Annotated in this window: 103 protein-coding genes (2 of these 103 only partly in view); 68 read left to right on the top strand and 35 right to left on the bottom strand. The window is 61.6% G+C overall.

Annotation, left to right across the window (positions count from 1 at the left end; genetic code table 11):
* Positions 1 to 698, bottom strand: the start of a protein-coding gene (locus HX866_RS01685) for a diguanylate cyclase domain-containing protein (protein WP_177137841.1). Its footprint begins 970 nt before the window's first position; only the first 698 of its 1,668 coding nucleotides appear in the window; it begins with the start codon at positions 696 to 698; its stop codon lies beyond the left edge, outside the window.
* A gap of 259 nt (positions 699 to 957) precedes the next feature.
* On the opposite strand from HX866_RS01685, the gene HX866_RS01690 reads away from it, so the two are divergent.
* The 8 genes from HX866_RS01690 to HX866_RS01725 all read left to right on the top strand — a co-directional run bounded on the left by HX866_RS01690 (position 958) and on the right by HX866_RS01725 (position 10,193).
* Complete coding sequence (locus HX866_RS01690; protein WP_177093025.1) at positions 958 to 2,580, top strand: methyl-accepting chemotaxis protein; 1,623 nt, start codon at positions 958 to 960, stop codon at positions 2,578 to 2,580.
* Positions 2,580 to 3,098: a chemotaxis protein CheW gene (locus HX866_RS01695; protein WP_177137843.1), complete on the top strand. Its 519-nt coding sequence runs from the start codon at positions 2,580 to 2,582 to the stop codon at positions 3,096 to 3,098. The genes HX866_RS01690 and HX866_RS01695 overlap by 1 nt, the downstream gene beginning before the upstream one ends.
* Positions 3,095 to 4,375, top strand: coding sequence for a CheR family methyltransferase (locus HX866_RS01700; protein WP_177137844.1), 1,281 nt, complete (start codon positions 3,095 to 3,097; stop codon positions 4,373 to 4,375). Before HX866_RS01695 ends, HX866_RS01700 begins: the two co-directional genes overlap by 4 nt.
* Positions 4,372 to 5,058, top strand: coding sequence for a chemotaxis protein CheW (locus HX866_RS01705; protein ID WP_177093022.1), 687 nt, complete (start codon positions 4,372 to 4,374; stop codon positions 5,056 to 5,058). The genes HX866_RS01700 and HX866_RS01705 overlap by 4 nt, the downstream gene beginning before the upstream one ends.
* Complete coding sequence (locus tag HX866_RS01710; RefSeq protein WP_177093021.1) at positions 5,055 to 7,364, top strand: hybrid sensor histidine kinase/response regulator; 2,310 nt, start codon at positions 5,055 to 5,057, stop codon at positions 7,362 to 7,364. The genes HX866_RS01705 and HX866_RS01710 overlap by 4 nt, the downstream gene beginning before the upstream one ends.
* The gene (locus tag HX866_RS01715) at positions 7,361 to 8,371 is read left to right on the top strand and encodes a chemotaxis response regulator protein-glutamate methylesterase (RefSeq protein ID WP_177093020.1); all 1,011 of its coding nucleotides are present in this window, start codon (positions 7,361 to 7,363) and stop codon (positions 8,369 to 8,371) included. The genes HX866_RS01710 and HX866_RS01715 overlap by 4 nt, the downstream gene beginning before the upstream one ends.
* 51 nt (positions 8,372 to 8,422) lie before the next feature.
* Positions 8,423 to 9,427, top strand: coding sequence for a response regulator (locus tag HX866_RS01720; RefSeq protein WP_177137845.1), 1,005 nt, complete (start codon positions 8,423 to 8,425; stop codon positions 9,425 to 9,427).
* Between the two features lie 481 nt (positions 9,428 to 9,908).
* The gene (locus tag HX866_RS01725) at positions 9,909 to 10,193 is read left to right on the top strand and encodes a hypothetical protein (RefSeq protein WP_177093018.1); all 285 of its coding nucleotides are present in this window, start codon (positions 9,909 to 9,911) and stop codon (positions 10,191 to 10,193) included.
* Between the two features lie 176 nt (positions 10,194 to 10,369).
* On the opposite strand, the gene HX866_RS01730 is transcribed toward HX866_RS01725, so the two are convergent.
* The 5 genes from HX866_RS01730 to HX866_RS01750 form a co-directional block, all read right to left on the bottom strand.
* Complete coding sequence (locus tag HX866_RS01730; RefSeq protein WP_177137846.1) at positions 10,370 to 11,182, bottom strand: hypothetical protein; 813 nt, start codon at positions 11,180 to 11,182, stop codon at positions 10,370 to 10,372.
* A gap of 74 nt (positions 11,183 to 11,256) precedes the next feature.
* Positions 11,257 to 12,258 (bottom strand): DUF2515 family protein, encoded by a 1,002-nt coding sequence (locus HX866_RS01735; protein ID WP_177137847.1) that lies wholly within the window; start codon positions 12,256 to 12,258, stop codon positions 11,257 to 11,259.
* Positions 12,255 to 14,462 carry a type VI secretion system Vgr family protein gene (locus HX866_RS01740; RefSeq protein ID WP_177137848.1) on the bottom strand — a complete coding sequence of 736 codons (2,208 nt, stop codon included), beginning with the start codon at positions 14,460 to 14,462 and terminating at the stop codon, positions 12,255 to 12,257. Before HX866_RS01740 ends, HX866_RS01735 begins: the two co-directional genes overlap by 4 nt.
* A 193-nt stretch (positions 14,463 to 14,655) precedes the next feature.
* Positions 14,656 to 15,069, bottom strand: coding sequence for an alkyl hydroperoxide reductase (locus HX866_RS01745; protein WP_177093013.1), 414 nt, complete (start codon positions 15,067 to 15,069; stop codon positions 14,656 to 14,658).
* A complete protein-coding gene (locus HX866_RS01750; RefSeq protein ID WP_177093012.1) occupies positions 15,066 to 15,632 on the bottom strand; it encodes a DUF4166 domain-containing protein in 567 nt (188 codons plus the stop codon). The genes HX866_RS01745 and HX866_RS01750 overlap by 4 nt, the downstream gene beginning before the upstream one ends.
* 338 nt (positions 15,633 to 15,970) lie before the next feature.
* On the opposite strand from HX866_RS01750, the gene prfB reads away from it, so the two are divergent.
* From prfB to HX866_RS01780, 6 genes are all read left to right on the top strand, one after another.
* Positions 15,971 to 17,066 (top strand): peptide chain release factor 2 gene (gene prfB / locus HX866_RS01755; RefSeq protein WP_100942385.1). Its coding sequence is split into 2 segments (ribosomal slippage): positions 15,971 to 16,042 and positions 16,044 to 17,066, totalling 1,095 coding nucleotides; the frame shifts between segments, so codons are not numbered across the junction.
* A gap of 96 nt (positions 17,067 to 17,162) precedes the next feature.
* On the top strand, positions 17,163 to 18,665 hold the full coding sequence (gene lysS / locus HX866_RS01760; RefSeq protein ID WP_177093011.1) for a lysine--tRNA ligase: 1,503 nt from the start codon (positions 17,163 to 17,165) through the stop codon (positions 18,663 to 18,665).
* A gap of 105 nt (positions 18,666 to 18,770) precedes the next feature.
* Entirely contained in the window at positions 18,771 to 19,475 is a 705-nt protein-coding gene (locus tag HX866_RS01765) for a TetR/AcrR family transcriptional regulator (protein WP_177093010.1), read from the top strand.
* 10 nt (positions 19,476 to 19,485) lie between these two features.
* A complete protein-coding gene (locus tag HX866_RS01770) occupies positions 19,486 to 20,799 on the top strand; it encodes a flavohemoglobin expression-modulating QEGLA motif protein (protein ID WP_177126152.1) in 1,314 nt (437 codons plus the stop codon).
* Positions 20,800 to 20,961: 162 nt separating this feature from the next.
* Positions 20,962 to 21,876, top strand: coding sequence for an alpha/beta hydrolase (locus tag HX866_RS01775; protein ID WP_177093008.1), 915 nt, complete (start codon positions 20,962 to 20,964; stop codon positions 21,874 to 21,876).
* Positions 21,873 to 22,199: a hypothetical protein gene (locus tag HX866_RS01780; protein ID WP_121137093.1), complete on the top strand. Its 327-nt coding sequence runs from the start codon at positions 21,873 to 21,875 to the stop codon at positions 22,197 to 22,199. The genes HX866_RS01775 and HX866_RS01780 overlap by 4 nt, the downstream gene beginning before the upstream one ends.
* Before the next feature lie 65 nt (positions 22,200 to 22,264).
* Here HX866_RS01780 and HX866_RS01785 read toward each other — a convergent pair whose 3' ends face one another.
* The 3 genes from HX866_RS01785 to HX866_RS01795 all read right to left on the bottom strand — a co-directional run bounded on the left by HX866_RS01785 (position 22,265) and on the right by HX866_RS01795 (position 24,467).
* Complete coding sequence (locus HX866_RS01785) at positions 22,265 to 23,056, bottom strand: OmpA family protein (RefSeq protein ID WP_177093007.1); 792 nt, start codon at positions 23,054 to 23,056, stop codon at positions 22,265 to 22,267.
* 61 nt (positions 23,057 to 23,117) lie between these two features.
* Positions 23,118 to 23,540 (bottom strand): DUF4398 domain-containing protein, encoded by a 423-nt coding sequence (locus HX866_RS01790; protein ID WP_177093006.1) that lies wholly within the window; start codon positions 23,538 to 23,540, stop codon positions 23,118 to 23,120.
* A gap of 585 nt (positions 23,541 to 24,125) precedes the next feature.
* A complete protein-coding gene (locus tag HX866_RS01795) occupies positions 24,126 to 24,467 on the bottom strand; it encodes a pilin assembly protein (RefSeq protein ID WP_177137849.1) in 342 nt (113 codons plus the stop codon).
* Between the two features lie 223 nt (positions 24,468 to 24,690).
* Here HX866_RS01795 and ppc point away from each other — a divergent pair, with 223 nt between their 5' ends.
* From ppc to HX866_RS01825, 6 genes are all read left to right on the top strand, one after another.
* Complete coding sequence (gene ppc / locus HX866_RS01800) at positions 24,691 to 27,321, top strand: phosphoenolpyruvate carboxylase (protein ID WP_177137850.1); 2,631 nt, start codon at positions 24,691 to 24,693, stop codon at positions 27,319 to 27,321.
* A gap of 286 nt (positions 27,322 to 27,607) precedes the next feature.
* On the top strand, positions 27,608 to 28,255 hold the full coding sequence (adk, locus tag HX866_RS01805) for an adenylate kinase (protein WP_177093003.1): 648 nt from the start codon (positions 27,608 to 27,610) through the stop codon (positions 28,253 to 28,255).
* Between the two features lie 93 nt (positions 28,256 to 28,348).
* Positions 28,349 to 29,023 (top strand): tRNA (adenosine(37)-N6)-threonylcarbamoyltransferase complex dimerization subunit type 1 TsaB, encoded by a 675-nt coding sequence (gene tsaB / locus HX866_RS01810; protein ID WP_177137851.1) that lies wholly within the window; start codon positions 28,349 to 28,351, stop codon positions 29,021 to 29,023.
* 274 nt (positions 29,024 to 29,297) lie between these two features.
* A complete protein-coding gene (locus HX866_RS01815) occupies positions 29,298 to 29,603 on the top strand; it encodes a hypothetical protein (protein WP_177093001.1) in 306 nt (101 codons plus the stop codon).
* A 13-nt stretch (positions 29,604 to 29,616) separates the two neighbouring features.
* Positions 29,617 to 30,486: a DUF72 domain-containing protein gene (locus HX866_RS01820; protein WP_177137853.1), complete on the top strand. Its 870-nt coding sequence runs from the start codon at positions 29,617 to 29,619 to the stop codon at positions 30,484 to 30,486.
* A 33-nt stretch (positions 30,487 to 30,519) separates the two neighbouring features.
* Positions 30,520 to 31,347 (top strand): isocitrate lyase/PEP mutase family protein, encoded by an 828-nt coding sequence (locus tag HX866_RS01825; protein ID WP_177137854.1) that lies wholly within the window; start codon positions 30,520 to 30,522, stop codon positions 31,345 to 31,347.
* 29 nt (positions 31,348 to 31,376) lie between these two features.
* Here HX866_RS01825 and HX866_RS01830 read toward each other — a convergent pair whose 3' ends face one another.
* The gene (locus HX866_RS01830) at positions 31,377 to 31,988 is read right to left on the bottom strand and encodes an energy transducer TonB (RefSeq protein WP_177092998.1); all 612 of its coding nucleotides are present in this window, start codon (positions 31,986 to 31,988) and stop codon (positions 31,377 to 31,379) included.
* Between the two features lie 92 nt (positions 31,989 to 32,080).
* On the opposite strand from HX866_RS01830, the gene HX866_RS01835 reads away from it, so the two are divergent.
* Positions 32,081 to 32,863: a class I SAM-dependent methyltransferase gene (locus HX866_RS01835; RefSeq protein WP_177092997.1), complete on the top strand. Its 783-nt coding sequence runs from the start codon at positions 32,081 to 32,083 to the stop codon at positions 32,861 to 32,863.
* A gap of 24 nt (positions 32,864 to 32,887) precedes the next feature.
* On the opposite strand, the gene HX866_RS01840 is transcribed toward HX866_RS01835, so the two are convergent.
* Positions 32,888 to 33,523, bottom strand: coding sequence for a TetR/AcrR family transcriptional regulator (locus HX866_RS01840; RefSeq protein WP_177092996.1), 636 nt, complete (start codon positions 33,521 to 33,523; stop codon positions 32,888 to 32,890).
* A 93-nt stretch (positions 33,524 to 33,616) separates the two neighbouring features.
* Between HX866_RS01840 and HX866_RS01845 the strand changes: the two genes are divergently transcribed.
* The 3 genes from HX866_RS01845 (at position 33,617) to HX866_RS01855 (ending at position 39,269) form a co-directional block, all read left to right on the top strand.
* Positions 33,617 to 34,717 carry an efflux RND transporter periplasmic adaptor subunit gene (locus HX866_RS01845; protein ID WP_177137856.1) on the top strand — a complete coding sequence of 367 codons (1,101 nt, stop codon included), beginning with the start codon at positions 33,617 to 33,619 and terminating at the stop codon, positions 34,715 to 34,717.
* Positions 34,718 to 34,723: 6 nt separating this feature from the next.
* Positions 34,724 to 37,789, top strand: coding sequence for an efflux RND transporter permease subunit (locus tag HX866_RS01850; protein ID WP_177137858.1), 3,066 nt, complete (start codon positions 34,724 to 34,726; stop codon positions 37,787 to 37,789).
* Positions 37,790 to 37,904: 115 nt separating this feature from the next.
* Entirely contained in the window at positions 37,905 to 39,269 is a 1,365-nt protein-coding gene (locus tag HX866_RS01855) for a Fic family protein (protein ID WP_177092993.1), read from the top strand.
* Positions 39,270 to 39,335: 66 nt separating this feature from the next.
* On the opposite strand, the gene HX866_RS01860 is transcribed toward HX866_RS01855, so the two are convergent.
* From HX866_RS01860 to plsB, 3 genes are all read right to left on the bottom strand, one after another.
* Complete coding sequence (locus HX866_RS01860) at positions 39,336 to 40,025, bottom strand: DUF4197 domain-containing protein (RefSeq protein ID WP_177092992.1); 690 nt, start codon at positions 40,023 to 40,025, stop codon at positions 39,336 to 39,338.
* A 120-nt stretch (positions 40,026 to 40,145) separates the two neighbouring features.
* Positions 40,146 to 40,766, bottom strand: a complete 621-nt coding sequence (locus HX866_RS01865) for a hypothetical protein (RefSeq protein ID WP_177092991.1) — start codon at positions 40,764 to 40,766, stop codon at positions 40,146 to 40,148.
* 126 nt (positions 40,767 to 40,892) lie between these two features.
* The gene (gene plsB / locus HX866_RS01870) at positions 40,893 to 43,400 is read right to left on the bottom strand and encodes a glycerol-3-phosphate 1-O-acyltransferase PlsB (RefSeq protein WP_177092990.1); all 2,508 of its coding nucleotides are present in this window, start codon (positions 43,398 to 43,400) and stop codon (positions 40,893 to 40,895) included.
* A 245-nt stretch (positions 43,401 to 43,645) separates the two neighbouring features.
* On the opposite strand from plsB, the gene HX866_RS01875 reads away from it, so the two are divergent.
* Positions 43,646 to 43,855 (top strand): cold shock domain-containing protein, encoded by a 210-nt coding sequence (locus HX866_RS01875; RefSeq protein WP_177092989.1) that lies wholly within the window; start codon positions 43,646 to 43,648, stop codon positions 43,853 to 43,855.
* 219 nt (positions 43,856 to 44,074) lie between these two features.
* On the opposite strand, the gene HX866_RS01880 is transcribed toward HX866_RS01875, so the two are convergent.
* The 4 genes from HX866_RS01880 to HX866_RS01895 all read right to left on the bottom strand — a co-directional run bounded on the left by HX866_RS01880 (position 44,075) and on the right by HX866_RS01895 (position 49,275).
* Entirely contained in the window at positions 44,075 to 44,452 is a 378-nt protein-coding gene (locus HX866_RS01880) for a hypothetical protein (protein WP_177137860.1), read from the bottom strand.
* 85 nt (positions 44,453 to 44,537) lie between these two features.
* A complete protein-coding gene (locus tag HX866_RS01885) occupies positions 44,538 to 45,347 on the bottom strand; it encodes a putative RNA methyltransferase (RefSeq protein ID WP_177137862.1) in 810 nt (269 codons plus the stop codon).
* Positions 45,347 to 46,498, bottom strand: a complete 1,152-nt coding sequence (gene dapE, locus HX866_RS01890) for a succinyl-diaminopimelate desuccinylase (RefSeq protein WP_177092986.1) — start codon at positions 46,496 to 46,498, stop codon at positions 45,347 to 45,349. The genes HX866_RS01885 and dapE overlap by 1 nt, the downstream gene beginning before the upstream one ends.
* Before the next feature lie 185 nt (positions 46,499 to 46,683).
* Positions 46,684 to 49,275, bottom strand: a complete 2,592-nt coding sequence (locus tag HX866_RS01895) for a glycosyltransferase (protein WP_177092985.1) — start codon at positions 49,273 to 49,275, stop codon at positions 46,684 to 46,686.
* 258 nt (positions 49,276 to 49,533) lie between these two features.
* Here HX866_RS01895 and tcdA point away from each other — a divergent pair, with 258 nt between their 5' ends.
* Positions 49,534 to 50,352 carry a tRNA cyclic N6-threonylcarbamoyladenosine(37) synthase TcdA gene (gene tcdA, locus HX866_RS01900; protein ID WP_177099589.1) on the top strand — a complete coding sequence of 273 codons (819 nt, stop codon included), beginning with the start codon at positions 49,534 to 49,536 and terminating at the stop codon, positions 50,350 to 50,352.
* A 214-nt stretch (positions 50,353 to 50,566) separates the two neighbouring features.
* On the opposite strand, the gene HX866_RS01905 is transcribed toward tcdA, so the two are convergent.
* The 4 genes from HX866_RS01905 to HX866_RS01920 form a co-directional block, all read right to left on the bottom strand.
* Positions 50,567 to 50,974, bottom strand: coding sequence for a SufE family protein (locus HX866_RS01905; RefSeq protein WP_177137864.1), 408 nt, complete (start codon positions 50,972 to 50,974; stop codon positions 50,567 to 50,569).
* A complete protein-coding gene (locus tag HX866_RS01910) occupies positions 50,971 to 52,176 on the bottom strand; it encodes an aminotransferase class V-fold PLP-dependent enzyme (RefSeq protein WP_177137866.1) in 1,206 nt (401 codons plus the stop codon). Before HX866_RS01910 ends, HX866_RS01905 begins: the two co-directional genes overlap by 4 nt.
* A 151-nt stretch (positions 52,177 to 52,327) precedes the next feature.
* Positions 52,328 to 53,362: a 2,3,4,5-tetrahydropyridine-2,6-dicarboxylate N-succinyltransferase gene (gene dapD, locus HX866_RS01915; protein WP_177099593.1), complete on the bottom strand. Its 1,035-nt coding sequence runs from the start codon at positions 53,360 to 53,362 to the stop codon at positions 52,328 to 52,330.
* Between the two features lie 45 nt (positions 53,363 to 53,407).
* Positions 53,408 to 53,716 (bottom strand): arsenate reductase, encoded by a 309-nt coding sequence (locus HX866_RS01920; protein ID WP_371316667.1) that lies wholly within the window; start codon positions 53,714 to 53,716, stop codon positions 53,408 to 53,410.
* A gap of 268 nt (positions 53,717 to 53,984) precedes the next feature.
* Between HX866_RS01920 and HX866_RS01925 the strand changes: the two genes are divergently transcribed.
* Entirely contained in the window at positions 53,985 to 55,634 is a 1,650-nt protein-coding gene (locus HX866_RS01925; RefSeq protein WP_177137868.1) for a Na+/H+ antiporter, read from the top strand.
* 258 nt (positions 55,635 to 55,892) lie between these two features.
* Here HX866_RS01925 and dapC read toward each other — a convergent pair whose 3' ends face one another.
* The 3 genes from dapC to map form a co-directional block, all read right to left on the bottom strand.
* Positions 55,893 to 57,092 (bottom strand): succinyldiaminopimelate transaminase, encoded by a 1,200-nt coding sequence (gene dapC / locus HX866_RS01930; protein ID WP_177092978.1) that lies wholly within the window; start codon positions 57,090 to 57,092, stop codon positions 55,893 to 55,895.
* Positions 57,093 to 57,122: 30 nt separating this feature from the next.
* Positions 57,123 to 59,825, bottom strand: a complete 2,703-nt coding sequence (locus tag HX866_RS01935; RefSeq protein WP_177092977.1) for a [protein-PII] uridylyltransferase — start codon at positions 59,823 to 59,825, stop codon at positions 57,123 to 57,125.
* 69 nt (positions 59,826 to 59,894) lie between these two features.
* A complete protein-coding gene (gene map, locus HX866_RS01940) occupies positions 59,895 to 60,677 on the bottom strand; it encodes a type I methionyl aminopeptidase (protein WP_177092976.1) in 783 nt (260 codons plus the stop codon).
* Between the two features lie 394 nt (positions 60,678 to 61,071).
* On the opposite strand from map, the gene rpsB reads away from it, so the two are divergent.
* From rpsB to ispD, 23 genes are all read left to right on the top strand, one after another.
* A complete protein-coding gene (rpsB, locus tag HX866_RS01945; RefSeq protein WP_177137870.1) occupies positions 61,072 to 61,815 on the top strand; it encodes a 30S ribosomal protein S2 in 744 nt (247 codons plus the stop codon).
* Positions 61,816 to 62,004: 189 nt separating this feature from the next.
* Positions 62,005 to 62,868 carry a translation elongation factor Ts gene (gene tsf, locus HX866_RS01950; RefSeq protein WP_177093364.1) on the top strand — a complete coding sequence of 288 codons (864 nt, stop codon included), beginning with the start codon at positions 62,005 to 62,007 and terminating at the stop codon, positions 62,866 to 62,868.
* A gap of 202 nt (positions 62,869 to 63,070) precedes the next feature.
* Positions 63,071 to 63,814 carry a UMP kinase gene (gene pyrH, locus HX866_RS01955; protein WP_003172271.1) on the top strand — a complete coding sequence of 248 codons (744 nt, stop codon included), beginning with the start codon at positions 63,071 to 63,073 and terminating at the stop codon, positions 63,812 to 63,814.
* Complete coding sequence (gene frr, locus HX866_RS01960; RefSeq protein ID WP_100938582.1) at positions 63,811 to 64,368, top strand: ribosome recycling factor; 558 nt, start codon at positions 63,811 to 63,813, stop codon at positions 64,366 to 64,368. Before pyrH ends, frr begins: the two co-directional genes overlap by 4 nt.
* 16 nt (positions 64,369 to 64,384) lie before the next feature.
* A complete protein-coding gene (gene uppS, locus HX866_RS01965) occupies positions 64,385 to 65,140 on the top strand; it encodes a polyprenyl diphosphate synthase (protein ID WP_177092974.1) in 756 nt (251 codons plus the stop codon).
* The gene (locus HX866_RS01970) at positions 65,140 to 65,952 is read left to right on the top strand and encodes a phosphatidate cytidylyltransferase (protein WP_177092973.1); all 813 of its coding nucleotides are present in this window, start codon (positions 65,140 to 65,142) and stop codon (positions 65,950 to 65,952) included. Before uppS ends, HX866_RS01970 begins: the two co-directional genes overlap by 1 nt.
* On the top strand, positions 65,949 to 67,139 hold the full coding sequence (ispC, locus tag HX866_RS01975; protein WP_177137871.1) for a 1-deoxy-D-xylulose-5-phosphate reductoisomerase: 1,191 nt from the start codon (positions 65,949 to 65,951) through the stop codon (positions 67,137 to 67,139). The genes HX866_RS01970 and ispC overlap by 4 nt, the downstream gene beginning before the upstream one ends.
* Before the next feature lie 64 nt (positions 67,140 to 67,203).
* Positions 67,204 to 68,556 carry a sigma E protease regulator RseP gene (gene rseP, locus HX866_RS01980; RefSeq protein ID WP_177092971.1) on the top strand — a complete coding sequence of 451 codons (1,353 nt, stop codon included), beginning with the start codon at positions 67,204 to 67,206 and terminating at the stop codon, positions 68,554 to 68,556.
* Positions 68,557 to 68,631: 75 nt separating this feature from the next.
* On the top strand, positions 68,632 to 71,019 hold the full coding sequence (bamA, locus tag HX866_RS01985) for an outer membrane protein assembly factor BamA (RefSeq protein ID WP_177092970.1): 2,388 nt from the start codon (positions 68,632 to 68,634) through the stop codon (positions 71,017 to 71,019).
* A 45-nt stretch (positions 71,020 to 71,064) separates the two neighbouring features.
* Positions 71,065 to 71,568 (top strand): OmpH family outer membrane protein, encoded by a 504-nt coding sequence (locus HX866_RS01990; protein WP_121137160.1) that lies wholly within the window; start codon positions 71,065 to 71,067, stop codon positions 71,566 to 71,568.
* Between the two features lie 3 nt (positions 71,569 to 71,571).
* Positions 71,572 to 72,627 carry a UDP-3-O-(3-hydroxymyristoyl)glucosamine N-acyltransferase gene (gene lpxD, locus HX866_RS01995; protein WP_177124090.1) on the top strand — a complete coding sequence of 352 codons (1,056 nt, stop codon included), beginning with the start codon at positions 71,572 to 71,574 and terminating at the stop codon, positions 72,625 to 72,627.
* Positions 72,628 to 72,740: 113 nt separating this feature from the next.
* Complete coding sequence (fabZ, locus tag HX866_RS02000) at positions 72,741 to 73,181, top strand: 3-hydroxyacyl-ACP dehydratase FabZ (RefSeq protein WP_121137164.1); 441 nt, start codon at positions 72,741 to 72,743, stop codon at positions 73,179 to 73,181.
* Positions 73,178 to 73,954: an acyl-ACP--UDP-N-acetylglucosamine O-acyltransferase gene (lpxA, locus tag HX866_RS02005; protein ID WP_121137166.1), complete on the top strand. Its 777-nt coding sequence runs from the start codon at positions 73,178 to 73,180 to the stop codon at positions 73,952 to 73,954. Before fabZ ends, lpxA begins: the two co-directional genes overlap by 4 nt.
* A 2-nt stretch (positions 73,955 to 73,956) precedes the next feature.
* Positions 73,957 to 75,087, top strand: a complete 1,131-nt coding sequence (lpxB, locus tag HX866_RS02010) for a lipid-A-disaccharide synthase (RefSeq protein ID WP_177137873.1) — start codon at positions 73,957 to 73,959, stop codon at positions 75,085 to 75,087.
* 11 nt (positions 75,088 to 75,098) lie between these two features.
* Positions 75,099 to 75,725: a ribonuclease HII gene (gene rnhB, locus HX866_RS02015; RefSeq protein WP_177138069.1), complete on the top strand. Its 627-nt coding sequence runs from the start codon at positions 75,099 to 75,101 to the stop codon at positions 75,723 to 75,725.
* Positions 75,726 to 75,837: 112 nt separating this feature from the next.
* On the top strand, positions 75,838 to 79,359 hold the full coding sequence (gene dnaE / locus HX866_RS02020; protein ID WP_177092967.1) for a DNA polymerase III subunit alpha: 3,522 nt from the start codon (positions 75,838 to 75,840) through the stop codon (positions 79,357 to 79,359).
* Positions 79,360 to 79,508: 149 nt separating this feature from the next.
* Positions 79,509 to 80,456, top strand: a complete 948-nt coding sequence (locus HX866_RS02025; protein WP_177092966.1) for an acetyl-CoA carboxylase carboxyltransferase subunit alpha — start codon at positions 79,509 to 79,511, stop codon at positions 80,454 to 80,456.
* 42 nt (positions 80,457 to 80,498) lie between these two features.
* Positions 80,499 to 81,827: a tRNA lysidine(34) synthetase TilS gene (gene tilS, locus HX866_RS02030; RefSeq protein ID WP_177092965.1), complete on the top strand. Its 1,329-nt coding sequence runs from the start codon at positions 80,499 to 80,501 to the stop codon at positions 81,825 to 81,827.
* Between the two features lie 274 nt (positions 81,828 to 82,101).
* Entirely contained in the window at positions 82,102 to 83,733 is a 1,632-nt protein-coding gene (locus HX866_RS02035; RefSeq protein WP_177092964.1) for a CTP synthase, read from the top strand.
* 18 nt (positions 83,734 to 83,751) lie between these two features.
* The gene (gene kdsA / locus HX866_RS02040; protein ID WP_177124087.1) at positions 83,752 to 84,597 is read left to right on the top strand and encodes a 3-deoxy-8-phosphooctulonate synthase; all 846 of its coding nucleotides are present in this window, start codon (positions 83,752 to 83,754) and stop codon (positions 84,595 to 84,597) included.
* Positions 84,598 to 84,795: 198 nt separating this feature from the next.
* Positions 84,796 to 86,085 (top strand): phosphopyruvate hydratase, encoded by a 1,290-nt coding sequence (gene eno, locus HX866_RS02045; RefSeq protein ID WP_177092963.1) that lies wholly within the window; start codon positions 84,796 to 84,798, stop codon positions 86,083 to 86,085.
* Positions 86,086 to 86,255: 170 nt separating this feature from the next.
* Entirely contained in the window at positions 86,256 to 86,534 is a 279-nt protein-coding gene (gene ftsB, locus HX866_RS02050; protein ID WP_017906255.1) for a cell division protein FtsB, read from the top strand.
* On the top strand, positions 86,531 to 87,241 hold the full coding sequence (gene ispD, locus HX866_RS02055; RefSeq protein ID WP_177092962.1) for a 2-C-methyl-D-erythritol 4-phosphate cytidylyltransferase: 711 nt from the start codon (positions 86,531 to 86,533) through the stop codon (positions 87,239 to 87,241). Before ftsB ends, ispD begins: the two co-directional genes overlap by 4 nt.
* 9 nt (positions 87,242 to 87,250) lie before the next feature.
* Here ispD and HX866_RS02060 read toward each other — a convergent pair whose 3' ends face one another.
* Entirely contained in the window at positions 87,251 to 88,147 is an 897-nt protein-coding gene (locus HX866_RS02060; protein WP_177092961.1) for a LysR substrate-binding domain-containing protein, read from the bottom strand.
* A 107-nt stretch (positions 88,148 to 88,254) separates the two neighbouring features.
* On the opposite strand from HX866_RS02060, the gene HX866_RS02065 reads away from it, so the two are divergent.
* From HX866_RS02065 to rpoS, 8 genes are all read left to right on the top strand, one after another.
* Positions 88,255 to 89,367 (top strand): S-(hydroxymethyl)glutathione dehydrogenase/class III alcohol dehydrogenase, encoded by a 1,113-nt coding sequence (locus HX866_RS02065; protein WP_177099613.1) that lies wholly within the window; start codon positions 88,255 to 88,257, stop codon positions 89,365 to 89,367.
* Between the two features lie 93 nt (positions 89,368 to 89,460).
* The gene (gene fghA / locus HX866_RS02070) at positions 89,461 to 90,306 is read left to right on the top strand and encodes an S-formylglutathione hydrolase (RefSeq protein ID WP_177092959.1); all 846 of its coding nucleotides are present in this window, start codon (positions 89,461 to 89,463) and stop codon (positions 90,304 to 90,306) included.
* A gap of 54 nt (positions 90,307 to 90,360) precedes the next feature.
* The gene (gene ispF, locus HX866_RS02075) at positions 90,361 to 90,834 is read left to right on the top strand and encodes a 2-C-methyl-D-erythritol 2,4-cyclodiphosphate synthase (protein ID WP_177099617.1); all 474 of its coding nucleotides are present in this window, start codon (positions 90,361 to 90,363) and stop codon (positions 90,832 to 90,834) included.
* On the top strand, positions 90,831 to 91,889 hold the full coding sequence (gene truD / locus HX866_RS02080; RefSeq protein WP_177137875.1) for a tRNA pseudouridine(13) synthase TruD: 1,059 nt from the start codon (positions 90,831 to 90,833) through the stop codon (positions 91,887 to 91,889). The genes ispF and truD overlap by 4 nt, the downstream gene beginning before the upstream one ends.
* On the top strand, positions 91,877 to 92,626 hold the full coding sequence (gene surE, locus HX866_RS02085; RefSeq protein ID WP_177137877.1) for a 5'/3'-nucleotidase SurE: 750 nt from the start codon (positions 91,877 to 91,879) through the stop codon (positions 92,624 to 92,626). The genes truD and surE overlap by 13 nt, the downstream gene beginning before the upstream one ends.
* Positions 92,627 to 92,667: 41 nt before the next feature.
* Positions 92,668 to 93,303: a protein-L-isoaspartate(D-aspartate) O-methyltransferase gene (locus HX866_RS02090; protein WP_177093362.1), complete on the top strand. Its 636-nt coding sequence runs from the start codon at positions 92,668 to 92,670 to the stop codon at positions 93,301 to 93,303.
* A 198-nt stretch (positions 93,304 to 93,501) separates the two neighbouring features.
* Complete coding sequence (locus HX866_RS02095; RefSeq protein ID WP_177124083.1) at positions 93,502 to 94,392, top strand: peptidoglycan DD-metalloendopeptidase family protein; 891 nt, start codon at positions 93,502 to 93,504, stop codon at positions 94,390 to 94,392.
* 186 nt (positions 94,393 to 94,578) lie between these two features.
* A complete protein-coding gene (rpoS, locus tag HX866_RS02100; protein ID WP_371315522.1) occupies positions 94,579 to 95,505 on the top strand; it encodes an RNA polymerase sigma factor RpoS in 927 nt (308 codons plus the stop codon).
* A gap of 65 nt (positions 95,506 to 95,570) precedes the next feature.
* Here the strand turns inward: rpoS and HX866_RS02105 are convergent, their stop codons facing one another.
* Together HX866_RS02105 and HX866_RS02110 are read right to left on the bottom strand one after the other, a co-directional pair.
* The gene (locus tag HX866_RS02105; protein WP_177092954.1) at positions 95,571 to 95,777 is read right to left on the bottom strand and encodes an SEC-C metal-binding domain-containing protein; all 207 of its coding nucleotides are present in this window, start codon (positions 95,775 to 95,777) and stop codon (positions 95,571 to 95,573) included.
* 7 nt (positions 95,778 to 95,784) lie between these two features.
* Positions 95,785 to 96,267 (bottom strand): LEA type 2 family protein, encoded by a 483-nt coding sequence (locus HX866_RS02110; RefSeq protein ID WP_177092953.1) that lies wholly within the window; start codon positions 96,265 to 96,267, stop codon positions 95,785 to 95,787.
* 133 nt (positions 96,268 to 96,400) lie between these two features.
* Here HX866_RS02110 and HX866_RS02115 point away from each other — a divergent pair, with 133 nt between their 5' ends.
* On the top strand, positions 96,401 to 96,904 hold the full coding sequence (locus HX866_RS02115; protein WP_177099623.1) for a hypothetical protein: 504 nt from the start codon (positions 96,401 to 96,403) through the stop codon (positions 96,902 to 96,904).
* Here HX866_RS02115 and HX866_RS02120 read toward each other — a convergent pair.
* Positions 96,897 to 97,373: a YchJ family protein gene (locus tag HX866_RS02120; RefSeq protein WP_177092951.1), complete on the bottom strand. Its 477-nt coding sequence runs from the start codon at positions 97,371 to 97,373 to the stop codon at positions 96,897 to 96,899. The genes HX866_RS02115 and HX866_RS02120 overlap by 8 nt on opposite strands.
* A gap of 5 nt (positions 97,374 to 97,378) precedes the next feature.
* The gene (locus HX866_RS02125) at positions 97,379 to 97,876 is read right to left on the bottom strand and encodes a DUF6231 family protein (protein WP_177099625.1); all 498 of its coding nucleotides are present in this window, start codon (positions 97,874 to 97,876) and stop codon (positions 97,379 to 97,381) included.
* A 109-nt stretch (positions 97,877 to 97,985) separates the two neighbouring features.
* Here HX866_RS02125 and HX866_RS02130 point away from each other — a divergent pair, with 109 nt between their 5' ends.
* Both HX866_RS02130 and HX866_RS02135 read left to right on the top strand, forming a co-directional pair.
* A complete protein-coding gene (locus HX866_RS02130) occupies positions 97,986 to 98,264 on the top strand; it encodes a DUF1145 domain-containing protein (RefSeq protein WP_177092945.1) in 279 nt (92 codons plus the stop codon).
* A complete protein-coding gene (locus tag HX866_RS02135) occupies positions 98,257 to 99,015 on the top strand; it encodes a collagen-like protein (RefSeq protein ID WP_177099627.1) in 759 nt (252 codons plus the stop codon). Before HX866_RS02130 ends, HX866_RS02135 begins: the two co-directional genes overlap by 8 nt.
* Before the next feature lie 77 nt (positions 99,016 to 99,092).
* Here HX866_RS02135 and HX866_RS02140 read toward each other — a convergent pair whose 3' ends face one another.
* Positions 99,093 to 99,557 (bottom strand): CopD family protein, encoded by a 465-nt coding sequence (locus tag HX866_RS02140; RefSeq protein WP_177092943.1) that lies wholly within the window; start codon positions 99,555 to 99,557, stop codon positions 99,093 to 99,095.
* 99 nt (positions 99,558 to 99,656) lie between these two features.
* On the opposite strand from HX866_RS02140, the gene dinG reads away from it, so the two are divergent.
* From dinG to HX866_RS02170, 6 genes are all read left to right on the top strand, one after another.
* Positions 99,657 to 101,801 (top strand): ATP-dependent DNA helicase DinG, encoded by a 2,145-nt coding sequence (dinG, locus tag HX866_RS02145; RefSeq protein WP_177099629.1) that lies wholly within the window; start codon positions 99,657 to 99,659, stop codon positions 101,799 to 101,801.
* A gap of 97 nt (positions 101,802 to 101,898) precedes the next feature.
* Positions 101,899 to 104,262, top strand: a complete 2,364-nt coding sequence (locus tag HX866_RS02150; protein WP_177137879.1) for a beta-galactosidase — start codon at positions 101,899 to 101,901, stop codon at positions 104,260 to 104,262.
* A gap of 307 nt (positions 104,263 to 104,569) precedes the next feature.
* The gene (locus tag HX866_RS02155; protein ID WP_177137881.1) at positions 104,570 to 105,715 is read left to right on the top strand and encodes a serine hydrolase domain-containing protein; all 1,146 of its coding nucleotides are present in this window, start codon (positions 104,570 to 104,572) and stop codon (positions 105,713 to 105,715) included.
* A 111-nt stretch (positions 105,716 to 105,826) separates the two neighbouring features.
* A complete protein-coding gene (locus HX866_RS02160) occupies positions 105,827 to 107,068 on the top strand; it encodes an OmpA family protein (RefSeq protein ID WP_177124079.1) in 1,242 nt (413 codons plus the stop codon).
* 25 nt (positions 107,069 to 107,093) lie between these two features.
* Positions 107,094 to 107,741, top strand: a complete 648-nt coding sequence (gene pdxH / locus HX866_RS02165) for a pyridoxamine 5'-phosphate oxidase (protein WP_177099636.1) — start codon at positions 107,094 to 107,096, stop codon at positions 107,739 to 107,741.
* Between the two features lie 284 nt (positions 107,742 to 108,025).
* Complete coding sequence (locus tag HX866_RS02170; RefSeq protein ID WP_177092937.1) at positions 108,026 to 108,490, top strand: glycine zipper 2TM domain-containing protein; 465 nt, start codon at positions 108,026 to 108,028, stop codon at positions 108,488 to 108,490.
* 108 nt (positions 108,491 to 108,598) lie between these two features.
* Here HX866_RS02170 and nhaA read toward each other — a convergent pair whose 3' ends face one another.
* Positions 108,599 to 109,780: a Na+/H+ antiporter NhaA gene (gene nhaA / locus HX866_RS02175; protein WP_177137883.1), complete on the bottom strand. Its 1,182-nt coding sequence runs from the start codon at positions 109,778 to 109,780 to the stop codon at positions 108,599 to 108,601.
* A 314-nt stretch (positions 109,781 to 110,094) separates the two neighbouring features.
* Here nhaA and HX866_RS02180 point away from each other — a divergent pair, with 314 nt between their 5' ends.
* Positions 110,095 to 111,192 carry a PLP-dependent cysteine synthase family protein gene (locus tag HX866_RS02180; protein ID WP_177093361.1) on the top strand — a complete coding sequence of 366 codons (1,098 nt, stop codon included), beginning with the start codon at positions 110,095 to 110,097 and terminating at the stop codon, positions 111,190 to 111,192.
* Positions 111,193 to 111,377: 185 nt separating this feature from the next.
* Here the strand turns inward: HX866_RS02180 and HX866_RS02185 are convergent, their stop codons facing one another.
* The 3 genes from HX866_RS02185 to HX866_RS02195 all read right to left on the bottom strand — a co-directional run.
* Positions 111,378 to 112,148 carry an SDR family oxidoreductase gene (locus HX866_RS02185; RefSeq protein ID WP_177092935.1) on the bottom strand — a complete coding sequence of 257 codons (771 nt, stop codon included), beginning with the start codon at positions 112,146 to 112,148 and terminating at the stop codon, positions 111,378 to 111,380.
* 105 nt (positions 112,149 to 112,253) lie between these two features.
* Complete coding sequence (locus tag HX866_RS02190; RefSeq protein WP_177092934.1) at positions 112,254 to 112,715, bottom strand: DUF1456 family protein; 462 nt, start codon at positions 112,713 to 112,715, stop codon at positions 112,254 to 112,256.
* A 54-nt stretch (positions 112,716 to 112,769) separates the two neighbouring features.
* Positions 112,770 to 113,429, bottom strand: the 3' portion of a protein-coding gene (locus HX866_RS02195) for an rRNA pseudouridine synthase (RefSeq protein WP_177092933.1). It continues 51 nt past the right edge of the window; 660 of the gene's 711 nt are visible here — the last part of the coding sequence; the start codon falls outside the window, past its right edge; its stop codon occupies positions 112,770 to 112,772.

Raw genomic sequence — 113,429 nt, forward strand, 5'->3', positions numbered from 1 at the left:
TCCATCGATTCCCGGGGTCCGAGAATGACCTGATGGTTGGCGGAAAGTACGAAAAACTCTTCCTTGCGCCGGACCTGGATAGGTTCGAGCAAGGATTTGCGCAACTCTTCGGCCCAGCCCCAGGAAAGGTGCGCCGAGAGTACTCCGACACTACTTTGTGACTTAATATTTCCGGATTCGTCGCCGAATACCGGCAAGCTGATGTCCACGAACCGCATGGTTTCGCCATTGGGGTTGGGCAGCATTTTGGACAACAGCAGGGCGTCATGCACATCGCCGACGAACAGGTGCTCCCGGGCCTGGTTGAACACTGGCCGGTCGCTGATATCGGTCTGTTCGAGCACACCTTGGGTCCCGGCCTGGACCACACCGTTGGGCGCGACGAAACCGACCCAGGCGAAACTGGGGAACTCCTCCTGCAAATGGTTGAGCAATTGACGAATCTGCGAGGTGTCCGAGGCCTTTTGAATGATCTGCATCCGGCTGATGACGCTCAGCAGGTGAATCCGGCTGGCCATGTCGCGGTCCAGGCGATCAGACATCTGGTAGGCATTTTCGGCGAGATCCTGTCCGATTTCGCTGATCATCCGCGAACTGGAGTCGTGGCTGATGAAAGACCCCAGTAACCAGCTCAGCAGGCTGACCAGTACGGCGATCATCAACGCGAAACGACTGCGTAGGCTGGGCAGCACGGACATGAACTAGGTTCCTGGGCCTTATGGGTTATATGATGGGTGTTCGATAATGGCAGTTTGCTTTTGCTCGGTGTTAGCTGATCTTGAGCGAGTGGTCGGTAAAGACGCTGATCAGTGTCGTAATAGCCTATCGGTTATATTTCCTGTTGTTGTAGACCTATGTTGTAGACCGTTGCTGTAAACCAAAGCCTGGGCCTGTGCGAAAAGGATGGCACACCCTCGGCTATACTGCCCTCATTTGAATGGCTCTAGAGGATTGAGAGTGAAAAACTGGACCTTGCGCCAACGAATACTGGCGAGTTTTGCCGTCATCATCGCGATCATGCTGCTGATGGTCGTCGCCTCGTATTCCCGGCTGCTCTCGATCGAGTCCAGCGAGGAGAGTGTGCGCACCGACGCCATTCCCGGGGTTTACTACAGCACCATGATCCGTAGCGCCTGGGTCGACAGCTATGTGCTGACCCAGCAATTGCTCGGGTTCAACGCCGACGGCGTGATCAACCCCGCCGACCAGGCGCAGTTCAAGGACTTTGAAAACCGTCTGGTCAAGCAGATCGACAATTACCAGAAGACCATTTTCAATCAGGAAGACCAGGCCGCCTTCGACGTCTTCAAACGTGACCACGAGGCGTACGACAAACTGCTGGGCAACGTGCTTGATCTGTACCAGCACAAGCAGAATGAACAGGCCATCCGGGTGTTCAACGAACAACTGGCGCCGGCCTGGGCTGCCGGCCGTAAACAGCTCAACGACATCATCACCCAGAACAAGGACGTGGCCGATCAGGACACTGACGCGATTTCCGCCGCCGTGTCTGCGGCGAAACTCAGCATGGGAATTTCCTTGCTGATCGCGGTCATCGCCGCCGCTCTCTGTGGCCTGCTGCTGATGCGGGCGATCATGGCGCCGATGCAACGGATTGTCGAAATCCTCGAAATCATGCGCGACGGTGATCTGAGCAGCCGCCTGAACCTGGCGCGCAAGGATGAGTTCGGCGCCGTGGAAACCGGCTTCAATGACATGATGACCGAGCTCACGTCCCTGGTTTCCCAGGCCCAGCGCTCCTCGGTACAGGTCACCACGTCGGTCACGGAAATCGCCGCCACCTCCAAGCAACAGCAGGCCACGGCGACCGAAACCGCCGCGACCACCACCGAGATCGGCGCGACCTCGCGGGAAATCGCCGCGACCTCCCGGGACCTGGTGCGGACCATGACCGAAGTCTCCACCGCCGCCGACCAGGCCTCGGTGCTCGCCGGCTCCGGCCAGCAAGGCCTGGCGCGCATGGAAGAAACCATGCATTCGGTAATGGGCGCTGCCGACCTGGTGAACGCCAAGCTCGCGATCCTCAACGAGAAGGCCGGCAACATCAACCAGGTGGTGGTGACCATCGTCAAGGTCGCCGACCAGACCAACCTGCTGTCCCTCAACGCGGCCATCGAGGCGGAAAAAGCCGGTGAGTACGGTCGCGGTTTTGCCGTGGTTGCCACCGAAGTGCGGCGCCTGGCGGACCAGACCGCCGTCGCCACCTACGATATCGAGCAGATGGTCCGCGAGATCCAGTCGGCGGTGTCCGCCGGGGTCATGGGCATGGACAAGTTCTCCGAGGAAGTGCGCCGTGGCATGTTTGAAGTGCAGCAGGTCGGTGAGCAGTTGTCGCAGATCATCCATCAGGTCCAGGCCCTGGCGCCGCGGGTGCTGATGGTCAACGAAGGCATGCAGGCCCAGGCCACCGGCGCCGAACAGATCAACCTCGCCCTGGTGCAATTGGGCGATGCCAGCAGCCAGACCGTTGAATCCCTGCGCCAGGCCAGCTTCGCCATCGACGAGCTGAGCCAGGTCGCGGTGGGCCTGCGCAGCGGCGTTTCGCGTTTCAAAGTCTGATGAGCGAATTGGTGGCTAAACGCGTCGCCAGCGCGCAGCCCAGGAACAGTCTGTTCCTGGTCTTTCGCATTGGCGGCGAACGTTATGCGCTGGAAGCCGTCGAGGTGGCCGAAGTGCTGCCGCACCTGCAACTCAAGCCGATTGCTCAAGCACCGGCCTGGGTCGCGGGGGTGCTGGCCCATCGTGGTGTGATGGTGCCGGTGATCGACGTCAGCGCCATGACCTTCGGCCAAGCGGCGACGGCCCGTACCAGTACGCGTCTGGTGCTGGTGCATTACCGTCCCGCGGGCGAGGTGCCCGGGCGCCTGCTCGGGTTGATCCTCGAACAGGCCACCGACACCCTGCGTTGCAACCCGGCGGAGTTCCAGCCTTATGGCCTGGACAACCGCGACGCGCCTTACCTGGGGCCGGTCCGCGAAGATGCCCAGGGCCTGCTGCAACGCATTCGGGTCAATGACCTGCTCAGCGTCGAGGTCCGCGCACTGCTGTTTCCGGCCGTGGATGAGGCGCCTGCATGAGTGATGACCAGCGTTTCTTCGACTTCCTCAAGCACCGTATCGGCCTCGACGTGGCCTCGGTCGGCCCGGCCATTATCGAGCGTGCCGTGCGTCAACGCTGTACTCAGTTGCAGATGCCCTCGACGGATGACTACTGGACCCGATTGCAGACCAGTGGCGACGAGCAGCAAGCGCTGATCGAGGCGGTGATCGTCCCGGAAACCTGGTTCTTTCGTTACCCCGAGTCCTTTTCTACCCTGGCGCGCCTGGCGGCCGAGCGGGTGGCGCAACTCAAGGGCATGCGTGCCTTGAAGATCCTCAGCCTGCCCTGTTCCACAGGCGAAGAGCCCCATTCGATCGCCATGGCCTTGCTCGACGCAGGCCTGGCGCCGCACCAGTTCAAGGTCGACGGCATCGACGTCAGCCCGCTGTCGGTGGAGCGGGCCAAGCGTGCGGTGTACGGCAAGAACTCCTTTCGCGGACAGGGTCTCGAGTTTCGCGAACGGCATTTCACCGTAGTGGCGGACGGTTACCGGCTCAGCGAGCGGGTCCGCGAACAGGTGCGTTTGCAGAGCGGCAATCTGCTCGACCCCGAATTGCAGGCGGGTGAGGTCTATGACTTCGTGTTTTGCCGTAACCTGCTGATCTATTTCGACCTGGCGACGCAACGCCAGGTCTTCGACATCCTCAAGCGCTTCACCCATGTGGACGGGGTGCTGTTTATCGGCCCGGCCGAGGGCAACCTGCTGGGGCGGATGGGCATGCGCTCGATCGGTGCGCCGCAGTCCTTTGCCTTTCGCCGCCAGACGGAGTCCGAGCCTGAGCCCCTGCCGGTGTTTGTTCCGCCGTCCTTGCCAGTGCCAGTGTCGGCGCCTGTCAGCGCGCCGGTGCTGCCGCTGCGGCGACCGTTCGCCCCCGGCGCGGCTTTCGTGCCCCCGGCGCCCCGGGCGAGGCCCGCCGGTTCGGACGAGGCCGCCGACCTGTTGGCGCGGATTGCAACGCTGGCCAACGAAGGCAACGGCGCCCAGGCGCGCCAGGTCTGTGAAACCTATCTGCGACAACACGAGCCGGTGGCCCAGGTCTTCTACTGGCTGGGCCTGCTGAGCGACGTGGCCGGCAGTGCGCTGGAGGCCCAGGGCTTTTATCGCAAGGCCTTGTACCTGGAACCGCAACATCCCGAGGCCCTTGTCCACCTGGCGGCCCTGCTGGCGTCCCAGGGCGATGCGGCAGGTGCCCGGCGATTGCAGGAACGCGCCGCCCGTAGCGAGCGCGCCGCTGACAGTGAGCGTAAACGATGAGCGGTTTGACAGCCTTGAACCTGATCCACGATGACGCCGAGAAAATCGACGATTGCTGGAACCGCATCGGTATCCACGGCGATAGGTCCTGCCCGCTGCTGGCCGAGCATATCCACTGCCGTAACTGCGCGGTGTACTCTGCCGCCGCCACGCGGCTGCTGGACCGTTACTCGTTGCGACAGGAACACCTGGAACAGAGCACGACGATCGAGGCCGATACTGAGATAGTCACCCGTTCGCTGCTGATGTTCCGGCTCGGCGAAGAATGGCTGGGCCTGGCCACCCGTTGCCTGGTGGAAGTCGCACCGTTGCAGCCGATTCATTCCTTGCCGCATCAGCGCTCGCGGGCCTTGCTTGGCGTTGCCAATGTGCGCGGGGCCTTGGTGGCCTGCCTGTCGCTGGTGGAGTTGCTCGGGCTCGACGCCTCGGTCACGGCCACGCCGGGCGGCCGGGTCATGCCGCGCATGCTGATCCTCGGTGCCCAGGGCGGTCCGGTGGTGTTGCCGGTGGACGAAGTGGACGGTATCCATGCCATCGACCAGCGCCTGCTCGACACTGCCAGCGCTGCCGGGCCCCAGGCCAGCGCGCGATTTACCCGTGGCGTGCTGCCGTTCAAAGGACGCAGTCTGCGTTGGCTGGATGAAGAGCAATTGCTCTCGGCCGTGACCCGGAGCCTCACATGACCCCCGATCAAATGCGCGACTCGTCGCTGCTGGAACTGTTCAGCCTGGAGGCCGAGGCCCAGACCCAGGTGCTCAGCGCCGGCCTGCTGGCCCTGGAACGCAATCCGACCCAGGCCGATCAGCTCGAAGCCTGCATGCGCGCCGCCCACTCCCTCAAGGGCGCGGCGCGAATTGTCGGCGTCGACGCCGGGGTCAGCGTCGCCCACGTGATGGAGGATTGCCTGGTCAGTGCCCAGGAAGGTCGCCTGTACCTGCAACCGGAGCATATCGACGCCTTGCTGCACGGCACCGACTTGCTGATGCGGGTCGCCACGCCCAGCAGCAATGTCGGGCCGGTGGAGATCGAGGCCTATGTCCTGCGGTTGCAAGCGTTGCTCGATCCCGCCGCTGCGCGGCCGGCACCGAGGGTGCCTGGCCTGCCCGAGGCAATCGAGGCGCAACTGGCGATCACACCACCTGCCGTGGTCCTTGACCTTGAACCCGCGCCGGTTGAGCCCGCGCTGGTCGAAACGGCACCGGCTGAGCCGATAACCTCCGGCCGCCGGGTTACCGAAGGCGGCGAACGGGTGCTGCGGGTCACGGCCGAGCGCCTGAACAGCCTGCTCGACCTGTCGAGCAAATCCCTGGTGGAAACCCAGCGCATCAAGCCTTACCTGGCGACCATGCAGCGCGCGCGAAGGATACAGAGCAAAGGTCTGCGGGCCCTGGAACAACTCAGCGAACAATTGCAGAACCTCGGCCTAAGCCTTGAGGTCGAGGAGTCCCTGGCCGATGCCCGGCGCTTGTTGACCGAGTCCCAGCAGATGCTGACGGCGCAAGCGGTGGAGCTGGACGAGTTCGGCTGGCAGGCCAGCCAGCGTGCCCAGGTCTTGTATGACACCGCACTGGCCTGCCGCATGCGGCCCTTTGCCGATGTGCTGAGCGGCCAGGTGCGGATGGTCCGCGACCTGGGCCGCAGCCTGGGCAAGCAGGTGCGTCTGGAGGTCGAAGGGGAGAAAACCCAGGTCGACCGTGATGTGCTGGAAAAACTCGAAGCGCCGCTGACCCACCTGCTGCGCAACGCCGTGGACCACGGCATCGAAAGCCCGGAACTGCGGGTGCTGGCCGGCAAGCCGGCCGAAGGTTTGATTCGCCTGCGGGCTTCCCACCAGGCCGGGTTGCTGGTGTTGCAGTTGAGCGACGACGGCGGTGGCGTGGACCTGGAGCGGGTCCGGCGCAGCATCGTCGAGCGCCAGTTGTCCCCGGCCGAGACCGCGGCGCAACTGAGCGAGGAGGAGTTGTTGAGTTTCCTCTTCCTGCCGGGTTTCAGCCTGCGGGACAAAGTCACCGAAGTGTCCGGGCGCGGGGTCGGCCTCGACGCGGTGCAGCATATGGTCCGCCAGTTGCGCGGCGCGGTGGTGCTGGAGCAGACGGCGGGGCAGGGCAGCCGTTTCCACCTCGAAGTGCCGCTGACCTTGTCGGTGGTGCGCAGCCTGGTGGTGGAAGTCGGCGGCGAAGCCTATGCCTTTCCCCTGGCCCACATCGAGCGCATGTGCGACCTGGCGCCCGAGGACATCGTGCAACTCGAAGGGCGCCAGCATTTCTGGCACGAAGGCCGGCACGTCGGATTGGTGGCGGCCAGCCAGCTGTTGCAGCGCCCGGCGAGCGAGCACCATGATGGCAACCTCAAGGTCGTGGTGATCCGCGAGCGTGACGCGGTCTATGGGGTCGAGGTGGAACGTTTTATCGGCGAGCGCACCCTGGTGGTGTTGCCGCTGGACCCCCGGCTGGGCAAGGTCCAGGATATTTCCGCCGGGGCCTTGCTCGACGACGGTTCGGCGGTGCTGATCGTCGACGTCGAAGACATGCTGCGTTCGGTGGACAAGCTGCTCAATACCGGTCGCCTGGAACGTATCGACCGGCGCAATCGCCAGGCCAGTGAAGTCGCGCGCAAGCGCGTGCTGGTGGTCGACGACTCCCTGACCGTGCGCGAACTGCAACGTAAACTGCTGCTCAATCGGGGTTATGAGGTGGCGGTCGCGGTGGATGGCATGGACGGTTGGAATGCCCTGCGCGCCGAGGACTTCGACCTGTTGATCACTGATATCGACATGCCACGAATGGACGGGATTGAATTGGTCACACTCTTGCGTAAAGACACGCGCTTGCAGTCACTGCCGGTCATGGTGGTGTCCTACAAGGACCGTGAAGAAGACCGTCGACGTGGACTGGACGCCGGAGCCGACTATTATCTGGCCAAGGCCAGTTTTCATGACGATGCCTTGCTGGATGCCGTGGTGGAGTTAATCGGGGGAGCCCAGGGATGAGGATCGCTATCGTCAACGATATGCCCATGGCGGTAGAAGCGTTGCGCCGTGCCCTGGCGTTCGAGCCGGCGCACGAGGTGATCTGGGTCGCCGGCAATGGGGCCGAAGCGGTGCATCACTGTGCCGAGGACACCCCGGACCTGATCCTGATGGACCTGATCATGCCGGTGATGGACGGCGTCGAAGCCACCCGTCGGATCATGGCCGAGTCGCCGTGCGCGATTGTTATTGTCACCGTCGACCGGCAGCAGAATGTCCACCGGGTCTTTGAAGCCATGGGCCACGGCGCCCTGGACGTGGTCGACACCCCTGCGATCGGTGCTGGCAACCCGAAGGAAGCCGCGGCGCCGTTGTTGCGCAAGATCCTCAATATCGGTTGGTTGATCGGCCAGCGCGGCAGTCGGGTGCGCAGCGTAACGGCGCCTGTCCGGGACAACAGTCCACGGCAGAAACTGGTGGCTATCGGCTCTTCAGCGGGGGGACCGGCGGCGTTGGAAATGTTGCTGAAAGGTTTGCCTGCTAATTTCCCTGCCGCGATTGTGCTGGTCCAGCATGTCGACCAGGTCTTTGCCGCCGGCATGGCCGAATGGTTGAGCGGTGTCTGCGGCTTGCCGGTGCGCCTGGCGCGCGACGGCGAGGCCCCGCAGCCAGGCAGCGTGCTGCTGGCCGGAACGAATCACCATATCCGCTTATTGAAAAACGGCACCTTGGCCTACACCGCCGAGCCCGTGAACGAGATCTACCGACCTTCCATCGACGTGTTTTTCGAGAGTGTCGCCAGCTACTGGAACGGCGATGCGGTGGGTGTGTTGTTGACGGGCATGGGACGCGACGGTGCTCAAGGGTTGAAGCTGATGCGCGAGCACGGCTACCTGACCATCGCCCAGGACCAACTGAGTAGCGCCGTGTACGGCATGCCCAAGGCGGCGGCGGCGATTGATGCCGCTGTTGAAATTCGCCCACTGAACAAGATCGCACCACGCTTGCTGGAGATATTTCCTACATGAGTTCTATAGTCAGCAGTCCTGGTTTGAAAGCAGTATTTCAGGTGACCGCGTATGAATGATTTACAACCCTATGATTTCAAGACCACCGACGAAAACGCCGCCATGGTGTTGCTGGTTGATGACCAGGCCATGATTGGCGAGGCGGTGCGGCGCGGGCTGGCCACGGAAGCGAATATTGATTTCCACTTTTGTGCTGATCCGCACCAGGCAATTGCCCAGGCGATCCGTATCAAACCGACGGTGATCCTGCAGGACCTGGTGATGCCCGGGCTCGATGGCCTGAGCCTGGTGCGCGAGTACCGCAATCACCCGGCAACCAAGGACATCCCGATCATCGTACTTTCGACCAAGGAAGACCCGCTGATCAAGAGCGCGGCGTTTGCCGCCGGGGCCAATGATTACCTGGTCAAGTTGCCGGACAACATCGAACTGGTGGCGCGCATTCGTTATCACTCGCGCTCCTACATGACCTTGTTGCAGCGTGATGCGGCGTATCGGGCGTTGCGGGTCAGTCAGCAGCAATTGCTCGACACCAACCTGGTGCTGCAGCGCTTGATGAACTCCGACGGTTTGACGGGGTTGTCCAACCGCCGGCACTTCGACGAGTACCTGGAGTTGGAGTGGCGAAGGGCGCAGCGCGAGCAGACACAGATGTCGCTGTTGATGATCGACGTCGATTACTTCAAATCCTTCAATGACAGCTTTGGCCACCTGGAGGGCGATGAAGCCTTGCGCAAGGTGGCGGAGACGATTCGTGCCGCGAGCAGCCGGCCTTCGGATTTGCCGGCGCGTTATGGTGGCGAAGAGTTTGCGTTGGTGCTGCCGAACACCTCGCAAGGCGGTGCGCGACTGGTGGCGGAAAAACTGCGCCAGACCGTGGCGGGGTTGAAGATCGCACACAACTCGCCGAGCGAGGGTTCGGTGCTGACCATCAGCATCGGCTTGTCCACCCTGGTGCCGCAACAGGGCAGCAACTGCCGGGAGCTGATTTCGGCGGCGGACAAGGGGCTGTATTCGGCGAAGAACAGCGGGCGCAACCAAGTAGGCATTGGCTAACACGGTCCCCTGTAGGAGCGAGCTTGCTCGCGATGAACTCAAGGGCGCCGGGTGTATCCCAGATACCCCGCGTTATCGTTGACCTCCATCGCGAGCAATCGAGCGTCGACCGGCTGCTCCTACAGGAGCTTGCGTTGCCCCCGCAAGCTCGGACAAATCGCCATTACTGGCATCCGCAGTGGCTCGTATTTCAAGGTGTAAAAGCAGCGACTATTCGGTGGGAGGCTGGACTATAGCTCGGTCGTCACCGACGAATCGGTGATCGATCTTAGCCAGTCGAAATTCCTCACGGAGCTTGAGCGCCACCATTACAATGTTGGCGCTTACTACTGCCTGACGTTTGCGTTATGGCGGTTGTGCGCGGGACACCTTCGGGTGTGCCGGGTGTAGCTCATAGGACCCGGTCGGCTAACCCGCGTACAGCTGCCACCTTAGTTTTGCTTAGCCGCAAAAGGTGGTGGCTCCTAATGGAGCTTTATCGATGAGCCAATATCGTCCGCTACAAAGCAATCTCACCGAAGTCCCCGTTCTCTACCTCAACCTCGATGCCCCGGTGCGCGATCTCTATGCGTGCGCCATCCAGCGCATCAAGGCCGCCCGTGACCTGACCCATAGCCTGACGTGCATGAGCATCGGCAACACCTGCGACCGTGATCTTTACCACTTCGCCGGTGCCGCCTACCTGCTGTTGCAGGATGGTTGCGACGCATTGGATGCGATGCAGGGCATGTTCACCGACCGAGTCCGCAGCGCCCCGGTTTCCTGATCGAACACCACCCTGTAGGAGCCGGCTTGCTGGCGATGACGTCCGCAAGATCGACGCATGACTTTCTGGCCTCATCGCCAGCAAGCCGGCTCCTACACGGGCCAGTGCGAGCCTGAAAGACCGCGTGTGAGTTAAACGTCCAACGGAAAAAGAATAAGGTTCTCCAATGGGAGTCACTACAGGTTTAACGCTCTGATCAGTGGATCTTGATACAACTCATCGACTTCTATGCCAGCGGCTCGGGCTTTGGCTTCCAATGCTTCACGCCGTTTTTTAGAGATCGCCAGTTCGTCAGGCAAAAGTTCTTTCCAGTGAAGTTTATCTTCACCTTGAAAGGGTATTTTCCAGAACTCTGCCTCGGTTGAAAATGTCAGCGTTACTAAATAGGTTCCTCGCTCTTTTGGTGCTGCTCGAGAAGGCGAGTGTAGAGCCCGAAGATGCAAATATGAATGTTCGTTAAAAAAATACCAGTCATAAAAAAGGCCAATTTCAAGCCAGCGCTTCAGGTCTATCTTGTAGTTAGGGGCCAGCCAGGGGTGGCTAAAAACAAGTTTGCCCAGTACTTTTTCAGGTGTATTGATTTTGTCCATCTCTTTGCCTGATATTCTAGGGTCGCTCCTGTGGTAGTAGTGCGTCCAACCCGCGCGCTGGAGGCCGTTGATTAATTGATAAAGGGCTTCTTGAGAGTCTTCGTGCAAGCTGTCATCGGGAAGTCCCCTTAGCGTGATTTCTATACTTTCGATTTGGCTGCCATCTCTGTCAAAAATAGCAGTGCTTATTCTGAAAGCATTTTTTAGCAATAGCGTATGCGCCCCTGTTTTTATACTGGCGATGGGTAGCTCTTTGTTATTGGGGGAGCGAGAGATTTCATACCAGCATACACCGGCTGCTGCCAAGCAATCTGGCTTGAATGGTATCGGGCTGCGTGCAATGACATCATTGATGTTTTCACTCAGGTTGATTTCAATGATGGGGGCACTGTTTTCCATTTTTTGGCTCTCCGTGGGGGAGGGGATGTCACAGGCGGTTAACCCTAGTGTCAGTGCCGCAAGCAAGGCTTTTCTCATACAGCATCAGACCATTTGGATAGGGCCGTAATGGAACTCTCCATGTACTCGTTGTTGTGCTGCATTAGTAGATGATATCTATGTGCGATTTTTGTAATGAAGTTCATTCTGTATGTTTCGTCGTATAAGTCTCCTTCTGTCATCTGCACCCGAAGGTTTTCCTCCTCGACATCACAAGCCATGCTAAAAGCGGCGGATCGGAGCGGAAAGCAAGGGAGTCCTTCTGTCAAAGCTTGAAGATCTAATACTTTTTGAAAGGCGAGGTCTTCGTAGATAAGAGGTTGTAAAACTTCTAGCTGCTCGTGGTTGGCAATTGCCAATAGGGATTTTAATTGCAACGGGGGTTTTTCGCTTTTTGCCGCCAGTTCAGTTTCCTTGATGGCTTTGAATGCCTTTAGAAGATATTCGTTCACTTCGAAATTTTTCAGTATTGCCAGCGCCTCCTCCGCCCATGGCAAGCTTTTCAGCCCCGCCAGTGCCAATTCAGGACAGTCCAGCGCATTACGCTCCGATGCACATTCTTCGAACTGCTCGGGAAATTGGCTATAAAACCAGTGCCAGACAAAAATATCCTGGAATAACCAGAAGTTACCTTTGCCCAGCCCGTCCTTGCCGATGGCCATCGGATTAGGCAGATAATCTCCCACTGAGACAGCCAACGCGTCCGGTATGAAGTCCAGGCCGCACTTCACCTGTTTACTGGCAAAGGCGGCCAGGCCCATCCAGTAGAAGCGCCCCTTCAGTTCGGGTTTTCCACCGTCTTCCAACTCCAGATAGAACCGCGCATAGGTCGCCGCGATGCGTGCTGCGCGGGCACTGAAACTGGCGACCAGTTCGCTGCGCATGTGTTGTGAGTAGGGATCACGTTTCTCCACCGTCAGTCGACGTATCGCTTCCTGTTGGCCCCAGGCCCAGAGTATTTCGCAGCCAAAGGTCTGCTTGGAAACCGAATCGGGTCGGGTATTGGTGGTGCACGTGAGGATCGGATCGGCACTCATTGCTTGCGACTCCTTTCATAACTGTCAGCGCCTTCCGGGACATGGAATTTGTCCCAGCGTAAAAACGCCTTGAGGTCCTGGGCGCTGTGGGTCTTGATGCGGGGGAGAAGACCTTCGGCATCGCTGGTAACGACCAGAGGGGTGGTGTCCCCGGGTATTGCCATGGCGACCTGGATTCCTTTCAAGGGCGTGCCGGAACGGTTGAGCAGTTGCATCTGCTCGTCGTGGGCTTCTTGGGCACCGCCGCCGGGCGCAAGATTTGTGGTCCCGGCCTGTCCAGCGGCGGCGGGTCTGAGGGCCGCCAACACGGCAATGTCCGCTCGCGTACCTGCTGGCTCATTGGCTTCGGGACCTACGCAACTGATTCCGTTGCCGTCGAGTTTGATGAAGTGGCCGCCCACCTTGATCGTCAGTTCTGCGCCCGCTTCGATAACGATCTTTTCTCCCGCGTAGAAATGAATTTCCTGTCCTGCTTCAACCAGATAACCCACCCCCGCTTTCATCTGCTGACTCTTCCCCACCGTCAGATGGTCGTCACCCTTCACCTCGCAACGGCGATCCTGGTGAACGGTATGGTGTTCCTCGGCCTGAAACTCGGCGTAGCTGTTGGCGCCGACACTTTCATGCCGTTCATGGCCGACCTGCACGTGCTGGTCATGTTCGATGTGCTGTTCAAAGTCCCGTTGGGCATGCACATAGATCTGTTCCTGGCCCTTGAGGTCTTCGATGCGGATTTCATTGCTGCCGCCGCCGCCCGGACTGCTCTGGCTCTTGAACACACTGCGGGTCTTGTGCGCGGGCAGCGGGTAGGGCGCGGGCTGCGCGGCGTTGTTCAGGCAACCGACGATCAGCGGCTGGTCCGGGTCGCCTTCCAGGAAGGTCACCAGCACTTCCATGCCGACACGGGGCAGGGTGACCGCGCCATGGCTCGGCCCGGCCCAGCCGGACGCCACCCGCAGCCAGCAACTGCTGTGGGCGCCGGTTTCGTCCGAGCGGTCCCAGTGAAACTTGACCTTTACCCGGCCATATTCGTCGCAGTGGATCTCTTCTCCAGGCGGGCCGGTGACGATCGCGGTTTGGGCATTCAGGCGTCGGGATTCGCGGGCTTGCAGAGGCGGCCGAAAGAACACATCCCACGGCGTGGCCAGAAAGCTGTTGCGGTAGCCCTGGCGGAAATCGCTGTTGGCACTGCTTGGACTTGGCGCCGATTCTTCCAGCACCTGCGGCTGCTTGCCTTCATGGGTGAGGTGGGTCAACAGCCAGAGATCGTTCCAGTCCGGTTGTGGATGATCGCTCAGGGTCAGGAGGTGGCCGCTGACCAATTGTGCTTCATTGCTCTTGCCCGACGCCTGTCGATAGTTGGCGCGATGGCGCTCCAATTGGCGGTGATTGAGGTGCTTGCCAATGTCGTCATGCTTGAAGTGGCCGGGGTATCGATAGTCCTCCAGCACAGGTTTCGGTGTGGAGTCGGTGGTGTGGGTTGTTCGTTCCAGCGAGGTATGGGGCTTCTCGAAATCGTAGTCGCGCAAGGCCGCGTGGCTGCTGCGGGTTTCCAGACGCAGGTCGAAAGACTTGATGCTCGGTGTCGCGGCCACGGCGCCGCTGTCCGGTACATAGGGCACCGCATTGGGTAGCCGGCGAAAGAACGTCTGGTCATCGCCGAAGGCCAGGTGGTGGTCGGCCGGGCTGTGCTGGAAGTGGTAGTGCAGGCCATCTTCCTCGCACAATCGCTGGATGAACGCCAGGTCGGACTCGTTGTACTGCACGCAGTATTCGCGGGCGGGGAAGGGCGTCGCCAGGTTGAAGCTGAAGGCGTTGCCGAGGATGCCGTGGTCCTTGAGCACCTGGGCGATGATCTGCGGTACGCTCTGGTTCTGGAAGATGCGCTGGTTGAAACGGTGGCCCAGGTAGGTCAGTTGCGGGACGAGGGTGAGGTGATAGTGGCTCCAGCGCTGACCGGTATCCCCCTGGCCGATGCTGTAGACCTGGCCATGAATGCCCGCACCGCCATCGTTGAAGGCGAGGAAGCCCTGCTGGTGCAACAGCTCGTCAAGATTCAGGTCCGGGCGGCGGCTGACCAGTTCCAGCTCGAAACGGTAGGGCTGGCTGATGGCTTCGCTGCCGTTGAAGGCCAGCACCTGGAGTTCAGGGGCAAGGCCTGGAAAGGTCAGGGTAAAGCGGTTTAACGGCGCTGAAATGAACATTCGTAGTCCCTTACTCAAGCGGTAAGGGGTGAGTCTGCTTGTCCTCGGCGGTGCGTTGAATAGGTCAGTGGAAAAACAGAAACACCTTACAAATCAAGGTTAAAAAGACTGACGCTGTAGCGGGATTTTTTGCCAAAAGAAGTGGAAGTGCCACTGCTGGCTGTGTCAGTGACACCCGTCCCGCGTGCGGTTTTCAGCCCCGGTTCGAGCGTTTCCAGCCATACAGGGTGATGATCCAGAACGGCAGCCACCAGATCAGATCGTTGCAAAGCAGCATGATCCCGCTGTGCCAGGGCAGGACACCGCTCATGGCCGACTGCACAAAGCCAATAGGCCCCAACGTCTTGCCCACCAGCCCGACGGCCACCAGCGGCCAGTAACGCACCACATCCTGAGCGGCAATCCAGTAACCCAACGCGTACACGCCGACCATCATGCCGATGCAGCGAACCATCACGTCCGGCGTTGCCGGCATCTGCAACCAGGTGAACACCTCGGCCGGCCAGACGGCCAGCAGTACCGCATAGAACAGGTTGTAGAGGGCCGCCACGCGCAGGACCCAGGACATCCAGGCAGGGGCGAGTTTTGTTGAGAACAGGTACGTCATGGTTTTTCCGTCTGTGTGGAGGGGAAGGTCGGCTCGACAAGGCCCAGGACCCCGCTGTAGTGAATAAGCGTGCCGAAGCGCGTCAGGCTGACCTTGACCTCGCAGTGATAATGTTGGACGTCGATGGGCTGTTCGCTCGCGGTGATCGTCAGGCCGGGCACCGGCCAGCCCAGCCTGCGCAGTACAACCCGCTCGCTGCGTTGCTGCAGGCTGCCGTCGGCCTCGACCCAGGTGCCGAGATGCACTGAAACCGGCCCCACGTGTTCGATGATCACCCGGCCGCTCCCGGCTTGCATCACGCTGTTCATGGCTTTTCCACCGATGATTCTCGACCAGCGCTCGCGGCGGCTGGCCAGTGGCGCCAGACGCACGTGGCAGGTGGCGGCCGGCGACGCGGCGGGCATCCTGCCCAACAGCGGCAACAGCCGCCGCCAGAAAGAAGCCGCCCAGCTGACCGCCAGCGTGCCCTGGACCTGGGACCCCTGCGGGCCATGCAAGGCTTGCAGGACGGGCGCCAGATTCGCGAAGTCCTGCCCGAGCACTTGCTGATACAGACTCTTCATCGGCGGGTTGCCGTGACTTGGGCGTCCTGCACGGCGAGCGCGGCCAGGATCATTTCGTGACGCGTCATGGAAGCTTTCCTTGCGTAAATATTCCATTTTTTGGGGATACACACTCAAGCGACCAGGAGGAGTCTGCGTGTCCTGGGCGGTGTGTTTGAACAGTGCGGCTGAAAAACAGAAAAGACCTACGTCTGAGGGTTTGAAAACCTTACGCGGTCAGTCATGTTGCTCGCGGATTATGACTTTGTGCCTTCACCCCGCCAAGCGGGCTGCCGGGACGCCCACAACTCGGTTATACTCGTCGGCTTTCAAAAGTTCACCGACGAGTGCTGCCCGCCATGGAAATCAACCCGATCCTTAACAGTATCAAGGACCTGTCCGAGCGCTCCGAAACCATTCGGGGGTATCTTTGACTACGATCAAAAGCATGAGCGTCTGACCGAAGTCAATCGCGAGCTTGAAGATCCGGCTGTCTGGAACAACCCCGAATACGCACAGAACCTCGGCCGCGAGCGTTCCGCCCTGGCGCTGATCGTTGAGACCCTGGACGACATGTCCAGCGGCCTGAGCGATGCCCGCGACCTGTTGGAAATGGCCGCCGCCGAAGAAGACCAGGGTGCCGTCGACGACGTCGCCGCTGAGGTCGAACGCCTGCGCGCCGCCCTCGAGAAACTCGAATTCCGTCGCATGTTCAGCGGCGAAATGGACGCGAACAACGCCTACCTTGATATCCAGGCCGGTTCCGGCGGCACCGAAGCCCAGGACTGGGCCAACATCCTGCTGCGCATGTACCTGCGCTGGGCCGACAAACGCGGTTTCGACGCCACCATCATGGAACTGTCCGCCGGTGAAGTCGCCGGGATCAAGGGCGCCACCGTGCATATCAAGGGCGAGTACGCCTTCGGTTGGCTGCGCACCGAGATCGGCGTGCACCGTCTGGTGCGCAAGAGCCCGTTCGACTCCGGCAACCGTCGCCACACCTCGTTCTCCGCGGTGTTCGTGTCCCCGGAAATCGACGACAACATCGAAATCGAAATCAACCCGGCAGACCTGCGGATCGACACCTATCGTTCCTCCGGTGCCGGTGGTCAGCACGTTAACACCACCGACTCGGCCGTACGGATCACCCACGTACCGTCCAACACCGTGGTCAGCTGCCAGAACGAACGTTCCCAGCACGCGAACAAAGACACCGCGATGAAAATGCTGCGGGCGCGCTTGTACGAACAGGAAGTGCAGAAGCGCAACGCCGCTTCCCAGGCCCTGGAAGACACCAAGTCGGATATCGGCTGGGGTCACCAGATCCGCTCCTACGTACTCGACGCCTCGCGGATCAAGGATCTGCGGACCAACATCGAACGCAGTGACTGCGACAAGGTGTTGGACGGCGATATCGACGAATACCTGGAAGCCAGCCTCAAGCAAGGGCTTTAAGGCACTGCGGCGGCGGCGCGCACCAAGGTGCGCCGCTTGCCGTGAACCCCTGCCGAAGGCCGGGGGCAACGAACCTGTGATGGAAAATCTAAAGACATGAGCGACCTACAACTCGACCCGCAAGCCCTGCAACAGGAAGAAAACACCCTGATCGCCCTGCGCAAGGAAAAGCTGGCTGCCGAGCGCGCCAAGGGTCAGGCCTTCCCCAACGACTTCCGTCGCGACGCCTACTGCGAAGATTTGCAGAAACAGTACGCCGACAAGACCAAGGAAGAGCTGGCAGAGGCAGCGATCCCGGTCAAGGTTGCCGGTCGCATCATGCTCAACCGTGGCTCCTTCATGGTGATCCAGGACATGTCCGGGCGCATCCAGGTCTACGTCAACCGCAAGACCTTGTCGGAAGACACCCTGGCCGCGGTGAAAACCTGGGACCTGGGCGACATCATCGCCGCCGAGGGCACACTGGCCCGTTCGGGCAAGGGCGACCTGTACGTTGAAATGACCGAAGTGCGCCTGCTGACCAAGTCCCTGCGCCCGCTGCCGGACAAGCACCACGGCCTGACCGACACCGAAACCCGTTATCGCCAGCGCTACGTCGACCTGATCGTCAACGAAGAAGTCCGCCAGACGTTCCGCGTGCGTTCGCAGGTCATCGCCCATATCCGCAACTTCATGATGCAGCGCGATTTCATGGAAGTGGAAACGCCGATGCTGCAAACCATCCCCGGTGGTGCCGCGGCCAAGCCGTTCGAAACCCACCACAATGCGCTGGACATGGGCATGTACCTGCGCATCGCGCCGGAGTTGTACCTCAAGCGCCTGGTGGTCGGTGGCTTCGAGCGGGTGTTCGAGATCAACCGCAACTTCCGTAACGAAGGCGTGTCGACCCGGCACAACCCTGAATTCACCATGTTGGAGTTCTACCAGGCGTACGCCGACTACGAAGACAACATGGACCTGACCGAAGAGCTGTTCCGTGAGCTGGCCCAGGCCGTTCTGGGCAGCACCGATGTGCCGTACGGCGACAAGGTCTTCCACTTCGGTGAACCTTTCGTGCGCCTGTCGGTGTTCGATTCGATCCTCAAGTACAACCCGGAACTGACCGCCGCCGACTTGCAGGACGTCGACAAGGCCCGCGCCATTGCCAAGCAGGCCGGCGCCAAGGTGCTCGGCTTCGAAGGCCTGGGCAAGTTGCAGGTGATGATTTTCGAAGAGCTGGTCGAGCACAAGCTGGAACAGCCGCACTTCATTACCGAGTACCCGTTCGAAGTCTCGCCGCTGGCTCGCCGCAATGACGACAACCCGAACGTCACCGACCGTTTCGAGCTGTTTATCGGTGGCCGTGAAATCGCCAACGCCTATTCCGAGTTGAACGACGCGGAAGACCAGGCCGAGCGCTTCCAGGCCCAGGTGGCCGAGAAGGACGCCGGCGACGACGAAGCCATGCACTACGACGCCGACTTTGTGCGGGCGCTGGAGTACGGCATGCCGCCGACCGCGGGTGAGGGCATCGGTATCGACCGCCTGGTGATGTTGCTCACCAACGCACCGTCGATTCGCGACGTGATCCTGTTCCCGCACATGCGGCCACAAGCGTAAACCTGTTGTTGAAAAAGCCGCCCTTGCAAGGCGGCTTTTTTATTGTCTGTTGGGACTGATGTTTCAAATTATTACAAGAGAGGAAGACCGGTAGTGGAGCGTGCAATGGCGCAAAAGGGAGCAGCTGGCGTCGCTACGGCGGTGGCTGAGAGCGTTCAGTATCAAGGGCGCAAGGCCAGTCGACAGGGAAGCGAGCAGCGACGACAGGCGATTCTTGACGCCGCCATGCGCATTGTCGTGCGCGACGGTGTGCGCGGGGTACGGCACCGTGCGGTGGCCGCCGAGGCCGATGTGCCGCTGTCGGCCACCACCTATTACTTCAAGGATATCGATGACCTGCTCACCGATACCTTCGCCCAGTATGTCGAGCGTAGTGCGGCCTTTATGGCCAAGCTGTGGGAAAACACCGAGGGCGTGTTGCGCGAGATGCTCGCCTACGGTGATGGCAGTGCGGCGTCACGGGCGCAACTGGCCGACGACATCGCCCGTATGGCCGCCGATTATATCCTGCGTCAACTGCATAACCGTCGCGAGCACCTGATGGCCGAACAGGCGTTTCGCCAGGAAGCGCTGATCAATCCCCGCCTGGCGGTGCTGGTGCGTTCGCATCAGCAAATTCTCCTACGGGGAACTTGCCAGTTTTTCCAGGTTCTAGGGTCTAAAGAGCCACAGCAGGATGCCAAAGTGTTGACGGCGATTATCGGACGGATGGAATATCAGGGCCTGCTCAACGACGCTGAGGTCCAGTCCGAACAGGACATGCTGGGGATCCTCTCGCGTTACATGCACCTGGTGCTGGCCTCGGTCTAGGCTGTTTTGCATGGCTATTCACCGCTGTAACCCTCAGGAGTCACCCTTGGACGATTACCAGCAGACGATACGCAGCCTCTCCGATCGCATTGTGCTGGCACAGACACCGATTCGCGTGCTCGACGCGGTGAAGTGGGACGAGAACATCCGCAAGGGTTTTCTCAAGGGCAAGGGCAAGGAAATGCCGGCGGTGGATCGCGACTATTACGCCTCGCGGCCACTGTCGTTCGATTCCGGTGCGGTGAAGGCGGAGTTTCAGAGTATCGAGCGCGATGTCACCCGGCGTCTCGGCCAGTTCAACCCGGTCGGGCAGATCATGCGCCGGATGTGCCGCGAGTACCGTCAGGTGGTGCGGATGCTCGAAGCCCGTGGTACCGCGGATTTCGGCCTGATTTCCCAGGAATTGTACGGCGCCGCGTCGGACGCGTTCCACGCCGGTGACCCGACCCTGGCCGACCTCGGGTTGATGCTGTCTGATTACCTGAACAATATCGACGGCCGTGGCGACCTGAAGGACGAGCCCAAGACCCTCACCGCCAAGGACGCGGTCAGCATGCTGCAAAGCCGTCTGAACAAGGTGTTCGGTGAGGCCGAGGAAACCATCCGGGTCTTCGAGTCCGACGGCATTGTTGCCGACGCAGCGGCCGGTGCCGACTACATCAAGATCCGCGCCGATGCGATGTTCAACTCGCGGGATGTGCGGGCGCTGGAGGTGCATGAAGGGTTGGTGCATGTCGGCACCACCCTCAACGGCTTGAACCAGCCGATCTGCACCTTCCTGTCCAAGGGCCCGCCCTCGTCGACCGTGACCCAGGAAGGCCTGGCGATCCTGATGGAAGTGATTGCCTTCGCCTCTTATCCGACCCGTCTGCGCAAGTTGACCAACCGCACCCGGGCCATCGATATGGTCGAGCAGGGCGCAGATTTCCTCCAGGTGTTCGAGTTCTTCCGCGAGCAGGGTTTCGAGATGGCGGAAAGCTACGGCAATGCCAGTCGGATCTTCCGGGGCTCGACACCGACGGGGCTGCCATTTACCAAAGACTTGTCCTACCTCAAGGGCTTCATCATGGTTTACAACTATATTCAGTTGGCCGTGCGCAAGGGCAAGCTCGAGCAGGTGCCGTTGTTGTTTTGCGGCAAGACCACGTTGGAGGATATGCGCACGCTGCGCCAGTTGGTGGATGAGGGCCTGGTGGTGCCGCCCAAGTACCTTCCGGAGCAGTTTCGCGACATGAATGCGTTGTCGGCCTGGATGTGTTTCAGCAACTTCCTGAACCACTTGAGCCTGGATCGGATCGAGGCGGATTACTCTAATATCCTCTGATCGCTGAACCGCCGTACCTTGTAGGAGCGAGCTTGCTCGCGATGGACGTCAACGATAACGCGGGCTACCTGATGCCCTGCGGTGTCTGGGCTACCATCGCGAGCAAGCTCGCTCCTACAGGTGGCGGTGGTGTTTTTATCTATATTGCGAGGCTTCAAACGGATGAGAATCCTCGGCATGCTCTGCCTGCTATTGACCCTGGGCGGTTGCAGTTCTCTGCTGTTCTATCCCGATCCCGGCCTGCCGTTCACCCCGGACAAGGCTCACCTCGAATACCGCGACGTCACCCTGACCACCGCCGACGGCCTGCGCCTGCGTGCCTGGTGGTTGCCGGTCAAGGCCGGCGTGGCGGTCAAGGGCACGGTGCTGCACCTGCATGGCAATGGCGGCAACCTGGCCGCGCATCTGGGCGGCAGTTGGTGGTTGCCGGAGCAGGGCTACCAGGTGCTGATGCTCGATTATCGCGGCTATGGCGTGTCCGAAGGCGAGCCGAGCCTGCCGGCGGTTTATCAGGATATCGATGCCGCGTTCGACTGGTTGCAAAAGGCCCCCGAAGTGCAAGGTAAACCTTTGGTGGTCCTGGGGCAGAGCCTCGGCGGGTCGCTGGTGGTGCATTACCTGGTGGAGCGTCATCCCGAATACCAATCGCGCCTCAAGGCCCTGGTGCTCGATGGCGCGCCGGCCAGCTACCGTTCGGTGGGCCGCGATGCCCTCGCTTCGTCCTGGCTGACCTGGCCGCTGCAGATCCCGCTGTCCTGGCTGGTGCCCGATGGCGACAGTGCGATCAAGGCCATGCCACGCCTGACCGGCGTGCCGAAACTGATTTTCCACAGCCTCGACGACCCGGTCGTGCCGCTGGCCAATGGCATCCAGCTATATCAGGCGGCACCGCCACCGCGGGTGCTGCAACTGACCCGTGGCGGTCATGTGCAGACCTTCGGCGATCCGACCTGGCGCAAGGTGATGCTGCGTTACCTTGATGACCCGCAACACTTCAACGGCCTGCGCCGCCTGGGCGAGATCCCGAATTACCCGCCTGTCCCGAATTCGAATGCTGAACCAGAGAGTCCGCAATGACTGAAGAACGTAACGCCATTCCCCTGATCATCACCGGTATTTGCAGCATCATCGGTACGGTGGCCTGCCTGTGGTACTACGGTTACCTGCATTTCGCCAAGCCGGAGGATGCCTTGCTGCTGAACGAGTTCACCATGCTCAAGACGGTGCCCGGGGAGGACTACAAGATCGCGCTGGAGCCGGCGGCGCAAACGGCGCAGTGCATCGACGGTGTGCTGGTGCTGTTCGACACTGAACAGAAGGGCCTGACCGGTGTGCTGGTCAATAGCCAGAAGCAGGCGGTGCGCTGCATGGGGCAGGAGACGCCGAAGCTTGAGCAGTAACCGGCCCTCGGCAGAGCGCCCATAAAAAAACCGCCTGATTGAATCAGGCGGTTTTTTTTAGCCGATCAGTTATTGCTGCTGATCGATGAACGCGGTGCGACGGGCTGGTTGTCGTTGGAAATGGTCACTTCCACGCGACGGTTCATGGCACGTCCGGAAACACTGCCGTTATCCGCCACCGGGTACTCCTTGCCATAGCCCTGGCTCACAATGCGCGAAGGGTCCACGCCCATCTTGATCAGTGCCACCTGCACCGAGGTGGCGCGGCGCTCCGACAGGTTCTGGTTGTAACCCGAGGCGCCGGTGCTGTCGGTGTAGCCCTCGATGATGACTTTGCGGTCAGGGTTTTCCTGGAGGAACTGCGCCAGCTTGTTGATGTTCACCAGACCGGAGGATTTCAGGTCGGCCTTGTTGGTGGCGAACAGTACGTCACCGAAGGTCACCAGGGTGCCGCGTTCGGTCTGCTTGGCATTCAGGCTTTCCTGCAACTGCTTGATCTGCTGGTCGCGGGCGTCCAGCCGGGCCTGGGCCCGTTGCGCCGAGGCGTTTTTCAGATTGGCTTCGGCGGTGCGCAGGGCGATGGTCTGTTTCGCCACTTCAATCCGCTGGTTGGTCAGATAAGCCAGTTGGTCGACGGTCTGGACGTTTTCACGGTCCTGGTAGGCCTTGTTGGTCTTGTCCAGGTAGTCGCTGGCGTCCTTGGTCTCCAGGGCCGCGACCTTGCTCGCTTGCGGGTTGGCTTGCAGGCCGGAGAAGTTGGTGCGCGCTTGCTCCAGGTTGGGGTTGGGCTGCGACGAGCAGGCGGCCAGGCCGACGCTGAGGGCCAACAGGGCGGGGATCATCAATTGTTTACGCATAATGGTTCATCCTTTTTAGGGTTCAGGCTTCAGGGACAGGGGGCGTCAGCCGGGTCGATGCTTACTGCACCGGTTGCACGGCGCGTTGGCTTTCCTGACGCAATTCCTGAACACCTTTCTGTGAGTCCTTCACGGCCAACTCGGCCTTGGCGGCCTGGGCCTTGCGTTCGGCGACGCGGGCATCCCATTCGGCCTGTTCGGACAGGCGGCGGGCTTCGTCATACTTTTTGTCGTGCATGGCCAGTTCAGCTTGTTTGAGCTTGTCCTGGGCCGACTTCATTTCCACTGCGGCGTATTCGGTACCGCCGGCGCTGACGGCGCTGTTGACCGCCGATTGGGTGACGGCGTACTGCTCGGTCGGCGGGTTACCGGCGCAACCGGCCAGAAGCAGGCTGCTGCCGAGTACCAGGGCGGCCAGTTTCAGCCCACGCAGGGGGGTAAGCGAGGATTGGACAGTGCGGGTCTTCATGATCTTCAACTCCATTGGATAGCTCCTGAATGACGACAGCGTCCATCACGGTCCGGGGCCTGGCGCGCCGTGTTCGGCGGCAGCGCCGGTAGTGTTTTCACTGCAACTGCTCGGGTGATGGTTACTGGGTGTGACCCGAGGCTTTTTTGAATAGTTCAGGAAAAAGATGGCTCATTGCTGGAAAAAATGCTGACCGAGTGGTCAGTGCATGGAGCCTGAAGCTGGCAAGTCAGTTCCTACAGGGATCGTGGGCCGACTGGGTATTTGCGCTGAGACGCGGGGTTGTAGGAGCCGGCTTGCTGGCGATAGCGGCGGTGAATGTGGCATCGCCATCGCTGGCAAGCCAGCTCCTACAGGGATCGTGGGGCGACTGGGTATTTGCGCTGAGACGCGGGGTTGCAGGAGCCGGCTTGCTGGCGATATCGGCGGTGAATGTGGGATCGCCATCGCTGGCAAGCCAGCTCCTACAGGAGTCGTGGGCTGACGGGTATTTGCGGAGAGACACGGGGTTGTAGGAGCCGGCTTGCTGGCGATGGCGGCAGTGAATCCTGCATCACCGTCGCAGGCAAGCCGGCACCTTCAAAGGCGTCGCGTCAGGCTTTAATGTTTCGGTTTGTCCTGGGACGCCAGGTCATGCAGGTGTCGTCGTGACAGGGAAAGGAAACGCGGTGTCGGCCCGACATCCTCATACAGCGGATCACCTTCTTCGTCGGTGGCCACCACCTGTGAACCCTGGATATAAGGGAAACTGGCTTCCAGTTCCTCCAGCGCCGCGCCGATCAGCTCGCCGAGCAGTTCTTCCGGACGCCGTTTGGGGTACATCTCGATCACCGCCGCCAGTCGCGCCGCAGCTTCCACATCCAGATGAATGGCATAGCCAGTGTTGGTCAGGCGACCCTTGGCATTTTCTTCCCAGTGCTGGGCAAGCTCGCGGATTTTCATATCGACCTCAATTCGCACCCGGTGATAGCGGGTATTGCTGAGTAAACGGCCTGTGCCGGCGATAAAGCCCTTGTGGGGCCTATTATCAGACTAGCCCGAGGTGATGAGGTTCAGCGCGGATTTTTGCCGGGCCGTAATTATTCGGCCGACTTGTAAGCATTCGCCGCCGTGGTGCACTCTTGAGCCAGATGAGCCATCTCAGCGTCCCCTGGAGAGTCTGTCGATGTCCGATATTGATGTACGTTTGCGTGAAGACGTCCACCTGTTAGGTGAACTGCTGGGCAATACCATTCGTGACCAGCACGGTGACGAGTTCCTCGACAAGATCGAGCGTATCCGCAAGGGCGCCAAGGCCGACCGCCGCGGTTCCGCGACCGCCGAACTCAGTGCCAGCCTGGACAGTCTGGGCGACGACGAGTTGCTACCGGTGGCCCGGGCCTTCAACCAGTTTCTCAACCTGGCCAATATCGCCGAGCAGTATCAGTTGATTCACCGCCGCGACGAATCGCAGCCGGCGCCCTTCGAGTCGCGGGTGCTGCCGGAGTTACTGGCGCGGCTGCTCGCCGAAGGCCATGGCGCCGAATCCCTGGCGCGGCAATTGGGCCGCCTGGAGATCGAACTGGTGCTCACCGCGCACCCCACCGAGGTGGCGCGACGGACCCTGATCCAGAAATACGATGGGATTGCCGGGCAGTTGGCCCAGCAGGACCACCGTGACCTCACCGCTGCCGAACGCGAGCAGATCCGCCAGCGCTTGCAGCGCCTGATCGCTGAAGCCTGGCACACCGAGGAAATCCGCCGTACCCGGCCGACGCCGGTGGATGAGGCCAAATGGGGTTTTGCGGTGATCGAGCATTCCCTCTGGCAGGCCATCCCCCATTACCTGCGCAAAGCCGACCAGGCGCTGTTCGCCGCCACTGGTCTGCACCTGCCACTGGAAGCCGCGCCGATTCGTTTCGCCTCCTGGATGGGCGGCGACCGTGACGGCAACCCGAATGTGACGGCCAAGGTCACTCGTGAGGTCCTGCTGCTGGCGCGCTGGATGGCGGCGGACCTCTATCTGCGCGATGTCGATCAACTGGCCGCCGATTTGTCCATGCAACAGGCCAGCGAGGCCTTGCGCGCCCGTGCTGGCGAGAGCGCCGAACCTTACCGATCGGTGCTCAAGCAATTGCGCGAGCGACTGCGCGCCACCCGCAACTGGGCCCAGGCCTCCCTCGCCACGACGCAACCGGCGTCGGACGAGGTGCTGCAGCACAACGGCGAACTGCTCGAGCCGCTACAACTGTGTTACCAGTCCCTGCACGAGTGTGGCATGGGCGTGATTGCCGATGGCCCGCTGCTCGATTGCCTGCGCCGGGCGGTGACCTTCGGCCTGTTCCTGGTGCGTCTGGATGTACGCCAGGATTCCTCCCGTCATGCTGCCGCCATGACCGAGATCACCGATTATCTGGGCCTGGGGCGCTACGAAGACTGGAAGGAAGAAGAGCGCCTGACCTTCCTCATGCGCGAGCTGGTCAATCGTCGCCCGCTGCTGCCGGCCCATTTCAAGGCTTCTGCCGACACTGCCGAAGTGCTGGCGACCTGTCGGGAAATCGCGGCGGCGCCAGCGGCTTCCCTGGGTTCCTACGTGATCTCCATGGCCGGTGCCGCCTCCGATGTGCTGGCGGTGCAGTTGCTGCTCAAGGAGTCCGGGGTACTGCGGCCGATGCGCGTGGTGCCGTTGTTCGAAACCCTGGCCGACCTGGATAACGCCGGGCCGGTGATGGAGCGGCTGCTGCTGTTGCCGGGCTATCGCGCGCGCCTGCAAGGGCCGCAGGAAGTGATGATCGGTTACTCCGATTCGGCCAAGGACGCCGGCACCACGGCGGCGGCCTGGGCGCAGTATCGGGCTCAGGAACGGCTGGTGGAGATCTGCCGCGAGCAGCAGGTCGAACTGCTGTTGTTCCATGGCCGCGGCGGTACCGTCGGGCGTGGCGGCGGTCCGGCCCATGAGGCGATCCTGTCGCAGCCGCCGGGTTCGGTGGCGGGGCGTTTCCGCACCACCGAGCAGGGCGAGATGATTCGCTTCAAGTTCGGCCTGCCGGACATTGCCGAGCAGAACCTCAACCTCTATCTGGCCGCCGTGCTCGAAGCCACCGTGTTGCCGCCCCCCCCGCCGCAACCGGCCTGGCGCAAGTTGATGGACGAATTGGCCGCGGACGGTGTCAGTGCCTACCGCGCCGAGGTGCGCGACAATCCGCAGTTCGTCGAGTACTTCCGTCAATCCACCCCGGAACAGGAGCTTGGGCGCCTGCCGCTGGGCAGCCGTCCGGCCAAGCGTCGCGCCGGAGGGATCGAAAGCCTGCGGGCAATCCCCTGGATTTTCGGCTGGACCCAGACACGCCTGATGCTGCCGGCCTGGCTCGGCTGGGAAGCGGCGCTGAGCAAGGCCCTGGCGCGAGGTGAAGGCGCGCTGCTGGCGCAGATGCGCGAGCAATGGCCGTTTTTCCGCACCCGCATCGATATGCTGGAAATGGTCCTGGCAAAGGCCGACAGCGATATCGCCCGTTCCTATGACGAACGCCTGGTGGAGCCCGAATTGCTGCCATTGGGTGTGCACTTACGCGACCTATTGTCGCAGGCGTGCACGGTCGTACTGGGTTTGACCGGCCAGTCGCAACTGCTGGCCCATAGCCCTGAGACCCTGGAATTCATTCGTCTGCGCAACACCTACCTGGACCCGTTGCACCTGTTGCAGGCCGAGTTGCTGGCCCGTTCGCGGCGCCAGGAAACCGCCCAGGACAGCCCTCTGGAACAGGCTTTGCTGGTGTCTGTGGCGGGGATCGCCGCGGGGCTGCGCAATACTGGCTAAGGTGCGTGGGACGATTTGTTCCATGCAGTAGGACAAAAGCGACCGCCCAGTCAGGGACGGTCGTTTTTGCGTGGCGACACTTTATGATCGGGGGGCGACCTGGCGTAGCAGGTTTCACCGCTTGTGCAGGCATGGGTTACTGCGACTTTCGGCGGCTTGTGTGGCTCCGGTCGGCTGTGTATCTTGATCAGCCTTTGGCCGTTTTTGCGGCCATGACCCTATTTTTGAGATTGGCCCCACGAGGCGAATCCGAGCGTTTCTAAATAAAAAATTGAGGAGCACATCGATGCGCGTCATTCTGCTGGGAGCTCCCGGGGCCGGTAAAGGTACTCAGGCTAAGTTCATCACCGAGAAATTCGGCATCCCGCAAATCTCCACGGGCGACATGCTGCGCGCAGCGGTCAAGGCCGGTACCGAGCTGGGCGTCAAGGCCAAAGGCATCATGGATGCCGGCGGCCTGGTTTCCGACGACCTGATCATCGCGCTGGTCAAGGACCGTATCGCCCAGGCCGACTGCGCCAAGGGTTTCCTGTTCGACGGTTTCCCGCGCACCATTCCCCAGGCCGAAGCCCTGGTGGACGCCGGCGTCGAGCTGGACTACGTGGTCGAGATCGCCGTCGATGACGAAGAGATCGTCCAGCGTATTGCCGGTCGTCGTGTCCACGAGGCTTCCGGGCGCGTTTACCACACCGTCTACAACCCGCCGAAAGTCGAAGGCAAGGACGACCTGACCGGGGACGACCTGGTACAGCGCAAGGACGACACCGAAGAAACCGTGCGTCATCGCCTGTCGGTCTACCATTCCCAGACCAAACCGCTGGTGGCTTTCTACCAGAACCTCTCGGCCGCCCAGGGCAAGCCGAAGTACAGCCATATCGAAGGCGTCGGTTCGGTTGAGTCGATCACCGGCAAGGTGCTTGAAGCCTTGAGCTGATCGGCGTAGTTGCTGCATCCACAACAGCCCGCTTGCGGGCTGTTGTTGTTTATACTGTTGCACTTTTTTCCTTTCGACCTGACGGATACATCGATGAGCACCTTGCTGGCCCTGGACACCGCGACTGAAGCTTGCTCTGTTGCCTTGCTGCATGACGGCAAGGTAACGAGCCACTACGAGGTGATTCCGCGTCTGCACGCGCAAAAGCTGTTGCCGATGATCCAGCAGTTGCTGGCCGACGCCGGTATCAGCCTGTCGGCGGTGGAGGCGATTGCCTTTGGGCGGGGGCCGGGCGCCTTTACCGGGGTGCGGATTGCCATCGGTGTGGTCCAGGGGTTGGCGTTTGCGCTGGAGCGTCCGGTGTTGCCGGTGTCGAACCTGGCGGTCCTGGCGCAACGGGCCTTTCGTGAACACGGTGTGCGCCAGGTCGCGGCGGCCATCGATGCGCGGATGGACGAGGTGTATTGGGGCTGTTATCGCGAAGAGGCCGGGGAGATGCGCCTGGCCGGTGCCGAGGCGGTGTTGGCACCGCAACTGGCGGCCTTGCCGGACGATGCCAGTGGCGAGTGGTTCGGTGCAGGCACGGGCTGGGGTTATGGCGGGCGTATCCAGGTCGCCCTCAGTGGCCAGGATGCCAGCCTGCTGCCCCATGCCGAAGACCTGCTGAGCCTGGCGCGTTTTGCCTGGGCACGGGGCGAAGCCATCCCGGCCGACGAGGCCCAGCCCGTCTACCTGCGCGATAAAGTCGCAACGCCCAAGGCCCGTTGAGGCCTGCGGGCATGGCCACGCAGATAAGGAAGACTGGGCATGGCTCCTGCCGGATCTTGCGGTGCTCGATAAATTTCAGGCTAAACTGAACCTTAAACCGATCACCTGAAAAAACGCCCGGATAGTCAAAATTGTGCCGTTCGTCATGTTTTTCCCACCTGGGCACTGGGGTGTGAAAACCTTTTCCAGGTTCTGTGGTCCAGTTATCACTCGGGCAATAGCTAAGTGCGGTGCGTGCTGCTAAATTGCCATCATCGACACCGAGCATGCCCCAATGCGTATAGACGGCGTTTCCTCACAGTCCTACCCCATCAAGCGCAAACCGCGCAAAGGCAATGTCGTACTTGACGATGATGCTGATGCCGATGTGTCGAGTGGGGACAGCGATGACCTCTCCGAAGTGGCCGCCCGCGCCGAAGCGGCCGGTAGTCGTCTGGCCAATCTGCCGGCCCGCCCGCAGGACATGATCTTTCATCGTGCCATGAGCAAAAGTGTCGCCAACGCCCTGGCCAGCTACCTGACCACCGCCGGTTTCGTCGAATGGGACATGGAAGTGTTGGGGCTCGACCTGCATATCTGATTTAATCGGGTCGATGACTGATCCTCTCCTGCCTTATTACCTTGGTTGCCCCTCCTGGAGTGAAAACGCCTGGCGCGAGTATCTGTACCCGCCTACTGCGCGCTCGAACGAGTTTCTCGACCTCTACGCCCAAGTGTTCAACGCCGTCGAAGGCAACACCACCTTCTATGCACGGCCCGCGCCTGCCACGGTAGAACGCTGGGCGCAGACCATGCCCGAACACTTTCGCTTCACCGCCAAGTTCCCCCGGGATATCAGCCACGGCGGCGACCTGCGCGAGCAGATCCAGGCCGCCGAGGACTTCCTGCAACTGCTCAAGCCGCTGGGGCCACGTGTGGCACCGCTGTGGCTGCAATTGTCGGCCAGCTTTGCCCCGCAACGCCTGGCTGAGCTGGCCGGGTTTATCGATGGGCTGGAGCGCCCGCTGGCGATCGAGGTCCGTCATCCGGAATTCTTCGCCAAGGGCGACGCCGAACGGATGCTCAACCGGATGTTGCTGGACCGCGGTGTCGAACGCATCTGCCTGGACCCGCGAGCGCTGTTCAGTTGCACCTCTACCGAAGCCTCGGTGCTGCACGCCCAGTCGAAAAAGCCCAAGGTGCCACCACGGCCGGCGGCGTTCACGTTATTCCCGCAGGTGCGTTTTATCGGTCACCCGGAACTGGAGGCCAATGAGCCTTTCCTGACCCCCTGGGTCGAAAAGGTCGCCGGCTGGATCGAGGAAGGGCGCACGCCCTATGTCTTTCTCCACACGTCCAACAACCGCCTCGCACCTGCGCTGGCGCAACGTTTCCATGCCCGGCTGATGGCCCGGCTGCCTGGCTTGCCGGCGCTGCCTGAGCTATACAGAGGGCCCGCGGCGGAGCAACTGGGTTTGCTCTGACGGTGCAATCCTCTCTTTGCCAGGAGTCGACCCATGGACACGCAACCCCTTCGAGCCCAAACCTTCAAGGCCTTGCACGAGCGTGCGGGGGCCTTCGTGATCCCCAACCCCTGGGATGCCGGCTCGGCAAAAATGCTCGCCGCGCTGGGTTTCGAGGCGCTGGCGACCACCAGTGCGGGCCTGGCGTTTTCCCTCGGGCGTCCGGATGCCGAAGGCGCCAACTCGCTGGGGGATACGCTGGAAAACGCGCGAAGCATTGTCCTGGCCACCGCGCTGCCAGTGGCGGCAGATCTGGAAAATGGCTTTGGCCACAGTCCCGCCGGTTGCGCCGAGGCGATTTTGCGGGCGGCTGAAGCCGGATTGGTGGGTGGTTCGATCGAGGACGCCAGTGGCCATGCCGATGAGCCGATTTATGAGTTCAACCACGCGGTTGAGCGGGTCGAGGCGGCGGTGGCGGCCGCTCGCAGCTTGCCATTCCCGTTCATGCTCACGGCGCGGGCGGAGAACCTGCTGCATGGGCGCCAGGACCTGCCGGATACCCTTCGCCGTTTGCAGGCGTTCGCCGAGGCCGGCGCCGACGTGCTATACGCACCGGGCCTGCGCACGCCTGAGGAAATTCTCGCGGTGGTCAAGGCGCTGGCGCCGAAACCGGTGAATGTGTTGATGTCGGGTGGGCTCCACCTGTCGGTGAGGGCGTTGAGTGAACTGGGCGTAAAACGCATCAGTGTCGGTTCGGCGTTGGCCCGGGCGGCGTACGGCGCGTTCTATCGGGCTGCCGAAGAGATTCACGGGCAGGGGACATTCAGCGCCCTCGATCAGGCGATGCCGTTTGCGCGGATCAATCAAATGTTCAAGAACTAGGCAGGCAGGTTCTAGCAGGCACTGCGGATTCAGGCCGCGAGGCGCAGATTGTGTGCCACCAGTGGACGGGCCCAGTTCAGGTCGTAGTCCATGTCTTTCTGCTGCTTGGCCAGGGTGGCTTCGTCAAAGGGAACGTGGGGTTCCAGCAGATCCAGTTCGAACTCGGCAATCGGCAGGTGCAGTGGACGCGTTTGCGGCGCTGGGCCTGGTACGGGCAGCGGCTGACCGGCGTTGAGGACGACAGGGCGAACCCAGCCGCTTTCGAAATCCTGCTGTTTCTGCTGGGCGACAACCTCTTCCGGCGGGTAAGGCACGGGCCGCTTCAGCAGGTCCAGGTCGAATTCGGCAATCGGCAGGAACAGCGGCTCTGGTGGACGGACCGGCGTGTCTTTTACATCACACTGGCGCTGGTCGACGATCTGCGCGAGCAGTTCGGCGCCGGCGGTGGGTTCCACCGGGCCATCGACCGGCAGTTGTTCCGGGACATTCTTTGCATCCACAGAATCCCCGGCTTCGGCCAGCGCCCGGGCAAAAAAATCTTGCCACAGGTGACTGACGCCGCTCAGTGCCTGGGAATTGCGTAGGCCATAATTGTCGACGGGCGACAGATAACCTATGGATGTAGTGCGAATGTCTGACATGGCTCTCGAGTGACGCTCAGGTCTGGCAAAATGCTGGATAATGTTTTTATCGGCAGCTTTTGCCGATCATTAAATTTTTGAGCGTTTTTTTCATGAGTGAGCAGCAAGCGCCGGTGCGTATCAGAGTCGAAGCCCTGGCCGAAGGGTTGCAATCGCGGGCCGAAGCGTGGGCCGAGCGCCTCGCTTTGCCGTTGCAAGAGCCCGACGCGGAGTTCGCCTTGCAAGTGTCGGAGCAGGGCCTGCAACTGCAACAACTGGGGCCGGAGGCGCCTGGGCCGGTACGCGTGGACTTCGTTGAAGGCGGCGCGGCCCATCGGCGGCTGTATGGCGGCGGTAGCGGGCAGATGATTGCCAAGGCGGTCGGTATCCAGCCGGGGGTGCGTCCGCGGGTGCTGGATGCCACGGCGGGCCTGGGCAAGGATGCGTTCGTACTGGCGAGCCTGGGCTGCGAGATGAGCCTGATCGAGCGCCAGCCGCTGATCGGCGCCTTGCTTGAGGACGGCCTGGCCCGTGGCCTGGAAGATTTCGAAGTGGCGCCGATTGTCGCGCGCATGCACTTGCTCAAGGGCAATTCGATCGAGGTGATGCGCAATTGGGAAGGCGAGCCGCCCCAGGTGATCTACCTGGACCCGATGTTTCCCCATCGTGAGAAAACCGCCCTGGTGAAGAAGGAAATGCGCCTGTTCCGCCCGCTGGTGGGCGATGACCCGGATGCGCCGGCCCTGCTCGAAGCCGCATTGGCCCTGGCGACCCATCGGGTGGTGGTCAAGCGCCCGCGCAAGGCGCCGTGCATCGATGGGCCCAAGCCGAGCCATGGCCTGGACGGCAAGTCGAGTCGCTACGATATCTATCCGAAGAAAGCCTTGAAGCCTTGATTGGGGGCGGCCTTGAGGCCGCCCTCAGGGCCGATACGCACGCATGAACAGCCCCACCACTTCACGCACATGCTCCTCGGCGTCGACCTCGGTCAACGGCCCGCCGCAGCCGAACAGCAGGCGGAAATTCCCCGCGCCCTTGAGCAGGCAGAAAAAATGCTCGGCGGCGTTATGCGGCTTGTCGATGGACAGCACGCCGTTCTGGTGAATCTGGCGCAGCAGCCGTTCCATCCCCGTCAGCATGCGCTGCGCCCCGGCCTCGAAGAAGATCTGCGAGAGCCGCGGGTCCTGACCGCCCTGGGTCATGATCAACCGATGCAGGTTCAGCGACTCTTCACTGTTGATCAACTGATGAAAACCCCGGGCGATGTTCAGCAGCACGCTCTCCACCGGCACGCCATCGGGCAGGGCGAAGAACAGTTCGGGTAACTGTTCTTCGCATTTGGCCACCACGGCAGCGGAGAACAGCGTCTCCTTGTCGTTGAAATGGCTATAGACCGTCAGCTTTGAAACACCTGCTGCTGCAGCGACTGCGTCCATGCTGGTGCTGGCGTATCCATTACTCAAGAACAGATCTTTCGCCGCTTGCAGGACGGCCTGGCGTTTTGCCAGGTCCTTGGGGCGGCCGGGGCCGCTGGGCACTGAAAGATTGTCGGACATTTTTTTACTTAATACTGGACTGGTCAGTTTGGTATTAATACCATACTGGCCAGTATAAATATTCTGAGCACCACTAGCGAAAGGTCCTACACCATGTTCCGCTACGTCTTGCCCCTTGCGTTGCCCGTCAGTCTAGCCCTTTTCCTGGTCGGTTGTGGTCATGAAGAGCCCGCCCAGGTCAGCGTACGTCCCGCGATGGTGGTGCAGCCACAGCTCTCGGCCCAGGCCATGGACAGCTATCCTGGCGAAGTGCGTGCGCGTTTCGAGCCTGACCTGGCCTTCCGCATCGCCGGCAAGGTCAGTCGACGGCTGGTGGAGGAGGGCGAGCGGGTCAAGGCCAACCAGCCCCTGGCGGAGCTCGACCCACAGGATGTGCGCCTGCAACTGGAAGCGACCCGTGCCCAGGTCGCGGCCGCCGAGGCCAACCTGAACCTGGTGCGTTCCGAGCGCGATCGCTACAAGACCCTGCTCGACCGCCAGATGGTCAGCCGCTCGCAGTACGACAATGCGGAAAACCTCTACCGCGCCGGTGAGGCGCGCCTCAAGCAGATCAAGGCCGAGTTCGACGTGTCCAGCAACCAGGCCGGTTATGCCGTGTTGCGCGCGCCCCAGGATGGCGTGGTGGCCAAGCGCCTGGTGGAAGTCGGCCAGGTGGTTGCCGCCGGCCAGACGGTCTTCACCCTGGCTGCCGACGGCGAGCGTGAAGTGCTGATCAGCTTCCCGGAACAGGCCTTCGGACGGTTCAAGATCGGCCAGGATGTGGCGGTGGAACTCTGGTCGCAGCCGGATCAACGCTTCAACGGACGAATCCGTGAACTGTCGCCGGCGGCCGATCCGAAGTCGCGGACCTTCGCCGCCCGTATCGCCTTCAGCGCCGGCAAGATCCCGGCTGAGCTGGGCCAGAGCGCGCGGGTGTTTATCCAGGCCGAGGGGGTTGTGCCCCTGGCGGTGCCGCTGTCGGCACTGACCGCGGAAAACGGTGCGACCTATGTCTGGCGGGTCCAGGCCGACAATACTCTCAAGCGCACGCCTGTGCGGGTCGGTGCCTTTGGCGAAAAGACCGTGCCGGTGCTCGAAGGCCTGTCGGCCAGCGACTGGGTGGTGGCGGCCGGTGTGCATGTGCTCCACGACGGCGATAAGGTGCGCCCGGTGGATCGCTCCAACCGCGTGGTCAATCTGGCGGCCAAGGAGTAATCCCCGATGGGTTTCAATCTTTCCGAATGGGCGTTGCGTAATCGCCAGATCGTACTGTTCCTGATGATCCTGCTGGCGGTGGTCGGCGCCTTGTCCTACACCAAGCTGGGGCAGAGCGAAGACCCGCCGTTCACCTTCAAGGCTATGGTCATCAAGACCAACTGGCCCGGGGCTACGGCCCAGGAAGTGTCGCGGCAGGTCACCGAGCGCATCGAAAAGAAACTGATGGAGACCGGCGAATACGAGCGGATCGTGTCCTTCTCCCGGCCCGGCGAATCCCAGGTGACCTTCATGGCCCGGGACTCGATGCATTCCTCGCAGATTCCTGACCTCTGGTACCAGGTCCGCAAGAAGATCGGCGATATCCGCCAGACCTTGCCACCGGATATCCAGGGGCCGTTCTTCAACGATGAATTCGGCACCACCTTCGGCAATATCTACGCCCTGACCGGCGAGGGGTTCGACTACGCGGTGCTTAAGGACTACGCCGACCGTATCCAGATCCAGTTGCAGCGGGTCCAGGACGTAGGCAAGGTCGACCTGCTCGGTTTGCAAGACGAAAAGGTCTGGATCGAGCTGTCCAACGTCAAGCTGTCGACCCTTGGCCTGCCCCTGGCCGCCGTGCAGCAGGCCCTGCAAGAGCAGAATACGGTGTCCAACGCGGGTTTTTTCGAGACCCCGACCGAACGTGTGCAACTGCGGGTCAGCGGTAACTTCAAGACGGTCGACGAGATCAGGAACTTCCCGATCCGGGTTGGCGACCGCACCTTCCGGATCAGCGATGTGGCCGATGTCCATCGTGGCTTCAACGATCCACCGGCACCGCGCATGCGCTTCATGGGCGAAGACGCGATCGGCCTGGCGGTGGCGATGAACGACGGTGGCGATATCCTGGTGCTGGGCAAGGCGCTGGAGCTCGAGTTTGCGCGTATCCAGAAAAACCTGCCGGCGGGGATGAAACTGAGCAAGGTCTCCGATCAGCCGGCGGCGGTGAAGAGCGGCGTCGGCGAGTTCGTCCAGGTGCTGGTGGAGGCCCTGGTCATCGTGTTGCTGGTGAGTTTCTTCTCCCTGGGGGTGCGCACCGGGATGGTGGTGGCCCTGGCGATTCCGCTGGTGTTGGCGATGACCTTTGCCGCCATGTACTACCTGGGCATTGGCCTGCACAAGATTTCCCTCGGTGCGTTGGTATTGGCCCTGGGGTTGCTGGTGGACGATGCGATCATTGCCGTGGAAATGATGGCAATCAAGATGGAGCAGGGTTTCGACCGCCTCAAGGCGGCGAGTTTTGCCTGGACCAGCACGGCTTTCCCGATGCTCACCGGGACCCTGATCACCGCCGCCGGTTTCCTGCCGATTGCCACCGCGCAGTCGGGCACGGGCGAGTACACCCGCTCGATTTTCCAGGTGGTGACCCTGGCGCTGCTGGCGTCGTGGATTGCGGCGGTGGTGTTTGTGCCTTACCTGGGCGAGAAACTGCTGCCGGATCTGGCGAAGATCCACGCCGCCAAGCATGGTGGCGAGCAGCCGGACCCTTATGGCACGCCGTTTTACCAGCGGGTCAGGCGCACGGTGGAGTGGTGCGTACGCCGGCGTAAAACCGTGATCGTGCTGACCATCGCGCTGTTTATCGGCTCGGTGATGTTGTTCCGTTTTGTGCCGCAGCAGTTCTTCCCGGCCTCCGGGCGACTGGAGCTGATGGTCGATCTGAAGCTGGCCGAAGGCGCGTCCCTGAACAACACTACCGAGCAGGTGGCGCGGCTGGAGGCCTTGCTCAAGGATCATCCCGGCATCGACAACTACGTGGCCTATGTCGGCACCGGTTCGCCGCGTTTCTACCTGCCGCTGGACCAGCAATTGCCGGCCACCAGCTTTGCCCAGTTTGTCGTGCTGGCCAAGAGCATCGAGGATCGGGAAGTGCTGCGGACCTGGCTGATCAAGGTCCTCGACGAGCAGTTCGCCGATGTGCGGGGGCGTGTGACGCGTCTGGAGAACGGACCGCCCGTGGGTTATCCGGTGCAGTTCCGGGTGACCGGCGAGCATATCGAGGTGGTCCGCGCCCTGGCCCGCAAGGTGGCGGCCAAGGTCCGTGAGAACCCCCATGTGACCAACGTGCACCTGGACTGGGAAGAACCGAGCAAGGTGGTGTACCTCAACGTTGATCAGGATCGGGCCCGGGCGTTGGGCGTGAGTACCGCGAACCTGTCGCGCTTCCTGCAACTGTCGCTGACCGGTTCGACCGTCAGCCAGTACCGCGAGGACAACGAGTTGATCGAAATCCTGATGCGCGGCACTGCCCAGGAACGCAGCCAGTTGTCGGCGTTGCCGAGCCTGTCGGTTCCGACGGACAACGGCACCAGCGTGGCGTTGTCGCAGATCGCAACCCTGGAGTACGGCTTTGAGGAAGGGGTTATCTGGCACCGCAACCGCTTGCCGAACGTAACGATCCGCGCCGATATCTATGGTCAGGAGCAGCCGTTGAGTCTGGTCAAGCAGATCATGCCGACCCTGGACCCGATTCGTGCCGAGTTGCCGGACGGTTACCTGCTGGAAGTCGGCGGCACCGTGGAGGATTCGGAGCGCGGCCAGGCTTCGGTGAATGCCGGTGCGCCGTTGTTCATCGTGGTGGTGCTGACCTTGCTGATGCTGCAACTGCGCAGCTTCTCGCGGGTGGCGCTGGTGTTCCTCACCGCGCCGTTGGGGCTGATCGGGGTGACGTTGTTCCTGCTGGTGTTCCGCCAGCCGTTCGGTTTTGTCGCGATGCTCGGGACCATTGCCCTGTCGGGGATGATCATGCGCAACTCGGTGATCCTGGTGGACCAGATCGAGCAGGATATTCGTGCGGGCATGTCGCAATGGCAGGCGATTATCGAGGCGACGGTGCGGCGTTTCCGACCGATCGTGCTGACCGCCCTGGCGGCGGTGCTGGCGATGATCCCGTTGTCACGCAGCGTGTTCTACGGACCGATGGCGGTGGCGATCATGGGCGGATTGATCGTGGCGACGGCCTTGACCCTGCTGTTCCTGCCGGCGCTGTATGCGGGGTGGTTCAGGGTGAAGAAGGCCGAAGCCTAGTCATGTCAGCAGCCCAATCGCCAGGTTGGGCCGCTGTCTCATTTTTGCTGCTTATTGAGATAGCATCGATTTTCTGCTGTACTCCTGTCTCAGAAATGAAAATTTTGAGACAGTGATGATCAAGCCGCCGCCAGAGACTCTGAATGAGGTTTTTAGCTTGATTCAGAGCAAACCCCATAAAAAGCATATTTCAGATTATATGGGGTTGCATAAACCTCTGGATGACAAAGGGCGTTATTTACCTTTTGAAGAGCTGCGGCATCGTTTGCCGAAACATCTTGATGCGGCCGTTTGCTGGAGTATTGTGAAGTCGGCGAGGGAGGATCAATATTCAAAAATCCTGCCTGTTGGAGAGCCTACGGTTTGGTGCAATTATATTCTGACCCCCATTGCCCAGAAAACGATTTCCACCGTGGATATCAATGCGACCACGGCGGCATTGAAGTACATGACAGGCAAAATAGGCGAGCAGGCGCATTTTAATTATCTGTTGAGTGATCTCGTTGAGGACGAGGCAATTAGCAGTAGCCAGTTGGAAGGTGCTTCTACCACTACGTTAGTCGCAAAAGATATGCTGAAACGTAGCAGGAAGCCTCGTACACCTGACGAGAAGATGATCATCGGTAATTTCAAACTCATGAATTTCGCCTGGGAGATGAAGGCGGAACCCCTGAGTGTCGAGTTGATTTCGGCGATGCACAGAGTCGGTGTTGACGGGATCGATGATGCCAAATATGCCCCCGGCAGATTCAGAGAAAACGATGAAGTGGTGGTGCAGGACGGTGACGGTCATGTAGTCCATACGCCGCCTCCGGCTGAAGGGATTGTAGCAAGGCTTGAGACGCTGTCCGAGTGGATCAATCAGCGTCATGGTGATGGGCCGGATGCCGATTATATTCACCCGTTGGTCAAAGCGATTGCCCTGCACTTTGCCTTGGGTTATGAACATCCTTTCAGAGACGGCAACGGGCGTGTAGCAAGAGCGCTTTTTTATTGGTTCATGTTTAAAAATGATTATGGCGCATTTCGCTATGTATCGATCAGTGTGTTGCTGAAAAAAGCCTCGACTCAATATGGTCATTCGTACCTTTATGCCGAGACCGACGAACTGGATATCACCTATTTTGTCGATTATCAATGCTCGGTTGTCATGCGTGCGGTCATTGAGCTGAAAACGGCCTATGAGAAGAGTATTCGGGAAGCTGAGGACTTTAATCGGTGGTTATGGGACTCTGGGCTGTATAAGCAATTCAGCGAAAAACAGAAAATTATTTTTCAAGTGGCAAAAAGTGGCCGGGCGAAACACTTTACTGCCGTCAATGTAAAAGAAAATCTCGACTGCTCTTATAATACGGCCAGTGCCGCCTTGAATGGATTGGTGGAACTGAAGGTCTTCAGCAAGAAGAAGGCGGGACGCGAATGGGTTTTTTCGATGGTTGATAAAACTGAAATTCAGAAAGTCTGGCGCACGGATACCTGATTTACCGATGAGCGGCGTGGCGCTTGTCCAGGTCGTGTTGAATCAGACAAGCGCCTACCGGAAATGTCAGAGCGCGCCAAACACCTTCTTCGCCAGGCTGGTGGCCGCCGCCGCCGGGTTGGCGCGGATGTCTTCTTCCTTCAGGGCGATCATCTTGAACAGGCCGTCCAGGGCCTTTTCCGTTACGTAGCCTTCAACGTTGGCACTCTTGGCGTCGAGTACGCCGAGGGTCGCCGCCTGCCCGGCGAACGAGTTGTACTGCTTGGCCAGGCCCACCTTGTCGGTCGCCTCCTTGACGATCGGCAGGAACTTGGCGCGGATCTGCTCACGGCTGGTCTTGTCCAGGTACTGAGTCGCCGAATCCTTGCCGCCGGTGAGGATGCCCTTGGCATCGGTCACGGTCATTTTCTTCACGGCATCCACCAGCAGGGCCTGGGCCTGCGGCATGGCCGCTTCCGCCGCCTTGTTCATGCTGGCTTCCAGTTGGTCAACCTGGGCACCCATGCCGAACTGCTTCATCTTGCTGGCAACTTTGCCCAGGTTGCCCGGCAATTCGATCTTCACGGCCGGGTTGTCGCTGAAACCACCCGGCTTGCCAAGGTTGGTCACGGCGGCGACGGCGCCCTGGGCCAGGGCATCCTTGAGGCCTCCGGACGCTTCGCCCTGGGTAAGACTGCCCAGGGAAAAGGCCAGGGCGTTGACGGAAATCAGCAGGCCTGCGCAGAGGCCGGCCAGACGAAGGGAGGGACGGAGCATGGACGCTTCCTTGTTGGGTCAGTAGGGAAATTCATGGCGCCAGAGGAAACCTGGCGCCAGCCAGTAGGAATCTAACGGATTTATCGGCAAACGCCAGTTTTCGTCAGACGTCGCCGCCACTCAGGCACTGAGGATCAGGCTTTGCGGTTTCTCTTTCAGCAGCACGACGGTGCGCGGAATGGGCTTCATGGTGAATTTCCGGCGGCTGCCGAAGGTGCCCTGGGTTTCGTAGGTCTGCCCCGGCTTGACCTTGTTCACGTCGTAGCGCAGGTAGCGCGGGATCGAGCCCTTGAAGAAGGTGATCTCCTCGCTGAGGACATGCAGCGGGATTCCCGGTTCGGTCTGGGCCACCAGCCTCAGGGTCGCCAGGGTATTGTCTTGCGTGCCGATCATCGGCACCAGCGCCGCGCTGAGGTACAGATACCCCGGTGGGCTCAGGTGAAAGGTCTCTTCCTGGTTGTCCCGGCGCCAGCGGAAGCTGTACTTGATGTCCGGCAGCAGCGAAGTACCAGCGACACTCAGGTCGATGTCGATCTCGACCTTGCAGTTACGCTTGAGATCCGCCGGCAGTTCGAAGCTGAAGCGCCAGGGCGACTGGTCGGGGAGTTGCGCACTGGTCCAGGTCCCCAACAGGGTGTCGCTGCAGCGGTTGCGCAGGGTGATGCGGGTTTCGGCCTTGGCCGGGATGCTGTAGTCCGCTGGGAAGTGGAAAACAGCGGTCACGACGTTTTTTGCGGTCATCTCGATGTCCTTATCGAACGCGTCAAAGGCAACGCAAGATTGAGTCTACACGGGCCTTTGCCCTTGAAAACCGGCGGAGAAGCATCCTTGCTGCTTTACCGAATAGTCCGACAAGGGTGGTTCGCGTTATCCCGCTTCAGGACCCGATTCAGGGCTCTGTTCGGCGGCATCTTCGCTACGATGCAGTGCCACTTGCCGAATCGACAGGCGGATTTCCGCCGGTAGTACCCGTTTGGCCGCGCCCTCGGCCAGCTCGCCGAGCAGTTCGTGATAACCCAGTTTGCCGGCGCCATCGCGGCTGAGCACATCGAGGTCGAGCAGGGTCTGGATAAAGTGGCGGAACAGGCTCTTGTCGAAGAACTCCGGGGCGTTCAGGCCATGGAGAATCGACAGGCGCTGGGCCATGACCGTGCACAGGTCTTCCAGCTCCTCGGCGCTGATGCTGTGCTGGCCGCTGTTGAGCAGCAGCGAGATGGCCATGTAGAAGCGTTGCAGGGTCTGGGCGATGCTCCGCGACAGCAGGGTCAACAGCACGAAGTGCCGCGAACTCGGCGCCGGGCGCAGGTAGACGTCGTTCTCCAGGCGTAACAGGCCCTGTTCGACAAAGGCTTGCAGCCATTGGTCGATCACTGCGTCCAGTTCATCGAGTGACCAGCGGATAAACAGCTCCGCCTGCAGGTACGGGTAGAGCGCGCGGCTGTAGCGCAGGATCTGCTCGCGGCTCATGCGCGAGGCGCTCTGGAAGAAGCTCGCCAGCAAGGATGGCAGGGCGAAGATATGCAGCACGTTGTTGCGGTAATAGGTCATCAGGACGGCGTTCTGCTCGTCCAGGTAGAGGATCTTGCCCAGGGCGTCGCTTTGTTCGGCCAGCAGGTCCATGTCCTTGACGTGCTGGATCAGCGCCCGGCCATCGCCTTGCGGCAAGGTGGTGTGTGGCGAATAGGGGACGCGGCGCAACAGCGCCAGGTAGAGGTCGAGCACCCGGGCCATAGCGCGGTCGTCGAGGGCCAGGCGCGTGGTCGAGAGCAGCGCCAGGGCCACCAGGTTCACCGGGTTGATGGCTGCGGCTTCGTTGAGGTGCCGGGCCACGCGCTCGCCCAGGCGATGGGTGGTTTCATTGAGCCAGGCCGGGCGGAATTGCGGACCCAGCTCCTGGGTACGCCAGTCCGGTTGTTCCTGATCGAGGAATTCGGCCAGCTTGATCGGTTCGCCGAAGTTGACCGCGACTTGGCCGAAGCGCTGCTTGAGGGCGCCAATGACTTTGAAAATGTCGAAGATCGATTCTTTCTTTTTACTCGCGCCACGCAATTCGCCCAGATAGGTACGACCTTCCAGCACGCGTTCGTAGCCGATGTACACCGGGATGAAGACGATGGGCATGCGCGAGGAACGCAGGAAGCTGCGCAGGGTGATGGCCAGCATGCCGGTCTTGGGTTGCAGCATGCGCCCCGTGCGCGAGCGGCCGCCTTCGACGAAGTACTCCACCGGGAAACCCTTGGTGAACAGGGTGTGCAGGTATTCGTTGAACACCGAGGTGTAGAGCGGGTTGCCCTTGAAGGTGCGACGCATGAAGAACGCCCCGCCACGGCGCAGCAGGCCGCCGATCACCGGCATATTGAGGTTGATCCCGGCGGCGATGTGCGGTGGGGTCAGGCCGTTGCGAAACAGCAGGTACGACAGCAGCAGGTAGTCGATATGGCTGCGGTGGCAGGGCACGTAGATGACTTCATGGCCCTGGGCCACGGCCTGCACGCCTTCGATATGGTTGACCTTGATGCCGTCGTAGATCTTGTTCCAGAACCAGCTCAGCACCACTTCGAGGAAGCGGATGGCGGTGTAGGTGTAGTCCGAGGCGATCTCATTGCCGTAGCGCAGGGCCTGGGCCTGGGCTTTTTCCACGGAGATATTCTCGCGCTGGGCTTCTTCGAGGATCGCCTGGTGCACCATCGGTTCGTTGACCAGGCCCTTGACCAGATTGCGCCGGTGGGAGATATCCGGACCGATCACCGCAGCCTTCAGGTTGCGCAGGTGCACCCGCAGGATGCGTTGGGCCATGCGCACCGTGCGTTCATGGCCCTTGTTGTGTTCGATCAGGCCGCGCAGGTGGATCGGCGCCGAGAATTGCACGCGGGTCTTGCGCCCGAGAATCAGGATGCTCAGCAGCCGGCGCAGGCGCCCGGTGACCGCCCAGCTGTCGGCGAACAGCAGCTTCCAGGGGCTCGACTCGCTGTCCGGCGACTGGCCCCAGAACACGCTGACCGGAATGATCAGTGCGTCTTCGGCGGGGTTCTCGCTCAAGGCACTGACCAGCCGGGTCAGGGTCGGCGGCGCGCCGCGCTTGTCCTGACGGCCGAGCCAGTCGGGTTCGGGGGTCAGGTAGAAGAACGCCGCCGGCTCCAGCAGCGAGCCGACCGACACCGGCAGCACCGGGCGCGGCAGGCCGGCCTTGGTGCATTCGCGGTCGACCACGGCCAGGTCGGTCAGCGACGGCGATTGCAGGACGTAGAACACCGGTCGGCTGCGGTCGAGGTCGAGGTTCAGCGACGACTGGTTGATCGTCTCCGAGCGCACCCACAGGTACAGGAGGCGGCGCAGGGTACCAAACACGAGACGGCGGAACGGGGAACGGGTCATACGGCTTCTGCAGGCAAAGGGATTGAACCGAGCGTTTGCTCGGGGCGGCTAGTGTGCCGTATTCGTCAAAGATCGGCAAAAACGCTGCGAACTAATATTGATTGAGAGTTTTTTGACCTGTCTTATACTCGGTCGTTCGCCGTGAGCGGTAGGATTCATCCGCGCAGTGCGACGTTCTGGCGACGCTGCAGACGGGGCCCGTCGAGTCGGGCCCACCCCACAATAACAAGACGGAGTACGGATTCATGGCAACTCGCGAGACAGGCAACGTGAAGTGGTTCAACGACGCCAAGGGTTACGGTTTTATTCAGCGCGAAGACGGGGCGGATGTGTTTGTGCACTACCGCGCGATTCGTGGCGAAGGCCATCGCTCCCTGGCCGAAGGGCAACAGGTGGAGTACGCGCTGGTGGAAGGCCAGAAAGGCCTGCAGGCCGAGGATGTGGTGGGGCTGTAACACCAGGCATTCAATCGGCGTTATATCGACACTCTTGACCCTTGACCGACAATGACGCTCAACGCGGTCCTTGTGGGAGCCGGCTTGCCGGCGATAACGTCCGCAAGATCGATGCAAGACTTGCTGGCCTCATCGCCAGCAAGCCGGCTCCCACGGATAGGGTATTCACCGCGAAATACCGTCAAGCCCAGGTTCCATCCGAACAGGCCGGCGCCGGTGTTACGCCGTACGCCAGGTGATCTCTTCTTCGCCATCGGCGCTGATGCGGATCCAGCGATCAGCGGTTTCCTCGCCTTCTTCCTCGACCCAACTCCCCGGGGCGCAACGCACTTCCACGTTCAGCGCGGCAAACGCGGCACGGGCGCAGGCGATGTCGTGGTCCCAGGGAGTCTGGTCGCTTTCCAGGTACAGGCTGTTCCATTTGCCCACGGCCTTGGGCAGCCAGGTCACCGGGACATTACCGGCCTTGCACTTCCAGGTCTGGCCACGCTGGGTCCAGTCGCTGCAAGGCCCCAGCGCGGCACCGAGCCAGGCGGCAACGGCCATGTGATCGACGTCGTCGTCCTTGAGGTAAATCTCGATATCGGGCTGGCGCATGGAAATCCTCGCTGCGGTTGTTCGAAAAATCCATTCGCGGATTTTGCCGGCCTTGAACCTGTGTCCAAGGCCATGAAGAGTGGGGTTATTGTAAAACGAAGTAATCGTAGCGCATCGATACGCTGACCTCGAACGGCTCCGGCTGCTCGATGACCTGCGCCCTGCGCTCGGCACTCGCGCGCCAGCCGTGAGGGGTCATGGCCAGAAGATTTGCCCGGTCCTGGGCACTGGCCAGGCTCAGCTTGAACTCCAGCACTTCGCTGTGTTGCAGCGCCATGCCGGCCGGCACCAGGGCCAGGTGCTTGTCGTCGGTGTATTCGCGCACTTCATCGTACAGACGCTCGCGCAGCTCCATCAGATGGCCGCTGGTCGGTCCGACTTTCATCAGGCCGCCACCGGGGCTCAGCAGGCGTTTGGCTTCCTGCCAGTCCAACGGGCTGAAGACGCTGGCGATGAACTGGCAACTGGCGTCGGCCAAGGGTACCCGCGCCATGCTGGCGATCAACCAGGTCAGTTGCGGGTTACGCCGGCAGGCACGCTTGACCGCTTCGCGGGAAATATCCAGCGCATAACCCTCGGCGTCGGGCAGGGCCTCGGCCAGTTGCGCGGTGTAGTAGCCCTCGCCGCAGCCGATATCGACCCAGTGTCCCGGCGCCCGTTCGGCCGCCAGTTCCGCCAGGCGGCGGGCCACCGGTGCGTAGTGGCCGGCGTTGAGGAAGTCGCGCCGAGCCTCGACCATGGCCAGGTTGTCACCCGGGTCGCGGCTGTTCTTGTGCTGGACCGGCAGCAGGTTCAGGTAACCCTGGCGTGCCCGATCGAAACGATGTCCGACCGGACAGGCCACGCCGTTGTCGACCACGCCCAGGGGCGCGGTGCAGAGAGGGCAGGTGAGCATCAGGCAAGCAACTTGATCAGGGTCTGGTAGTAGATTTCAGTCAGCACGTCGAGGTCGCTGGCCAGGACCCGTTCGTTGACCTGGTGAATGGTCGCGTTGACCGGGCCCAACTCGACCACCTGGGTGCCGAGGGTCGCGATAAAACGACCGTCGGAGGTGCCGCCGCTGGTGGAGGCCTTGGTCTCGCGCCCGGTGATCGCCTTGATGCTCGCCGACACCGCATCGAGCAGCGCGCCCGGTTCGGTCAGGAATGGCAGGCCGGACAGCGCCCATTCCACGTGCCAGTCCAGGCCGTGCTTGTCGAGGATCGCCGCGACCCGCTGTTGCAGGCCTTCGACCGTGGACTCGGTGGAGAAACGGAAGTTGAACAGCGCCACCAGCTCGCCGGCGATCACGTTGGTCGCGCCGGTGCCCGAGTTGAGGTTGGAAATCTGGAAGCTGGTCGGTGGGAAGAAGGCATTGCCGTCGTCCCAGTGCTCGGCGGCCAGTTCGGCCAGGGCCGGGGCGGCCAGGTGGATCGGGTTCTTCGCCAGGTGCGGGTAGGCCACATGGCCTTGTACGCCGCGCACGGTGAGCTTGGCGCCGAGGGAACCACGGCGGCCGTTCTTCACCACGTCGCCGACCAGGGTGGTGCTCGACGGTTCGCCGACGATGCACCAGTCCAGGCGCTCTTTACGCGCGGCCAGGCGCTCGACCACGGCCTTGGTGCCATGGTGGGCCGGGCCTTCTTCGTCGCTGGTGATCAGGAACGCGACCGAGCCACGGTGGTCCGGGTAGTCGCCGACAAAACGCTCGGCGGCCACCAGCATGGCGGCCAGGCTGCCTTTCATGTCGGCTGCGCCACGCCCGCAAAGCATGCCGTGCTCGTCGATCAGTGCGTTGAACGGATCGTTCTGCCAGGCCTGCAACGGACCGGTGGGGACCACGTCGGTGTGACCGGCAAAACACAGCACCGGGCCTTCCTGCTTGCCGTGGGTAGCCCAGAAGTTGTCGACGTCTTCGATACGCATCGGCTCAAGCTTGAAACCGGCATCGCCCAGGCGCTGCATCATCAGTTTCTGGCAGTCGGCGTCGACCGGCGTCACGGAAGGGCGGCGGATCAGGTCGCAAGCGAGTTGCAGGGTCGGCGAAAGGTCGGCGTGGGCCGTCATGGGAAAGCTCCGGTGCTTTTGTAGGAGCTGGCTTGCCAGCGATTCAGGCGACGCGGTGAACCTGGACCACCGCGTCGCCTGAATCGCCAGCAAGCCGGCTCCTACGGGGTAAGGGCGCGCAAAAGGGGGATATCTTAAAGCAAAACGGCGGCCCGCAGGCCGCCGTTTCGTGTCGTGCATCGCGTTTATGCGACCGCTGCAGGCTCCGGCGCGCTGACCGGTTTGGGCAGCGAGGAGACGAAGGCCATGATCAGCGCCGCCAGGTACGGCAACGACTGCACCAGCAACATCACCACCCAGAAGCGCATGTCATTGCTCGGCAAGCCTTGCACCAGGAAGATCCCCAGCGCTGCGGCCCACAACAGCAGCATGATGAACATCTCTTCCCGGGCTTCCGAAATCGCCACCCAGAAGCCGTGGTTGTCGGCGTTTTTCGGCGTACGGAAGAACGGAATGCTGCTGGTGAAGAAGCCATACAGCACCGCTTTGGCGATGGTGTGGGACAAGGCCAGCCCCGCCAGTGCGGCGGCGAAGGCATCCTTCATGTTGACCCCGACCGCGCGGCGGTAGAGGAACAGGATCTTGCCGACCTTGAACACGAACAGCGCCAATGGCGGGATGGCGAAGATCATCAGCGGCGGATCGACCCGTTGCGGCACGATGATCATCGCCGCCGACCACAGCAGCGCACCCACGGTGAAGAAGATGTTCATGCCGTCGGCCACCCACGGCAACCAGCCCGCGAGGAAGTGGTAGCGCTGGCCACGGGTCAGTTCGGTGTCCTTGCCACGCAGCAGGCTGGCGGTGTGCCGCTTGATGATCTGAATCGCCCCGTAGGCCCAGCGGAAACGCTGTTTCTTGAAGTCGATAAAGGTATCGGGCATCAGACCCTGGCCGTAGCTTTCATGGTGATAAGCCGCCGACAGGCCTTTTTCGAAGACCCGCAGGCCCAGCTCGGCGTCTTCGCAGATGCACCAGTCGGCCCAGCCCAGCTCTTCCAGAACCGAACGTCGGGTCATGGTCATGGTGCCGTGCTGGATGATCGCGTCGCGGTCGTTGCGGGTGACCATGCCGATATGGAAGAAGCCCTTGTATTCCGAGTAGCAGAGCTTCTTGAAGGTGCTTTCGTTCTGGTCGCGGTAGTCCTGTGGCGATTGCACGATGGCGATCTTCGGATCGGCGAAGTGCGGCACCATGTGCTTGAGCCAGTTGCGATCGACGCAGTAGTCCGAGTCGATTACCGCAATGACTTCGGCGTCCGGCGCGGTGTGCGGGATCAGGTAGTTCAGCGCACCACCCTTGAAACCAGCCAGCGGCGCGACGTGGAAGAAGCGGAAGCGCGGGCCGAGGGTTTCGCAGTAAGCCTGTACCGGTTCCCAGACCGCCGGGTCCTTGGTGTTGTTGTCGATGATCAGGACTTCGTAGTCCGGATAATCGAGAGCGGCCAGGGCGTCGAGGGTCTGTTTGACCATCTCCGGCGGCTCGTTGTAGCACGGCACGTGGATCGAGACTTTCGGCCGGTACTGCGAGTCGCCTTCCACCGGTAGGAATTCACGCCGACGCTTGTGGGTCCAGACCGCTTCGGCCAGTTCGTGGGCCTCGGTCAGCAGGACGATGAAGACGCCCAAGGCACCGATGGCCAGGAGGAAGCCCACCGTCAGGCTGAACCAGGTGCTGTATTGCTGGCTGTAGTCGTAGCCGATCCACACCAGCACCGAACCACAGAGGAACGCGGTGAAGGTCAGGAAGGTCCGGCCGCGCTGGCGCAGGGCCGAGCCGTCGATCATCAGCAGGGTCAGCGAGAGCAGTGCGAGCACCACCGAGCCGATGGCCAGTACGCGCCATTGCGGGATCGCCACCACCGGGCCTTCGAAGTTGAACTTCTGCTGGCGCGCGGCGTTGAACACGCCCCAGTAGGCGCCCACCGAACCTTCGTCGCTGGCCTTCCACGGCTGGTCAAAGGCTTCGATCACGAAGTAGTTGAAGCCCTGGCGGTTAAGCTTGTTGACCAGGGTGCGCAGGTAGATGGCCTGATCGGCCTGGGTCGCATCGGCACCGCCACGCATGCGGCCGTTGCTCGGCCAGCCCACTTCCGAAAGTAGCAGGGGCTTTTTCGGGAACATGCGCTTGAGTTCGCGGGCGCGGTCCAGTACGTACTGGCCGGCCTTGTTCATGGGAATGAATTCCCAGTACGGCAGGATGTGCGCGGCGATCAGATCGACGTGCTTGACCAGCTCCGGGTTCTGTTCCCAGATATGCCACTGTTCCGAGGTGGTCACCGGCACCTTGACGGCGGCCCGCACGCGGTCGATCAGCACGGCCAATTCCTTGGCGGTGATTTCCTTGCGGAAGATCGCCTCGTTACCGACCACCACGCGTACGACACTGCGGCTGGTGTTGGCCAGTTCGATGGCGCGGGCAATTTCACGCTCGTTGCGTTCCTGGTCCGGGCTGATCCAGATCCCCAGGGTCACCCGCAGGCCGAATTCTTCGGCAAGCTTGGGAATGTCCTGGAGGGTGCCGTCGACCGAGTAGATACGGATGTTATCCGTCAGCTTGCTCATGATCTCCAGGTCACGACGCATTTCATCGTCGGTCGGGTACTGGTCTTTCTGCGGGAATTGTCCCTGCTGGAAAGGCGAGTAGGAGAAGCCAGCGATCTGCTCGGGCCAGTCAGGCGCCGAAACCGGGCGGTTGATCAACGCCCAGAAACCGGTAAATAGCGCGGCAATTGCCAGCACTACGACCAGGTTGAGTCCAAATTTACGCGATGACATAGGTATTTCGGGTTCCGAAAAGGGCTAGAACAGGGAACAGAGCGGCGCGCATCCTACACTTGCTATCCGTCGACCGTACAGCACCGTGGAGTGTGCGCAGACATTGGGCAATGACGCAGGACTTAAGTTCTTTCGGGATTCTTTGTAGCCCTATTATCGTCAAAGTGTTGTGATTTAGCGCTCATGGACGGCCATTCATAGGCTAAAGCTGCCTTCGGCCGGCGACCGGCCCTATAATGCGCGCCGGTTTTTGGGGTAATGGTCATGAGTGCAGAAGATCCACGGTTTGCCGGCGTCGCCCGGTTGTATGGCATTGAAGGTCTGGCGCGGCTGAAGGCCGCCCATGTGGCGATCGTCGGTGTCGGCGGTGTCGGCTCCTGGGCGGCAGAAGCCATTGCCCGCTGTGGTGTCGGCGAGATCTCGCTGTTCGACCTGGACGATGTCTGCGTCAGCAACAGCAACCGCCAGTTGCATGCCCTGGACAGCACCGTGGGCCGTGCCAAGGTCGAGGTGATGGCCGAGCGCCTGAAGGGCATCAACCCGGACTGCCAGGTGCACGCGGTGACGGATTTCGTGACCCGGGAAACCATGGCCGAGTACATCACCCCGAACATTGACTGCGTGATCGACTGCATCGACAGCGTCAATGCCAAGGCGGCGCTGATTGCCTGGTGCAAGCGGCGCAAGATCCAGATCATCACCACGGGCGGTGCCGGCGGGCAGATCGATCCGACGCTGATCCAGGTCTGTGACCTGAACCGTACCTTCAATGACCCCCTGGCCTCGAAAGTGCGTTCGACCTTGCGCCGCGACTACGGGTTTTCGCGCACGGTGACCCGCCATTACAGCGTGCCGTGTGTGTTTTCCACGGAGCAACTGCGTTACCCGAAGCCCGATGGCAGCATTTGCCTGCAGAAGAGCTTTGTCGGTGATGGGGTGAAGTTGGACTGTGCTGGTGGCTTTGGTGCGGTGATGATGGTGACGGCGACCTTCGGCATGGTGGCGGCGACCAAGGCGGTGGACAAGATCGTCGCGGGCATGCGGCGGCCGTCGGATCGGGTCAAGCCGCAGGAGTGACGGTCGGTATTTGTGTCGTACCCGGGATTGATGAACGACGCTGTACTGTAGGAGCAAGCTCGCTCGCGATCGGCTGCGCAGCAGTCGTAAAACCTCAGAACGCGATTTTCCTGACACGCCGAGTCAAGCCAATTGCGGCCGCTGCGCGCCCGATCGCGAGCAAGCTCGCTCCTACATGGGGATCGGCGGTGATGTTGAGAGGGTTGCGGTGTTTTCAGGCTCGGGTCAATTCACGCATCCGCTGCAGCACGGCATTCAAACCGTTGCTGCGTGACGGCGACAGTTGCCGCGACAACCCCAACTGACTGAACCAGTCCGGCAGATCGACCTGCTGTAACTCGTCAGCGCTCAGGCCATTGACCCGCACCAGCAACAACGCCACCAGCCCGCGAATCATTCGTGCATCGCTGCTCGCGGCAAACTGCCACTGACCGTCTTGCAACTGACCGGTCAACCACACCTGGCTTTCGCAGCCGTGGACGCGGTTGGCCTCGGTCTTGTCGGCGTCGCTCAAGGGCGGCAAGTGCTCGCCCCATTGCATCAACAGGCGCGCCCGTTGCTCCCAGCCCGCCAGGTGCTGGAAGTTTTCCAGGACCCGCAGCGCGTCAGCCGGCAGGCTCATCGCAGCAACTCCAGGGCCTGGTCCAGCGCCTCGAAAAACCGTTCGAGGTCTTCGGAGTCGTTGTACAGCCCCAGCGAGATACGGATCGCGCCCGCCAGCCCGAGCTGTTTCATCAGCGGCATCGCGCAGTGATGTCCAGCCCGCACGGCAATTCCTTGCTCGGTCAGCAGGTGCGCCAGATCGGCGTTGTGCACGCCGTCGACGACGAAACTGGCCAGCGCCAGTTGCGGCTCGCCCAGCAGGCGAATGCCCTTGCGGACTTGCAAGCCTTGTAACAGGTGGGCGTGCAGCGCCGCCTCGTGGGCCGAGACCGCAGCCTGGTCGAGGCCCGCCAGGTAATCGAGGGTCGCGCCCAGGCCGATCACACTGGCAATCGGCGGTGTGCCGGCTTCGAAACCCAGCGGGGCAGGGCGGAAGCTGGCCTGTTGATAGTCCGCGTCCAGCACCATCTCGCCGCCGAACTGCCAGTGGCGCAGTTGGCTCAAGGCTTCGTGACGGCCATAGAGCACGCCGACACCATCGGGTCCGTAGAGCTTGTGGCTGGAAAATACATAGAAATCGCAACCCAGTGCCTGGACGTCATGGCGACCGTGCACCACGCCCTGGGCGCCGTCGACCACGGTCAGTGCGTTGAACGAGCGGGCCAGTGCCAGCAACTGCGGTAACGGTTGCCAGGCGCCGAGCACGTTGGAGAGCTGGCTGACCGCCAGCAGGCGGGTGCGCGGGCCGATCAACGGGCGGGCGGCATCCAGGTCGATCAGGCCGCCGTCGTTGATCGGCAGGACCACGAGACGCAGCCCCCGGCGTTGTGCCAGTTGCTGCCAGGGCAGCAGGTTGGCGTGATGTTCCAGGGCGCTGATGACAATCTCGTCGCCGGGCTGGAAAAGCGCTTCCAGGCCATAGGCCAGGAGGTTCAGCGCCGAGGTGGCGCCGTGGGTGAAGACGATCTGTCCGCTGTCACCGACGTTGAGCCACTGGCCGGTCTTGCTGCGACTGTCCTCGAAGGCCTGGGTGGCGTGGGCGCCGGGCAGGTGTTGGGCACGGTGCACATTGGCGGCGCCGTTGCTGTAATAGTGCGCCAGTGCATCGATCAATGCCTGGGGCTTCTGGGTAGTGGCGGCGCTGTCCAGGTAGACCTGGTCTTGCCGTTGCAGGGCGGCGATGGCCGGGAAATCGGCGCGCCAGGGAGAAGGTATCAACATGGTGTTCGGCCCTGGTGAGCATGGGCGGGACTACACGTACCCCGTAGGAGCCGGCTTGCTGGCGATGCAGGCGACACGGTGCATCGGGTGCACCGCGTTATCGTTCATCGCCAGCCGGCCGGCTCCTACAGGTGTGGTGTCGCAATCGCGCTTAGTTATGCGCGTGCAGGGCTTCGTTCAGCGCGATGGCCGACTTGTGGCTCTTGCATTCCACTGCGCCGGTTTCCGAGTTGCGACGGAACAGCAGGTCCGGCAGGCCGGCCAGGTCACGGGCCTTGAGCACCTTGACCAACTGGTTGTTCTCGTCGAGCAGCGCGACCTTGGTCCCGGCGGTCACGTACAGACCCGATTCCACGGTGTTACGGTCGCCCAACGGAATGCCGATACCGGCGTTGGCGCCGATCAGGCAGCCTTCGCCGACCTTGATGACGATGTTACCGCCACCGGACAGGGTGCCCATGGTCGAGCAACCGCCGCCCAGGTCCGAACCCTTGCCGACGAAGACACCCGCCGAAACGCGGCCTTCGATCATGCCCGGGCCTTCGGTGCCGGCGTTGAAGTTGACGAAACCTTCGTGCATCACGGTGGTGCCTTCGCCGATGTAGGCACCCAGGCGAATGCGCGCGCTGTCAGCGATACGCACGCCACTCGGCACCACGTAGTCGGTCATTTTCGGGAACTTGTCCACCGAGAACACTTCCAGCAGCTCACCACGCAGGCGCGCTTCCAGTTGACGCGCCGCCAGTTCCGACAGGTCGATGGCGCCCTGGCTGGTCCAGGCCACGTTCGGCAGCAGTGGGAACACGCCCGCCAAGCTCAGGCCGTGGGGCTTGACCAGACGGTGGGAGAGCAGGTGCAGCTTGAGGTAGGCCTCGGGGGTGGAGGTCAGTTGGGCATCTTCGGCCAGGATGGTGGCCACCAGCGGCTTGTGGCTTTCGGCCAGGCGGGTCAGCAGGGCAGCCTGGGCGGCGTCGACACCCTTGAGGGCGTCGGCCAGTTGCGAAGCCTGGGTGGTGCTGAAGGTGATGGCCTGGTTGCCGTCGGTGTAACCGAGGATAGGCGCGATGGCAGCGATCAATTCGGCCGAAGGCTGGATCAGGGGTTGGGCGTAGAACACTTCCAGCCAGGCACCTTGACGATTCTGGGTGCCAACGCCGAAGCCCAGGCTGAACAGAGTAGTGGACATGCAGTTACCTCTTGCAAAATGAGTGGGGGCCTTGAGCGCTCTGGCTCAGTTGAAGGCCGCCGCATAGATATCTGGCTTGAAGCCAATCAGGGTTCGGTCGCCGAGATCAAGCACCGGGCGCTTGATCATCGAGGGTTGTGCCAGCATCAGTTCAATCGCTTTCGCCTGGTCGAGATCGGCTTTACGTTCGTCGTCGAGTTTGCGAAAGGTGGTACCGGCGCGGTTCAGCACCACTTCCCAGCCGTGCTCGTCGCACCATTGGGTCAGGTGTTCGCGGTCGATGCCGGCGGTCTTGTAGTCATGGAACTCGTAGGGCACGGCCTGCTCTTCGAGCCAGGTACGGGCCTTTTTCATGGTGTCGCACGCCTTGATTCCGAAAAGGTGCAACGTTTTGCTCGAAGCGGTCACAGCAATTGCCTCCCCTTTGGAGATGCGAGGGATGAAAGGTTGAAGATTATGCCATGACCGGGGCGCTTAGGCGCCTTAGTCGTGTGCGGTTACATCTTCCCTGGCCGACTGCGACTTTGGTGCAGCGTTCGGGGGGCAGCTTAAGCGGCTAATATGGCACTTCGACGGCAAGCTGTTGCCGTAGATATGTTTTAGACGATTGGGAATGCTTTTTATGCAGACGGCCTACACCGTCCTGATTCTGTTGATGCTGGTGGGCGTCTCGCGTTTGCTCTGGCGGGTGATCCCGCTGCCGCTGCCTCTTGTGCAGATCGCCGCCGGGGCTCTGCTGGCGTGGCCGACCCTGGGCCTGCATGTGGCGCTGGACCCGGAGTTGTTTCTGTTCCTGTTTCTGCCGCCGTTGCTGTTTTCCGATGGTTGGCGCATGCCCAAGCGTGAGTTGTGGCGCCTGCGTGGTCCGATCCTGACCCTGGCGGTGGGGCTGGTGTTGTTCACGGTGGTCGGTGCCGGCTATTTCATTCACTGGTTGTTGCCGGCCATCCCCTTGCCGGTGGCCTTTGCCCTGGCGGCGGTGTTGTCGCCCACCGACGCCGTGGCGGTGTCCGCCATCGCCCAGAACCGTTTGCCGACGCCGCTGATGCATATGCTCCAGGGCGAGGCGTTGATGAACGACGCCTCGGGCCTGGTGACCTTCAAGTTCGCCCTGGCGGCGGCCGTGACCGGTGCTTTTTCACTGGCCAATGCGAGCCTGACCTTTGTCCTGGTGGCGGTCGGTGGCCTGGCTGTCGGCGTAGCCCTGAGCTGGCTGGTGGGGCGCTTGCGGCTGTGGATGATCGCCCGGGGTTGGGACGACCCGGCAACCCATGTGGTGTTCATGTTGCTGTTGCCGTTCGCCGCCTATGTGCTGGCTGAGCGCCTCGGGGTCTCGGGGATTCTGTCGGCGGTGGCGGCGGGGATGATGCAGAGCTGGCTCGACCTGTTGCCGCGCCAGACCAGCACCCGTTTGCTCAACCGCAGTGTCTGGTCGCTGCTGGAGTTCGCTTTCAACGGCTTGATCTTCCTGTTGCTGGGGTTGCAATTGCCGGACATCGTCAAGGCGGTCGCCAGTCATGAGGCTTCGCTGTGGCCGACCTTGCTCTATCGCTGCCTGGAGGTGCTGGCGATCTTTCTGGCGCTGGTGGCGTTGCGGTTTATCTGGGTGCACAGCATCTGGCGTCTGTCCGAGCTGCTGCGGGGTTGGCGTGGCAAAAGCCAATTGTCAGGGATGGCCAAGGCGCGCTCCTGCTGGTTGTTGACGGTGGGCGGCGTGCGCGGTGCGGTGACCTTGGCGGGCGTGATGTCGGTGCCGCTGCTGATCGCGCCAGGGGCAGACTTTCCCGAGCGTGACCTGCTGATTTTCATTGCGGCGGGGGTGATTCTGTTGTCATTGGTCACGGCCAGTATTGTCTTGCCGCTGCTGTTGCGTGACCTGCCGAAGAGTTCGGATGAGCGGCACCGCAGTGAAGTGCGCGAAGCCTGGAAGAAAACCGCCGAGGCGGCGATCCATGTGCTGGAGGCCGAGGACTTGGGTGTACCGCAGGAAAACACCCCGGATGCGACCCAGGCGGCGTTGTCGACCGAATTGAAAGCGCGGCTGATGGCTGAATACCGGCATCAGTTGGAGGTGTTCAATGATTCCGCTGAAGCCCAGGCGCTGGCGTTCCAGATGGATCTGCTGGAGCGTCGCCTGCGTTTGAAGGCGCTGCGGGCGCAGCGCCTGGAGTTGTACCGGCTCAGTCGCCAGCACCAGATCGGCGACGATGTGTTGCGCGAGGTGCTGGCGGAGCTGGATCTGAGCGAGGCGAACCTGGGCTTGGTGAAGTAGCCTGTGGCGAGCGGAATGGGGGGGGAGCAAGACTCTGTGGCGAGCGGGCTTGCCCGCGCTGGGCTGCGAAGCGGCCCTGAAACCGCAGATTGCGGTGCATCGGCAGACCGCGATCATAGGGTTTACGACTGCTCCGCAGTCGAGCGCGGGCAAGCCCGCTCACCACAAATTTCGGCCAGACTTGAGATCGCTCTCAACTGACGGGCATTGGGGCAAGCCCGCTCACCACAAGGTTGTGTTCTTCCCCCTTGCAAAAAATTACTTGCGGCGCTGGATGAACGCGCGAATCCGCTCGGCGGCTTCGACACATTCGGTCAGCGGAGCAACCAGCGCCATGCGCACGCGCCCGGCCCCCGGATTGACGCCGTCGACCTCGCGGGACAGGTAGGAACCCGGCACCACGGTCACGTGCTCTTCGGCAAACAGGTCGCGGCAGAACGCAGCGTCATCGCCCTGAACATTCGGCCACAGGTAGAAGCTGCCATCCGGGCGCTGTACATCCAGCACCGGCGCGAGGATCTCCAGCACCGCATCGAACTTCTCCCGGTACAGCGCGCGGTTGGCCCGTACGTGCACTTCGTCGTTCCAGGCCGCCACGCTGGCCAGCTGGGTCTGCACCGGCATCGCGCAACCGTGGTAGGTGCGATACAGCAGGAAGGCCTTGAGGATGTCCGCATCGCCGGCGACAAAACCCGAACGCAGCCCCGGCAGGTTGGAACGCTTGGACAGGCTGTGGAACACCACGCAGCGCTTGAAGTCCTTGCGGTCCAACGCCACGCAGGCGCTGAGCAGGCCCGGCGGCGGCGTCTGTTCGTCGAAGTAGAGTTCGCTGTAGCACTCGTCGGCGGCGATCACGAAGTCATGCTCGTCGGCCAGGGCGATCAGCTTCTTCAAGGTTTCCAGCGGGATCAGCGCCCCGGTCGGGTTGCCGGGCGAGCACAGGAAGAGGATCTGGCAGCGCTGCCAGATCTCGGCCGGCACGGCGTCGAAGTCCGGGTTGAGACCGTTCTCGTCCAGGCACGGCAGGTAGTGCGGCTTGGCCCCGGCGAGGAAGGCCGCGCCTTCGTAGATCTGATAGAACGGGTTGGGGCTGACCACCAGGGCGTCGTCGCCACGGTTGACCACGGTCTGGGTGAAGGCGAACAGCGCCTCGCGGGTGCCGTTGACCGGCAACACGTTACGCGCCGGGTCGATCCAGCCGCTCGGCACGCCGAAACGCCGCTCGCACCAGGCACCGATGGCTTCACGCAGGGCCGGCACGCCGAGGGTGGTCGGGTACACGGCCATCTGTTCCAGGTTGGCGCTCAGGGTCTCGGCGACAAATGCCGGCGAGCGGTGCTTCGGTTCGCCGATGGACAGGGCGATCGGCCGCTTGTCCGGGTTCGGCGTCACGCTGCCGAGCAGGGCGCGGAGTTTCTCGAACGGATAAGGCTGCAACTGGTTCAGGGCGTTGTTCATCGGTGCTCGCTTCATTCAGGTGTCGGCGCGTCAGATACTCAGGCGCATCGTTTCAAGGGGCGGTTCGGCGTTGACGCTCAGTTGTTCGACGATGGCGTCCTGCAATCGGCTGCACAGCTGCGGGTCGGACAGCGGTTGGTTGTCGGCGTCGGTAATGAAGAACACGTCTTCGACCCGCTCGCCGAGGGTGGCGATCTTGGCGTTCTGCAGCGACAGGTCGAACTCCAGGAAAATCTTTCCAATCCGTGCCAGCAACCCGGGGCGGTCCGGCGCGCTCAGTTCCAGCACCGTGACCGGCCGTTGGGCATCGTTGTGGATGGTGACCTGGGGCGCGAAGGCGAAGTGCTTGAGCTGGCGCGGTACCCGGCGCTGGATGATGGTCGGGTAGTCGTCCGGATTGCGCAGGGCATCGGTCAGGCCGTCGCGGATCTGCTTGACCCGCTTCGGATTGTCGCCGATGGCGCCGCCGTCGTTGTCCAGCACGATGTAGGTGTCGAGGGTGAACTGGCTGCTCGACGTGATAACCCGGGCGTCATGGATGTTCAGGTTGAGCTGGTCCATCGCGGCCACGGTCACGGCGAAGAAGTCATGCTGGTCCGGGGCGTAGATGAAGATCTGCGTGCCACCTTCGAACTCGCGCTGGGTGGTTTCCTTGATCAGTACCAACGGGCCGCCATCGGCCGGCTGCTGGAGGATCGCGTCACTGTGCCAGGCAACGTCGCCGGCGGTGTGGCGCAGGAAGTAGTCATCGCCCAGTTGCGACCAGAGTTGCTCGACGTCGTCCGGGTCGGTGCCGGCGCGCACCAGGATATCCAGGGCCGCGCTCTGGGTCTGGCGGATCTGCTCTTCGCGGTCCACCGGGTTTTCCAGGCCGCGGCGCAGGGCGCGCTTGGTCTCGGTGTAGAGCTGGCGCAACAGGCTGGCGCGCCAGGAGTTCCACAGGCTCGGGTTGGTCGCGTTGATGTCGGCGACGGTCAGCACGTAGAGGTAGTCCAGGTGCACCTGGTCGCCGACGCTCTGGGCGAAGTCGTGGATCACCTGCGGGTCGGAGAGGTCCTTGCGCTGGGCGGTGGTGGACATCACCAGGTGGTTCTGCACCAGCCAGACGATCAGGCGGCTGTCCCACGGCGGCAGTTGGTGACGTGCGCAAAAGGCTTCTGCATCCACCGCGCCGAGTTCCGAATGGTCGCCGTGGCGGCCCTTGCCGATGTCGTGGTAGAGCCCGGCCATGTAGATCAGCTCGGGCTTGGGCAGCTTGGCCATGAGCTTGGCGGCCAGCGGGAATTTCTCCGAAACCTGGGTGTACTGCAGTTTGCGCAGGTGCTTGATCAGGTTCAGGGTGTGGGCGTCGACCGTATAGATATGGAACAGGTCGTGCTGCATCTGCCCGACGATATCGCCGAACTCCGGCAGATAGCGCCCGAGGATGCCGTAGCGGTTCATCCGGCGCAGATTGCGGTGGATGCCGATCTTGCACTTGAACAGTTCGATGAACAGGCTGGTGTTGCGGATATCGTTGCGGAAATCGTCGTCGATCAGGTGCCGGTGTTCGCGCAGCAGGCGGATGGTGTCGGCGCGTACGCCCTTGATTTCCGGCTGCTGGGCCATCAGCACGAAGATTTCCAGCATGGCGAACGGCGTACGGCGGAAGACGTTGGGATTGCTTGCCTCGATGTAGCCGTCGTGCAGTTGGAAGCGCGAGTTCAACGGCTGCGGCGGTGCTTCGTCTTCCGGGGCGAGGATGATTTCCTCGAAGTGCTGGATGATCAGGTCGCTGAGCTGGGCAATGCTCATGACCACCCGGTAGTACTGCTGCATGAAGTTTTCGATGGCCTGCTTCGCATCGTCGCCCTTGAAGCCCAGCAGCCCGGCGATGCTGCGCTGGTGGTCGAACAGCAGGCGATCTTCGGAACGGCCGGCGAGCATGTGCAGGGCGTAGCGGACTTTCCAGAGGAATTCCTGGGACGAGGCCAGCAGGGCGTTTTCGCTCTCCACCAGAAAGCCTTCGCCGGCCAGGGCCCGCAGGTTCAGGGTGCCGTACTGGCGGCGGGCAACCCAGAGGATCGTCTGGATATCCCGCAGGCCACCGGGCGAACCCTTGACGTTGGGTTCCAGGTTGTATTCGGTGTCGTTGTACTTGTGGTGGCGGGCCTTCTGCTCGGCGCGCTTGGCCAGGAAGAAGTCCTTGCTCGGCCACATGTTGGCGGTACTGGTGACGTCGAGCATGCGCTGGCGCAGACGCTCGGGGCCGGCCACGGTGCGGCTTTCCATCAGGTTGGTGATGATCGTCAGGTCGGCCCGGGCTTCTTCGGCGCACTCGTCGACCGAGCGCACGCTCTGGCCGACTTCCAGGCCGATGTCCCAGAGCAAGGTGAGGAAACGCTCGATGGAATCGCGAAAGATCTCGTGGTCGGCGCTGTCGAGCAGGATCAGCAGGTCGATGTCCGAGTAGGGGTGCAGTTCACCGCGTCCGTAGCCGCCGACCGCCACCAGGGCGATGTCGGCGTCTTCGCTCCAACTGAACTGATCCCAGGCTTGTTGCAGGATGTTGTCGACGAACCAGGCGCGGTCTTCGATCAGCCGGCGGATATCGCGGCCAACGCGAAAGCGCTCGTCGAGCACTTCGCGGGCGTGGCGGATGGCCTTCTTGAAGGCGGCGATAGGGCTGGCCTTCAGTGCCAGTTCCGCCTGGAACTGGCCGCGGTCGAAGAGTTCGGGATCCACCTGCGGCATCGATTGGCTTTCCTTTCTTTCTGGGGCTGTTTCTATAGGTGTTCTATATAAAACGGCAGGTGCAACGGATCAGGCCGAGACGCGAGGGATGGTGTCATCGCTGCGCAGGGTGAAGATTTCATAGCCGGTGTCGGTGACCAGCAGAGTGTGCTCCCACTGGGCCGACAGCTTGCGGTCCTTGGTGATCGCGGTCCAGCCGTCGCCCAGTACCTTGGTGTCGGCTTTGCCCTGGTTGATCATCGGTTCGATGGTGAAGGTCATGCCGGCCTTGAGTTCCATGCCGGTGCCGGCGCGACCGTAGTGCAGGATCTGCGGCTCTTCGTGGAACACCTTGCCGATGCCGTGGCCACAGAATTCACGGACCACCGAGAAGCCGTTCTTTTCCGCGTGCTTCTGGATGATTTCGCCGATGTCGCCCAGGCGGCAGCCGGGTTTGACGATCTCGATGGCCTTGTACATGCATTCCTGGGTGATCTGCGACAGGCGCTCGGCCCAGACGGGCACGCTGCCGACGTGGAACATCTTGCTGGTGTCGCCGTGGTAGCCGTCCTTGATCACGGTGACGTCGATGTTCACCGTGTCGCCATCCTTGAGCGGCTTGTCGCCGGGGATGCCGTGGCAGACCACGTGGTTGACCGAAGTGCAGATCGACTTCGGGAAGCCCTTGTAGTTGAGCGGAGCCGGAATGGCCTGCTGCACGTTGACGATGTAGTCGTGGCACAGGCGGTCGAGTTCCTCGGTGGTGACGCCAGGCTTGACGTGTTCACCGATCATTTCCAGTACATCGGCAGCCAGGCGGCCAGCGACACGCATTTTTGCGATGTCCTCGGGGGTTTTGAGGGTGACGGTCATACAGGCTCTCTTTTACGCGCCGGGCGCGAATAAACACGGAATGGGGCGAAAACGGTGGGGCTGTGACAGCCGGCCGGGGTTTCGGCACCCTTTAAAGCGCGATTCTATCAGACGGATGGGATAAATCATGAGCGTCCGGCCATCGCTTCTCTCTATAAGCTGGGGCCATTCTGGCCTGAATCCGGGGCGCGCGCAAAAGCCCGGGAGGGGAAATGCGAATGCGGGTTTCGTTTTGGTCGTTGCTGTGGTATAAAATGCGCCGCTTTCCGGGGATAGCCCCGCGAAGCTTAAATCCACACACGTGTCGACACGATGACCTGGGTGCCTTCAGCTGATGCTGCTGGTTGGTCATTGGGATACGTGGAGGCCAAACCCGACTTATCAAGGAACTATCATGTCCCAAGTCAACATGCGCGATATGCTGAAGGCCGGTGTGCACTTCGGTCACCAGACCCGTTACTGGAACCCGAAAATGGGTAAATACATTTTCGGCGCGCGTAACAAGATCCACATCATCAACCTTGAAAAAACCCTGCCAATGTTCAACGAAGCTCTGACTTTCGTAGAGCGTCTGGCCCAGGGCAAAAACAAGATTCTGTTCGTCGGCACCAAGCGTTCCGCTGGCAAGATCGTTGCTGAAGAAGCAGCACGTTGCGGTTCGCCGTACGTCGACCACCGCTGGTTGGGCGGCATGCTGACCAACTTCAAAACCATCCGTGCTTCCATCAAGCGTCTGCGTGACCTTGAAGTGCAAGCCGAAGACGGTACTTTCACCAAGCTGACCAAGAAAGAGGCGCTGATGCGCACTCGCGACCTGGAAAAGCTCGATCGTTCCCTGGGTGGTATCAAGGACATGGGCGGTCTGCCTGACGCACTGTTCGTCATCGACGTTGATCACGAGCGCATCGCGATCACCGAAGCCAACAAACTGGGTATCCCGGTTATCGGCATCGTCGATACCAACAGCAGCCCGGAAGGCGTTGACTACATCATCCCAGGCAACGATGACGCCATCCGCGCCATCCAGCTGTACATGGGTTCGATGGCTGACGCTGTGATCCGTGGCCGTAACAACGTCAACGGTGGCACTGTCGAGTTCGCCGCTGCTGAAGAAACTCCGGTCGCCGCAGCTGAGTAATTGACGCCCTGGCGTTGACTCAGTAAGCAAAAAGGGGGCTTGGCCCCCTTTTTGCCACCTCGAAAACCGTTTGTCGGTGGTGCCGCTACAGCCTTTGTAATGTGCAGCCGCTACAACGGGTTCGGGAAGAATTGAACGCCCGTTCGATCGGGTGGAATGGTTGATAACCTATCCAAGAGGAATTTTGAAATGGCAGAGATTACTGCAGCGTTGGTCAAAGAACTGCGCGAGCGTACCGGCGAAGGCATGATGGACTGCAAGAAGGCCTTGACCAAGGCTGACGGCGACATCGAAAAAGCCATTGATGACATGCGCGCTTCGGGCGCCATCAAGGCCGCCAAGAAAGCAGGCAACATTGCTGCTGAAGGCGCCATCGCGATCAAGGGCGACGGCAAAGCTGCCGTGATCCTGGAAGTGAACTCGCAGACCGACTTCCTGGCTCTGCAGGAAGACTTCAAGGGCTTCGTCGCTGCCAGCGTTGAAAAAGCTTTCGCTGAAAAACTGACCGACGCAGCTCCGCTGATCGCCGCTCAGGAATCGGCACGTGAAGCACTGGTTGCCAAAGTCGGCGAAAACGTCAACATCCGTCGCCTGGCTCGTATCGAAGGTGATGTGGTCGGCGCTTACCTGCACGGCAACAAGATCGGTGTGGTTGTAGCCCTCAAAGGCGGCGACGAAGAACTGGCCAAAGACGTTGCCATGCACGTTGCGGCAACCAACCCAGAGTTCCTGCTGCCATCGCAGGTTTCCGCTGAAGCCATCGAACGCGAAAAAGGCGTTTTCCTGAGCCTCAACGAAGACAAGATCAAAGGCAAGCCGGCTGAAATCGTTGAAAAAATGGTCAGCGGCCGTATCAGCAAGTTCCTGGCTGAAGCCAGCCTGGTTGAGCAAGCTTTCGTTAAAAACCCAGAAGTCACCATCGGTGCCCTGGTCAAGAAAGCCGGCGCTGAAATCGTTTCCTTCACTTACTTCAAAGTAGGTGATGGCATCGAGAAGCCAGTGGACAACTTCGCTGAAGAAGTTGCTGCCCAGCTGGCTGCCAACAAGCAATAAGACGGTTTTCAACTGTCGACCCAAGAGGCTGCCCGCTTACGCGCGCAGCCTCTTTTCAAATGGGAGGAGAGGTTTCTCTTTTTCCATTCGGAACCGGCTTACAAAGTCGTGTTCTGATGGCGCTGTAGCAGCGCCAAGCTAGAGTTAGCGCAAGCTGCAAACAGCTCGCAAGATTTTTTAAACGCCGCAGGAGAGATTCGCAATGGCTCAGCAGGGCAGTGGCTATCAAGCTCGCTATAAACGCATTCTACTCAAACTTAGCGGCGAGGCCCTGATGGGCTCGGAAGAGTTCGGGATCGACCCGAAAGTCCTGGATCGCATGGCGCTGGAAGTCGGCCAACTGGTTGGCATCGGTGTGCAGGTCGGTCTGGTGATCGGCGGCGGCAACCTGTTCCGCGGTGCCGCCTTGAGTGCTGCCGGGATGGACCGTGTCACCGGCGACCATATGGGCATGCTGGCCACCGTGATGAACGCGCTGGCGATGCGCGACGCGCTGGAACGTGCGAATATCTCGGCCATCGTGATGTCGGCGATTTCCATGGTCGGCGTGACCGATCACTACGATCGTCGCAAAGCCATGCGTCACCTCAATGCCAAGGAAGTCGTGATCTTCGCGGCCGGTACCGGCAATCCGTTCTTCACCACGGATTCGGCAGCCTGCTTGCGTGCGATCGAAATCGACGCCGATGTCGTGCTCAAGGCGACCAAGGTCGATGGCGTTTATACCGCGGACCCATTCAAAGACCCGCATGCCGAGAAGTTCGATCATCTGACCTACGATGAAGTGCTGGATCGCAAGCTGGGTGTCATGGACCTGACCGCTATCTGCCTGTGCCGCGATCACAAGATGCCGCTGCGCGTATTTAACATGAACAAGCCCGGCGCCCTGCTGAACATCGTACATGGCGGCGCTGAAGGAACCCTGATCGAGGAAGGCCAACAATGATCAACGAAATCAAGAAAGACGCTCAAGAGCGCATGAAGAAGTCCCTGGAATCCCTGGCCCATGCGTTTGGCCGGATTCGTACCGGGCAGGCTCACCCGAGCATTCTGGAAGGCGTGATGGTGCCTTACTACGGTACTGACACCCCGATCAAGCAGGTTGCCAACATCACCGTCAAGGACGCGCGCACCCTGCAGGTCGTGGCGTTCGAGCGCAACATGCTCGGTGCCGTGGACAAGGCAATCGGCAGTGCCGGCCTGAACCTCAATCCGACCAACCTGGGCGAGTTGCTGCTGATCTCGATGCCGGCACTGACCGAAGAAACCCGTCGTGGTTTCACCAAGCAAGCCCGCGAAGAAGCGGAAAACGCTCGTATTGCCGTGCGCAATATCCGTCGCGATGTGCTGGGTGACCTGAAGGACCTGGTCAAGGAAAAAGAGATCAGTGAAGACGAAGAGCGTCGCGCGGCTGACGATATCCAGAAGCTGACCGACAAGTTCGTGGCGGAAATCGAAGTGGCTGTGAAGCAAAAAGAAGCGGACCTGATGGCCGTTTAAGGGTCAGGACGTTTTCATGGAAAAGACCAAGCAGGCTGTGCCGTCCTCGGTGCCGCGCCATGTTGCAATCATCATGGACGGCAATAACCGCTGGGCGAAGAAACGCTTTTTGCCCGGTGTTGCCGGGCACAAGGCTGGCGTCGACGCTGTGCGCGCCGTGATTGAAGTGTGTGCCGAGGCCGGGGTCGAGGTATTGACCCTGTTCGCGTTCTCCAGCGAGAACTGGCAGCGTCCCGCCGATGAAGTCAGTGCCTTGATGGACCTGTTCTTCAAGGCGTTGCGCCGCGAGGCCAAACGTCTCAACGAGAACAATATCAGCCTGCGGATCATTGGCGACCGTTCGCGCTTCCATCCCGAACTCCAAGCCGCCATGCGCGAGGCGGAAGCGGCGACGGCGGGTAGCAATCGGTTCATTCTGCAGATCGCCGCCAACTACGGCGGGCAGTGGGATATCGCCCAGGCGGCGCAACGGCTGGCCCGTGAAGTACAGGCCGGGCATTTGCGTGCGGATGATATTACCCCCGAGCTGCTGCAGACGTGCCTGGCCACCGGCGACCTGCCGTTGCCGGACCTGTGTATCCGTACCGGTGGCGAGCATCGCATCAGTAATTTCCTGTTGTGGCAGTTGGCCTATGCCGAGCTGTATTTCTCCGACCTGTTCTGGCCGGACTTCAAACACGAAGCCATGCGCGTCGCGCTGGCTGATTTTGCTTCCCGCCAGCGTCGCTTCGGTAAAACGAGCGAGCAGGTCGAAGCAGGAGCCCGGGTTTAATGCTCAAGCAACGCATCATTACCGCACTTATTCTCCTGCCCATTGCCTTGTGCGGGTTTTTCCTGCTCTCGGGCTCCGGCTTCGCGCTGTTCATCGGCGTGGTCGTGACCCTCGGGGCTTGGGAGTGGGCGCGGCTGGCGGGCTTTGAGGCGCAGTCGTCCCGCGTGGCCTATGCCGCCGTGGTCGCCGTGCTGCTGTTTTTCATGTACATCCTGCCCGTGCTGGCGCCCTGGGTGCTGGGGGCATCGGTCATCTGGTGGGGGCTGGCGACCTACCTGGTGCTGACTTATCCACAGACCAGTGCAAAGTGGTCGAGCGCGGCGAGCAAGCTGGTGATCGGTTTTGTCATCCTGCTACCGGCCTGGCAGGGGCTGATCGAGATCAAGCAAGACCCGTCGGGGCAGGGCAACCTGCTGATCATGGCGGTGATGATCCTGGTCTGGGGTGCCGATATCGGTGCCTATTTCTCCGGCAAGGCTTTTGGCAAACGCAAGCTGGCGCCAGCCGTCAGTCCGGGTAAAAGCTGGGAGGGTGCCTACGGCGGCCTGGTGTTGAGCCTGGTGATTACCGCAGCGGTCGGGGTGGTGCGCGGTTGGAGTATTGGCGAGATCGTTGCGAGTCTGATGGGCGCGGCCATTATCGTGTTCATTTCCGTGGTCGGCGACCTGACCGAAAGCATGTTCAAGCGCCAGTCTGGGGTCAAGGACAGCAGTAACCTGCTGCCGGGCCATGGCGGTGTGCTCGATCGCATTGACAGCCTGACCGCCGCCATTCCGATGTTCGCCGTACTGCTCTGGATTGCCGGATCGTGAGCCGCCCACAGCAGATTACCGTGCTCGGTGCCACGGGCTCCATCGGCCTGAGCACCCTGGATGTCATCGCTCGTCACCCACAACGCTACCAGGCTTTTGCCTTGAGCGGTTTTAGCCGCTTGGCAGAACTGTTTGCCCTGTGTGTGCGGCATCGTCCGCGTTATGCCGTGGTGCCCGAGGCGTCCGCCGCGCGTGGCTTGCAAGAGCAGCTGCGTGATGCGGGCCTGGCCACCGAAGTGCTGGTGGGCGAGTCGGGCCTGTGCCGGATCGCGGCCGACCCTGAGGTCGATGCGGTGATGGCGGCCATCGTCGGTGCGGCGGGCTTGCGTCCGACCCTGGCGGCGGTCGAGGCGGGCAAGAAGATCCTGCTGGCCAACAAGGAAGCGCTGGTGATGACCGGCGCACTCTTTATGCAGGCGGTGCGCAAGAGCGGTTCGGTGTTGCTGCCGATCGACAGCGAACACAATGCGATTTTCCAATGCCTGCCCCAGGATCACGCCCGAGGCCTGGCGGCGGTCGGTGTGCGACGGATCCTGCTGACCGCCTCGGGTGGTCCTTTCCGGCAAACGCCATTGAACGAACTGGTTGACGTCACCCCTGAGCAGGCCTGCGCCCATCCGACCTGGTCGATGGGGCGCAAGATCTCGGTCGACTCGGCGAGTATGATGAACAAGGGCCTGGAGCTGATCGAGGCATGCTGGTTGTTCGATGCCAGGCCGGACCAGGTCGAGGTGGTGATCCATCCGCAGAGTGTGATTCACTCGTTGGTCGATTATGTTGACGGCTCGGTTCTGGCGCAGTTGGGTAACCCGGACATGCGCACGCCGATTGCCAATGCCCTGGCCTGGCCTGAGCGCATCGATTCCGGTGCGGCGCCGCTGGACCTGTTTGCCGTGGCGCGCCTGGATTTCCAGGCCCCCGACGAACAGCGTTTTCCTTGCCTGCGCCTGGCCCGCGAAGCTGCCGTGGCGGGAGGCAGTGCACCGGCGATGCTGAATGCCGCGAATGAAGTGGCGGTGGCGGCATTTCTCGAACGGCGCATCCGCTACCTCGAGATCGCGGGTATCATCGAGGACGTTTTGAACCTGGAACCGGTGGTCGCGGTCAACGAGCTCGACGCGGTATTCGCGGCGGACGCCAAGGCCAGAGCTCTGGCCGAGCAATGGCTGAGTCGCCACGGGCGATGAATCTGGCTTGGCCTTCGGGTCTGTCGGCGCCTGTACCTGGGATTGCGGATTGCGGAGGAAGTAAATGAGCGCACTCTATATGATAGTCGGCACCCTGGTGGCCCTGGGTGTGCTGGTGACCTTCCACGAATTTGGCCATTTCTGGGTAGCCCGTCGTTGCGGCGTCAAGGTCCTGCGTTTTTCCGTGGGCTTTGGCATGCCGCTGCTGCGTTGGCAGGATCGCCAGGGGACCGAATTCGTGGTCGCCGCGATTCCGTTGGGCGGCTACGTGAAGATGCTCGACGAGCGCGAAGCCGAAGTGCCGGCGCATCTGCTCGACCAGGCCTTCAACCGCAAATCGGTGCGCCAGCGTATCGCGATCGTCGCTGCCGGCCCGATTGCCAACTTTCTCCTGGCCATCGTGTTTTTCTGGGGGCTGGCGATGCTGGGCAGCCAGCAGGTGCGTCCGGTTATCGGTAGCGTGGAAAGCGGCAGCCTGGCCGAGAAGGCCGGACTGAGCAGCGGGCAGGAAATTGTTGCCGTCGATGGCGAGCCGACCACCGGCTGGGGCGCGGTCAATCTTCAGTTGGTACGCCGTCTTGGGGAAAGTGGCATCGTCCAGTTGCGGGTCCGTGAACCCGGCTCGACGGCCGACTCGCCCCGTGAGCTGGCGCTGGACCACTGGTTGCAAGGCGCCGATGAGCCTGATCCGATCAAGTCCCTGGGGATTCGCCCATGGCGCCCGGCGTTGGCGCCGGTGCTGGCCGAACTCGATCCGAAAGGCCCGGCCCAGGCTGCCGGCCTCAAGACCGGCGACCGCCTGTTGGCGGTGAATGACCAGCCGCTGAATGATTGGCAGCAGGTGGTGGATTGGGTCCGTGTACGTCCTGATACCAAAATTGTGCTGCACGTCGAGCGTGATGGTGCTCAAATCGACGTCCCGTTGACCTTGGCCAGTCGTGGCGAAGGCAAGACGGCGAGCGGTTATCTGGGGGCCGGCGTCAAGGCTGTGGACTGGCCGCCGGAGATGGTTCGAGAGGTCAGTTACGGGCCTCTGGCCGCCATTGGCGAGGGTGCTCGACGCACTTGGACCATGAGCGTCCTGACCCTGGAGTCGCTGAAGAAAATGTTGTTCGGCGAGCTCTCGGTAAAAAACTTGAGTGGACCGATAACCATTGCTAAAGTGGCGGGCGCTTCTGCCCAGTCGGGTGTCGCTGATTTCCTGAATTTCCTGGCTTATCTGAGTATCAGCCTCGGGGTTCTGAATTTGTTGCCCATCCCGGTACTGGATGGGGGGCATTTGCTGTTTTATCTGATCGAGTGGGCGCGTGGTCGTCCCTTGTCGGATCGGGTGCAAGGTTGGGGGATTCAGATCGGTATCAGTTTGGTGGTTGGGGTGATGTTGCTTGCCCTGGTCAACGATCTGGGTCGACTGTAACGCTTCGCGAAAATTGCGAATCTGCCGCATTGTGCGGCAGTTTGTTTATTGCCAGTTGGAATAAGAAAGGACTTCATGAAACGTCTGCTGCTAACTGCGGTCCTCACCGTATTGATGATCGCCGAAGTTCACGCCGAGTCCTTCACTATCTCCGATATTCGTGTCAATGGCCTCCAGCGGGTATCCGCTGGTAGCGTCTTTGGCGCGTTACCGTTGAATGTCGGGGAGCAAGCGGATGACCGTCGCCTGGTGGAATCCACTCGTGCGCTGTTCAAAACCGGTTTCTTCCAGGATATCCAACTGGGGCGCGAAGGTAACGTCCTGGTCATCACGGTCGTTGAACGACCTTCGGTGGCCAGTATCGATATCGAAGGCAACAAGGCGATCTCGACTGACGACCTGATGAAGGGGCTGAAACAGTCCGGCCTGGCCGAAGGTGAAATCTTCCAGCGTGCGACCCTTGAGGGCGTGCGTAACGAACTTCAACGTCAGTATGTGGCTCAAGGCCGCTACTCGGCCGAGGTCGAGACCGAAGTCGTTCCCGAACCGCGTAACCGCGTTGGCTTGAAGATCAAGATCAATGAAGGCACCGTCGCCGCGATCCAGCACATCAACGTGGTGGGTAACTCGGTATTCAAGGACGAAGACCTGATCGATCTGTTCGAACTCAAGACCACCAACTGGTTGTCGTTCTTCAAGAACGATGACAAGTACGCCCGCGAAAAGCTGTCCGGTGACCTGGAACGCCTGCGTTCCTACTACCTGGACCGTGGCTATATCAACATGGATATCGCCTCGACCCAGGTGTCGATCACCCCGGACAAGAAAAGCGTCTATATCACTGTCAACGTCACCGAAGGCCAGAAGTACAAGGTCCGTGACGTGAAGCTCAGTGGTGACCTGAAAGTCCCTGAGGACCAGGTCAAGTCCCTGCTGCTGGTGGAGAAGGGCCAGGTATTCTCGCGCAAGCTGATGACCACCACCTCGGAACTGATTACCCGCCGCCTGGGTAACGACGGCTACACCTTCGCCAACGTCAACGGCGTACCCACGCCGCACGATGACGATCACACCGTCGATATCACCTTCGTGGTCGATCCGGGCAAGCGTGCCTACGTCAACCGTATCAACTTCCGTGGCAACACCAAGTCCGCGGACGAAGTGCTGCGTCGTGAAATGCGTCAGATGGAAGGCGGTTGGGCTTCTACCTACCTGATCGACCAGTCCAAGACCCGTCTTGAGCGTCTGGGCTTCTTCAAGGAAGTGAACGTCGAAACCCCAGCGGTTCCGGGTGTCGATGACCAGGTTGACGTGAACTACGCCGTGGAAGAACAGGCCTCGGGTTCGATTACCGCCAGCGTCGGTTTTGCCCAGAGCGCCGGTCTGATCCTGGGCGGTTCGATCACCCAGAACAACTTCCTCGGTACCGGTAACAAGGTCAGCATCGGCTTGACCCGCAGCCAGTACCAGAGCCGCTATAACTTCGGTTATGTCGACCCCTACTGGACGCCGGACGGTGTCAGCCTCGGCTACAACGTGTTCTACCGCACCACCGACTACAGCGAACTGGATGTCAGCGTCGCGAGCTATGCGGTGGACAGCCTGGGTGCCGGTGTCAGCCTCGGCTACCCGATCGATGAAACGTCGCGCCTGACCTTTGGCCTGACGGCTCAACAGGACAAGATCCAGACCGGCCAGTACACCGTCGACGAAATCTTCAACTTCGTTAACACCCAGGGCGACGAGTTCCTGAACTACAAGGCCTCCCTCGGCTGGTCGGAATCGACCCTGAACAAAGGCGTCCTGGCGACCCGTGGTCATTCCCAGAGCCTGACCCTGGAAAGTACCATTCCGGGCAGTGACCTGTTGTTCTTCAAGCTCGACTACCGCGGCCAGGTGTTCCAGCCGCTGACCGACAACTACACCATGCGTTTCCATACCGAACTGGGTTATGGCGACGGCTACGGTTCGACCAACGGTCTGCCGTTCTATGAGAACTACTACGCCGGTGGTTTCAACTCGGTACGTGGCTTCAAGGACAGCACCCTGGGTCCTCGTGGCACGCCAAGTCGTGGCGTCGATGTGACCGGTAACGTCGGTACGATTGCCGATACCAGCACAAGCGCCTTGCCGTTCGGTGGTAACGTGCTGATTCAAGGTGGTGCCGAGCTGCTGTTCCCGCTGCCATTCGTGAAAGACCAGCGTTCACTGCGTACCTCGGTATTCTGGGACGTGGGTAACGTGTTCGACTCCAAGTGCTCACAGGTCCGTAACACCAATGGCACGCTGTCGCAGACTCAGTGCAACGACATCAGTTTCAGCAATTTGGCCAGTTCCGTGGGTGTTGGCGTGACCTGGGTGACCGCTCTGGGACCATTGAGCTTTGCCCTGGCGCTGCCGGTCAAAGAACCGAATAACGCTGAAACCCAGGTTTTCCAATTCTCCCTCGGTCAGACCTTCTAACGGCCTGACCCTAGATAACGACAATGGATTTTGTAGGAGTTTATCGTGCGTAAGTTGACTCAACTGGTTCTGCTGGCCACTGTTCTGGTAGCGACCCCGGCCTTTGCCGAAATGAAAATCGCGGTCCTGAACTATCAGATGGCTTTGCTGGAGTCCGACGCAGCCAAGAAGTACGCCGTCGATGCAGAGAAGCGCTTCGGTCCACAACTGACCAAGCTGCAAACGCTGGAAAGCAGCGCCAAGGGTATCCAGGATCGTCTGGTGGCCGGCGGCGACAAGATGCAGCAAGGCGAGCGCGAGCGTCTTGAGCTGGAATTCAAGCAAAAAGCCCGTGATTTCCAGTTCCAGTCCAAGGAACTGAACGAAGCCAAGGCCAATGCTGACCGTGAAATGCTCAAGCAGCTCAAGCCGAAGCTGGACAGCGCCGTGGAAGAAGTCATCAAGAAAGGTGCCTTTGACCTGGTGTTCGAGCGCGGCGCCGTGATTGATGTCAAACCTCAGTACGACATCACCCGTCAGGTGATCGAGCGCATGAACCAGCTGAAGTAATCCATGACAGCGACCATCAAGCTCGGCCAATTGGCCGAGATCCTCGGGGCCACATTACGTGGCAACGAGGAGAAACAAATCACTGGGCTAGCCACCTTGCAGGAGGCTGGCCCAGCTCAGTTGAGCTTTCTGGCAAATCCCCAGTACCGCAAATACCTCGCTGACAGCCAGGCCGGCGCCGTTCTGCTCAAGGCCGCCGATGCCGAAGGCTATGCTGGCGATTCGCTGGTGGTGGCCGATCCTTACCTGGCCTATGCGCGTATTTCGCACCTGTTCGATCCCAAGCCCAAGGCCCCTGCCGGGATTCACCCGAGCGCGGTGGTGGCGGCCGATGCACAGGTCGATCCGGCCGCCAGTATCGGTGCCTTTGCGGTGATCGAGGGCGGTGCGCGGATTGCTGCCGGTGTGACGGTGGGTGCCCAGTGCTTTATCGGTGCCCGTTGTGAAATCGGCGAAGGTGGCTGGCTGGCACCCCGTGTGACCCTTTACCACGATGTGCGTATCGGCAAGCGTGTGGTGATCCAGTCCGGTGCGGTGCTCGGTGGCGAAGGCTTCGGCTTTGCCAACGAAAAGGGCATCTGGCAGAAGATTGCCCAGATCGGCGGCGTGACCATCGGTGATGACGTGGAGATCGGCGTCAATACCGCCATCGACCGTGGCGCCTTGGCAGACACGATCATCGGTAACGGCGTCAAGCTCGACAACCAGATTCAGATCGCCCACAACGTTCAGGTGGGTGATCACACGGCCATGGCCGCCTGCTGCGGGATTTCCGGCAGCACCAAGATCGGCAAGCACTGCATGCTCGCCGGTGGCGTAGGCCTGGTGGGGCATATCGAGATTTGCGACAACGTCTTCCTGACCGGGATGACCATGGTGACCCATTCGATTACCGAACCGGGTGCCTATTCTTCCGGAACGGCGATGCAGCCGGCCGCCGAGTGGCGCAAGAGCGCGGCGCGTATTCGCCAGCTCGACGACATGGCCCGGCGCCTGCGGCAGCTGGAAAAGCGGGTAGGCGACGTGACCCCGGACGGTAATGCTTCATCAGATGGCTGATACCATTTTCCATATCAAGTAGCCGCCTGGGTTTTTACGAAAGGTGCTCCCTGATTTGCTAGAGGAGCCGCGCGTGGCGCGCTCCCACTCTTTACTACAGGCTTCCCCACGAAATGATGGACATCAAAGAGATTCGCGAATACCTGCCTCACCGTTACCCGTTCCTGCTGGTGGACCGGGTGGTGGAACTGGATGTCGAGGGCCAGCGCATTCGTGCCTACAAGAATGTCAGCATCAACGAGCCTTTCTTCAATGGCCATTTCCCGGCGCATCCGATCATGCCGGGCGTGCTGATCATCGAAGCCATGGCCCAGGCCGCCGGCATTCTTGGTTTCAAGATGCTCGACGTGAAGCCTTCCGATGGCACCCTGTATTACTTCGTCGGTTCCGACAAACTGCGTTTCCGCCAGCCGGTGCTGCCGGGTGACCAGTTGATCCTCGAAGCCAAGTTCATCAGTTGCAAGCGCAAGATCTGGAAATTCGAGTGCCAGGCTTCGGTGGATGGCAAGCCGGTCTGCTCGGCCGAGATCATCTGTGCGGAACAGAAAGTATGAGTTTGATTGACCCTCGCGCAATCATCGATCCGACGGCCGTACTGGCCGAGGGCGTAGAGGTCGGCCCTTGGTCGATCGTCGGCGCAGGTGTGGAAATCGGCGAGGGGACAGTGATCGGGCCGCATGTGATTCTCAAGGGCCCGACCCGGATCGGCAAACACAACCGTATCTACCAGTTTTCCTCGGTAGGCGAAGACACGCCCGATCTCAAGTACAAAGGCGAAGAGACGCGCCTGGTCATCGGTGACCACAACGTTATCCGTGAAGGGGTGACCATCCACCGCGGCACGGTACAGGATCGTTCGGAAACCACCCTGGGCGACCACAACCTGATCATGGCCTATGCGCATATCGGTCATGACAGCGTGATCGGCAACCACTGCATCCTGGTCAACAACACCGCGTTGGCCGGGCATGTGCACATGGGCGATTGGGCGATCCTCTCGGGTTTCACCCTGGTCCATCAGTTCTGCCATATCGGTGCCCACAGCTTTTCCGGCATGGGTACCGCCATCGGCAAGGATGTTCCCGCCTACGTCACGGTATTCGGCAACCCTGCCGAAGCCCGCAGCATGAACTTCGAAGGCATGCGCCGACGTGGTTTCAGCGAGGAAGTGATCCACGCCCTGCGTCGGGCCTACAAGGTGGTGTACCGCCAGGGCCTGACCGTGGAACAAGCCATTGCCGAGCTGGCCGAACCCGCTGCGCAGCACCCCGAAGTGGCGGTGTTCCTCCAGTCGATCCAGTCCTCGACCCGCGGCATCACCCGCTGATCATGGCGACTTTGCGCATTGCATTGGTCGCCGGGGAAGCCTCCGGTGACATTCTTGGCTCTGGTCTGATGCGGGCGCTCAAGGCCCAGCATCCCGAAGTCGAATTTATCGGGGTCGGTGGACCGCTGATGCAGGCCGAAGGCCTGGTCTCCTATTTCCCCATGGAGCGGTTGTCGGTGATGGGCCTGGTGGAAGTGCTCGGCCGTTTGCCCGAGTTGCTCAAGCGCCGCAAGCTGCTGATCCAGACGCTGATTGCCGAACGGCCCGATGTGTTCATCGGCATCGATGCGCCGGATTTCACCCTGAATATCGAACTCAAACTGCGCCGTGCCGGGATCAAGACCGTGCATTACGTCAGCCCGTCGGTCTGGGCCTGGCGGCAGAAGCGGGTGCTGAAGATCCGCGAAGGCTGCGACCTGATGCTGACGCTGTTCCCGTTCGAGGCGCGTTTCTACGAAGAGAAGGGCGTGCCGGTACGGTTTGTCGGGCACTCCCTGGCCGACGCTATTCCCTTGCAGGCCGACCGTGCGCAAGCGCGGGCCGAGCTCGGTTTGCCGGACGGTCCGTTGGTGGCGCTGATGCCAGGCAGTCGCGGCGGTGAAGTCGGGCGCCTCGGCGGCTTGTTCCTCGATACCGCGCAACGGCTGCTGGAAATGCACCCCGGCATTGGTTTTGTGATGCCTTGCGCCAGCCCGCAGCGACGTAGCCAGATCGAGGCATTGCTGGTCGGCCGCGATCTGCCGCTGACCCTGCTCGACGGCCAGTCCCACAGGGCCCTGGCGGCCTGCGACGCGGTGTTGATCGCCTCCGGTACGGCGACCCTGGAGGCCCTGCTGTACAAGCGGCCGATGGTCGTCGCCTATCGTCTGGCGCCACTGACGTTCTGGATTCTCAAGCGGCTGGTAAAAAGCCCCTATATCTCCCTGCCCAACCTCCTGGCCCAGCGCCTGCTGGTGCCCGAGTTGCTGCAGGACGACGCGACCCCTGAAACCCTGGCCCAGACTTTGTCGCCGCTGCTCGAGGGCGGCGAAGAGCAGACCCGGGGCTTCGATGAAATCCACCGCACCTTGCGCCTGGATGCTTCGAACCAGGCCGCCGATGCCGTGTTGAAGTTGATCGGCAAAACCCTATGAGTAACGTGAAAATGCAAATGGGCTTGGACTTCACCCTGGTGGCCGATGCCGAAGACCTGGTTGCCGGTGTCGACGAAGTTGGTCGTGGCCCGCTCTGCGGCGCGGTGGTGACTGCGGCGGTGATCCTCGATCCGAAGCGCCCGATCCTCGGTCTGAACGACTCGAAGAAGCTCACCGAGGCCCGCCGCGAAAAGCTCTACGACGAAATCCGCGAAAAGGCCCTGAGCTGGTGTATCGCCCGGGCCGAGGTGGAGGAAATCGACGAACTGAACATCCTCCATGCCACCATGCTGGCGATGCAGCGTGCGGTCGAAGGCCTGCATATCCAGCCGAAGCTGGCGATGATCGATGGCAACCGCTGCCCGAAACTGCCGATGGCGGCCGAAGCGGTGGTCAAGGGCGACAGCAAGGTGCCGGCTATCGCGGCGGCGTCGATCCTGGCCAAGGTCAGCCGTGACCGTGAAATGGCCGCTTTCGAATTGACCTACCCGGGCTACGGCATCGGCGGGCATAAAGGCTATCCGACCCCCGTGCACCTGGAGGCCTTGAGCCGCCTGGGGCCGACGCCGATTCACCGTCGCTCGTTCGCGCCGGTACGCCTGGCTTATGAGACCCATGGGCGGCTGAGCGAACTTTAACGCTGCTGATGTTTTAGCCAAGGCCCGGTACAATCCGGCGTCTTAAAGCGCAGTAGCTTTAAGCGCCGGATTTCCGGGCCTTGTTGTTTTTACAGATTAAGACAGGATCACTATGCCGGCTTCATTCGTTCATCTACGCCTGCACACTGAGTACTCCCTGGTCGACGGCCTGGTCCGGATCAAGCCGCTGGTCAAGGCCCTGGCCGGCTTGAACATGCCCGCCGTGGCGGTGACCGACCAGAACAACATGTGTTCCCTGGTCAAGTTCTACAAGACCGCCATGGGCGCCGGGATCAAGCCGATCTGCGGGGCCGACCTGTGGCTGTCGAACAAGGACCCCGATGCCCCGCTGAGCCGCATCAGCCTGCTGGCGATGAACGCCGTGGGCTACCGTAATATCACCGAGCTGATTTCCCGTGGTTTTATCGATGGCCAGCGCAATGGCATGGTCATCATCGAGCGCGAGTGGGTGGCCGAGGCCAGCGAAGGCGTGATCATGCTCTCGGCGGCCAAGGAGGGCGAGATCGGCATGGCCCTGCTCGGCGACAACGCCGCCGAGGCGGAAGCCCTGACCCGCGAGTGGATGGCGGTGTTCCCGGATCGTTTCTACCTGGAAGTTCAGCGCACCAACCGCCCCAACGACGAAGAGCAGTTGCACGGTGCCGTGGCCCTGGCCGAGAAGCTGGGCGCGCCGCTGGTGGCGAGCAACGATGTGCGCTTTATCAAGCAGGAAGACTTCGAGGCCCACGAAACCCGCGTCTGCATCGGCGAAGGCCGAGCCCTCGACGATCCGCGTCGCTCGAAGAACTACAGCGACCAGCAGTACCTCAAAAGTGCCGAGGAAATGGCCGAGCTGTTCAGCGACCTGCCCGACGCCCTGGAAAATACGGTCGAGATTGCCAAGCGCTGCAATATTGAAGTGAAGCTGGGCAAGCACTTCCTGCCCAACTTCCCGATTCCCGATGGCATGACCATTGACGAGTATTTCCGCAAGGTGTCCTTCGACGGCCTCGAAGATCGCCTGTCGGTGCTGCTGCCCAGGGACACCACCGAAGACTACGAAGCCAAGCGCCAGGTCTATGTCGACCGGCTGAATTTCGAGCTGGATATCATTATCCAGATGGGCTTCCCCGGTTACTTCCTGATCGTGATGGACTTTATCCAGTGGGCCAAGAGCAACGGCGTGCCCGTCGGCCCCGGCCGGGGGTCGGGTGCCGGTTCCCTGGTGGCCTACGTGCAGAAGATCACCGATCTCGACCCGCTGGAATATGACCTGCTGTTCGAACGTTTCCTCAACCCGGAACGGGTTTCCATGCCCGACTTCGACGTCGACTTCTGCATGGACGGTCGCGACCGGGTGATCGACTACGTGGCCGAGAAGTACGGCCGCAACGCCGTGAGCCAGATCATCACCTTCGGTTCCATGGCCGCCAAAGCGGTGGTGCGGGACGTGGCGCGGGTCCAGGGCAAGTCCTACGGCCTGGCGGATCGCCTGTCGAAGATGATTCCCTTCGAAGTCGGCATGACTCTGGAAAAAGCCTACGAGCAGGAAGAGATCCTGCGGGACTTCATCAAGGTCGATGAAGAGGCGGCGGAAATCTGGGAGATGGCGCGCAAGCTCGAAGGCGTGGTGCGTAACGTCGGTAAACACGCCGGTGGCGTGGTGATCGCGCCGACCAAGCTGACCGACTTCTCGCCGATCTATTGCGATGAAGAGGGCGACGGCCTGGTCACCCAGTTCGACAAGGATGACGTGGAGGCGGCCGGCCTGGTGAAGTTCGACTTCCTCGGCCTGCGGACCCTGACGATCATCGACTGGGCGCTGAAGACCATCAACCGCGACCGCGCCAAGGTCGACGAACCGCCGCTGGACATCGCCTTTATCCCGCTGGACGACAAGCCGACCTACAGCCTGTTGCAGAAGGCCGAGACCACGGCGGTGTTCCAGCTTGAATCCCGCGGCATGAAGGAGCTGATCAAGAAGCTCAAGCCCGACTGCCTGGAAGACCTGATCGCCCTGGTGGCCCTGTTCCGTCCGGGCCCGCTACAGTCCGGCATGGTCGACGACTTCATCAACCGCAAGCACGGTCGCGCCGAATTGGCGTACCCGCACTCCGATTACCAGTACGAAGGCCTCAAGCCCGTGTTGGCGCCGACCTACGGCATCATCCTGTATCAGGAACAGGTGATGCAGATTGCCCAGGTCATGGCCGGCTACACCCTCGGCGGCGCGGACATGCTGCGCCGGGCCATGGGTAAGAAAAAACCCGAGGAAATGGCCAAGCAGCGCGGCGGTTTCATCGAAGGTTGCGCCAGCAACAATATCGATGCGGACCTGGCCGGTAACATCTTCGACCTGGTGGAAAAGTTCGCCGGTTATGGTTTCAACAAATCCCACTCCGCCGCCTACGGCCTGGTGTCCTACCAGACCGCCTGGCTGAAGGCCCACTACCCGGCGCCGTTCATGGCCGCGGTACTGTCCGCGGATATGCACAACACCGACAAGGTCGTGACCTTGATCGAGGAAGTGCGGACCATGAAGCTGCGCCTCGACGCACCGGATGTGAACGCCTCGGAGTTCAAGTTCACGGTGAACGACGAAGGCCGGATCATCTATGGCCTCGGCGCCATCAAGGGCGTCGGCGAAGGGCCGGTGGAGGCGATCACCGAAGCGCGCCAGGACGGCCCGTTCAAGGACCTGTTCGATTTCTGCGCCCGGGTCGACCTCAAGCGCATCAACAAACGGACCCTCGACGGCTTGATCCGCAGCGGCGCGCTGGATCGCCTCGGCCCGTATTTCCATGACGAGACCAAGGCCTACCAGGCCAATATCGACCGTAACCGCGGCGTGTTGCTGGCGGCGATGGAGGAGGCGATCAAGGCCGCCGAGCAGACCGCGCGCACCCACGACAGCGGCCATGCCGACCTGTTTGGCGGGCTGTTCGTCGAAGCAGACGCTGATGTCTATGCCAATCACCGCAAGGCCAAGGAACTGACCCTCAAGGAACGCCTGAAGGGCGAGAAGGACACCCTCGGCCTGTACCTGACCGGTCACCCGATCGACGAGTACGAAGGCGAGATCCGCCGCTTCGCCCGTCAGCGCATCATCGACCTGAAGCCGGCCCGGGATACCCAGACAGTCGCTGGGATGATCATCAACCTGCGGGTGATGAAAAACAAAAAAGGCGACAAGATGGGCTTCATCACCCTCGACGACCGTTCGGCACGGATCGAGGCTTCGTTGTTCGCCGATGCCTTCATGTCGGCTCAGTCGCTGTTGCAGACCGATGCCATGGTGGTGGTCGAGGGCGAGGTCAGCAACGATGATTTCTCCGGCGGTTTGCGCCTGCGGGTCAAGCGGGTGATGAGCATGGAAGATGCCCGTACCAACCTGGCCGAGAGCCTGCGCCTGAAACTGCAGAGTACCGCGCTCAAGGGCGATCAGTTGCGTTGGCTGGGGGAGTTGCTCGGCAAACACCGTGGCGCCTGTCCGATCACAATGGAGTACACCGGCAGTGACGCCAAGGCCTTGTTGCAGTTCGGCGAGAGCTGGCGGATCGACCCGGCGGACAGTCTGATTCAGGCATTGCGTGACCAGTTCGGGCGAGACAACGTCTTCCTCCAATACCGTTAGGACGGTGACGCACGTGTTGCGTCCCGACCTTGACCCTATTTTTAATCTCGACCTGAGCGCGCCATATCCCGTAAGGTAGGGCGCGATACAGATCAATCGGCCGGCCAGGCTGTGTAAAAACTACTGTGCTCGACCCAAGACGGATGCTTATGAACCCGAATTTTCTTGATTTCGAACAGCCGATCGCTGACCTGCAAGCCAAGATCGAAGAGCTGCGCTTGGTCGGTAACGACAATTCGCTGAACATCGGCGACGAGATTTCCCGCCTGCAGGACAAGAGCAACACGCTGACCGAAGATATCTTCGGCAAGCTGACCAGCTGGCAGATCGCGCGACTGGCGCGTCACCCGCGTCGTCCGTATACCCTGGACTACATCGACCACATCTTCACCGAGTTCGACGAACTGCACGGCGATCGGCATTTCTCCGACGACGCGGCGATTGTCGGCGGTATTGCCCGCCTGGACGATCAGCCGGTGATGGTTATCGGTCACCAGAAAGGTCGTGAAGTGCGCGAGAAAGTCCGTCGCAACTTCGGCATGCCGCGTCCGGAAGGCTACCGCAAGGCGTGCCGCCTGATGGAAATGGCCGAACGCTTCAAGATGCCGATCCTGACCTTCATCGATACGCCGGGCGCCTATCCGGGCATCGACGCCGAAGAGCGCAACCAGAGCGAAGCGATTGCCTGGAACCTGCGGGTGATGGCACGGCTGAAAACGCCGATCATCGCCACCGTGATCGGTGAGGGCGGTTCCGGCGGTGCCTTGGCCATTGGCGTGTGCGATCAGCTGAACATGCTGCAGTACTCGACCTATGCGGTGATTTCCCCGGAAGGTTGCGCCTCGATCCTCTGGAAAACCGCCGAGAAAGCCCCGGATGCGGCTGAAGCTATGGGCATCACCGCCGAGCGCCTCAAGGGCCTGGGGATTGTCGACAAGGTGATCTCCGAGCCCCTGGGCGGTGCCCATCGTGATCCGGCTACCGCAGCGGCATCGATTCGTGCCGAACTCAGCGCGCAGCTGGCTATGCTGAAGAAGTTCGACAACGATGCGCTGCTGGCACGTCGTTACGAGCGTCTGATGAGCTACGGTCTCTGATAACGCGCGTTATCGTTCGTGAGCCAGCGCGGGGGACAACCCATGCGCCAGCCTGATATCGATCTGCCTTCCCGGCTGCTCGAAGCCCTTTCGCCCTGGCGCAATGCCCAGACCTGGCGGATCGGCTTCTCCGGCGGCCTGGACTCCACGGTGCTGCTGCACCTGCTCGCCACCCTGGCGAAAACCCGGCCCCTGCCCAGGATTGCCGCCTTGCATGTCCATCACGGATTGCAGGCGGTTGCCGACGGCTGGCCGGCGCATTGCCAGGCGGTCTGCGATGAGCTGGGGGTGCCGTTGCAGGTGATCCGGGTCAGCGTGCAGTTGGGCGCCAGCCTTGAGCGTGCCGCCCGCGATGCGCGTTACCTGGCGTTTGCCGGGGTCACCCAGTTGCACGATGTGCTGCTGACTGCCCAGCATCGCGAAGACCAGGCCGAAACCCTGCTCTTTCGCCTGCTGCGGGGTGCCGGGGTGCGCGGGCTGGCGGCCATGCCGACACAGCGTGAAGTCGGCGGCGGTTATCTGGTGCGTCCGCTGCTGGATGTTTCCCGCGCCGAACTCGAGCGGTATGCCCGTGAGCACGACCTGCGCTGGATCGAAGACCCGTCCAACAGCGATCAGCAGTTCTCGCGCAACTTCCTCCGTCATCGGGCCTTTCCCGGGCTGACCGAGCGTTGGCCGCAAGCGGTGAACAGCATGGTCCGCAGCGCCGCACACCTGCGCGAGGCCCAGGAACTGCTCGATGAGCTGGCCGAAGTCGACCTCGATGACGCCCTGGCGCATTCCCGGCATGTCTGGCTGGGAATGCCGTCGCTGGCCCTCGATGCCTTGATCGACCTGTCCCCGGCCCGACAACGCAACGCCCTGCGGCATTGGCTGGCTCCGCTGACCCGGTTGCCGGACAGCGACCATTGGGCCGGTTGGGACGATCTGCGCGACGCCGCCCATGATGCCCGGCCGAAATGGCGCCTGGCCGAGGGCGAGTTGCACCGGGCCGACGAGCATCTGTGGTGGTTGAGCGGGTCCTGGTTGCGCCAGCCGCTGGCGGATATCCCCTGGAATTGCCCGAGCCGTCCGCTGGAGTTGCCGGACAACGGTGAACTGCTGGTGGTCGGCGAGGCGCCACCCGGTCCGTTGCAGGTGCGCTATCGCCAGGGCGGTGAGGTTTTGCACCTGCCGGACCGTGGACACCGCGATCTGAAGCGTCTGCTTAACGAAAGTGGCGTACCCTGGTTTATCCGCGGCCGATTGCCGCTGCTCTATCGCGGCGACGAATTGCTCGCCGTGGCGAACCTGCCGGGCCTCGACGGCGGGGCGCTGGGCGACTGGCATTTACATTGGCAGCCACCTTCGAGCGATCAAGGTTTGAGCTGAAAGGTGCTTTCCGGTAGACTACGCTCCCTTCTTGATACAACTTCTGTGGATTGCCAGCAATTGCAGGAGTTGCCGATTACCAGGCTGTCTTTGCCGGGCGATTCCAAAAAATGTGTAGCGCGCACCGTACCGCGGGTTTACCCCTGCGGACCGTCTCAACGCAGCAGTTTTTCGAAAGGTGCACTGTGATGATCGCAGGTAATCGGGGGCTTCGGCCTTCCTTCGCTTTCCCCGGCGGCTCGGACCGCTTTAACGCAGACTTCTAGGGTTTTTCATGACGCGCTACATATTCGTCACGGGCGGTGTTGTTTCTTCATTGGGGAAAGGCATTGCATCGGCTTCATTGGCGGCCATCCTGGAGGCGCGGGGGCTGAAAGTCACCATGCTCAAACTGGACCCGTACATCAACGTCGACCCGGGCACCATGAGCCCGTTCCAGCACGGTGAAGTGTTCGTCACCCACGACGGCGCCGAGACCGACCTGGACCTGGGGCACTACGAGCGGTTCATCCGCACGACCATGACCCAGAACAACAACTTCACCACCGGCCGTGTCTACGAGCACGTGCTGCGCAAGGAACGTCGTGGTGACTACCTGGGCGCTACCATCCAGGTGATCCCGCACATCACCGACGAAATCAAGCGTCGTATCATCAAGGGCGCCGGCGATGCCGACGTGGCCCTGGTGGAAATCGGCGGCACGGTCGGCGACATCGAGTCGCAACCGTTCCTCGAAGCCATCCGTCAGTTGCGTTTCGAAGTCGGCGCCAAGCGCGCAATGCTGATGCACCTGACCCTGGTGCCGTACATCGCCACCGCCGGTGAGACCAAAACCAAGCCTACCCAGCACTCGGTCAAGGAGCTGCGCTCCATCGGCCTGCAGCCGGACGTGCTGGTATGCCGCTCCGACCATCCGATCGATGTGTCGTCGCGTCGCAAGATCGCCCAGTTCACCAACGTTGAAGAGCGTGCGGTGATCGCGCTGGAAGACGCCGACACCATCTACAAGATCCCGGGCATCCTGCACTCCCAGGGCCTGGACGATTTCGTCGTCGAGCGTTTCGGCCTGCAATGCGGCGGTGCTGATCTGTCCGAGTGGGACGCGGTGGTCGACGCCAAGCTGAACCCGGAACACGAAGTCACCATCGCCATGGTCGGCAAGTACATGGAGCTGCTGGACGCCTACAAATCGCTGATCGAAGCGATGAGTCACGCCGGCATCACCAACCGTACCAAGGTCAATCTGCGTTATATCGACTCCGAAGACATCGAAAACCAGGGCACCGCGTTGCTGGAAGGCGTTGACGCCATCCTGGTTCCCGGCGGCTTCGGTCTGCGTGGCGTGGAAGGCAAGATCACCGCGGTCCAGTACGCTCGGGAAAACAAGGTGCCGTACCTGGGTATCTGCCTGGGCATGCAAGTGGCGGTCATCGAGTTCGCCCGTAACGTGATGGGCTGGAAAGACGCCAACTCCACCGAGTTCGATCGCACCAGCGGTCACCCGGTAGTCGGCCTGATCACCGAGTGGGAAGATGCCACCGGCGTGGTCGAGACCCGTACCGAAAGCTCCGACCTGGGCGGCACCATGCGCCTCGGTGCCCAGGATTGCCTGCTCGAAGCCGGTTCCCTGGTGCACGACTGCTATGCCAAGGACGTGATCGTCGAGCGTCACCGTCACCGTTACGAAGTGAACAACAAGCTGCTGCCGCAGATCATCGAAGCCGGCCTGAAGATTTCCGGTCGCTCCGGTGACGGCTCGCTGGTGGAAGTGGTCGAGGCCCCGGATCATCCATGGTTCGTCGCTTGCCAGTTCCACCCGGAGTTCACCTCCACCCCGCGCGACGGCCACCCGCTGTTCAGCGGTTTCGTCAAGGCGGCCTTGGCTCAACACCAGAAGAACGCGTGATCTCGGAGAGATAGAAGCATGGCCCAAAAGATCATCCGCGTAGGCGACATCGAGATTGCCAACGACAAGCCGATGGTGCTGTTCGGCGGCATGAACGTACTGGAAAGCCGGGACATGGCGATGCAGGTCTGTGAAGAGTACGTGAAGGTTACCGAGAAACTCGGTATTCCTTACGTATTCAAGGCCAGCTTCGACAAGGCTAACCGTTCGTCCGTCACCTCCTACCGTGGCCCCGGCCTGGAAGAAGGGATGCGGATTTTCCAGGACATCAAGCAGGCGTTTGGCGTGCCGATCATTACCGACGTCCACGAGCCGGCCCAGGCCGCCGTGGTCGCCGAGGTCTGCGACATCATCCAGTTGCCGGCCTTCCTGTCGCGCCAGACCGACCTGGTGGTGGCCATGGCCAAGACCGGTGCGGTGATCAACATCAAGAAGGCCCAGTTCCTCGCGCCCCAGGAAATGAAACACATCCTGAGCAAGTGCGTGGAAGCGGGCAACGACCAGTTGATCCTCTGCGAGCGCGGTTCGAGCTTCGGCTACAACAACCTGGTGGTCGACATGCTCGGCTTCGGCATCATGAAGCAGTTCGAATACCCGGTGTTCTTCGACGTGACCCACGCCCTGCAGATGCCGGGCGGTCGTTCGGATTCCGCCGGTGGTCGTCGGGCCCAGGTCACCGACCTGGCCAAGGCCGGCATGAGCCAGGGGTTGGCCGGGTTGTTCCTGGAAGCGCATCCGGACCCGGACAACGCCAAGTGCGACGGTCCTTGTGCCCTGCGCCTGGACAAGCTGGAACCGTTCCTGGCCCAACTCAAGGCTTTGGACGCGCTGGTGAAGAGTTTTCCTACTGTAGAAACCGCGTAGTCATCGTTTCTTCGGTAAACTGCCACACAAATTTCGCTCTGGCCTGAAGGCCGAATGGCTCTTGGTGTAGGAGCGAGCTTGCTCGCGAAAAAATGTTCAACGATAACCTGTGCTCGTTGAATGGCCGCCGCTGCGGCGACGGATCGCGAGCAAGCTCGCTCCTACAGCGTTTTCGTCAACTTTGGAGTGTTTACAACAATGGCAAAAATCGTCGACATCAAAGGTCGTGAAGTTCTCGACTCCCGTGGCAACCCCACCGTGGAAGCGGACGTACTTCTGGACAACGGCATCATCGGCAGCGCTTGCGCGCCGTCCGGTGCTTCCACCGGTTCGCGTGAAGCGCTGGAACTGCGTGATGGCGACAAGAGCCGTTACCTGGGCAAGGGCGTGCTGAAGGCCGTCGGCAATATCAACGGCCCGATCCGTGAACTGCTGCTGGGCAAGGACCCTTCGGACCAGAAGGCCCTGGACCACGCGATGATCGCGCTGGACGGTACCGAGAACAAAGCCACCCTGGGCGCCAACGCCATCCTCGCCGTGTCCCTGGCCGCCGCCAAGGCCGCTGCCCAGGACCAGGACCTGCCGCTGTACGCGCACATCGCCAACCTCAACGGTACTCCGGGCGTCTACTCCATGCCGGTACCGATGATGAACATCATCAACGGCGGCGAGCATGCCGACAACAACGTCGACATCCAGGAATTCATGGTTCAGCCGGTTGGCGCCAAGACCTTCTCCGAAGGCCTGCGCATGGGCACCGAGATTTTCCATCACCTCAAAGCCGTGCTGAAGGCCCGTGGCCTGAGCACTGCCGTCGGTGACGAAGGGGGTTTCGCACCGAACCTGGCGTCCAACGAAGACGCTTTGAAAGTGATCTCCGAAGCCGTGGCCAACGCCGGTTACAAGCTGGGCACCGACGTGACCCTGGCCCTGGACTGCGCCGCCAGCGAATTCTACGAAGACGGCAAGTACAACCTGTCCGGTGAAGGCCACGTGTTCACCTCCGAAGGTTTTGCCGATTACCTGAAAGGCTTGTGCGAACGCTACCCGATCATCTCCGTTGAAGATGGCCTGGACGAGTCCGACTGGGCGGGCTGGAAAATCCTCACCGACAAGATCGGCGAGAAAATCCAGCTGGTGGGCGACGACCTGTTCGTCACCAACACCAAGATCCTGAAAGAAGGCATCGACAAAAAGATCGCCAACTCGATCCTGATCAAGTTCAACCAGATCGGCACCCTGACCGAAACCCTGGAAGCCATCCAGATGGCCAAGGCCGCCGGCTACACTGCGGTGATCTCGCACCGTTCCGGTGAAACCGAAGATTCGACCATCGCCGATCTGGCCGTGGGCACCGCTGCGGGCCAGATCAAAACCGGTTCGCTGTGCCGCTCCGACCGCGTTTCCAAGTACAACCAACTGCTGCGTATCGAAGAGCAACTGGGCGCCAAGGCCAAGTACAACGGTCGCTCCGAGTTTCGCGGTTAAGCAGTAGATGGTAAAAAGACACCAGATTGTGTCGGAAAAGTCGCTATAGCGGGTTTTTTACCACTAATCTGATGCTTTGAGAGCACAAGCCTGGATCTTCCAGGCTTCGTGCTATCAGTCGGTTCGAAAATAGTTGGCATGGCTGTCTTTTACTGGATAACTGAAATTCGATGCGCAGTCCCAATTGGTTGTTCCTCGTTTTGCTCTTGCTGCTGGCTGGCCTGCAGTACCGCCTTTGGGTGGGCAACGGGAGCCTGGCGCAGGTGGCCGACCTGACACAGCAAATTGCCGAGCAGCACGCCGAGAACGAGCGTCTGCTGGAGCGTAATCGCGTGCTTGACGCGGAAGTTCTTGAACTGAAGAAAGGCATGGAGACCGTTGAAGAACGTGCTCGCCATGAGCTGGGCATGGTCAAGGACGGTGAAACCCTTTATCAGCTGGCGCAATGACTGAATTCTCTCTACCGGCCTTCTGGGCCGTGATTCCAGCTGCGGGCGTCGGTGCCCGTATGGCTGCGGATCGTCCCAAGCAGTATCTGTCCCTGGGTGGACACACGATTCTCGAACACAGCCTTGGCTGTTTCCTCGATCATCCGGGCTTGAAGGGCCTGGTGATCGCCCTCGCTCCACACGATCCCTACTGGCCTGGCCTGGCCTGTGCCGCGGACCCGCGTATCCAGCGGGTCGATGGCGGCAGCGAGCGGGCCGACTCGGTCCTCAATGCCTTGCTGCACCTGCATACCCTGGGGGCGGCGGTGGACGATTGGGTGCTGGTTCACGATGCGGCACGGCCTAATTTGTCCCGTGGCGATCTCGACACATTGCTCGGTGAGTTGGCGCAGGACCCGGTGGGTGGGTTGCTGGCCGTGCCGGCGCGGGACACGCTCAAGCGTGCGGACAAGCAGGGGCGGGTGCTGGAAACCGTCGACCGCGCCTTGATCTGGCAGGCCTATACACCGCAGATGTTCCGCCTCGGCGCCTTGCATCGGGCCCTGGCCGACAGCCTGGTGGCCGATGCGACCATCACCGACGAAGCCTCGGCAATGGAATGGGCCGGGCAGGCGCCGCGCCTGATCGAAGGACGCTCGGACAATATCAAGGTCACCCGTCCCGAAGACCTGGAGTGGCTGCGCCTGCGCTGGGCGAATCGTCGCTGAGGGGCGCGCTCAAGTGGCGTACTCGGGCCGTTTGGCCAAACCTTCCTTGAGATAGTCCACCAGCTTGCGCACCTTCGGCGACAGGTGCCGTTGTTGCGGATACAGCGCCCACACCGCTGTGTTTGGTGGTTGATGGGCTTCAAGCAGGGAAATCAGCGTGCCGTTGTGCAAATGCTCCAGCACGTAATAGTCTGGCAACTGGCACAACCCGACCCCCTGCAACGCCGCATCCAGCACCGCTTGCCCACTGTTGCAGCGCCAGTTGCCCTGCACCCGCTGGGAAAATTCCCGCCCGTCCTGTTCCAGTTGCCAGATATCCGAGCTGCCGATCAGGCAGTTATGTCGGCTCAATTCCGACAGGCTATGGGGGCGGCCATAACGTTCCAGGTAGGACGGTGACGCGCACAGGTACATGCGCCGTGGTGCCAGCCGCGTCGCCACCAAGCGTGAATCCTGCAAGCGACCCAGTCGGATCGCCAGATCCAGCCCTTCATGCACCAGATCCAGAGTCCGGTTGCTCAACTCGATATCCACCCGCAGTTGCGGATGCAGCCCCATGAAACTGGTCACCAGCGGCACGATGAAGCGTTCGCCATAGGCCACGGCGCAGGTCATGCGCAACATGCCCTTGGGCTCGCTGGTCAGGTCGCCTACCGCCCGCAGGGCTTCCTCGCGTCCGTCCTGCAGGCGCTGGCAATGCTGCAGAAAGGTCTGGCCGGCCTCGGTCAGGGTCACGCGCCGGGTGCTGCGATAGAGCAGGCGGGTTTGCAGGCGATCTTCCAGTCGGGCGATCTGCCGGCTGATATGCGATGACGACACCCCGAGGCGTTCTGCCGCCGCCGTGAACTGGCTGCATTCGGCCACCGCGACGAACTCGTCGATGCCCTCCCAGCGGTTGTCATTCATTGGATTATCCCTGAGCAGCAATAATGTTTTGCTTTTGACTGGATTATTAATCAATCAAGGGTGATTTACACTCAGGTTTTCGTTGTTCACTTTTCAGGAGTTGCTGGATGATCAAGTCACGTGCTGCCGTTGCCTTCGAGGCCAAGAAACCCCTCGAGATCGTCGAAGTCGATGTCGCCCTGCCCAAGGCCGGCGAAGTGCTGCTGCGTGTCGTGGCCTCCGGCGTTTGCCATACCGACGCCTACACCCTGTCCGGCGCCGACCCTGAAGGTATCTTCCCGTCGATCCTCGGCCACGAAGGCGGCGCGATTGTCGAAGCGATCGGCGCGGGCGTGACCTCGGTGGCGGTGGGCGACCACGTGATCCCGCTGTACACCCCGGAATGTGGCAAGTGCAAATTCTGCCTGTCGGGCAAGACCAACCTCTGCCAGGCCATTCGTGCCACCCAGGGCAAAGGCCTGATGCCGGACGGCACTTCGCGTTTCTCCTACAAGGGCGAGACGATTTTCCACTACATGGGCACCTCGACGTTCTCCGAGTACACCGTGCTGCCGGAAATTTCCGTGGCCAAGATCTCGAAAGACGCACCGCTGGAGAAGGTCTGCCTGCTGGGCTGTGGCGTTACCACCGGGATCGGCGCGGTGATCAACACCGCCAAGGTCAAGCCGGGCGACACCGTGGCGATCTTCGGCCTTGGCGGCATCGGCCTGTCGGCGGTGATCGGTGCGGTCAAGGCCAAGGCGGCGCGGATCATTGCCATCGACATCAACCCGGCCAAGTTCGAAATCGCCCGGCAACTGGGCGCCACCGATTGCGTCAATCCGAAAGACTTCGACCGTCCGATCCAGGAAGTGATTGTCGACATGACCGATGGCGGCGTGGACTTTTCCTTCGAGTGCATCGGCAATGTGCAACTGATGCGCGCCGCGCTGGAATGCTGCCACAAGGGTTGGGGCGAATCGGTGATCATCGGCGTCGCCGGTGCCGGCCAGGAAATCTCCACCCGCCCGTTCCAACTGGTGACCGGTCGCGTCTGGCGCGGTTCGGCCTTCGGTGGCGTGCGCGGGCGCAGCGAGTTGCCGAGCTACGTGGAAATGGCGCAGAAGGGTGAGATCCCGCTGGATACCTTCATCACCCACACCATGGGCCTGGAAGATATCAACAAGGCGTTCGACCTGATGCATGAAGGCAAGAGCATCCGCACCGTCATTCATTTCTGAGAAGCAGCTTCGAGCGGCAAGCCACAAGCGGCAAGCGGGCGGTGTGCCGGCTTTTCACTTGCAGCTTGCCGCTTGAAGCTCGGAGCTGCCGTTATGTCCCTTGAGAATCTGTCCTGCCAGAAAAGCTTCGGCGGCTGGCACAAACGCTACAAACATCACTCCGAAGTCCTCGGCTGCGACATGGTGTTTGCGGTCTATCTGCCGCCGCAAGCCGAGCAGGGCGGCAAGCTGCCGGTGCTGTACTGGCTGTCCGGTCTGACCTGCACCGACGAGAACTTCATGCACAAGGCCGGCGCCCAGCGCCTGGCCGCCGAGCTGGGATTGATCATCGTCGCGCCGGACACCAGTCCGCGAGGTGCCGACGTGCCTGGCGATCCAGACAAGGCCTGGGACTTTGGCCTGGGCGCCGGTTTTTATCTCAACGCGACCCAGCAACCCTGGGCCCAGCACTACCGGATGCACGACTACGTGGTGCATGAGCTGCCGGCACTGGTCGAGGCGCATTTCCCGGCCTCGGACAAACGCGGCATCAGTGGTCATTCCATGGGCGGGCATGGCGCGCTGGTCTGCGCCTTGCGCAACCCCGGGCGTTATCAGTCGCTGTCGGCCTTCGCGCCGATCAGCAACCCGATGGATTGTCCCTGGGGGCAGAAGGCCTTTTCCCGTTATCTGGGCGAAGAACGCTCACGCTGGCGTGAGTGGGATGCCTGCGCGCTGATCGCCGAGGCCACTGAAAAGCTGCCGATCCTGGTGGATCAGGGCGATCGTGATGATTTCCTGGCTAACCAGCTCAAGCCTGAGGCGCTGCAACAGGCGGCGAAGCTGGCGCAACATCCGCTGACATTGCGGCTGCAGCCGGGCTACGACCACAGCTATTTCTTCATCGCCAGTTTCATTGACGACCACCTGAGGCATCACAGCGCAGCTCTTAGCGGTTAATCTCCGGCAAAATAGGTAGAATCACGCCCTGACTTACATCGGGGCGTTTTTTTTATGCGTATTGGCCACGGCTATGATGTGCACCGTTTCGCCGAAGGCGACTTCATTACCCTGGGCGGCGTGCGGATTGCGCACCACCACGGGTTGCTGGCCCATTCCGACGGCGACGTGCTGCTGCATGCCTTGAGTGATGCGCTGCTGGGGGCTGCGGCCCTGGGCGACATCGGCAAGCATTTCCCGGACACCGACCCGACCTACAAGGGCGCTGACAGCCGGGCGCTGTTGCGCCACGTCGTCTCGTTGATCAAGGCCAAGGGCTGGAAAGTCGGCAACGTCGATAACACCATCGTTGCCCAGGCGCCGAAAATGGCGCCGCATATCGAATCGATGCGCGCACTGATTGCCGCGGATCTTGAAGTTGAGTTGGATCAAGTGAACGTCAAAGCCACCACCACCGAAAAGCTCGGTTTCACCGGCCGTGAAGAAGGTATCGCTGTGCACAGCGTTGCCTTGTTGTTACGCCCATGACCGAACTGGAACTGCTGGGCCCACGCGCCTACGGCGATCTCCTCGGTAGCGCGGTGCTCAAGGCCACGGCTGAAGACTTCCAGGTCGATGAGGTCCTCGATATTCCGCTGAGCGGTGATGGCGAGCACCTCTGGCTGTGGGTGGAGAAACGCGGCCTGAACACCGAAGAGGCTGCCCGGCGTATCGCCAAGGCTGCCGGCGTGCCGTTGCGCACGGTCAGTTATGCCGGTCTCAAGGACCGCCAGGCCCTGACGCGCCAGTGGTTCAGCGTGCAACTGCCGGGCAAGGCCGACCCGGACCTGTCGGCGGCGCAGAACGACAGCCTGCTGATCCTCAAGAGCGCCCGGCACAAGCGCAAGCTGCAACGCGGCGCCCATGCCGCCAACGGCTTCACCCTGCGCCTGACCCAATTGAACGCCGACAAGGACGCTTTGCAGCAACGCCTCGAGCAGATCGCCCAGCAGGGTATTCCCAACTATTTCGGTGCCCAGCGTTTCGGCCACCTCGGCGGTAACCTCGGTGAGGCCCGCGCCTATGCGGCGCGCCAGGCTTTGCCCGAACAGCGCAATGTCCGTTCGCGACTGCTGTCCACGGCCCGCAGCTACCTGTTCAACCAGGTGCTGGCGGTGCGTGTCGGCGATGGCACCTGGAACCAGGCCCAGGTCGGCGACCTGCTGGCGTTCACCGACAGCCGCAGTTTCTTCCCGGCCGGCGAAGCCGAGTGCAGTGACCCACGCCTGGCGATTCTCGACCTGCATCCCACCGGCCCGCAGTGGGGCGAAGGCCCGTCACCGGCCACCGGCGCGACTTTCGTGCTGGAGCAGGCGGTGGCCGAGCGCGAGGCCGAACTCTGCCAATGGCTGGTCAAGGCGACAATGGAACACGAACGACGCATCCTGCGACTGCCCATTGGTCGGTTGTCGTGGCATTATCCGGAGCCTGACATTCTGCAACTGGAATTCGTTCTGCCGGCCGGATGCTTCGCCACTGCTTTTGTGCGCGAACTCGTCGATCTGGTGCCGGTAGGGCAGACGGACAGCTCATGCGTATTCTGATTTCGAACGACGATGGGGTTTTCGCCCCCGGTCTCGCCGCGCTTCATGCTGCGCTGGCGGACTATGCCGAGTGCACGGTGATTGCCCCGGACCAGGACAAAAGCGGCGCCAGCAGCTCGCTGACCCTGGATCGTCCGCTGCACCCGCATACATTGCCCAACGGCTTTATCAGTCTCAACGGCACACCCACCGACTGCGTGCACCTGGGGCTCAATGCCTTGCTTGCGCAGGAGCCGGACATGGTGGTGTCCGGTATCAACCTGGGGGCCAACCTGGGGGATGACGTGCTGTATTCCGGCACGGTGGCGGCGGCACTCGAAGGGCGCTTCCTCGGACGCACTTCGTTCGCCTTCTCGCTGGCCTCGCGCCAGGTCGACAACCTCGCCACCGCCGCGCATTTCGCCCGTCTGCTGGTACAGGCCCATGCCGGGCTGGTACTGCCACCGCGCACGGTGCTCAACGTGAATATTCCCAACCTGCCCCTGGAGCGCATTCGCGGTATCCAGCTCACGCGCCTGGGCCACCGTGCCCGGGCCGCGGCGCCGACGCGGGTGGTCGACCCACGGGGCAAGGCCGGTTACTGGATTGCCGCTGCCGGTGACGCCGAAGACGGCGGTCCGGGCACCGACTTCCATGCCGTGATGCAAGGGTTTGTCTCGGTGACGCCACTGCAACTGGATCGCACGTTCAACGATGCCTTCCAGTCGCTGGGTGGCTGGCTGGAGGGGCTTGCCTGATGGCTCGCGAGCAAGACGACCTGATGCGACGGGGTATCGGCATGACCTCCCAGCGGACCCGCGAACGCTTGATTCAGCGGCTCTATGAAGAGGGGGTGTCCAACGCCCAGGTGCTGGAAGTGATTCGTCGTACGCCGCGTCATCTGTTTGTCGACGAGGCACTGGCCCATCGTGCCTACGAAGATACGGCGTTGCCGATCGGCCATAACCAGACCATTTCCCAGCCTTATATGGTGGCGCGCATGAGCGAGCTGCTGCTGGAGGATGGGCCGCTGGACAAAGTGATGGAGATCGGTACCGGTTCCGGCTACCAGACGTCGGTGTTGTCGCAGCTGGTGGAGCGGGTGTTTTCGGTGGAGCGGATCAAGGTCCTGCAGGACCGCGCCAAGGAGCGTCTGGTTGAGCTCAACCTGCGCAACGTGGTGTTTCGCTGGGGCGACGGCTGGGAAGGCTGGCCGGCACTGGCGCCGTATAACGGTATTATTGTCACCGCTGTGGCCACGGACGTTCCCCAGGCCTTGCTCGATCAACTGGCTCCGGGTGGTCGCCTGGTGATTCCGGTGGGTTCCGGGGAAGTCCAGCAACTGATGCTGATCGTGCGCGAAGAGCAGGGTTTTTCCCGTCGTGTATTAGGCGCGGTACGTTTCGTTCCGCTGCTTAACGGACCCTTGGCCTGAACATTTGTTGAACGGCAATGAATTCTGTTTAAGGTCGTAGGTCTTAGAGCGGGACCCGATACGGCCCGCATGTTTAAAATGTGCCGGATTTTTCGACGTGGCTTTGTTGTCAGTGAAATTCCAACAGCCAGTTATACTTACGTCACATTACCGCCTGTACAGGCACTCTTATTTCAGCCACCAAAAAGGGAGCGGCGGGTGAGTCTCACAGTCATTCGGCAGCGTATGGGTAAAGCAAGCGTTCAGCGCCTGATGATCGGCCTTGCCCTCAGTGCTTTACTGGCTGGTTGCTCCAGTGCTCCAAAAAACGGCGTGCGCGTCGTCGATCGTAACGGCAACGCTACAACGACCACCGCCAACGCGGCGCCACAAAAGCCGATGACCACCACCGGCCAGCATGTGGTCGCCCGTGGCGATACGCTGTTTTCGATCGCCTTTCGCTACGGTTGGGACTGGAAAGCCCTGGCCGCCCGTAACAATATTCCCGAGCCTTACACCATCCATGTGGGTCAGGCGATTCGTTTCGACAGCCGTTCAAATTCAACGCCGGCCGCTGTCGCCTCGAGTTCGTCGGGCGCGGCGTCGACGGCGTCGCCTTCAGGCAAATTCACCATCACCCGGCGCCCGGCCAACGCGGCGTCGGGCACCGCAACAACCGTACAACCCGCGGCCCAGACACCTGTGGCGCAAACCCCAGCGCCGCCGGCCGGTCCTGCGCCGAAGGGTTGGGCATGGCCTTCAAACGGAATTCTGATTGGAAAATTCTCTTCAAACGGTAGTTTGAATAAAGGTATTGATATCGCCGGGGATTTGGGACAGCCTGTTTTAGCTGCGTCTGATGGGTCAGTGGTTTACGCCGGGAGTGGGTTACGGGGCTACGGCGAGCTGGTCATCATCAAGCACAGCGATACCTACGTCAGTGCTTACGGTCACAACCGTAGGCTGTTGGTTCGGGAGGGGCAGCAGGTCAAGGCTGGACAGACAATTGCCGAAATGGGATCAACTGGTACGGACCGGGTGAAACTGCATTTTGAGATTCGCCGCCAGGGGAAACCCGTAGACCCACTGCAATTCCTGCCACGTCGTTGATCCGTTTTCCAGCCTGTTCTCCTGACTGTAGCGGGAACAGGTTCCAGCGTTGCCAAGGATAAAGGCGCCGCTCGAGCTTGAGGTCGAACTCACCAAAGGACTATAACAATGGCTCTCAGTAAAGAAGCGCCGGGGTTTGACATCGATGATGAGGTGCTCCTTATGGACTCCGACATCGTCATGGATATGATGCCGGAGGACGACAGTTCTCCACCCCCAGTTCGTGCCAAGACCAAAAATGCTGCTTCGCTCAAGCAGCACAAGTACATTGACTACACGCGGGCGCTTGATGCGACGCAGTTGTATCTCAATGAAATCGGTTTTTCCCCCTTGTTGTCTCCGGAAGAAGAAGTTCACTTTGCACGCCTGTCGCAAAGTGGCGATCCCGCGGGCCGCAAGCGCATGATCGAAAGCAACCTGCGCCTGGTGGTGAAAATCGCCCGACGCTACGTCAATCGTGGTCTTTCCCTGCTGGACCTGATCGAAGAGGGCAACCTCGGTTTGATCCGGGCCGTCGAGAAGTTCGACCCGGAACGGGGCTTTCGCTTCTCTACCTATGCCACCTGGTGGATACGCCAGACGATTGAACGGGCGATCATGAATCAGACCCGGACCATTCGCCTGCCGATCCATGTGGTCAAGGAACTGAACGTCTATCTGCGGGCGGCCCGGGAGCTGACCCAGAAACTCGATCATGAACCTTCCCCGGAAGAAATCGCCAACCTGCTGGAGAAGCCGGTGGGTGAGGTCAAGCGCATGCTGGGCCTGAATGAGCGGGTGTCTTCGGTGGACGTGTCCCTGGGGCCGGACTCCGACAAGACGCTGCTCGACACCCTGACCGATGATCGGCCTACCGACCCCTGCGAGTTGCTTCAGGACGACGACCTGTCCCAGAGCATCGACCAGTGGTTGTCGGAGTTGACCGACAAGCAGCGTGAGGTGGTGGTGCGACGCTTCGGCCTGCGCGGGCATGAGAGCAGTACGCTGGAGGATGTCGGTCTGGAGATCGGTCTGACCCGCGAGCGTGTTCGGCAGATCCAGGTCGAGGGGCTCAAGCGCTTGCGCGAGATCCTCGAGAAAAACGGCCTGTCCAGCGAGGCGCTGTTCCAGTAGCGCTGCCTTGCGGCGGTCTTAAGAAAATCCCCGACACCTGGTCGGGGATTTTTTGCATCAGGGCCTCAGGCCCCGTGGCACTTCTTGAACTTCTTGCTGCTGCCGCACGGGCACGGATCGTTGCGACCCACGTCTTTCAGCTCGTTGCGCACCGGCTCCTGGTGAGCGTGGCCGCAGTTCGGGCCGTGGACATGACCATGGTCGTGATCGTGGTGGGCATGGTCATGATCGTGGTTGCAATCAGGGCCGTGGACATGGGGTTGTTGGGTCATGCTGGTGTCACTCCGGAATAATATCGGCGGGAATTATCTCGCCTTTGCGCTCCAGGTGCACGTCATGACTCAGGAATAGTCCGGTTTCCAGTTCGCCTTCCAGTCGGTAGGGGATCGGCTCATGGGGGTGTTTCATGCGCTTGGTCAGATCGCGCAGGTGTTCCCAGAGGTTGGTTCTGACCGGGACCACCAGGGAGGCGTGACTGTTGGCTTCAACGGTGAACCAGCCATCGGCGGACTCGCCTTCGCTCAGCAGCCAGCCGTCAAGATAGAGACGATAGTGCAGGCCGCGCACGGTCAGGCTGTCGTCGTTGGGGTTGTCGATGCGAAAGTGCAGGCGAAACTTCTGCTGCACCAGGCGGGCCTTGATCAGTTCGACACGCACCAGGCGCACCTCGGGCTCGCGGGTACCGCTGTCGAACCAGGACGCACAGCCGGAGAGCGTCAACAGCATGAACAGGCCGAGCGTGCCAAATGTCCGTGAATACATGGGGTTCCTCCCGCCGAAACCCCAGCATAGCAAGCCTGTGGGAGAAAAAGCTCATGGTTGTGGCGGTAAATCCACTGGGTGATACTGCCGGGCATTGGCGCAACGGATCAGGTCGGTGCACAGGAGTGTGAGCATGAAGCTTTACGAGATTGTCTTCAGTGGCGAGTCGCTGCCCGGCGCCTCCCCCGATCAGGTCAGGAGCAATCTGGCCCGGTTGTTCCAGGCCGATGCCCAGCGTATCGAACTGCTGTTTTCCGGGCGTCGACTGGTGCTCAAGAGCAACCTCGATGGGGCGGCCGCGGAAAAATATCGAGCCACCATCGAGCGCGCTGGAGCCTTGGTCACGGTAGTCGAGATGCCCGTCGAGGAAATCGAGATGACGGCGCTGGCATCAGTGCCTGGCGGGGCTCCGGTGGCACCGCGGGATGCCTATATGGCGGCGTTCAGCGGGGTCGATGCGCCGGACTTCGGGATTGCCGAGGTCGGCAGCGACATGCAGGACGCCAAGCCTGAGCCGGTCGCGCTGGCGCTGGATCTGTCGGCGTTCAGTGTGGCACCGGTGGGGGCCGACATGGGCCAATTGCCGGCAGCGCCCGCCGGCGCGGTGCCCGATATTTCACACCTGAGCCTCAGTTGAGCAGGTAGCCTGCGCAGCACTTCTTGTATTTCTGCCCGCTGCCGCAGGGGCAGGGATCATTGCGTCCGGCCTTGAGGGGCACGGTGGGGTCGATGAAATACCAGCGGCCGTCGCTCTGCACGAAGGACGATTTTTCCCGATGGCTGTGTTCGCCGTTGCTGTCGTGCCAGCGTGCAGTAAAGGTCACGAAGGCATGCTCGGGCTGACCGCCGAAGACTTCCGAACTTTCCACCTGCAAACCCAGCCAGGTGCTTTGCGCACTCCATTCGCCGATGGCCTGGCGATCCAGCCCGGGTTGTTGGATGGGCAGCGTGGTGTCTGCCAGATAATCCACCAGTCCCAGTACATAGGCGCAGTAGCGCGAGCGCATCAGCGCTTCGGCGCAGGGGGCCGGGTGGCCCGAGTGATAGTGGCCGCAGCAGGCCTCCAGCAGGTTGCCGCTACCACAGGGACAGATGGATGTGCTCACGGGAATCACCACCAGTACTTGCCGAAGTTTTCCGGATTGGCCCAGAACTTGGCGTTCAGCCAGTCCGGCACCTGTTTGTATTCCTTCAGATCATAGGTGAACAACGTCAGGACCTGCTCGTCGCGGGCAAAACGTTCGCTGCTTTGCAGGGCCAGGGCGAAGAAATCGTTCTCCTGCCAGCCGCTGGCGGCCATGTCCACCAGCACCGCGATACGGCTGGCATTGAGGTTGCGAATACCGCCAAGCAATTGCCGGCCGTCACGCTTGGGTAAATGTTCCAGGCAGTCGACCACCAGCGCCAGGTCGAAACGCCGGGCGGCCAGTTCGGCGGGTAGGGCGCCCGGCTCGGCGAAGGCCACCTGGGTCTCGGGATGAGCGGCCTGGAAGGCCTCGAGTGCCGGAAAGCTGCCGGCACCCACCAGCAGCAGGTTTTGCGGAGCATAACGGTCCAGCAGCGCCGCCAGTGCTTGCTGGGGTGTTCGGGTGGAAAGGCTTTCTAGCATCGGGATTCCTCGCTCAGGACGGCAAACACGGGCGAATTTTCAACGGCCACTGGCAAACTGCCCTGACTCGCCTTACTGTGCGCCAAAGAATAACTCATCAGGGGGGCGTATGAAGGTGCTTTGGGGGCTGGGCAAGGTGTTGACACTGATGTTCTGGCTGGTGGTGCTGGTCAATCTGGTGCAGCCGTTGATCAGTCCGTTCCGGGTGCTGGTGGATCTGGCGGGGAGCATGCTGCTGTTGACGCATCTGCTGGAAGTGATGCTGTTCAACGGTAGCCTGGAAGACCGTGCGCACCCTTGGCGTGACCGGGCGCAAATTCTGCTGTTCGGTATGTTCCACCTGCAAATCCTGCCTTTGCCCACCCGTGAGGAACGCCAACATGCGTAGCCTGTGTCTGCTGGCTGCCTTGTGCAGCCCCCTGGCGTTCGCCCAGGTCGTGACCGTTGAAACCAATTCCATGCTGCGCCTGCCCGCCAATACGTCGGTGTTGCAACTGGAGCGTCTGGACGTGGCCGACTTTGGCACTTTGCTGGTCCCGGCCAGTGTCACGCAACTGAATATCGGTGAACTGCACCTGGGGCATGCGGCGCGGATTGCCATTGTGCCGAGCGAGCAGGGGTTTGCGCTCAAGGCCGCTCGTGCGGAGTTGGGTATCGACAGCCAGATCAGCGCGATTGGAGCGCCGGGGACCTATCAGCGGGCCCCTTCGCCAGGGCGTAACCTGGATCTGCATATTGAGGCGTTGAGCGGTCCTTTGTTGTCGGTGGACGCCCGTGGCGGCGCTGGCGTGCCGGGGTATGTCGGGCTCGATGGGGCCAATGGCGATGAGCCGGGCTGTACTTGGGGCGCGGCCGGACCGGGCTCGGACGGCGACAATGGCGGCGACGGTCATCCGGGGGCGCCGGGTGCGCAGGTTCGCTTGCAGTTGCCACGGGATTACCCGGCTGCGCAGATCCGGGTGCTGGTCGATGGTGGAAACGGCGGTCTTGCCGGAGCAGCGGGTCGTCCGGGCGCGGGCGGCAAGTCCAAGGGTTGCTTGGTCTATGACACCGACGCTGGCAAGCCAGGCCGTCCAGGTCACGCGGGCAAGCCGGGGCCGGTGGGACCTGCGGGCAGCGTGACGGTCCAGCGCCTGTAACGCTGCACGTCCCTGGTAGGAGCCGGCTTGCCGGCTCCCACAATGTGTGTGACAAGCCCTCCAGCCGGCATCGGCATTCAAAACATCGGGCGTGCCGCCGCAATGGCCACCAGCGCCAACCCGATCAGCAGATTGATCCCCACCAGTCGCCGAATTTTCCCCAGCGCCGCCGCACCCGCTGGCCAGTCCTGGGCTTCCACCGCCTGGCGCAGATCCGGCAATTGCAACGACTGGATACGAATAAACACTGCGACCATCACGATATACAGGCCCATCATGACCTGCACATAACGCGGTGCGGTCTCGAACCCGCTGAAGCGCAGCTGGATCAGACCCACGCCGCTGATCGGCAACACCACCACCGCGACCCAGACCCAGACGAAGAAGCGCTGGAACACCTGGACCCAAAGCTTCAGCCGGGCCGGCCCCTCCAGCGCGGCCATGGCCGCCGGGCGAAGGATCATCCAGGCGAAGAACATACCGCCGACCCAGACCAGCGCGGCCAGGACATGCAAGCTGTAGACAAGGGCAAAAACGGTCATTCGGGTACTCCGTGCGGCGCGCGAGGGTTTAGCGGGGTATGATAGCCGTCCATTCGAACCACTGAAAATTTATCCAGCGTTTCTTGCGCCTGAAGACTCATGATCAGCACCGAACTCAAAACCACGATCCAGGGCGCCTACTCGCGTTTTCTCGAAGCCAAGAGCCTCAAGCCGCGTTACGGCCAGCGCCTGATGATCGCCGAAGTGGCCAAGGTCCTCGGCGATATCGACACCGATGACGAAGGTCGGCGTAGCGGCGACCCGGCCGTGGTCGCGGTGGAAGCGGGCACCGGTACGGGCAAGACGGTGGCCTACAGCCTGGCGGCGATTCCGACCGCCAAGGCCGCCGGCAAGCGCCTGGTGATCGCAACCGCCACCGTCGCGCTGCAGGAGCAGATTGTCTACAAGGACCTTCCCGACCTCATGCGCAACAGCGGTTTGAACTTCAGCTTTGCCCTGGCCAAGGGGCGCGGGCGCTACATGTGCCTGTCCAAGCTCGACATGCTGTTGCAGGAAGGCCACGCGCAGACCGCCACCGCGCAGTTGTTCGAAGAGGAAGGTTTTCGCATCGAGGTCGACGAGGCCAGCCAGAAGCTGTTCACCAGCATGATCGAGAAGCTTGCCGGGAATAAATGGGACGGCGACCGCGACAGCTGGCCCAACGCCCTGGAAGACGCCGATTGGGCGCGCCTGACCACCGATCACAGCCAGTGCACCAACCGCCATTGCCCGAACTTCGGCCAGTGCGCCTTCTACAAGGCCCGCGAAGGCATGGGCAAGGTCGATGTGATTGTCACCAACCATGACATGGTCCTCGCCGACCTGGCCCTGGGCGGTGGCGCGGTATTGCCCGATCCGCGCGAGACCTTGTATGTGTTCGACGAAGGTCACCACCTGCCGGACAAGGCCATCGGCCATTTCGCCCACTACACACGCCTGCGTTCCACCGCCGACTGGCTGGAGCAGACCGCCAAGAACCTGACCAAACTGCTGGCCCAGCATCCGCTGCCCGGTGACCTGGGCAAGCTGATCGAGCAGGTGCCGGAGCTGGCGCGGGAGATCAAGACCCACCAGCAGTTCATGTTCAGTGCCTGCGAGCAACTGGCCGACTTCAAGACCGGCGAAGACACCGAGGGCCGCGAGCGGCCGCGTCATCGTTTTGTTGGCGGGGTGATTCCGGAGCATATCCGCGAGATGGGCGTCGAGCTGAAGAAAGGCTTCGCCCGCCTCAATGACCTCTTCACCCGCCTGACCGAGTTGCTCAAGGAAGGCATGGACGGCGAGGTCAATATCGGCATCGCCAGCCACCAGGCCGAGGAGTGGTATCCGCTGTTCGGCAGCCTGTTGTCCCGCGCCCAGGGTAACTGGGAGCTGTGGACCGCCTTTACCGCCGAAGACCCGGAAGACAACCCGCCCATGGCTCGCTGGTTGAGCCTGGCCGAGGGGGGCGCGCTGTTTGACATCGAAGTCAACGCCAGCCCGATCCTGGCCGCGGAAATGCTCCGGCGTAACCTCTGGAACGTGGCCTATGGCGCCCTGGTGACCTCGGCGACCTTGACCGCCCTGGGCTCTTTCGACCGTTTCCGCATGCGCGCCGGCCTGCCGAAGAAAGCCGTGACCGCTGTGGTGCCGAGCCCCTTCCATCACGCCGATGCCGGTGTGCTGCGGGTGCCGAACCTCAACGCCGATCCGCGCGATGCCGCAGCGCATACCGCAGCGATCATTCGCGACCTACCGGAACTGGTGGAAGGCTCCAAGGGCACCCTGGTGCTGTTTTCCTCGCGCAAACAGATGCAGGACGTGTTCGATGGCCTGGACCGCGACTGGCGCAAGCAGGTGTTTATCCAGGGCAACCTGTCGAAGCAGGAGACCCTCAACAAGCACAAGGCCCGGGTCGACGGCGGCGACTCCAGTGTCCTGTTCGGCCTGGCGAGCTTCGCCGAAGGGGTGGACTTGCCCGGTGCCTACTGTGAACACGTGGTGATCGCCAAGATCCCCTTCTCGGTCCCGGACGATCCGGTCGAGGCGGCGCTGGCCGAATGGATCGAAGCCCGTGGCGGCAATCCGTTCATGGAAATCTCCGTGCCGGACGCCTCCCTCAAGCTGGTCCAGGCCTGCGGTCGCCTGCTGCGCACCGAGGAAGACCGGGGCATCATCACCTTGCTTGACCGGCGTCTGGTCACCCAGCGCTACGGTAAAGCTATCCTCAACGCCTTGCCGCCATTCCGGCGGGAAATTTCTTGATGTGACGCAGGTTGAATTGCCAACTTCGTTGTCTACGGATGGCGCCGCTCGGCGTCACGCTGGCCTTTGACTGGCCGTAAGGGAGAGTTTGATTCATATGATTGGCCGTACGCTGCCCGCCGTTTTTGCCTTGTTGTTTGCTGCGCCGCTGTGGGCTGCGCCTGCCGGGCAACAGACACTGTTCAACTTCGTTCGTCCCGCCGATGTGGTGCAGGTGGCAACCGTGGATGCCAGCCTGCCGCAATACAACGCGGAACAGACGGCCGAAGGTGAAGTGCTGCGGCGGGTGACCTTCAACCCGGCCGCCCAACCGAGTGTGCGCCTCACGCCGCAGACCGGTGCCTGGGACTGGTCGCAGGCGGGGGTCATGAGCTTGCGGATCCAGAGTGCGATGGATTGGGCCTTGACCCTCAATGTGACGATCCAGAGCAGCGACGGCAAGACCCTGACCAGCCGAGTCGATCTGCCGGCTGGTCCCGCGCAGACCTTGCTGGTACCGCTACAGGCCAGTTCCCCGTTGAGCCAGGGCATGCGCGCCGGTCCGCCGATGCCGACGACGGTGGATGGCCAGCGGGTGTTGCTGGCCAGCAGCCAGGGTCAACTGAATCGCCAGCAGGTGGTGTCGGTGACCTTGTCGATGGACGCGCCGAAAGTGCCTCAGAACGTTCTCCTGGAGCGTTTCGGCGTGCAGAGCGGCGATGATGTGGTCAAGGCCGTCTATGGCTCGCTGGTGGATGGTTATGGCCAGTCCACCCGGGCCAAATGGCCGGAAAAAATCAGCAGCGACGACCAGCTCAAGGCTTCCGCGAGCAAGGAAAGCCAGCAGTTGAAGACCTGGCTGAGCGAACGTGAGCGCAGTGCCCGGGACAAGTTCGGGGGTTCGCTCAAGGGCCCGGTCTTCGACGCCACCGGCTTCTTCCGTACCGAAAAACACGACGGCCGCTGGTACCTGGTGACGCCGGAGGGGCATCCGTTCTATTCCCTGGGTGTGAACACCGTGACGGCCAGCGACCAACAGACTTACGTCGAGGGGCGCGAGGGCATGTTCAGTTATCTGCCCAAGGACGGTGAGCCCCTGGCCGCCTACTACGGCAAGTCCGATAACAGCACCAGCACCGGGGCTTCCCAGGGCCGGACCTTCAACGCCGGGCGCTGGTTCGACTTTTATGGCGCCAACCTGCAACGCACCTATGGTTCGCCCTGCGCGACCGCCGAGGCGACGCAGCCCAAGCTGCCGTGCGCCCCGGGCCTGGATGCGCAACGTTGGCAGAAGCACACCCTCGACCGTTTACAGGCCTGGGGTTTCAACACCATCGGTAACTGGAGCGATCCGGGCCTGGGCCTGAACGACCGTGTGCCTTACACCTTGCCGCTGTCGATTGTCGGCGACTATGCCAGCATCAGCACTGGCAGCGACTGGTGGGGCGGCATGCCCGATCCTTTCGATCCGCGTTTTGCCATGGCCACCGAGCGTGCGGTAGCGATTGCCACCCGTGATCATCGTGATGATCCTTGGCTGGTGGGCTATTTCGCCGACAACGAACTGGCCTGGGCCGGTCCGGGAAATGATCCGAAGTCCCGTTATGCCCTGGCCTACGGCACCTTGCGCATGACCACTGACGTACCGGCCAAACGTGCCTTCCTCAAACAGTTGCGCGACAAGTATCGCAACCAGGAAGGCCTGTCCAAGGCCTGGGGCGTAGAGATTCCGACCTGGGAGCAGATGGAAGACCCGGGTTTCGAGGCGCCGCTGCCCAATCCCGCGCACCCACAAATCGAGGCGGACTTGAAGTATTTCCAGAAGGTGTTTGCCGACACCTATTTCAAGACCATTTCCGATTCGCTGAAATGGCATGCGCCGAATCACCTGTTGCTGGGCGGTCGTTTTGCCGTCAGCACGCCTGAAGCCGTGGCGTCCTGCGCCCAGTACTGCGATGTGTTGAGCTTCAACTTCTACACCCTCAAACCCCAGGACGGATACGATTTCGATCAGTTGGAGGCGCTGAACAAGCCGGTACTGATCACCGAATTCAACTTCGGTTCGAAGGACCGTGGCCCGTTCTGGGGCGGGGTGACGGAATTGGCCCGGGAAGAAGATCGTGGCCCGGCCTATGCCGCATTCCTCAAGCAGGCGGTGGCGGAGCCGGCGATCGTCGGTGTGCACTGGTTCCAGTACCTTGACCAGCCGGTGAGCGGTCGCCTGCTGGACGGTGAAAACGGTCATTTCGGCTTGGTGGGCATCACCGACGTGCCGTTCCAGGGTTTTGTCGAGAGCGTGCGCAAGAGCAACCTGCAAGCCCTGGCGTTGCTCAACAAGGAGGCCGAGAAAGCCAAGGTGGAAGCGCAGCAGAAAGCCGCCAAGGGCATCGGCCAGGATGATGTCGGTGGCAAGGGGCGTTCGGGCAGCACGGGCGGCGAGGGTGCCGGTCATCCCGGCGGCCATTCCGGCAACGGCCACTGATCGACTCTCTGATCACGGGCGCGCTGATTGATTTCCTGAATAGACGCCGTTCCTGTAGGAGCCAGCTTGCTGGCGATGGTGGTCGCAAGAGCGATGCAAGACTTGCGGGCCCCATCGCGAGCAAGCCGGCTCCTACAAGATTCTGCGGTGTTTTTCGGTAGAGCATTCCAATTCCTACAGCGGCCTACGTGACGCCTTACAATTCTTGCAAGGTGTTACGAATTGTCTGATTCAGGTCTGTTCCCAAACCCCTCAATCGCTGGAACAATGCAGGCCACTTTGGAATGTGTTGCTGGGAGAGTCACGGGTGCAGATTCAGGGTCATTTCGAACTTCAATTCGAAGCGGTGCGCGAAGCCTTCGCGGCCCTTTTCGACGGTCCCCAGGAGCGCGGCGCCGCGCTCTGCATACAGATCGGCGGTGAAACCGTGGTTGATCTCTGGGCCGGTACCGCCGACAAGGACGGCGCCGAGGCCTGGCACAGCGATACCATCCTAAACCTGTTCTCCTGCACCAAGACCTTCACCGCCGTCACCGCGCTGCAACTGGTGGCCGAGGGTAAATTGCAACTGGATGCTCCTGTGGCCAACTATTGGCCCGAGTTCGCCGCCGCTGGCAAGGCCGGTATCACCCTGCGCCAGTTGCTTTGCCATCAGGCCGGCTTGCCGGCTTTGCGCCAGTTGTTGCCGCCCGAGGCACTTTACGATTGGCAGGCTATGGTCGACGCCCTGGCAGCTGAAGCGCCCTGGTGGACGCCCGGTGAGGGTCATGGCTACGCCGCGATCACCTATGGCTGGCTGGTCGGCGAGTTGCTGCGGCGCGCCGACGGCCGTGGGCCGGGTGAGTCCATCGTGGCGCGGACTGCCCGGCCGCTGGGCCTGGATTTCCATGTCGGCCTGGCGGACGAAGAGTTTCATCGTGTCGCCCATATCGCCCGGGGCAAGGGCAATGTCGGCGACGCGGCGGCCCAGCGCCTGCTGCAAGTGACGATGCGTGAGCCCGAGGCGATGAGCACCCGGGCGTTCACCAATCCACCGTCGATCATGACCAGCACCAACAAACCGGAGTGGCGGCGCATGCAGCAGCCAGCCGCCAATGGCCATGGCAATGCGCGCAGCCTGGCAGGATTCTACAGCGGCCTGCTCGACGGTCGCCTGCTGGAGGCCGAGATGCTCGAGGAACTGACCCGCCAGCACAGCCTGGGCATGGACAAGACTTTGCTGACCCAGACCCGTTTCGGCCTGGGTTGCATACTCGATCAGCCGGATGTGGCCAACGCCACCTTTGGCCTCGGGGCCAAGGCCTTTGGTCATCCGGGTGCCGGCGGCTCCATCGGCTTTGCCGACCCTGAGCATGATGTTGCCTTCGGCTTTGTGACCAATACCCTCGGGCCCTATGTATTGATGGACCCGCGGGCACAGAAGCTAGTACGGATTTTGGCCGGCTGTCTGTAGAATGCGCACATAAAGTCGTAGGCCGGAACCCTGTGACTTTTTTGCTTTCTAATACAAGGTTTCACGGGGCCTGAAGGCCCTTGTATCTCTATCTCATTTTGTGGATATCCAATGTCATCGAACAAGTCTCTCGCCCTGGCCATCTGTCTGACCGTGACCGGTTGTGCGCAAACTCCACAAAGTGCGGACAAGGACATTGCTCAAGCCCCGGCGTCCGCTAGCGCCAGCGCACCCGCCGCACCTACGGCTGCCGTAGCGGTCTCCAAGGACGCCGCCAAACTCCCGGTCAAACCGGGAGTTGCCTCAGCAGCGGCCAAGGCCGCAACACCGGCCGCGCCCGCCGCCGCTCCAGTGGTTGCTCCAACTGTCGCTGCTGCGCCGGTCGCCGACGCGGACACCGGTAGCCACTGGTGGTGGCCGTTCGGTTCGTCCGACAAGGTCGTCGTGAAAGACCCGGCCCAGGCTGCCGCACCGGCCGCCAAGCCACAAGACAAGCCCGTGCCACCCCTGGCCACGGCGGTTGCAGCCGCAACGACTCCGGCACCGCAGACCGACCCTGCCACCCACTGGTGGTGGCCGTTCGGCAGCTCGGAAAAAGCCAAGGACGTTACCCAGCCGCCCGTCAAGGCTGTGCCGATGCCCGATCCGAAAATCACCCAGGCCTGGCTCGACGACTACGAGCCGCGCCTGCGTATCGCGATTCAGAACAGCTCCCTGAAGCTGGAGCGGCGTGAGAACGTGCTGGTGGTCATTGCCCCGGTGGACGGTTTCTACAACCCCAAGCGTCCGGAAATGTTGCTGCCGGTGACCCTCGGTCCTTTCAGTCGAATCGCCAAGACCGTCGAGGGTGACCCCAAGACCGCCGTGCTGATCCTCGGCCATGGCGACAACAGCACCAGCGCCGAGTCGACCCAGGCGCTGAGCCAGCAACGGGCTCAGTCCGTCGCTGCCATTTTCGGCCTCAGCGGTCTGCATCGTGATCGCCTGATGCTGCGTGGCATGGGCGCGGACATGCCGCGTGCGGCCAACGACAGCAGCGAAGGCCGGGCCCTGAACCGCCGCGTGGAAATCATCCTGACGCCGCAGAACACCATGGTTGCGCTGTTGAGCAAATACAGCATTCCGGTTCCAGCTCCGCTTCCGGTCACCCAAGTGGCGGCAGCGGACGTCAAGCCGGCAGTAGCGCCTGCGCCTGTGGCGAAGAAAGCGGCAACGACCAAGGGCAAGGCTGCGGCCAAGAAAGCCCCGGTGCACAAGAAGGCTCCGGTCAAGAAGGCTGCGGCCAAGCCTGCGGCTGACAAGGCGGCTGCGGCGAAGAAAGACGCCAGCACCGACAGCTCGACCAAGAACTGACCTGACGATCGAGAAGGAACGCGTCATGACCCAAGCCCTGGCGGATATGCGCCGCGACTACACCCGTGACGGTCTCACCGAGGCCCAGGCCCCGGCTGAGCCGTTCGCGCTGTTCCACCAGTGGTTTGCTGAAGCGGTGAAGACCGAGCAGGCGCCCGTCGAAGCCAATGCCATGACCCTGGCGACGGTGGACGAGGAAGGGCGCCCGCATTGCCGCATCCTGTTGCTCAAGGGCTTGGACGAGGCGGGTTTTACCTTCTTCACCAACTATGAAAGCGACAAGGGCCGGCAACTGGCGGCCCGTCCCTTTGCCGCGATGACCTTCTTCTGGCCGACCCTGGAACGCCAGGTGCGGATCGAGGGGCGGGTGGTCAAGGTCTCGGCGCAGGAGTCGGATGCGTACTTCCAGGTGCGCCCGCTGGGCAGCCGCCTGGGGGCCTGGGCTTCGCCGCAAAGCCGGGTGATCGCTGATCGCGCAGAACTCGAAGGCTTGCTCAAGAACACCGAAGCACGTTTCAGCGATACACAGCCGGATTGCCCGGAGCATTGGGGTGGCTACCGTCTGCTGCCGGAGCGCATCGAGTTCTGGCAAGGTCGCGCCAGCCGTCTGCATGACCGTCTCGACTACCGTCTGGTGGGCGCGGACTGGACGCGTCGGCGCCTGGCACCTTGATTTGATCTGGATGATCTGGGACGGTAGCTTCAAGCCGCAGTCTCGACAATCGGCGGGCTGCTCTCGGGGGACACCGATGTTCAAATATGAACTTTTTGTGTATTGCACTGTCTCCCGGTAGCCGTCGCGCCAGATCATGATCCATCAGAGCGACTGATGTGCTCCGAATTCCCGGGTGCCAAGGCTGTACTGGCGCTGAATGAACATCATTTTATCCGTGTGGTGCCGTGACAGGGATCAAGCTGCGGAGTTTAATTAAAGTCATATCTTTTGGAGTTGATCCTATGCGTAAGTCTGTTTTGTTGATTGCTTCCTTCTCCACCATGGCCATGTTGCTGGGTGGTTGCACCAACAGCCTGACTGGCGATTCCTATTCCCGTGACGAAGCCCGTCGCGTCCAGACCATCCGCATGGGCACCATCGAATCGCTGCGTCCGGTGAAAATCGAAGGCAGCAACTCGCCTATCGGTGCCGGTGCCGGTGCGATTATCGGTGGCGTCGGTGGCAGCGCCATCGGCGGTGGCAAGGGCAGCATCGTGACCGCGGTGATCGGTGCGGTCGCCGGTGGCGTGCTGGGCAACATGGCTGAAAAAGGCCTGACCAGCGCCCAAGGTGTTGAAATCACCGTGCGTGAAGACGACGGCGGCATGCGCGCCTATGTGCAGGAAGTGCAGCCGAACGAAATCTTCCGGGTCGGCGAGCGCGTGCGTATCTCCACCGTGGGTGGCACCAGCCGCGTTTCCCACTGATTTCGCAGTCAGCCTTGAAAAGAAACCCCGGCCAGGGAACTGGCCGGGGTTTTCTTTTTTACGCGGTGTCGATTTGAAGGGGGTTACCGATTTTGCAGGCTACGGCCTTCAGGTCGCGCTGGGTTTGCGGCTGGACACGGCCATCACCGCGTAGCCGATCAGCGCCGCGAGGATGGAACCGGTGAGAATGCCCATGCGGTCCATGCCCACGTAGTCGCTGCTGCCCGGCACAAAGGCCAGGGAGCCGACGAACAGGCTCATGGTGAAACCTATCCCGCACAGAATGGCCACGGCCAGCACCTGCCCCCAGTTGGCGCCTTGGGGCAGCGCTGCCAGGCCGGCGCGGACCGCCAGCCAGGTCAGGCCGAACACGCCGACCGTCTTGCCGATGAGCAGGCCCGCAGCGATGCCCATCGGCACGTGATGGGTAAAGCTTTCCAGGTTCACCCCCGTCAGGGACACACCGGCATTGGCGAAGGCGAACAGCGGCAGAATGCCGAAGGCCACCCAGGGATGCAGCGCATGTTCCAGGCTCAGCAACGGTGAGGTTTCGGCGTTGCGGGTGCGCAGCGGAATGCAGAACGCCAGGGTCACGCCGGCCAGCGTGGCATGTACACCACTCTTGAGTACGCAGATCCAGAGAATCAGGCCAATCACCATATACGGCCCGAGCTTGACCACGCCCAGGCGATTCATCGCGATCAGTGCCACCAGGCAGGTGCCCGCCAATGCCAGTGACAGCGTCGACAGTTCATGGGAATAGAAGATCGCGATAACGATGATCGCGCCCAGGTCGTCGATGATCGCCAGGGTCATCAGGAACAGCTTCAGCGACACCGGCACCCGTTTGCCGAGCAGGGCCAGGACCCCGAGGGCGAAGGCGATGTCGGTGGCCATGGGGATTGCCCAGCCGCCCAGCGCCGCCGGGTTGTCACGGTTGAGGAACCAGTAGATCAGCGCCGGCACCACCATGCCGCCGATGGCCGCCGCGCCCGGCAGTACCACCTGCGATGGCTTGGACAGGTGACCTTCGAGGAGTTCGCGCTTGACCTCCAGGCCGATCAGCAGGAAGAACAGCGCCATCAGGCCGTCGTTGATCCACAGCAGCAGGGGCTTGGCGATTTGCAGGGCACCGACCTGCGCCACCACGGGCACGTCCAGCAGGCCGGCGTAGAGGTGCGACAGCGGCGAATTGTTGATGATCAGGGCCAGGGCTGCAGCGGCAATCAATAACAGACCGCCGGCAGCTTCCAACTGAAAGAAACGGGTGAAAGTGCTACGCAGAGGCAAGGTCGCTCTCCATTGATGAATTCAAAAGGTAGGACACCCTAACCCGTACTGTTGGTTGTTAAAACAAAAATTATATTCTTTTTTGTTATAAGCGGGTGCTTGAGGGCTTGCCGCAAAGAGCCTAGCAGTTGTGTGTCTAATTGCGTCTTCACTGTATCTGTGCGGTGAGTGGGAAACTTCCTATAGTTGGCGGATTATTGCGGTGGGGCCTGTCAGGGGGCCGATCGTTGTTTATCCTTCAGCGGTGTGGCCATGGCCAATGGCGCAGCCATCCGTCAGTGCTTTCGAGCGCCTCCGTTCCAACACGAGTACCCATCATGAGCGACAACCGACAGTGGGCCCGGGAAGCCATCCGGATCATTGAAGCCGACTTCCAGCGCAGTGCCGATACCCACTTGATTCCCTTGCCGCTGCCGGGCCTGCCGGGCATCGAGTTGTACTTCAAGGACGAGTCCAGTCACCCGACCGGGAGCCTGAAGCACCGCCTGGCCCGTTCGCTGTTCCTCTATGCGCTGTGTAATGGCTGGCTGCGCCAGGGTGCGCCGGTCATCGAGGCGTCCAGTGGTTCGACGGCGATCTCCGAAGCCTACTTCGCGCGGCTGCTGGGCTTGCCGTTTATCGCGGTGATGCCGGCGACCACCTCCCAGGAGAAGATCGCGCAGATCGCCTTCTACGGCGGCAAGAGCCACCTGGTGCAGGACCCGACGCAGATCTATGCCGAGTCCGAGCGCCTGGCCCGGGAGAGCGGTGGTCATTTCATGGACCAGTTCACCTACGCCGAGCGCGCCACCGACTGGCGGGCGAACAACAACATCGCCGAGTCGATTTTCCAGCAACTGCGTTTCGAGCGCCATCCGGAACCGAGCTGGTTGATTTCCAGCCCCGGCACTGGCGGTACGACGGCGACCCTGGGCCGCTATGTGCGTTATCGCCAGCATGGTACCCGGGTGTTGTGCGCCGATGCCGAGCGTTCGGTGTTCTTCGATTTTTACCAGACGGGTGATGCCAGTCTGCGCCTGGACTGCGGTTCGCGCATCGAAGGGATCGGGCGTCCGCGGGTCGAGGCGTCGTTCCTGCCCAAGGTGATCGATGCCATGGTCAAGGTGCCGGATGCCCTGTCCCTGGCGGCCATGCACTACCTGGCGCAGCGTTTGGGGCGCAAGGTCGGGGGGTCCAGCGGGACCAACCTGATCGGCGCGTTGATGGCGGCGCGGCAGATGGTCGAGGCCGGGGAGAGCGGTTCGATCGTGGCGATCCTGTGTGATGGTGGCGAGCGGTACGCCACCACCTACTACGACCCGCAATGGCTAGCGGCCCAGGGGTATGAACTGGACGGGCTGATTGCAGTTGTTGCGGCGAGTGTTGAACGCGGTGAGGCGCTACCCGAGAGCGTGTTGCGGGCTGGGATCTGATCCCTGCACTTCTGGATAGTCGACATCTGTGGCGAGCGGGCTTGCCCGCGCTCGGCTGCGAAGCAGTCGCAAAACCGATCACCGTGTTCTACCTGACACACCGCGATCACTGGTTTTAGGGGCGCTTCGCACCCCAGCGTGGGTAAGCCCACTCGCCACAAGTGAGTCCTCAGGTGTTCCTGGGATTACAGGCTGAAACCACCATCCAGCGGGATGATATTCCCGGTCATGTACGCCCCGGCGGTACTCGCCAGGCTGATCGCCAGCGCCGCCATCTCTTCTTCCCGACCCCAGCGCTTCATGGGAATCAACGCCGTGTCTTCGGCCAGCGCCTGCTCGTCGTTGCCGATGTGCTGGGTCATCTTGCTCGGGAAGCGCCCCGGCGCGATCACATTGACGTTGATGTGCTGGCTGACTAGTTCCCGCGCCAGAATCCGTGACAGTTGATGCAGGGCGGCTTTGCTCGGGCCATAGGCATAGGCCTCTTCGCCGAAGGAGGAAATCCCCGCCACCGAACCGATATTGATGATGCGCGCCGGGTTCGCCGCCGAACCGGCCTTGCGCAATAACGGCAGGAACTGCTGGATGCAGTTGAAGACCGAGGTCACGTTCAACTGCATGACCTTCTCCCAGCCTTTCACCGGATAGCTCTCCAGCGGTGCGCCCCAGGTGGTGCCGGCGTTGTTGACGAGGATATCCAGCCGGTCGATCTGCCCGCCCAGGCGGGTGGCGAGGTCCAGTACGCCTTCCTCGGTCGCCAGGTTGGCGGGCAGGGCCTGGCAGTGGCCCAAGGCGCCGAGTTCATCGGCGGTCTGTTGGCAGGCTTGGGCATCCCGGGCGCAGACGTAGACGTGGGCACCGGCTTCGACAAAGGCCTTGGCGATCATCTTGCCGATACCGCGCGTACCGCCGGTCACCAGCGCAGTGCGGCCTTGCAGGGAGAAGTAAGGGTGCATGGCGAATCCTGAGTGGGAAAAGGGTGTCCATACCCTAGTCGTCAGGTGTCAAAAACGGAGCCACTATTGGGCGGCGCAATGATGCGCCATGCACGCCGAGGCGGATCAGCCGCGAACGCGCAGCGTCAGCCCCTTGAGGAAGTTGCGTAGCAGCTGGTCGCCACAGGGACGGTAGTTGGTGTGACCGAACTTGCGGAACAGCGCGCTCAGTTCCGGCTTGGACACCGGGAACTCGGCGGCCTTGAGGATGGCGTGCATGTCGTCTTCCTTCAGTTCGAAGGCAACCCGCAGTTTCTTCAGGATGATGTTATTGGTCACCGGCAGCTCGACCGGCAAGGCTGGACGGCTTTCGTCCTTGCCACGCTTGAAAATCACCAGACCGTCGAGAAAATGCGCCATGACTTCGTCCGGGCAGTGCACGAAACCTTCTTCCTCATCCTTTTTCAGGTAGGTGACGACATCGGCCTTGGCCGCTTCGAAGCCGGTCAGCTTGATCAGCTCGACGACCTTGTTGTCGCTGATGTCGAGCATGTAGCGCACGCTACGCAGTACGTCGTTGTGAATCATGTAAGCCATCCTGAGAGGTAGACGCCGCGCATCTGCGCGGCGTTGAAACGGGGATTAGAATTTTTCCTTGGTCGACAGGTAGCGCCATTGGCCCACGGGCACTTTGCCGATGGAGACGCCGCCGATGCGGATCCGACGGATGGACACGACCTTGAGCCCGACCGCCTGGCAAAACAGCGCGATCACTCCGGGTTGCGGGTTTTTCATCGCGAAACGCAGGCGGTTCTCGTTCTGCCAGCTGGCCTTCACCGCCGGCAGCTCGCGGCCCTTATAGGTCAGGCCATGGCTCAGTCGGTTGAGGCCGTGTTCGACGATGTCACCGCTGACTTCCACCACGTATTCCTGTTCGATCTTGGCGCTGTCGGCGGTGAGCTTGCGCAGGATTTTCCAGTCCTGGGTAAACACCACCAGGCCGCTGGCGCCGGCCTGCAGGTCAGTACTCGCGGTCAGCCGCAGGAAATGCCCCTTGAGCGGGCGCTTGCCGTAGCGGTGCTCCTCGGAGAGCGTCTCGGCGTGCAGCAGTTGCAACGCGCTGTCGGCGTCCAGGCCGGCCGGTTGGTGCAGCAGCAGGGTCACCGGTTCCGGCGCGGTGGCCTTGGCTTCGGGGTCCAGCTCGACTTTCTGGGCTTCGACCTTGAACTGCGGTTCGTCGATGACTTCGCCATCGACCGTGACCCAGCCGCCTTCGATGAACAGTTCGGCCTCCCGACGGGA

The sequence above is a fragment of the Pseudomonas gingeri genome, assembly GCF_013386165.1.
GTDB lineage: Bacteria > Pseudomonadota > Gammaproteobacteria > Pseudomonadales > Pseudomonadaceae > Aquipseudomonas > Aquipseudomonas gingeri_C.

Excerpts from the sequence above, each read along its gene's own strand:
- kdsA (WP_177124087.1), top strand. The coding sequence starts at position 83,752 with ATGGCCCAAAAGATCATCCGCGTAGGCGACATCGAGATTGCCAACGAC.
- HX866_RS01920 (WP_371316667.1), bottom strand. The coding sequence starts at position 53,716 with ATGAAAAAGGCCCGTACCTGGCTCGAAGAGCAGGCCGTGCCCTACGAG.
- plsB (WP_177092990.1), bottom strand. The coding sequence starts at position 43,400 with ATGACCCGTTCCCCGTTCCGCCGTCTCGTGTTTGGTACCCTGCGCCGC.
- rnhB (WP_177138069.1), top strand. The coding sequence starts at position 75,099 with ATGCAAATGGGCTTGGACTTCACCCTGGTGGCCGATGCCGAAGACCTG.
- HX866_RS01765 (WP_177093010.1), top strand. The coding sequence starts at position 18,771 with ATGGCGCAAAAGGGAGCAGCTGGCGTCGCTACGGCGGTGGCTGAGAGC.
- HX866_RS01875 (WP_177092989.1), top strand. The coding sequence starts at position 43,646 with ATGGCAACTCGCGAGACAGGCAACGTGAAGTGGTTCAACGACGCCAAG.
- HX866_RS01880 (WP_177137860.1), bottom strand. The coding sequence starts at position 44,452 with ATGCGCCAGCCCGATATCGAGATTTACCTCAAGGACGACGACGTCGAT.
- HX866_RS01905 (WP_177137864.1), bottom strand. The coding sequence starts at position 50,974 with ATGAGCCTGCCGGCTGACGCGCTGCGGGTCCTGGAAAACTTCCAGCAC.
- pdxH (WP_177099636.1), top strand. The coding sequence starts at position 107,094 with ATGACCCAAGCCCTGGCGGATATGCGCCGCGACTACACCCGTGACGGT.
- HX866_RS01730 (WP_177137846.1), bottom strand. The coding sequence starts at position 11,182 with ATGGAAAACAGTGCCCCCATCATTGAAATCAACCTGAGTGAAAACATC.
- HX866_RS01865 (WP_177092991.1), bottom strand. The coding sequence starts at position 40,766 with ATGACCGCAAAAAACGTCGTGACCGCTGTTTTCCACTTCCCAGCGGAC.
- HX866_RS02185 (WP_177092935.1), bottom strand. The coding sequence starts at position 112,148 with ATGCACCCTTACTTCTCCCTGCAAGGCCGCACTGCGCTGGTGACCGGC.
- HX866_RS01735 (WP_177137847.1), bottom strand. The coding sequence starts at position 12,258 with ATGAGTGCCGATCCGATCCTCACGTGCACCACCAATACCCGACCCGAT.
- HX866_RS01715 (WP_177093020.1), top strand. The coding sequence starts at position 7,361 with ATGAGGATCGCTATCGTCAACGATATGCCCATGGCGGTAGAAGCGTTG.
- dapD (WP_177099593.1), bottom strand. The coding sequence starts at position 53,362 with ATGTCCACTACTCTGTTCAGCCTGGGCTTCGGCGTTGGCACCCAGAAT.
- dinG (WP_177099629.1), top strand. The coding sequence starts at position 99,657 with ATGATCAGCACCGAACTCAAAACCACGATCCAGGGCGCCTACTCGCGT.
- ftsB (WP_017906255.1), top strand. The coding sequence starts at position 86,256 with ATGCGCAGTCCCAATTGGTTGTTCCTCGTTTTGCTCTTGCTGCTGGCT.
- HX866_RS02140 (WP_177092943.1), bottom strand. The coding sequence starts at position 99,557 with ATGACCGTTTTTGCCCTTGTCTACAGCTTGCATGTCCTGGCCGCGCTG.
- surE (WP_177137877.1), top strand. The coding sequence starts at position 91,877 with ATGCGTATTCTGATTTCGAACGACGATGGGGTTTTCGCCCCCGGTCTC.
- HX866_RS02035 (WP_177092964.1), top strand. The coding sequence starts at position 82,102 with ATGACGCGCTACATATTCGTCACGGGCGGTGTTGTTTCTTCATTGGGG.
- bamA (WP_177092970.1), top strand. The coding sequence starts at position 68,632 with ATGAAACGTCTGCTGCTAACTGCGGTCCTCACCGTATTGATGATCGCC.
- HX866_RS01720 (WP_177137845.1), top strand. The coding sequence starts at position 8,423 with ATGAATGATTTACAACCCTATGATTTCAAGACCACCGACGAAAACGCC.
- fabZ (WP_121137164.1), top strand. The coding sequence starts at position 72,741 with ATGATGGACATCAAAGAGATTCGCGAATACCTGCCTCACCGTTACCCG.
- lpxA (WP_121137166.1), top strand. The coding sequence starts at position 73,178 with ATGAGTTTGATTGACCCTCGCGCAATCATCGATCCGACGGCCGTACTG.
- dapC (WP_177092978.1), bottom strand. The coding sequence starts at position 57,092 with ATGAACAACGCCCTGAACCAGTTGCAGCCTTATCCGTTCGAGAAACTC.
- ispD (WP_177092962.1), top strand. The coding sequence starts at position 86,531 with ATGACTGAATTCTCTCTACCGGCCTTCTGGGCCGTGATTCCAGCTGCG.
- HX866_RS01780 (WP_121137093.1), top strand. The coding sequence starts at position 21,873 with ATGACTGAAGAACGTAACGCCATTCCCCTGATCATCACCGGTATTTGC.
- HX866_RS01885 (WP_177137862.1), bottom strand. The coding sequence starts at position 45,347 with ATGCTCACCTGCCCTCTCTGCACCGCGCCCCTGGGCGTGGTCGACAAC.
- HX866_RS01745 (WP_177093013.1), bottom strand. The coding sequence starts at position 15,069 with ATGACGTACCTGTTCTCAACAAAACTCGCCCCTGCCTGGATGTCCTGG.
- HX866_RS01840 (WP_177092996.1), bottom strand. The coding sequence starts at position 33,523 with ATGTCCGACAATCTTTCAGTGCCCAGCGGCCCCGGCCGCCCCAAGGAC.
- dnaE (WP_177092967.1), top strand. The coding sequence starts at position 75,838 with ATGCCGGCTTCATTCGTTCATCTACGCCTGCACACTGAGTACTCCCTG.
- HX866_RS01790 (WP_177093006.1), bottom strand. The coding sequence starts at position 23,540 with ATGGAGTTGAAGATCATGAAGACCCGCACTGTCCAATCCTCGCTTACC.
- truD (WP_177137875.1), top strand. The coding sequence starts at position 90,831 with ATGACCGAACTGGAACTGCTGGGCCCACGCGCCTACGGCGATCTCCTC.
- HX866_RS01785 (WP_177093007.1), bottom strand. The coding sequence starts at position 23,056 with ATGCGTAAACAATTGATGATCCCCGCCCTGTTGGCCCTCAGCGTCGGC.
- HX866_RS01750 (WP_177093012.1), bottom strand. The coding sequence starts at position 15,632 with ATGAAGAGTCTGTATCAGCAAGTGCTCGGGCAGGACTTCGCGAATCTG.
- HX866_RS01895 (WP_177092985.1), bottom strand. The coding sequence starts at position 49,275 with ATGTCATCGCGTAAATTTGGACTCAACCTGGTCGTAGTGCTGGCAATT.
- HX866_RS02025 (WP_177092966.1), top strand. The coding sequence starts at position 79,509 with ATGAACCCGAATTTTCTTGATTTCGAACAGCCGATCGCTGACCTGCAA.
- frr (WP_100938582.1), top strand. The coding sequence starts at position 63,811 with ATGATCAACGAAATCAAGAAAGACGCTCAAGAGCGCATGAAGAAGTCC.
- HX866_RS02135 (WP_177099627.1), top strand. The coding sequence starts at position 98,257 with ATGCGTAGCCTGTGTCTGCTGGCTGCCTTGTGCAGCCCCCTGGCGTTC.
- HX866_RS02150 (WP_177137879.1), top strand. The coding sequence starts at position 101,899 with ATGATTGGCCGTACGCTGCCCGCCGTTTTTGCCTTGTTGTTTGCTGCG.
- eno (WP_177092963.1), top strand. The coding sequence starts at position 84,796 with ATGGCAAAAATCGTCGACATCAAAGGTCGTGAAGTTCTCGACTCCCGT.
- HX866_RS01850 (WP_177137858.1), top strand. The coding sequence starts at position 34,724 with ATGGGTTTCAATCTTTCCGAATGGGCGTTGCGTAATCGCCAGATCGTA.
- tilS (WP_177092965.1), top strand. The coding sequence starts at position 80,499 with ATGCGCCAGCCTGATATCGATCTGCCTTCCCGGCTGCTCGAAGCCCTT.
- HX866_RS01970 (WP_177092973.1), top strand. The coding sequence starts at position 65,140 with ATGCTCAAGCAACGCATCATTACCGCACTTATTCTCCTGCCCATTGCC.
- fghA (WP_177092959.1), top strand. The coding sequence starts at position 89,461 with ATGTCCCTTGAGAATCTGTCCTGCCAGAAAAGCTTCGGCGGCTGGCAC.
- HX866_RS01925 (WP_177137868.1), top strand. The coding sequence starts at position 53,985 with ATGCAGACGGCCTACACCGTCCTGATTCTGTTGATGCTGGTGGGCGTC.
- ispF (WP_177099617.1), top strand. The coding sequence starts at position 90,361 with ATGCGTATTGGCCACGGCTATGATGTGCACCGTTTCGCCGAAGGCGAC.
- HX866_RS01845 (WP_177137856.1), top strand. The coding sequence starts at position 33,617 with ATGTTCCGCTACGTCTTGCCCCTTGCGTTGCCCGTCAGTCTAGCCCTT.
- HX866_RS01700 (WP_177137844.1), top strand. The coding sequence starts at position 3,095 with ATGAGTGATGACCAGCGTTTCTTCGACTTCCTCAAGCACCGTATCGGC.
- rpsB (WP_177137870.1), top strand. The coding sequence starts at position 61,072 with ATGTCCCAAGTCAACATGCGCGATATGCTGAAGGCCGGTGTGCACTTC.
- HX866_RS02130 (WP_177092945.1), top strand. The coding sequence starts at position 97,986 with ATGAAGGTGCTTTGGGGGCTGGGCAAGGTGTTGACACTGATGTTCTGG.
- uppS (WP_177092974.1), top strand. The coding sequence starts at position 64,385 with ATGGAAAAGACCAAGCAGGCTGTGCCGTCCTCGGTGCCGCGCCATGTT.
- HX866_RS01935 (WP_177092977.1), bottom strand. The coding sequence starts at position 59,825 with ATGCCGCAGGTGGATCCCGAACTCTTCGACCGCGGCCAGTTCCAGGCG.
- HX866_RS01705 (WP_177093022.1), top strand. The coding sequence starts at position 4,372 with ATGAGCGGTTTGACAGCCTTGAACCTGATCCACGATGACGCCGAGAAA.
- dapE (WP_177092986.1), bottom strand. The coding sequence starts at position 46,498 with ATGACGGCCCACGCCGACCTTTCGCCGACCCTGCAACTCGCTTGCGAC.
- HX866_RS02060 (WP_177092961.1), bottom strand. The coding sequence starts at position 88,147 with ATGAATGACAACCGCTGGGAGGGCATCGACGAGTTCGTCGCGGTGGCC.
- HX866_RS02090 (WP_177093362.1), top strand. The coding sequence starts at position 92,668 with ATGACCTCCCAGCGGACCCGCGAACGCTTGATTCAGCGGCTCTATGAA.
- HX866_RS02065 (WP_177099613.1), top strand. The coding sequence starts at position 88,255 with ATGATCAAGTCACGTGCTGCCGTTGCCTTCGAGGCCAAGAAACCCCTC.
- lpxD (WP_177124090.1), top strand. The coding sequence starts at position 71,572 with ATGACAGCGACCATCAAGCTCGGCCAATTGGCCGAGATCCTCGGGGCC.
- HX866_RS01835 (WP_177092997.1), top strand. The coding sequence starts at position 32,081 with ATGAGTGAGCAGCAAGCGCCGGTGCGTATCAGAGTCGAAGCCCTGGCC.
- HX866_RS01820 (WP_177137853.1), top strand. The coding sequence starts at position 29,617 with ATGACTGATCCTCTCCTGCCTTATTACCTTGGTTGCCCCTCCTGGAGT.
- HX866_RS01695 (WP_177137843.1), top strand. The coding sequence starts at position 2,580 with ATGAGCGAATTGGTGGCTAAACGCGTCGCCAGCGCGCAGCCCAGGAAC.
- ppc (WP_177137850.1), top strand. The coding sequence starts at position 24,691 with ATGTCCGATATTGATGTACGTTTGCGTGAAGACGTCCACCTGTTAGGT.
- HX866_RS02115 (WP_177099623.1), top strand. The coding sequence starts at position 96,401 with ATGAAGCTTTACGAGATTGTCTTCAGTGGCGAGTCGCTGCCCGGCGCC.
- HX866_RS02110 (WP_177092953.1), bottom strand. The coding sequence starts at position 96,267 with ATGTATTCACGGACATTTGGCACGCTCGGCCTGTTCATGCTGTTGACG.
- HX866_RS01740 (WP_177137848.1), bottom strand. The coding sequence starts at position 14,462 with ATGTTCATTTCAGCGCCGTTAAACCGCTTTACCCTGACCTTTCCAGGC.
- HX866_RS01830 (WP_177092998.1), bottom strand. The coding sequence starts at position 31,988 with ATGTCAGACATTCGCACTACATCCATAGGTTATCTGTCGCCCGTCGAC.
- HX866_RS01825 (WP_177137854.1), top strand. The coding sequence starts at position 30,520 with ATGGACACGCAACCCCTTCGAGCCCAAACCTTCAAGGCCTTGCACGAG.
- HX866_RS01910 (WP_177137866.1), bottom strand. The coding sequence starts at position 52,176 with ATGTTGATACCTTCTCCCTGGCGCGCCGATTTCCCGGCCATCGCCGCC.
- HX866_RS02125 (WP_177099625.1), bottom strand. The coding sequence starts at position 97,876 with ATGCTAGAAAGCCTTTCCACCCGAACACCCCAGCAAGCACTGGCGGCG.
- map (WP_177092976.1), bottom strand. The coding sequence starts at position 60,677 with ATGACCGTCACCCTCAAAACCCCCGAGGACATCGCAAAAATGCGTGTC.
- HX866_RS02105 (WP_177092954.1), bottom strand. The coding sequence starts at position 95,777 with ATGACCCAACAACCCCATGTCCACGGCCCTGATTGCAACCACGATCAT.
- HX866_RS01815 (WP_177093001.1), top strand. The coding sequence starts at position 29,298 with ATGCGTATAGACGGCGTTTCCTCACAGTCCTACCCCATCAAGCGCAAA.
- tcdA (WP_177099589.1), top strand. The coding sequence starts at position 49,534 with ATGGTCATGAGTGCAGAAGATCCACGGTTTGCCGGCGTCGCCCGGTTG.
- adk (WP_177093003.1), top strand. The coding sequence starts at position 27,608 with ATGCGCGTCATTCTGCTGGGAGCTCCCGGGGCCGGTAAAGGTACTCAG.
- rseP (WP_177092971.1), top strand. The coding sequence starts at position 67,204 with ATGAGCGCACTCTATATGATAGTCGGCACCCTGGTGGCCCTGGGTGTG.
- HX866_RS02170 (WP_177092937.1), top strand. The coding sequence starts at position 108,026 with ATGCGTAAGTCTGTTTTGTTGATTGCTTCCTTCTCCACCATGGCCATG.
- lysS (WP_177093011.1), top strand. The coding sequence starts at position 17,163 with ATGAGCGACCTACAACTCGACCCGCAAGCCCTGCAACAGGAAGAAAAC.
- HX866_RS01770 (WP_177126152.1), top strand. The coding sequence starts at position 19,486 with ATGGCTATTCACCGCTGTAACCCTCAGGAGTCACCCTTGGACGATTAC.
- HX866_RS01725 (WP_177093018.1), top strand. The coding sequence starts at position 9,909 with ATGAGCCAATATCGTCCGCTACAAAGCAATCTCACCGAAGTCCCCGTT.
- HX866_RS01860 (WP_177092992.1), bottom strand. The coding sequence starts at position 40,025 with ATGCTCCGTCCCTCCCTTCGTCTGGCCGGCCTCTGCGCAGGCCTGCTG.
- lpxB (WP_177137873.1), top strand. The coding sequence starts at position 73,957 with ATGGCGACTTTGCGCATTGCATTGGTCGCCGGGGAAGCCTCCGGTGAC.
- pyrH (WP_003172271.1), top strand. The coding sequence starts at position 63,071 with ATGGCTCAGCAGGGCAGTGGCTATCAAGCTCGCTATAAACGCATTCTA.
- HX866_RS01855 (WP_177092993.1), top strand. The coding sequence starts at position 37,905 with ATGATCAAGCCGCCGCCAGAGACTCTGAATGAGGTTTTTAGCTTGATT.
- rpoS (WP_371315522.1), top strand. The coding sequence starts at position 94,579 with ATGATGCCGGAGGACGACAGTTCTCCACCCCCAGTTCGTGCCAAGACC.
- tsf (WP_177093364.1), top strand. The coding sequence starts at position 62,005 with ATGGCAGAGATTACTGCAGCGTTGGTCAAAGAACTGCGCGAGCGTACC.
- tsaB (WP_177137851.1), top strand. The coding sequence starts at position 28,349 with ATGAGCACCTTGCTGGCCCTGGACACCGCGACTGAAGCTTGCTCTGTT.
- HX866_RS01775 (WP_177093008.1), top strand. The coding sequence starts at position 20,962 with ATGAGAATCCTCGGCATGCTCTGCCTGCTATTGACCCTGGGCGGTTGC.
- HX866_RS01710 (WP_177093021.1), top strand. The coding sequence starts at position 5,055 with ATGACCCCCGATCAAATGCGCGACTCGTCGCTGCTGGAACTGTTCAGC.
- HX866_RS01795 (WP_177137849.1), bottom strand. The coding sequence starts at position 24,467 with ATGAAAATCCGCGAGCTTGCCCAGCACTGGGAAGAAAATGCCAAGGGT.
- HX866_RS02190 (WP_177092934.1), bottom strand. The coding sequence starts at position 112,715 with ATGATTCACAACGACGTACTGCGTAGCGTGCGCTACATGCTCGACATC.
- HX866_RS02160 (WP_177124079.1), top strand. The coding sequence starts at position 105,827 with ATGTCATCGAACAAGTCTCTCGCCCTGGCCATCTGTCTGACCGTGACC.